This is a genomic window from Helicobacter sp. (assembly GCF_014799995.1).
Classification (GTDB): Bacteria; Campylobacterota; Campylobacteria; order Campylobacterales; family Helicobacteraceae; genus Helicobacter_D.
Map to the genome: position 1 here is coordinate 1 of NZ_JAAVGY010000009.1, position 97,648 is coordinate 97,648.

Consider the following 97,648-nt stretch of genomic DNA (forward strand, 5'->3'; position numbering starts at 1 on the left):
TCTTTAGGATAAAAAATAATGAAAAAGCCTACTTTATGGGCTTAAAAAGAGGAGATTAAAAGTTATTTTTGGGATTTTAAAGTATAATAATGCAGGGTAATTGCCACAGGTCGTTACCCTGTGGCAAAATTTTAGCCCTAAAAGGAGCTAAGATGATTGCTACAAAATTCATCTTGGTTGCGATTATACTACTTTGTATCATCGCTGTCAAGGCTTATTAGTCTAAGCTTGAGCCAAGCTCTTGGCTTGGTCCAAGATGAGTTTAACCTGTGATTTCTTCTCTCTATGCAACAATCAATCTTTTTAAATGTTTTCTTTCCATTTGCATAGGTTTCAATTTTCTTTAGGAGCTTTTCCTTTGTGGAGTCTATTTTAAGGATTTTGTCATTTCTTTTAGAATCTCTAAAAACTTATCTGATTCGTTTCTAAAAAGCAATTTGTAGCTTGGATTGTTGTTGGATTCTTTAATTATATCCTTGATATAAATACAATAATAAAACTTGATAGTAATAATATAAAGTTTATTGACATTCTTAAAACTTTTGCTATAATTCCGCCTAAATTTTAATCATTTAAAGGAAAAATAATGGCAAAGCACACCTTTCAAACCGAAGTCAATCAATTACTTGATTTAATGATTCATTCCTTGTATTCCAATAAAGAAATCTTTTTGCGCGAATTAGTTAGCAATGCGTCAGACGCGCTAGATAAATTACAATATTTGACACTCACAGATGATAAACTCAAAACACTAGACTTTACCCCAAAAATTGATATTACTTTTGATAGCGAAAAAAACATTCTAACCATTAGCGATAGCGGAATCGGAATGAATGAGCAAGATTTGATTGAAAATTTAGGCACAATCGCTAAAAGCGGCACGAAAAACTTTCTTTCCAAACTTAGTGGCGACAAGAAAAAAGATTCCGCTTTGATTGGGCAATTTGGCGTGGGATTCTATTCTGCCTTTATGGTTGCAAGTAAAATCATCGTAACAACCAAAAAAGCAGGCGAAACACAAGGCTATGCTTGGATTAGTAATGGCAGTGGCGAATTTGAGATTGAAAAATGCGAAAAGGAATCCTACGGAAGCGAAATCAAGCTTTATCTCAAAGAAGACGAAAAGGAATGGACAAGTCGCTGGAGAATTGAAGAAGTGATTAAAAAATACTCCGACCATATTCCATTCCCTATTTTCTTGCATTACACAGAAACCAAAAGCGAGGGAGAGGGGGATTCTAAAAAGGAAGTAATAGAGCAAAAAAACGAACAAATCAACAAAGCCTCTGCGCTTTGGAGAATCTCCAAAAAAGACTTAAAAGAAGAAGAATATAAAGAATTTTACAAAAACCTAAGCTACGATTCTAACGACCCTTTAAGCTGGATTCATACTAAAGTTGAGGGGACATTAGAATACACTACCTTATTTTATATCCCACAAAATGCGCCCTTTGACCTCTATCGTGTAGATTACAAAAGTGGCGTCAAACTCTATGTTAAGCGCGTCTTTATCACAGATGATGACAAAGAACTCTTGCCATCTTATCTACGATTCGTGCGTGGAATCATTGATAGCGAAGATTTGCCTTTGAATGTAAGTCGTGAGATTCTACAACAAAACAGAATCCTAGCTACTATCAAATCTGCCTCTACCAAAAAAATATTAAGCGAAATAGAATCTCTACAAAAAGACGAGGAAAAATATAGCAAATTCTATAAAGAATTTGGACGTTGCTTAAAAGAAGGAGTTTATAGCGACTTTGAAAACAAAGAAAAACTACTAGACTTCTTGCGATTCCAATCTACCAAGAGTGAGGGCAAGGAAATCGCGTTTAAAACCTATAAAGAGCGTATGAAAGAGGGGCAAAAGGCGATTTATTACTTGCAAGGTGAGGATTTGGAGCTTCTTAAAAATTCTCCGCTCTTAGATACATTCAACAAGAAAGAAATAGAAGTCTTGCTTTTTGCAGAAGAGATTGACGGAATCGTAATGCCAATGGTGAATGAATACGACAAAACTCCTTTGCGCTCCATTACCTCCAAAGAAGCATTAGAGGACTTAGGGGAAGAAGAAGTAGAGGAAGCAGCCAAAGAAAAATTTAAAGCACTGCTTGAAATCTTCAAAAAAACCTTAGGAGAAGAAGTCAAAGAGGTGCGCTTAAGTGCGAGATTGGTGGATGCGCCCTCGTGTATCGTAAGCGACCCAGAAGACCCTAATTCTGCGGTGCTTAAGATGATGAAACAAATGGGTGCAATGGGTATGGGCGCAGACATTCCAGAACCAAAGCCGATTTTAGAACTCAATCCAAACCACACAATCCTTATCAAACTTTTAAACGCAGAAGAGCAAAAAGCAGAAGAGGTAGCGCATTTATTGCTTGAAGAAGCGAAGCTTTTAGAGGGAGGCAAACTCAAAGATGTGAATGCGTTTGTCAAACGTCTTAACACTCTCTTGCAGAAGAGTTTATAACATAGAATCGCAAGGATACCCTCTCCTTGCTTGTTTTACTACTTTCTTACATAAATCTTACAATGACAATCTTTAGGCAGATGTAATTCCAACGAAGTTTTAGGGGGAGGCTTAGGGGATTACCAAAGATACAAATCACCCAAGACAAACCCCCAAGTGAGAGCGGCAAGCACAATCGTGAAAAACACTCCAGCCGAGCCGCAATCCTTGGCGATTTTTGCTTTTTCGTGAAATTCTTGCGTGATTAAATCTATGCAAGCTTCAATAGCGGAGTTGAAGCATTCAGCGACACAAACAAGCAACAAAACGGCAATTAAGAGAATCCGAGTAAGAAGCGAGACTTCAAGTAAGCAAGCAATAAGAAGCAAAGGAACAATAAGAAGGCATTCTAGCTTGAAAGCCACTTCGTTTTTTAGCATAGCAAGCACACCACTTAAGGCGTATTTTGTGTTATTGAAAAAATGATATTTTGGTTTCATTGAAATTCTTTTTGAGATTCTTTAATCGTGCGTCATATTATCATATTTTGCATTATTTATTTCTATATTAATCCAAATTTTGGCTATAATTCCTCCTTATGAATGAAAAAATAAAAGATTTCATCAGAAAACAACATTTGTTAAGTCTAAGTGTAATTGAAAAAGATTCCAGCCTATTAGAAGTTTATAGCGCAAGCTGTTATTATGCTTTTGATGAAGAGAATCTTTGTTTGCTCTTTAAAAGTGCGCAGGATTCTAAACACATTCAACTTTGCACCCTAAACCCCAAAGCGGGTGTGATTATTGCTAAGGATTCTAAGAATCTTGGGAGCATTCAAGGTTTGCAAATCAAAGCATTTTTCAAACAAGCCACACAAGCACAAAAGAATCTTTATTATGCTACCTATCCTTTTGCAAAACTTGGCAAAGGCGAAGTTTTTGCGTTAGAGATTCTATGGGCAAAATACACAGATAATAAACTCTTGTTAAGCGAAAAATTAATCTTTATGAGGAAACAATGAAAAAAGTTTTGTTATTGATGAGCGGGGGCGTAGATTCTAGCTATTGCGCATATTTATTGCAAAAGCAAGGTTATAACGTGCATGGCGTATATTTGAAGTTGCACGACAAGGAGGAAAAACACAAATATTTTGAAGCAAAAGTGGAGCAATGTGCCGAGCATTTAGGAATCACTTATGAAGTCATAGATGAGCGCGAACTTTTTAAAAAAAGTGTTTATGATTACTTCATAGAATCTTATGCCAAAGGGCAAACGCCCAATCCGTGCGCCTTATGCAATCCATTAGTCAAGTTTAGAATCGCATTCCAATTAGCAGATAAATTAACCTGTGATTATGTCGCCACAGGACATTATGCGCAAGTCAAAGAGGGCAGAATCGCACAGGGGATAGATGAGGCAAAAGACCAAAGCTATTTTTTGTTTGGATTAAAGAAAGAGTGGATTCCACGCATTCTTTTCCCTCTAGGAGACAGAAAAAAAGCCGAGATAAAGCCTATCGCGCTAAAAGAGCTAGAATGGCTTGGGACTTTGGAGAGCTATAAGGATTCCCAAGAAATTTGCTTCGTAGAAAAGAGCTATCTTGAGGTGCTTCAAAAGCATTACAATACAGAATCTCCCGGTGTAGTGCTCAACACACAAGGGGAAGAAATCGGCACGCATAAGGGCTATATGCAATACACGATTGGCAAACGCAAGGGCTTCACGGTTGCAGGCGCACTAAGCCCCCATTATGTGCTAAGGATTAACCCACACGATAATACGATTGTCGTAGGGCAAAGGGACGCATTGGCAACTTATGTGGTAGAAGCGAGGAACTTTTCTATATCTAAAGAGGAATTTTTGGATAAAAAAGAATTGGATTGTGAGGTAAAAATCCGCTACAAAAGCCACAAGACAAAGGCAAGCGTAAGGCTAGAAGAAAGATTAGACACACAGGGTAAAATCCAAGAAATCTTGATTGCAAATCTACAAGAACCCGCCTTTGGCGTAGCAAGCGGGCAAGCATTGGTGCTCTATGAGGGGGATAAAGTGCTAGGCGGAGGGTTTATCCTCTAGCCTCTAATGACAATGGAATCAAAACTAAAAGCAAGATTCTATGTGATGAATTTGCAATAGCAAAACAATCAAGTATGCGGGGTTAGATTGCTGCGGCTAAATCCCTTTAATGGCGCAATAGGGAATCGCTATTGCGAGATTGCAACACTAAAATCGTAGGAAGCAAATTTTGTTAAAACAATGTTATTGTGAAGTTGCTTGTTCTCCTTTCAATTCCTTATCATAATCTGCTTTTTGATTAAAGATTCTTATTTTTTGCGTATTAAATTCAGCCGCAAGCGGATTTTTGGTTGCATCATAGTCTTGGACTTGGATTTGCGCAACATCACAAAGGAGATGAATCAAATCATCAATCACAAAGGGTTTGTCTTTTGCCGCTTGGATTCTTTGTGCAGTTTCTTTGTGCTTTTGGATAAACTCTTCACTCATTAGGGCAAAGAATGGCACTTCAGCGGTGAATCTTGAGGTTACAAAATGCCTAGTTTGCCCTTATATTCATACAAACTCTCTCCGTGGTCGCTAAGATAGAAAATAATAGAATCGCTTTTAGAGTAAATTTTAAAGATTTCATTTAAAATATAATCATTATATAAAACCGCATTGGCATAAGTAGCAATGATTCGTTTTTGTTCGTTGGTTGCGAAGCTAGGATAAGTAATGTCATCGGCATTAAACTTCGCAAACTCTTTGGGATAACGTTTATCATAATTGAAATGTGTTCCCATAAGATGAATAATGTCCAAACAAGGCTTAGATGGGTTTTGCTCAAATGCGGATTGGATAAAGGGCAAAAGAAATCCATCATAAGTGATTTGACTCTCTGCAATGCGGGAGCTAGTAATAAACCTGTTTGGGTTTGCTTTAGAATCTGCAAACGAAGCAATAGAAGCAAAGGCATTGACTTCAGAGCCTACGATTTCTTGGTTTGAAAAAATAGCAGTTTTGTATCCCGCAAGCGAGAAAAGATTGATAAGATCTAAAGATTGATTCCATTGCTTGTCTCCAGCACTAGAGAAATTGAGCAAATGCTGCAAGGCAAGCTTGGTTTGCGCAAAAGAAGCAATTGTATCGCTAAATAACGCTAGTTGCCCCCCCCCCCCAATTATTTGCCAAAGCACTCAAAAAGGGAGTGTTGGGAAGCTCATAACCATAAACATTAAGGAAGTTTCTTGATGTGGATTCGCCAATAACTAGCACAATATGCTGTGGAGAATTGGGGCTTTTGGAGATTGAGCCTTGATAAGATTCGCGTAAAAGTTGGTAATTGCTGACAAGTTGTTTGTAGCTTGTGTAGAAGCTCGCACTGCCATAATATTGACTTAAACTATAAAGAAATCGTGTAAGGGAATTTTCGTTGAGTTTTGCGAAAGGTTCTGGCTTGTGTTTGAAGTAGCGATTCGTAATATCAGCAATAAAAATCAAGCCAAGTAGCGCGTAAAACGCAAAAAAGATTTTAATCAATTTATGGGATAAGGCTGTTTGTGGAATCGGAAAGAATTTGAAATAAACCAAGCTAACTAAAAGGAATCCAAAAGCTACTAAGAAAATTTTGATGTTCAAAAAAGAAATGAAAAATTCTTTCATTTCTTGAAGATTTGTTTGTGCAATTGCGTCAATGACATAAGGCGTGATTAAGCTATGATAAGAATATAGCAAAAACCCCTCCACTATGAAGAGAATCGCACTCGCCACCACAAGCAAAGATAGAATATAATGTGCAAATCTCGGGAGAATCAAAAATATAAGGTGCAGACACAGGAGCTCTATTAGGATTGTGCTAAAGAGAGACTTGGCTAATTTTTCAAAAAACCAAAGAGGAGAGTCAAAAAAATAGCAGAAATAATTCCAACCAATTAAAAGAATCGCATTGCACGCAAAGAGAAATAAAACTTTTGATAGATTCGTTCGCAAAAATGAAAGAAAATTCATTATTTCAAACCCCATTCTTTAATATCGTGATATATTATAGCATAAAATTTGCAATTTTAGGCTATGGGGCTTTTAGAGGGCTAGTTGCGTTTGAGTTGATTTACGATTTGAAGCATAGAATCCGCAGTTTGGATAGATTTAGAGTTGGCTTCATAAGCCCTTTGCCCTACAATCAAGTCTGTCATTTCCTCTACAAGCTTGACATTGCTAGTTTCTACGAATCCTTGCCTTAGTTGCCCGAAGCCATTGAGCCCGGGTGTGCCAACGATTGGGTCTCCTGAAGCATTGGTATTGAGATAGAGATTATCCCCAAGCGCGTGCAAGCCTGCGGGGTTAATGAAATTTACAATCTCAATCTGTCCTAGTTGATTGACTTCAGTGGCATTGCCTTGCAAGACGGTTACCGTGCCGTCTGTCCCGATATTTAGTTGTGTTGCATCGTCTGGAATCGTGATATTTGGCACAAGCAAATAACCTTGAGAATTGACGACATTCCCCTCATCATCTCGTTTAAATGCGCCATCGCGTGTATAGGCAATCGTGCCATCGGGAAGCTCAATTTGAAAGAATCCATTTCCTGTAATGGCGACATCAAGATTCTGTTCTGTTTCTTTGAAGTTTCCTTGTGAAAACAGCTTTTGCACTGAAGTGGGGCGCACCCCCAAACCGACTTCAATCCCTGTGGGGCTCAAAGTCGTCTCTGAAGTGCTAGAACCCGCGTATTGTATCACTTGGTGAAACAAGTCCGCGAACTCCGCTCTTTCCTTGCGATAACCAAATGTATTGACATTAGAAATATTATTAGAGGTAACATCAATGAATAATTGTTGTCCCAACATGCCCGTAGTTGCTGTGTATAATGCTCGCATCATTGTGGAATCCTTTTTATGCTTTTGCTGCTAATTTTGTTATGGCTTCAGTATTGAGGTCGTCCATATGGGTTTTAAGCACTTTGGAATATGCCTCTACCAAGCGATTTGTTTCAATCAATCCTGTCATTTCATAGACAACATTAATATTACTTTTTTCTAAAAAACCTTGATGCACTGCTCCGCTTTGCTCTAATGCTTCGCGCTCATTGCTTCTTTCTTGTGGATAGGAATACAAATTATCCCCGACTTTTTTGAGATATTTGGGATTCTCAAAAGACACAATACCAATATTAGAGATTAAAGCCATTTCGCTAATTCCCTCATTGTTCAAATCACGAATGTAAATATTGCCACTCGTATCTACTTCTACTTGGAATCCATCAACAAATTCAATGTATTGTGGAGCGTCTAAATATTCTCTTGGAAGCACAGGATAGCCCTCTTTATTGACAAGCCTGCCTTGTTCATTGAGCACAAAAGAACCATCACGTGTATAACGAATCCCCTCTGGCGTTTCAACCATAAAATACGCATTTTCGCGCCCAAGTGCGAAGTCAAAGGTATTATCGGTTTGCATCATTCCGCCTAGTGAGCGGTCTGTAAATTCCTCTACAATCTGTGGAACGCGATTAAGGGAGCGATTGTAGAATTTCGCCGCATCTTTTGTTTGGTCGTCAATGGGTAAAAACTCTTTTGCTTGCTCATAGAGCCGCAAAAAATCACCAATCACGACATCATCTCGTTTGAATCCGGTTGTATTTGCGTTTGCGATATTGTTTGCAATGACATCTAAGCGGTCAATTTGCGTAACCATACCGCCGACAGAACTATAATATCCACCTTGCATTTTATGCCTTTTGTTGAACTTTATTCAGGGTTAAAGCAAAAGGTGTTCCAAGATAGATAAACATCAAGTTTTTATAATAAATTTCACTTGTTTTTGCTTATTTGTGCCTTGTTTTCTGTCTTGTAAAGCCAAATAAAGACTTCTACGACTGCTTTATAAAGCGTGGGTGGAATCTCCTCGTCCAATTCTAAATTAATCAGCGAATCCACAAGGGCTTTGCTCTGAAACAAGGGAATCTCGTATTCTTTCGCCTTTTCAATGATTCTTTGTGCGAGGAATCCCTCGCCCTTGGCGATGACTTTTGGCGCGCGTTGTTTGTTTTGCTCATACGCAAGGGCTACGGCTTTTTGATTAAGCAAGGGTGGCATTAGTAACTTCCTAAGATTCTATCTACCGTTTCCCAACTTAGTTTGGGATTTGGCTTTTCTTGGTGGGATTGCAAGAGGAAATGTCGCACGAGGCGCGCAAGGCAATCGGTTTCTATATTGACACGCATTCCGACTTGATAGGTTTTAAAAAGCGTGGAATGCAAAGTGTGCGGGATAATCGTAAGGCGCAAGGTGTCTTCTAGGATTTCATTAATCGTCAAACTAATGCCAGAAATCGCAATGCTTCCCTTTGGCACGCACAGAGCAAGCACTTCGGGTGTAGTGCGGATAAAGAAATCCGTGCCAATGTGATGAGGCTCTATGCGTGTAATCTCCCCGATTCCGTCAATATGTCCTTGCACGATATGCCCATCAAGCCTATCATCTAGGCGCATTGCAGGTTCAATATGCACCAAATCCTGATAAGTCTCTAGTGCAATGTGTCGCTGTGTTTCTTCACTAAGTTCTAGTGCGAAACTATCGCCGAAAGTTTTGATTGTCGTAAGGCAAGCTCCATTGACTGCGATAGAATCGCCGATTTTGGGTTGATATTTTGCAATTAAAGTCAGTGTCGCACCTTGCAAGGATTTGACTTTACCAAACTCACGCACAAGTCCTGTAAACATTTCCAACCTTTAAGTAAAATTGCATTAAAATTTGTAAATTGTAGCATAAAAGGAGTAATATGCAGCTGTGCGATACACATTGTCATTTAGATGATATGCGTTTTGCGGACGACTTTTCTGCGATGATAGAACGCGCCAAACAAGCTGGAATTACGCGTTTTATCATTCCTGCCGCCGACCCAAAAGACTTGAAAAGGGCGCAAGAATTAGCCCATACTTATGAGAATGTTTATTTTGCTAGTGGCACGCACCCAGATTTAGCGCATTTATACGATGAGGATTTTATCAAAGGGTTTTTAAATGATTCTAAATGTGTGGCAGTGGGGGAATGCGGACTAGATTATTATAGAATGGAAAGCAATCTTGTAGATTTTGGCGTGGATTCTGAAACAGAGGTGAAACAGAAGCAAAAGGAGGTTTTTATCGCGCAAATCAAGCTCGCAATAGAATCTAATAAACCCTTGATTGTGCATATTAGAGACGCTTCGTTGGATAGTTTGGAGATTTTGCAAACCTATGCGCCTAAGCTCAAAGGCGGAATCCTGCATTGCTTCAATGCAGATTTTCAGTTACTTAGCCTAGCGAAATTCAACTTTTATTATGGAATCGGGGGAGTTTTAACCTTTAAAAACGCAAGAAAACTTGTAGAAATCCTGCCCAAGATTCCGCTTGATTCGCTTTTGCTTGAGACAGACGCACCTTATTTGACACCCCACCCACACCGTGGAGAGCGCAACGAGCCAAGCTTCATTCCTTTAGTCTTGGAGAAAATGAGCGAGATTCTAGGCTTATCAAAAGAATCTTTAGTAGCGCAAATCGATCAAAACACTACAAGGCTTTTTGGTGCGTTGTAGAGAGATTTGCCTTTAACCCTACTCATCTTTTGGGATTTTTTGTGTTCTTTGCCAAAGTAATTTATGATTTTGTCTCATTGGAATTTGCTTAGCTATCGTCCTTGCGAGGCTTTAGCCAAAGCAATCTATAATCTCGCGCCTTAAGATTACTATTAGTCATTGCGAGAAATGAGTAAAACGAATGACGAAGCAATCCATAATCCAAAATTTCACCTTTAACTTTCAATATTCCATTGTAAGAGTTTCTATATTTAAGATTATGGATTGCCACGTATAAAAACGCATTTTAAATCAAAGTTTTTCCATTTAAAATCGTGGTGGTTTGATTTAAAATGGAAAAATTAAGCTATTGTAAAGTAAAATATTTAAGAATCAAAGTCTAAATTGAGATTAAACCACGAAAAAAGACTATCAATCTATTTAAAAGAAGGAGAAAAATGGAAACAATATCAATTCACCCATATAAACCTCATATTTGTCAAGGGGCAACAAAGTTGATTATTGGAACGATTCCCCCATACAGATTTTGCACTAATGGAATAAAGAAACTTGATGATGGAGATATTGATTTTTATTATGGCTCAAGAGATAATTACTTTTGGGACTTAATGTCTGAAATAACCAATCAAAAATTACAACATAAAAAAACTCCAAAGAAGCAATTGAGGAGCGAAAGGCACTGCTGGATTCTCTAAAAGTAGGAATAATGGATGTTGTAAAGACTTGTATTCATAAGAATGGGAAGTCAGATGATAAATCGCTTGATAACATAGAATTAAATAGCGAATTAATTAAAGAAAAACTTTTGGAATTTCCAAATATCAATACACTAATTTACACAAGTAGATTTGTAATCTCCCAAATGATAAACAAAAGCATTTCTGATAAAGTCCGCCATAAATGGAATCCTGAAGACAAAATGGACGGAACAATTGATATAAACGGGAAAAAATATCAGGTTCGCATTTTATATTCTCCATCTCCCAGTGCATCGCGCAGAGTGAGTAAGCAAAAACGATTGGAGCGATACAAAGCAGTTTTTAAATAAAATAAATGCTTGAAAACATTATTACGATTTTAGATAAATTTTTGGGCAAAGAGGATAATCGTCCTTAACTATTGCCATTGATTTTACCTCTCAATTTGATATACAAGACAACTAAAGCAATCACAAACCTATTGGGAATCTAAAGTAGAATCCTTATCTCTTTCCTTGATTGCTTCCTTTGAGTTCTCTGGCATAGTTTTAAAGAAATTGTCAATCTCCTTAGGATGTGTTATCATCTCTTGCACAATGAAATTTAATATCTCAAAGAGTTTATAAGCAATCTGTGGATTATCGTTTATATCTAGCTCTTTTGTAGAATGCACTGCATTATTTCCTGTGATACGCACAATATCTAAGGCTTTTTGCACCTTTGGAGAAAGTCCTAACTTGACAAGCTCTTTAATATCCTCATTGATATTTTTGCCTTTAAGGCTTTTGTATTCTTCAAAATTATCTCTCAAATATGATATTAATTCCTCTAAGGCTAAACGCAACAAAGCACAAGCTGCTCTAGGAGAATCCCCTAAGACATTAGAGGCTTCCTTGTAGATTGCCTTAATGGATTCGGGCATATCCTCTGCTAGAGGAATAACAGAGGATTTGGGATAGAGCATTTCCTCTTTGATAGTGGGCTTACCCCTTTGTAATGTCCCATATTTACACCAAAGGCTATAATTCTTACATACTTGACACACTGCAATATGGATAGAATAATTTATATCGGGAGTATGTCCTTCATATAGACACTCCCAATTCATTTGAGCCAATACACTACAATAAGGACAAGTAAAGGCTGTTTGCCAAAAACTTGGAGAAACAAATTTTTGCATTATTTTTCCTATTTTTCAAAATGAAACATTATAATCATATTCTACTAAGAATCTCTTTTATTTAAACCCTTTCATTTCAAAATCTATTCTTTCTTTTTCTTAATTTTATGCTAAATTCCTTTTAAACTAAAAGGATTATTATGGAAATGGAAGAGATTATAGAAAAGCTAAAGGATATTTTGGCGAGTGAGGGACAAACAAGAATTAAAGCTATGGATATAGCCAAAGCCTTAAACATACACCCTGATACTTTTAATAGTATGAAGTTTAGAAACTCTATTCCTTATAAACAAATCCTAAACTTCCTAGAGCAAAGAAAGATTAATATCAATTACTTTTTCTTTGGAAGCTCTCCTAAAGAAAGCTTAGAATGTGAGGAGAAATATAGGATTCTAAAACTCTATAAAACAAATGCTTCTTTGGGAGGTGGGGGGATTAATGAGTTTGTAAGTGTAGAGGAGATTCCTTTCCCTATCACATTACTAGAAAAACTCAAGATTAATCCTAAATGGGAAATCATAGAATGCAAGGGAGATTCTATGGAATCTTTGATTAAAGACAACGCACTCTGCTTCATTGACAGACAAGCTACTCTCAAAGATAAAGGAATCTTTGTAATTAATACCAATGAGGGATTGTTTGTCAAACAAGTGATTCTAAAAGATAATGGAGTGATTCTGCATTCTTTAAATCCAACCTATCAAGATTTATTCTTTCAAAATGGAGAGTATTTGATTGTGGGGAGAGTGGTTGGGGTGTGGCAAAAATTCTAAGTCGCAATGCTTTATTTACGCTATAATATATAATAAAATAAGTTCATAAGGAATCAAAATGAAATTAAAAGATAACTTCTACGATGTAAACGAGAATTGCACATTTGAAAATGATAAACTTAACAGAGAAATTATTGCTAATCGTTTAACAAGTATTTTAAAAAGTGCAGAAACTAGTCCACAAGGCTTGATTCTTGCTTTAAATGCACAATGGGGAAATGGTAAAACAACTTTTATTAAAATGTGGAAAAATATGCTTGATAAGGATTACAAGATTCCAAATCTGTATTTCAGTGCTTGGGAAGAGGATTACACCAAAGAGCCTTTGATTGCTGTTTTGGGAGAATTGAATCGGTATTTAACAAAGAATAAAATTCAGAATGAAAATTTCAATCAAGCAGTAGAATCTGTGCAAAAAATCTTTAAAAGAATATTGCCTACTTTATTGAAAATAAGCGTAAAAGGTTTATTTAATAAAATTGGAATAGATAATGAATTGCTTCAAGAGGCTTCGCAAGCATTCACAGAAGAGAGTGCAAAAACATTAATTGAAGATTATTCTAAAGAAAAAGAATGCTTAACTCAATTAAAAGAGAATCTAACAAAAGTCTTTGAAGTAACGGGAGCAAAAGAGGAACAACCTTTTATCATTTTTATAGATGAAATAGACCGCTGCCGCCCGACCTATGCTATTGAAATGCTAGAGAATATTAAACACCTCTTCGGGATTCCAAATCTTGTTTTTGTAATCTCTATTGATAAAGCACAACTCTCTAAATCCATTCAAGCAATTTATGGGCAAATTGATACAGAAAATTATCTTAGGAGATTCTTTGATTTAGAAGTTGCTTTGCCTAATCCATCTTTGCAAGATTTTTGCTCTTATTTACAAGAAGAATTAGATATAAAAACAAAAACAAGTCTTTCAGATATTTTTATAACAAATAATTTTACTCTTAGAGAATTACAAAAAATTGCCCCCCAAATTAAGCTAGCAGGAGTGTATTTTCAGAATCAAGGCATTGATATGAGACGCGCTATTTTTATTTTACTTCTCAAAATCTATAAGCCTGATTTATATTCTCAAATACCAAATATTACGGATACAAAAGGGGTTATGGAGATAATTGAAAAACTTGTGTGCAAAGATGACATTTTAAATGAGGAATTTCTTATTGAATACATAAAAACCACTTATAGTGTATGCAAAAATGCATTTAGTAGAGATTCTAATTTTTTACACAATCCACATGACTATTGTTATGATAACATAAAAAAACAATGGTTTAAAGATGGAAAATTGGTTGAAGAAAGTTTTTCTTGCGTTGTGGAAACTTACAAAGACATACTTACTGAAAAAAAATTGAGTAAGAATTGGATTTCAGAGATAACTGACGATAAGACAATTAAAACTATTACCGAATTTATCAACTTTGCTGCAGAACCTATAACATCTCTTGAGTTTAGGGATAATGTATTCTAGGTTGAATCACCATAGCAAAAACAAAAAAGATTTTTGCAATTTATGGTGATAAAATCTTGCATTATATTTCTATTCTTTAAATAAGAAATTACAATGCCACTATTCATTAAAGATTCTCCCCCCTGCCAAAGAATCCTAATAATTCCTCACTAATAATTCTTTCCTTTTAACATTCTGTGTCTGCATATTAATTCTATAATGCGTCTCTAGGGTTTCTATGGTAAAGCTTTGATAGAGATTCCTAACAAGCTCACAATCATTATAACTTAATAGGAATTTCCCTTTGATACTCTTTAGAATCTTACATAAATCCCTATGGTCTTTTAAATCAAAGGTCTTTTTATTCTTATAATAATTCTCTGTCCCTACATAAGGCGGGTCAAGATAGAATAATGTAGAATCACTATCGTATTGCTTAATGAATTCTCTAAAGTCAAGATTCTCAATACTCACTGGCTTTAGCCTCTGTGCATAAATTTGAAAGTTCTTATAAATATTCTTTGGGCTTCTTGCCTTTTTGCACATTGCATAATGGTCTCTCTTACCTCCAAAGCTATGCACGATAGAGTAATAATAGAGTGCGGCTTTTTCTATATTGTTTCTTGGCGTCTTGACTTTAGAATCTAAGAAAAAATCCCTACCATTAAGCATTCTATTTAATTCTATTTGGAGGCTCTGCGGTCGTGTTTGAATGATTCTGTGTAGATTGATTAAATCGGCATTCCAATCATTAATCACCTCATTGTATTTTGCAAAAGGACGCTCTTTGGCATAAAGCACTGCTAGGCTTCCCCCAAAGACTTCTGCATAAGTGGTATGCAGAGGCATTCTCTCTACAATCTCTTTTGCCATTTTAGATTTTCCACCTATCCAAGCAAAAGGAGGTTTTAAAGTGCTAGTTTTCATTTTAAAGTTTGCATTTTCCATTGCAACTCCTTTTAAAATGAAATAAATAAGCCTTAAATTACAATTTAAAGCTATAATGCTTTTGCTAGTTTTCATTAAGGGGGCTTCCCCTTAAACTTAAATCTTGATTCCTCTATCAACTTTCTATCCCTTTAAATATAATCTTTTCCTTTTTGTTTTAATCTTGCTTCTCTTTGAATCTCTAATCTCTCACTTTGCCATTTCACAATGAGTTCTAAGCAAGCACACTTTTTCTCTAAAACTTGAAGTGTATGATTTAAAGATTTGAGTTGTGTTTTTAAAGCTTTCTTTTTCATTGTTTTTCCTGTCTAAATTTAAAATTTAATATAAAAAAGGTTTTTAAGAGCAAGCAGGCAATTAGGAAAGCTTTGTTTATCAAAGCTAGGTTGCCTACTCTTGTCTGTGAGTTCTTAAAAACCCTTTAATAGTCTGTATCAATCTATGCAAGGCAAGAATAGGCACACTGGATTTTTACAAGTAAAAATCTCCCTAATTGCCTTTTATAGATTGATACAAACGATTTCTTGAGAAGCCTCACACTCACTTCTCAAACTCCACACTTGTAGTAAAGGAATCTGCACTCAAAGAGTGATGCACACTCTTAATGCGATATTCCCCGCTATCCTCTCCCGCATTGCTTAAGGAGAGAATCCCTCCTGCAAACACGCAAGTCCCATAAATTTCTAAACTTCCACTCACGATTCCACACTTTGCCCTCTCTAGTTTTGCCTTAGCCTTTGCTAAAGCTTCTGCTGCATTCTTGAAACTCTGCTCTAGCCTGATTTGCTCTCCCTCATCACTGCCTACTATGACTTCTTTGATTTTGTTTTCTTTGGTATCGTGCCATATTGCCTTGCAGCTTCCATAAAGTGTTTTATTGGAATACTTAATGCGATAACTACTGCATTCACTTAGGCTAATGGAAGATTTAGGAATTATACTTTTGCTCTCGTTTTCCTTTCTTAAAAACACGATTTGGTTATCCTTGACATTAAAAATCGCATCAAAGTCCTTTGCAAACTTTTGTAAAAATGTCAAATCACTCCTATCGTGCTGCCCTGCATAAGCAATCTTAATCTCTCCAAAATCAGCAACTGCACTTAAATCGTGTTCCTTTGCGATTCTCTCTACAATCTCTTTGAGACTTAACTTCTCCCACGCGCGATTCTTTCTCTTTTTTAACCCACTGCTAAAATCCACTCCCGTAGCAGTAATCGTTGTGCTAGATTCTGTCCTCTCACTACTTTGCACCGCGAAGCTTCCACAATACCATAGCCCACTCTCCTTATACCCTAACCATAGCTTTAGCTTATCTTTGTATTTGGGACGTTTGAAAGCTCCATACACACTAAGTGTAATCTCATCACTGACGATTCCTGCCTCATCTTTGAAGCTAAGTTCTATAAGATTCTTTGCAATGTGTGCGGTTACATCTTTCTCATTAGCTAGAATCTTAAAATCTGGTGTAAAATGCTTCATTGGTAATACCTCTTGAGTGAAATTTGCAAAGTGCGTTTCAAACTTGCGCCATTAGGGATTATGGATTCCTCTTTGATTTTTACACTCTCCACTAACACTTCACCGATGATTTTGCCATAGCCTAAAACCATAAAGAAAGGTGTTTTAAGTTTCACTGCCTCTAAGAATTCCTCTAATATCTCTTGTTTCTGTAAGAGCATATCCAATTCTAGTGTGAAAGATTCTTTAAACTTTCCACTATTAAAAGTTGCAGGATTATTCCCAATCCTTGCAATTTCGCTAAAGTTTAATTCTAGGTTAGACTCTATTGTGTTTAATTGTGTTTGTTGTAAGATGAATTTAAAATCTCCCAATGCAAGATAAGCCATTTTAATCCTTAAAATAAAATTGTTTAGCACAAAGGATTTTTAAAAATCAATATCGCTTAGTGTGCGATTGCGCTCACTCTCTTTAGACTTTTTCAAAGCAGCTTCCACTTCCCTTTGAATATCTCTTTGAAGCTCAGAGTTTTCTGGAATCTTGCCATCGGTGGTTTGCACATTAATTCCTCCTGTGAAAGCTACATTGATATTTTGCGCTTGTGTCTTTGGATTCTGTGAGATAGGTTGCACCGCAATAGGATTAATCTTTGCAGGTTGCAAGGCGAAAAGCAATCGGTGGAATCTTTAAAACAAGAGAGATTGCCAAGAAATTCATTGCGCTCTATCAACAATACAATCCCAACAAGGCAGCCTTAGAAGCAAATTTTGGCGGGGATTTTTTAAAGGATTATATTAAAAAAGAAGCAAATGCAAAGGGTTTAAATCTTCACATTAAAGGTATTGCCAACACAGAAAACAAAGAATTGCGCATTGAGAGGCTAGAGATTCCTATTGAGGATGGGGAGATTCTTTTTCAAAGAAACCAAACCTTGCTTTTAGAGCAACTAGAGCAATTTCCCGATGGCAAGAATGACGACTTGCCTGACGCATTAGAGGGCGCATACTCCCTTTTAAAATTCAAAAAGAAAAAGCAAAGAGTGATGGACTACACACTTTTAAAACCCAAAAGGAGTTTTAGGCTATGAAAAAAGAACATTTACTACAAAACACCCTAATCGCAGAATTACTCAATACCCCTTACCAAAAGCCCCTAAGCAGAAAAGACATCACAATGATTATGGGGGATTTAATCGTAAGCCAATGCAATATTTCCCGCAAGGCACACATTGAGAAAAAGGAAGTGATTATTGCTACAAAGAGTGAGAAATACCAAGCAATCCTTAAAAGTGTCTTCCACGCTTCTATCCTCTCACAGATTCTTGAAACCTATCTCTATGGAATCAATGTCTTTGAAATCAATTGGGAGAGAAAACAAGGACTCCTTGTGCCAAGTTTAGTGGGAAGGGATTTTCAAGAATTTAAATTTGATAATGAGGGCAAACTCGTGTTTTTAGGCAATGGATTAGAAGAGGAGATTCCTCCTTTTAAGGTTGTCTATGGAATCTATAACCAAAGCTTCCGTGCTCCCTATGGAGAATCTGCATTGCGGCATTTATATTTTAGCGTAAATGTAAAGAATGCAGGATTAGACTTTTGGATACGATTCCTAGAGAGATTTGGAGACCCTTGGGCGGTTGCAAAAACACAAGATGACCCAAGCACTCTTGCCCTTGAGGTTTCTAATATGCTTAATGGCAGCACGGCTGTGATTGACAAAGACGAGGAAATAGAGCTCATCCAACCAAGTGCAAAAAGTGATTTTAAAGAACTCGTGGAATATTGTGATAGCCAAATCAATCGCTTCATTTTAGGAGGGAATCTCACAGGCGAAGTAACAGCTGGAAGCCTTGCAGCCGCACAGGCACATAATGATATTAGAAGCGAGATTGCCCTAAGTGATGAGCGGATTCTTTGCTATGTTTGCAATCGTGTGATTAGTTATTTTAAATCCTTAAATGGAATCACAGAGGAAATCACCTTTTCACTCTTTAATGAGGACGAACCAAAAACTGAATTGGCAAGCAGAGATAAAATCATTTATGAAATGGGATTCCAACCCACACAAGAATATATAGAGAAAACCTATAATCTAAAAACCACACCCCTAACAGAGCCAAACCCTAAAGATTCCACAAGGCAAGGGGAAGAGGAAAAAGGGGAACAAAAAGGAGAAAAAGGGGGAGAAGAGAATAAGGATTCTAAGCTTGTTAAAAACGCATTTAATGGTAATTTAATCCCTTTTAAATTACCCATAAATAAAAATCTTGGGCTTGACGCAATAGATAATTGGACAGAGAATCTTAAAGCAAAAGACTTTGATTTGGATTCTATTTTACAAAATGCAAACAGCTTTGAGGAAGCATTGAGTGCATTAGAGAATGCCTTGCAAGGAGAGGATTTAGAGATTGCAGAATCCGCTCTAGCAGAGGCAATAATGAATGCACAAATCTATGGGGCGTTAAATGGTTAGCTTTCACTTCAATCTCCCTCCAGAGCAGAACATAGAATTTTTAAAAGCAAAAAAGCCTAAGCTTAGTTTTAACTATGATGAAATAATGCACGCGGCACACTTAAAGGCATTTACGATTGCAAAGGTAACCAAGCTTGATTTACTAAGTGAGATTCAAGATTCTTTAATCAAAGCCCAAAGTGAGGGAAAGAGCTTTGAATCTTGGAAAAAAGACATTAAACCCACCTTAGCTAAAAAGGGTTGGCTAGGTAAGGTTGAAGTTACCAATGAGAAAACAGGGGAGATAAAGACAATCAATGTCAATAATGCAAGATTGCAAAGAATCTATAACACCAATATGCGTACCGCAAACGCACAAGGCAGAGCCAAAGCACAATATGCCCTAGAGGGTGAGATTTACTTGCGTTACATTGCATTACAAGATGGACTTACGCGTCCCTCTCATCTCAAAATGCACGGAGTTACACTGCATAGAGACGACCCTTTTTGGGAAACAAACTACCCTCCAAATGGTTGGAATTGTAGATGTGTGGTGAGGGCATATAGCAAAGCAGAATGTGAGAGACAAGGCTTTACAATTTCACAAACACCCCCACTGCCGATTGCAAGTAAGGATTGGAGCTATGATAAGAGAGGGCTAGAGAAAGATGAGAGTTTGGATTCTGTTTTAGAAACAAAGCTAGAGAAGTTTAAAAAGAATCCAAATAAAGAATATTTTGTAGAATCTTTAAATGATACCAAAGCAGATATTACGCAAGTCAAGCAAAATTATCAAGCCATTCTAAATCTCAAACAAGAATCAAAAAATGGCGAGGCAGATAAGAAGTTTATCCCTATTGCTAAAACCACGCAAACGCTTAAAAGCTTGCTAAACACAGAGGCAAAAGAAATCTATCTAAGTGGTTGGACATTAAGAACACATACGCATCATACCAATGTGAAAGAGCTAGATTATTCTTTATTGCCTTTTTTAATCAGAGATACAAATGTGTATAAGGTAAAAGAAAGTGGAGAGAATCATATTGTTTATTTTAGTAGGTTTGGGAGTTATTATCGTGCAGTTTTTAAAAAAACAAGCAATGATGAAATTTTTTTACAAAGCCTAGTGAAAGGAAACAAAGAAATTACAAAATAATTGGGGAGTCCATCTCCCAAATTAAGAAGCGGCAAGTGCCAACCTTACGCCTTTAAGTTTTTCTTAGCTTAGAGCGGACATACTCTAAGGAGCGGGTTATCCAATACCGCCATGAGCAACACTTCTTAAGGTATAGATTCTACCACAAAGGATTAAAAAATGCAATACACTATAAAGAATCTTGCAAACTAAAGGCTAAGAATGATTTTTACAAATCTTAGTAGCGGGAGAGATTCTACTGCAATGGTAGTTAGGTATTTGTAGGTAACATTATGGCAGAAATCATCATTAGCATTGAAGAATTACAAGGCAAGCTAGAAAGGTTAAGTAAAGCATTAGAGAATAAAACACCGCTTCTAAGGAGAATTGCTAATACTTTGCAAAATGTTACAGAGGAATCCTTTGACAAACAAGCCTCACCATTTGGAGAGAAATGGAAATCTAACTCACCTAGAACCCTACAAAAGAAGCGAGGCAATAAGATTCTTATTCAAAGTGGGCTTTTAAGTCAATCTTTCACGCAAAAAGTTACAGGCAATAGCGCACAAGTAGGCACGAATAAACAATATGCTGCAATACATCAATTTGGAGGGAAAGCGGGGAGAAATAAAAGGGTTACAATCCCCGTACGTCCTTTTATGCCGATTAATAAAAATGGAGAGATTCCAAAGGATTTAGGCGAGAGGCTAGAGGGAGAAGTGGTGGATTATTTGAAAAATTACTTGGAATATTGAAGTGAAATAGCCCTAAAAATCATATATAAGCCATTCATTCCTAAACCTATATGCGTCTTTCCCTCAAGTTCAGATTTTACCATTTTAACAGCTTTTAATAATATCTCTTGATGTAATTCTACTTCTTCCTTTTTCAAGAGCATATCAGCAGCAACGATAGCTGACACTAAAAATTTAACAGCAAAGTCTTGTTTACCCTTTTCCCAAAAATCTCTACATAGAATGTATCCGCTCCAAGCCAACATTTTATAAGGGCAGACACCATTTACAGAAACTCCATAAGCTGTTACATGGTCATAGTATTGACTAACTACTTTTTCTAACAAACGCTTTTCTGTTTCGTCATCAACACGAATTTCGTAATATTGCTCAGAACAATCAAAAAATAAATTTATGACATTCGCCATATCGGAAAAGTCAAACGAAGCCTTGCTAAGTTCGCCTTGAATACCCATTATTTTACCTCTTTTAGTAAGGATGCGGCTAGTTCTTTCCCTGCTTTGATTTCCCTTTCTACAACTTTTTCTCTATCGTTTTCATACTCTTTTAAGAAAGTAGAAATCTTGGGATTAATTCCATTATGTAGCTGTGTTTTGGCTTCTTCTCGCGTTGAAATAACGCCACCTGTTTTTTCGCTAATGACTTTTTCAAAAATAGCTTGTGCAGTTTCTTTTGTCATAGCGTCTCCTTTTCAAAATATAAGCTGAATATCAAAATTTGATATTTGAAGTAAAAGATAATTATTTTTTGTATTTTATAAATTTTTATCTTGTATTCTTTCAATTTTTCATTAAAAAGTGGCTGAAATTGTATAAAATTTAAGATTATAATAATTTTAAATTGTAACTTTCTGTAAATATTATCGTTACTTTATCGTTTTAGGAAACAGGAATTAGCACAAATTTAAACTATGCTCTTTTTAGATTTAAAAAAAAGGGGGGGGGGAATTGAATGTGGTAGCATAAAGAGAAAGCACAGCTTGTAAATGAAGCTATGGCTTAACATTAAGAATTAATCCTTAAACTCTTGAATCACATCATCAATGATTTGTTTCAAATCAATTACCAAAGAAATGTCTTTACTCTCTAAAGATTCATCAATTCTTTCTCTTACTCTACATACTGCATTAATTAAGATATTAAAATTCTCCTTGACTTCAATTTCGCATTCAAGATTGTTACAAGCAATTTTAATACCCTCTTGATTTGCTAGCAATCCAATTTCTGAATGTTGATTAATTGCCAAAGATAAAAAGACTTTTTCTTCTTCGTGTATGATTTCTAAAATCATAGTATCTCCTTTATGTTTTATTGGGACAACATTAACTCCACTTTGCTTAGTGTGTGCTGTGGTAGTCTGCAAGTTAAGAAATAAAAAGTTATGATTTTAAACAAATTCAAGGGAATTGAGTGTCAAAAATAACTATTATTGCTTTATTATTCTCTACATTATTAAGTGCAAAGGAAATAAATACTTTCAAAGAAGCTAAGGAAGCCTTAGTAGAATTTTATGCTAAAAATAAAGAATACCAAACCGACTTTTATTGCAATGCGCCTTTTCAATGGGTTAAAAATCGTTTTGAAGTTGTGCCTAGTGAAGCCTATACTCCAAGAAATGTTAAAACAAAGAAAGGTAAAATCAATGCGAGAGCTCAAGTCATTGAATGGGAACACATTATGCCTGCCCATAACTTTGGGAAACATTTGCCTTGTTGGAGACAAGGAGGCAGGAAAGAATGCCAAAAGGATAAAACATTTAAAAAAATGGAAGCAGATTTACAGAATCTAGCACCTTCCATTGGCGAAATAAATGATGATAGGAGTAATTACAGATTTGTAGAATCTCCTAAAAGATTGCGATTTACACAATATGGAAATTGCAAGGTTTATACAAATTTTAAAGCCAAGAGATTCTATCCTGCGAATTACTCTAAGGGCTGGATTGCAAGAAGTTATCTTTATATGAGCAAAACCTATAATATTAAACTTTCTAATCAAGAGAGAAAGCTAATGGAATCTTGGGATAGGCAATATCCTATGAGTGAAAGAGAGAAAGTCTTTAGAGAGTTTGCCACTAGGAAGTGAGACTATAAGTCCCCCATCCTTGAAAGAATGTCGCCTATATCAAATCCACCCTGTAAATCGGCAAAATCTTTTATTATTTTTTTAACCCCAAATTCGCCTGATTCTCCTTTGTATTTTCCATCCCAAACAACGAGTATTCTAATTGTCCCATCTTTATATTTTTCCATTCCAGTCCTCACAACCTCAAACTTGCCATTACTCACATTATTGACAATATTTCCGAGCATAGAAAAAGAGTTAAAGGGGTCAATTCCGCGATAAGCACTCTTGAATGGATTTCCCTCTTTTAACTCCTTATAGCAAACCTCCCTAATGGGAGCAAGGTCAGTTTTACCATTTTTCCTAAATTCATTAGAGAAAATATTGAGATTCATACAATCAATAAAATCTGTAGATTCTATATCCTCAATTCCATTATCGTGGAGAAAACTGCTAGAATCTTGCAAGATAAAAAGTCTAATTTCTGTTTGGTCTATCTTTTTTGCAATGAGTTGTTTTTTCATAGGTTCAATATCATAGCTTTTATTTCTAATGCCATTCTCTGTTTTTTGAGATTCCTCCTCTTGTTCTTGAATCTCTACAACAGGTTTTTCCTCAACTTGTTCGGTATTTATTTGGGCAAGTGTTTCTTTCTTTTGGGCATCGTCAACTGCAACACTGGCAATAAAAACAAAAAAGGAAGCAAAAAATAAATATCGCGCAATTCTAAACTTAAAAGAACGTGGCAATGAATCCTTTTTTAATTTTCTTGTAATAGCAGAAACAATCCAATAACACAAAAACGCTAAAAAATACAAGAATGTAATAAAAGCAATAAAATTTGCCATAGACAACTCCTTATTTTGAATGAAACATTTTATTCAAAAAATACTTAAACTTTTGGAATGGCTAAGGATTTAAAACAAGCTCGGCTGTCTCTTGTTTTTAAGAATCTTATAGAGGTGTTGCTCACTCAAATCATATTTTTGTTGCAGGCTTAGCATAATATGCTTTTTAGGGAAATGTTTGTTTAAAAGGTTTTGGTAATCTTCCCAAATATCCTCATCTCTTTGCACACTCTTATAGCTTGGAATATAAACATTTGCCCCACCAAAATCTTGCAAGACTTGCTTTAGAGATGCACCGCTTTTGATTTGCTCATAGAGATGAAAGAATATATCAGAATTGGTAATTGGGGATTCCATTAAAACTCCTTAACATAACAGAATTTTAACAAATTTACATCAATTTTTAATCCCCTTTTTTGCTTCTTTGCCATTTCTTTAGCGCAATAATTACCTTTTGTGCTTCTTTAATGCTTAAGCTCTCCAAGTATAAAGGCAATCTACCAATAATGCGTTGGATAAACTTTCTCAATCCTAGCTCATTTTTAACCTCTGCTATTTCATTGTAGATTCCAATCATTGTTTGAATCTGTGCCTTACTTGCATTACCCTCTTTATAAAAGCCTTTGATGTGTCTTTTAGGAATAAAGCCTAAGGATTTTGCAAACTCTTTTAGCTCTTGCAAACTTAACTCCTTGCTAGATTCTACCTTGTATCTCTCCCATAGCAAATCTCTATATTGAATCTCTGCCATACCTAGTTCGTTTTTCTTGATATGAATGCCTGTAATTAATTGCTTGCGCTCATTTTCTTGTAGTGGAGTGAGTGTTTCCATTAGATTCCTTTGTATGTTAATTCAATATTCTAAGTTTAAAAGTTTTGGAATCTTGCCGACTACAAACTCTCTCTTGCCTCTTTTAACGCAGTGACTAATCTCTCTAAACAATCAGAGATAAACCACATCTCTTGAGATTCTATTTGATACTCTTTACACCCAATCCCCATAAATATTGCAATGTTAGAGAGACTCTTTAAATCATTGGCAATATCTTCTAATGTATCTTTTATTTCTAGTCTTTGCATAGGAATCCTTTATTTGTATTTTCGCACACTTGATTCACTTACTCCAAGTGTCCTAGCAATCTTTAAGGCACTCACACCACTTTTAGCTAATTCTTGAATTTTTGCAATGGTATCAGGAGAATGTTCTTTAACCTTGCTTTTGGGTTGGAATCTATAAAGGTTTAGTAGCTCCCTTTGGGTTTGTAGAAGCTCATCTTTTAAACTTGCATTCTCTCTTTTTAAAGAATCTTTGCTTAAATTAGAATCTCTTAACTCTGTGATTAAAGCAGATTCTACATTAGGAGCAGAATAGAATCCTTGTTTCCTAATGCTTGGGAGGACTTCATTTACTACCCATTGCCTAAAGGGCTTTGCCTTTGGTTTATCACTACGCATAAGAATAAAATAGAGTTGGGGTTCGGTAATCACAGTAAAATCTTTGATTCCAAAACCTGTATCAAAGCTACCCACTTTTAAGGTGGATAGCTCAAACTCTTTTAAGACAGATTCCTTTACCTTGTGGGTATCTTGTATTTCAAGAATCTTACACACATCACTTAAGCAAAAGAGAGGATTTTCATTATCCTCTATTATCCGCATATTACCCAAAGATTGATTTGTGAAAGTTTGTAATCTCATAGATTTCCCTTTAAATTTTTAAGTTCTTTAAAGGGATTGTTAAAGTTAGTATTGCTTACCTTTTTTAAAATAGAGTTTATAAGCCAAAAAAGCACATAAACTAATTGTTGCTATTGTTAGAATGGCTTGTCCCATTTTTGCTCCTTTCATCTAATTTAATAGACATATACATAATGCAGATACTTCCTATTGTAATGATGATTGGCATAATACCAAAATCACCATTAAGCAATGTAAAAGTTCCATTTACAAAAAGACCCAAACCAATGTTTTTAGTTAAATCATACATTTAAATATTATAGCAAAACTAATTTAACAATCCCATTTTAAAGAACTTTTCTTAAAACACTTTATTTATGTTTTAATGTAGCAATTATACATTAATAATATGTTATTGTCAATAGTTATTATATTTATTTTATGTTTTTTATAGAATGCGAAACACTTTTAAAGTCTTTTAGTGAGAATTTTTTTAAGAATCCTAAAATCCTCTAACTCCTCTTTTAGCTTTAAATTCTCAAGATATAAATTAATGGCAAATGTAAGTGGCTCACTTATTTTATCTTGTCTTGAAGCGTTATTTATGGCACTCTCACTATACCCTATCTTCTCTCCAAGTTCTCTATAAGTTAGTCCTAGCTCTTTACAAGTCTTTTTAATAAGATTTTCTTTTGGCTCTTTGGCATAATGCCATTCAATACAATAAAATATTTCCCCTGTTTTTGTGTCTTTAAATATAATATGGTTTCCCCCTTCGTGATAAAAAGGTGCATAATTTAAGATTTGTGTAATTTGCAATTTAACTTCAGAGACAATTTGTTTTTCATTGCCTCTTTTAATCTCTGTTTGGAGACAAATTTTATCCTTTAATGTCCCAAATATTACGATTCTTTCATTGGAGGTTGTATCTAGTTTGTCTATCATCACATCAGGATTATTCACCTCACTATCCAACCACTCAAATATACTTTCCTCTTCATCTTCACTTAAGCCTTTTGCATAGCAATATCCTTTAAACATTTTATAAAGTGGTTTTTGTGCTTCTACATTATTAGGGTGCAAAAATTTATTATGCTCTCTTGCGTATTCTTTGCAAATTTCTATAAAACTCATATAAGTCATTTTTACCCTTTTTTCTTTAGTTTATTCTACTAAAAATTTGCTTAAAAGCCCATAAATTAGGCTTTTAAAGAATATTTAACCCTCCAAGAAACCTTAGGAATTAAAGATTTCTTGCAAGGCAAGGGCATTGCGAAAAGCTTTTATTATATCATTGCACCCATTTCAGTCGTTGCGAGAATGCGTAGCATTCGTGGCATACATTGCGTAGCAATTTATCCACACTTGCAAATCTATAATCTTGCACCTTTAAAGATTCCATTGTAAAAGTTGCTTTATGCTAGATTATGGATTGCCACAGCCTCTTACGAGGCTTCGCAATGACAAGGTGGCGTCATTGCCTCCCCCCTTAATTTCATTGCGCACTCTCCAAGCTTTCAATCTTAGGCACGATTCTAAAACTATCCTTGACTACTCTTTTAAGCCCTAGCTTTACAAGCGTAGAATCCTCTAGCTCACACACAGCTTCTTTATCAATGCTTTCCTCATACTTGATACAATCAGAGCAACCATAGCTCTTAAGTGCCAAGATGAGTTTGTCTATCTTTTCTCTTACTCTAGGGAGTGAGACAGATTTCACAAGACGATAACCAATCGTGCCAAAGGTAAAATCCTTGCTTCTTTTTTCTGCAAAGTCTGCTTTATTCTCCTCGCAGAAACTACTTACACATTGCTCTAAATACTTTTTCTCATTGGAGAGTTTTTCAATCTCATTGCTTCTTGATTCTTTGATTTTGTTACACTCTAAGGTAACCTCTCCATTAATTTTTTCAATCCCCACACTAAGCTCTGCGATTCTCTTAAGTGCAAGATTAATGTCCTCATAGCTCTTAATTTCCATTGATTCTCCTTTCAAACATTTTCTAGCCATTTTGCTATTTGATATTCCCAAGCTACAAATCCATAGAGTGTAGCCACTGCCATTTTTACCTTTGCCTTTTTAATGATTCTTAGGCTCATTAACGTCTCCTTATATCTACGATTCTATTCGTGCTTTTAGAGTAGATATAATCTCCTTTGGCGTAGAAATAACGCAAGGAATAATCACACTTCTTTCCTGCAATCATTTTGTTTTTCATTGCTCTCCTTGTTGTAAAAGCCTAAACTTCAAGAAAATATCGTAGCAATTAGGAAGAAACTGCTTGTTAAGTTTCAGGTTTCCTACTCTTGCTTAAGATATTTCTTAAAGTTTAGGCGTAATATTTGTGAATTTTTAAACTTTATTCACAACTTTTAGGGCTATAACCCCAATACTTTAGACTTATCTAAAATCTAAAGTATTGGAATTACTTTTGGCTCTCTCTTTTTCAATCTCGGCTGCTAATTCTAAGATTGCATACCATTTGTCTTTGTTTTTAGGGTGAGAGAGTTTCCTTAGGGCTCTTTGATAAATTTTCTCTGCTCTTTGTGGGCTAATCCCTAGCACTCTCCCAATCTCTTTGAAAGTCATTTGCTATCCTAAATCACTTGCTTTGTGGAATCGTTTAGCGCAAAGGATTTTTAAAAGTTTTCAAGATAGAATCAAAGGAGTTACCTAAGCGGTAATGACTGCAGATTCTAGTGATGAAGCTTTTAAAAGCCGAAGCGATAACGCGATTCATAGATACATCATTGCTCTTGTGGATTCCAAATCCTCTAAAGTCGCACTTTCTTTGCCACTTAGAGAAACTCTCGCAAGCGTTAGCCTTAGCACTCCCTCGCTTTGTCTAAAGTTTCCTCGTCCTAGTTCCCATAGTTTCCAAGCACAATTGGTTGGGATTCCACTTACTTTGCAAATCTCCACATATTCCTCTTTTTGCAGACCCTTTAATTCATATCTCCCTAAGCAGCGATTCCTTAGTTGTGCAAGTTCCTGCTCTCTTTTGCTTCCAAGTCTGCCACTGCTTAGAGAATCTGCAAGCCAATGTGTGCCTACTAAGATGAGTGGTTGTTTAGAGAAGTCCATAATGCGCCTTAGGGTTTCTAATACTCTCCACTTTAAATGTTCTGCCTCATCTACGATGATATATTTCCCGCTTTGCTTTAAAGCAGTTGCAACTTTTAAGATTCCGCTATGATTGCTCTTAAACTCTCCCAAATTTAGCTCCTCGCAAAGCTTTTTTAGAATGTCTTTGGCATTCATATCAGGCGTTGCCTCTATAAAGATTGCTTCTAAATGGCTTTTGCAATATTCTTTTGCGATTCTTGTTTTGCCTGTGCCACTTGCGCCTAGAATCACAGAGATTCTATCCCCTTGCATACTTGCTAAAAGCAATCTTGAAAAAATCCTTTTTACATCACTTGTCTCAATAAAATCCAAGTTGTTTAAGCCCATAATTTGTTTTTTAACTTGTGTTTTCTCCTCCACTTCTTTGAGGAAAATCGCAAACTTCTCTTCCACGCCTGCGGCATATTTGAAGTCTGGATTGTTAAGATATTGACTAATGTATGTCTTTCTGATTCCAAGCTTCAACTCTAACTTGCTTTGAGAAAAGTTTGCATCTTTTTCTCTTTGCTCTTTTAAAAATGCTATAATCTGCTCTCGTATTGCTACATTTTTCATCGTTACTCCTTGTTTGTGCAAGCTTAAAAGTTCGCATAAGGCAAGTTAGTTTTTAAAGCGAACAGGCAATGAGGAAAGCTTTTATTAATAAAAGCTAGGTTTCCTACTCTTGTCTGTGAGCTTTTAAAACTAACTGCCATATCATAGAGGTTACCCTCCAAGAAACCTTTGATTTAAGGCTTCTTGCAAGGCATTATCCAAGTTTCTGTAACAAATCCCAATCATCTATCGTTTCTGTGTTGTCGTTTGTATCCATTGGCAACTCCCAATTATCCTCTCTGTGTTGTTCTACTTGTGCGTTATGGATTGCCTCTTTGACTTTTGTTTTAAGGGATTTTTGTGTTTTGGAATTGCGTCCTGCCACTGCGTCATTACGAGATTCTTCCTCTCTGTCATTGCGAGCATTAGCGAAGCAATCCATAATCTTATCTTTCCTTGCGTATTCCATACCCCCACATATAGAGGAATTAGATTCCACTCCATTGCGTATTGCAGAATCCATTTTGCGCTTCAAGCTTTCCGCTTCTAGTCTTGCATTCCTGCGGATAAACTCGGAGTGTGTTGCATCTTTTTGTAAATCTCTTATGCGCTTAATGGCTGCTTTGTATTCTTTGGAGATGGTTTTAAGCTGCTCTTGCGTGAGGGGATTTGCTTTCCTATCATAAGCCTTGCAGATAAACTCGCCTTTTTCGGTAAAGACAAAGGCTTCATTGGAAGCATTGATATTCACGCGCACAAGCACCTTAGTTCCTGCTTCAATGTATTGTGTTGGCACATAAGAGTAAGGACGCATTTCTATGCAATTTTTACCCATAACCCTTGCCTTGCCTTCCTCTGCATAGAGTAAGAATTGCGTATAATCTACACTGACTTTTTGAAAATTTGCCTCACTCCATAAATCCATCGGGCTTTTACCTTGCGCCTTGCTCCATTTTCTTGAAACCCTATCAATATTCCAAAACTCTACCGCTTCCTCTAGCAAACTTAAGGTAGCTTCAAAGCTGATGATATGCTTTTGTTGTGTTTTGATTGGATTGCCTAATGCGTCCTTGCTTTTTCTTTCTCTTTTTGGGGTTTGGGATTCTCTTGCCGTTCTTTCATTGACATTTCTGCCGATATAGCTACTAATTGCGGTAATATAGCTTCCTTGAATTGTGCGGAATCTGCGTTCCACTATGGCTTTTGCTTTGCCTTTATAGGCAGCAGAGCGCACAAATTTAATGTTTAATCCCTCTAGTAGTCCTTGCACTTTATTGCTTAGATAGTCTTTCCCATTATCAAACTGAATCGCTTGGGGTTTGCCCATACTTTCAAATGCTTTCCACATTAGCCTAACTACTGCATTAGAATCGGAAGTCTCACTTAAAAGGGCTATGCTTCTCCCACTATACACATCAATGATAGAAAGAATGCTTGGGCGGATTTGTTTGTCCTCACTATCTAGCACGATTGCATCTAGTGGAGAGGAGTCAATTTGCCAGAGTTGATTAGGCAGAGTGTAGAGTTCTCTTTGGATTCCATAGGAGGGTTCTTTATAGGAATCTGTCTTATCACTTCCATAAGTGATGAGCGTGTATTCTAAAGAATTTGCTTTGAGGTAGGAATCCAAGAAACGATTGAGAGTATTAAGTGAAAAAAGAGGAGGAATCTCACATTGGAGGAATTTCTTATAAGAATATTCTTTGACATACAAGTGTGCGATAATATGTAGCTCTCTCCATAACTGCATACGATTCAAATATCCACTGCCCATTATGCGCCACATTTTTATGGCTTCCTCTTGTGCCCATTGAGGAAGTGAAGTTGTGCCTAGTTTTGCAATACCTCTTTTATCGCTTAACGCGCTTAAACCTTGTGTTTTATACTTTCTTTGCCAATCAAAAAGCTTTCCTTGTGTGAGATTTAGGGTAGAATCCTCTTTGTTTTTAAGCTCTATAAAGTGTGCTACCTTGATTCCTGCACTCTTTGCACTTTCATAGTCTAATAGGATTGCTTCTCTTTGTTTGGCTTGGGATTTTTGGTGAGTGGTGAGGTTGTGCCAAGCAAGAGAGTCATTATTGGATTCCGCTTTGTCATTGCGAGATTCTGCGTTAGTAGTTTCCACTGCGTCATTGCGAACGGAGCGTAGCGGAGTGTGGCAATCCATAATCTTGCATAAAGGAGATTTTACTATCTCACCATTAGATAAATCATTCCGATAAATAGTGGAATTGCTGCTGCTAGTAGTCCCACAATAATGCTTGCTAGCACAATCAAGCCCTCTAGTGTGTAGAGTTTTTCCTTGAATGTTTTGAGAAGTTTTTTCATTGTTAATTCCTTTACAATCCAATGTTTTAGAATCCATAGATTCCATAATATTAGATTGTGTTGCTTTGTTATTATGTGTTAGTTCGTTATTGCGAACGTTAGTGAAGCAATCCATAACCTTATCTGCCCTTGCGTATTCCATTGTCTCACCCATTTCCTCTAGCACATATTTAATGGGGTAGCCTTTTTCTATGGCTTCTACTTGTTTTTTGGATAAGGGGGTATTCCAAATTTGGAGGATTTTGCCTGCGTTTCCACCAATGCCATTGCAGTAAGTAAAGTTTATTATAATAGACCTAATAGTGCAAATTTTTTTGCATTTCTGATTGGCTCTAAAACAAGCTTTTTCTAGGCTCTTCTTATTAATATTAAAAGACTTCGCAAACTCTTTACTGCTTATCCACATATTGCAACCTAAGCAATCTTAAATTCTTTCTGTAAGAGTTCTTTTAACTCTTTAGCTTTGCCCCATTTGCCCTTAGTTTTACCCTTAGACAAATCCAACAAGACATTATAATCTGAATCACTAAGCCCTTTAGATTTAGCCCAAGTTCTTATCTTAAAGCCTTTTTTGGAGAGTTGTTCAGAAATGCTTAATTTTTTCATACTATCCTCTATTTTATGTTATAATACTACCTAACCACTCCACAAAGGGAGTGGAGAAAGTAGTTTTATAGCTCTAGTTTGAAAGTGATTCTTAACTTCCAAACTTTGAGCCTTACAACCACTTTTTTACACTTTAAAATTTGCATTTCAAAGCTCCAAAAGCGATATTCTTCCCGCCCACCCAAACCACTTTTAAGTTTTATCTTTTTTGTGATAATATTCCTTAAAAGTAATGAAATTAGGCAATAGAATCAAAGAAGCTAGAGAGGCTAAGCAATTAACTCAAAACGAATTGGTTAATCTTAGTGGTATCTCAAGAGCAAGCCTACAATTATATGAAGCCAACAAAGGTAATATCACTTTAGAAAATTTGGAGAAAATAGCAAATGCGCTAAAAATTGATATTACCTATTTTGTGTCTCCTAGTGATGTCTCCAAGTCTAAAGAAAATGTCTCCTACTTGTCTCCTAGTGTGTCTCTAAGTTCAAAAAACTTGTCCCCCAATCAAGAAAATCTCCCCCAAACCTTAAACGACCAATACTATTCCATTCCCAAGCTCAATCTAAGTGCGCAAGCAGAGGGAGGCAATGAAATTTTAGATTTACAATGTTATGAAAGTGGGGAAGTTTTAACCATTGGTAAAGCTTTTTTTAAAGCTATTCCAAGCAAAAATCTAAAGGCGATAAGGGTGGAGGGGTATTCTATGATACCTATGTTAATGCCTGATAGTTGGGTTGTGTTTGAAGATGATAGGCAATATAGAGGAGATGGGCTTTATATCATTAATTATGGCGGACAATTAATGGTAAAACTCTTTCAGCTAGACCCAATTAAAAGGATTTTAGACATTATAAGTGTAAATAAGGATTATAAAAGCTATTCTATCCCACTAGAAGATAGCCAAATAGAGATTATCATTGCGGGAAAAGTTTTGCGTTGTATCATCTAATTTTGTGATACTTTTTGTGAGTGCTTTAAATGCCCTTTAATACGCTTTTAAAGCTACTTTTTTGAGGGCATTTTGTGATTGATTTTGTGATGTTTTGTGAAAAAATAGCCCTTTTTGTGAAAAAAGTTTTCTTAATTTTCTATTTTAAATCAAAGTATTTTAAATCACAAAGTGCCATTTTAACGAAGCTCCAAGCCACTTACTCTATAAAATTTACACTTTGAAATAAAATGACCCTTTAAACCACGATTCCACAAGTGGAATCTCACAATGATGACAAACCAAAGATAGCAACGACAGAGTAGCAGAATTGCAGGTATGCTTCATTATAGATTGCCACAGCCTTTTACAAAGGCTTCGCAATGACGCAAGTTGTGTATTTTATTTATGCTGAATCGTAGATTGCTATACAAGTTTAAAACTTGCTTGCAATGATAAAATGGAAAATTTCAAGCAATGCTAGATTCAGATTGCTACGATTCCTTATAGAATCTCGTAATGATAAAAGGTGAAAGTTTAGAGCCTCACAGACGAGTTTCCCTCCGCGCCATTGCAAGCATAAGCAAAGCACACATTGCGAAGCAATTTGCCCACACTTACAAATCTATAATTCAAAGTCTCGCAAGGAATCAATCTAACCCAAATTTAACACAAGCGAAGCTTATTTTGCGGTAAGTTCTTTAATGAATCTATCCGCGAGATAAGGACCATCACCATTTGAGCCAATGAGTTTAATCTTATCAACAATACCGCGAAAAAGAGCTTCCTCCTCGTGCTGCTCACTGACATACCATTGTAAAAAATTAAAGGTTGGATAATCTTTACTTTGAAGCGTAAAATCCACAAGATTATTGATAGATTGGGTAATTTTTTGCTCGTGCGCATAAGTTTTTTCAAACACATCAAGCAAACCACCGAAGTTGGATTCTGGAGCTGCTATTTGTGCAATGCTCACTTTAGAATCTGTTTCATTGAGATAAGTAATCAAACGTTTTGCGTGTCCGCTCTCCTCATCTGCGTGCTGAAATAAAAACAATCCTGCACCATCAAAGCTATTTTCGTAGCACCAAGAGCTCATACTCAAATACAGATTTGCCGCATACATTTCTTTTGCAATCTGTTCGTTAAGCATTTTGACAATATCATCTGAAATCATTTTGTCTCCTTTAGTGAGAATTTAAAAACTTCTAATTATAAAGTATATTCTATAAAGCTTAACTTAATAATAATTATCATTTATGTTTTACAATTAAGAGAATTCTTCTCCGTTTGATTTGGATTTGCTTGGAGTTGCCTTGCAATGGTGCAAGGCATTGATAAAATCTTTGAGGTTAAGATTAGAAAATCCCTGCAATCTGTGTAGAGATTTTTTCTTCCAAGACGGAGATGACTTCTTGCAAATTAAGATTTAGTTTCGTTGCTTCAGCGAAAAGTGTCGTGGATTTTTCGGAATAATTGCCTGTATAAATTTGATTTTTAGTGTGGATTTGGTTTGTGTTAAGATTGCCACCTCCTTGCGTGCTCGCAACCTTTCCGCCAACACTATTCATTAAACCTGCTCTTTGCCCATCATACACGCTAGATTGTCCACCTGCAGTGCCTACTTCATTGACTGCTCCACCTTCAATTCTTTGGCGGACATTAATATCTACTTGCATTTGAAGAATCGCATCCTCTGTGAGCTTTCCTAGAATTGCACCTGCAGCCACGCCGGCTAATCCGCCCACAACGGTTCCTGTGGCGGAATGGTGGTTATATCCACCGATACCCGCTCCTGCGATACCCCCTATAATACCTGCTCCTGTGGCATTACTTTCTTGTTTGATATTACAATAAAGCACATTAGCCTGTAAGATAAAGTTCGCAAGCTCCGGATCTTCTACAATGGTATAGCCTTTGTCTTTTAATTTGTGCAAAATCTTGTATTCCAAATCAATGTTTTGTCCGCTTGTGTTGCGCATAACGACAAAGATTGTTTGTTTGGACTTTGCTACAGGATCTATAAAAATACTTTGCGACATTGTTGCTTTGGTTTCTAAGCTCGTAGTTAAGCAACCGCTAAATGCTAAAACACATAAAATGGGAATCCATATTGTTTTCATTATTTGCCTTTTGTAAAATTTATCAAAACATTATACCATTATTTGATTATGTTTTTAAAGGGAGATTCTCAAGGGAAATTAATGGGGTGGGCGATGGGAATCGAACCCACGACCCTCAGGACCACAATCTGATGCTCTAACCGACTGAGCTACGCCCACCATTAAGAATAAAGAATGGTCGGGGCGAAAGGATTCGAACCTTCGACCCCTTGGTCCCAAACCAAGTGCGCTAACCAGACTGCGCTACGCCCCGACTAAAATAAAGAAGCGCAATTATACTTTTTTAGAACCTTAAATGTCAAGTATGCTTTATTGATTCGCACATCTCACAAAGATAAAACAAGTCTTGAGTATGCGCCATTATAATTACAGAGATTCCACTTGCAGAATCGTGTTGCTTTCATCATTGCAAGAAAATTTGAAAAATTTTGTGGCAATCTACGATTTGGCACAAATGAAATACGCAATTTGCGTCATTGTGAGCCGATTTATCGGCGTAGCAACCCATAAGATCGCACTAGCTCATTAAGGATTCAAAAGTTTAAATTTCAGCTCCGCAAGCTCCCAATCCTCTAGTGTATCAATATCTTGCACGCGAGAGGACGGAAGCAACAAACTCAAAGAATCCTCAAAGATATTTTCGCGACTTAGCCAAGTCTCTGCGGTAGCAAAGTAAAATTGTCCCGCATCGTGATAGATCTTTTCTAAATCTTGCGAACGTTTCGTGAAGCAGTTTTTAAAGAGCATCGCATTCTTACCCTTTTGTATGCTAAAGGCGCGATAAGGAGAATAATCATACTCCACCGCACCGAAGCAGTAGCACTCTTGCGCCTCTTGTTTTGCCATTTCAAAAGCATTTTGCAAAGTGCGATAATCCAATAAAGGCGCAGTGGCATACAAGCAGCACACCCATAAATCCTTGATTGCTTGACTTTGTGCAAGAGAATTGATTGCGTGTAAAATCACCTCCCGCGTGCCTGCATAATCATTACTTAAATCCTCTGGACGCTTGAGTGCGCGTACGTCAAGATTCCTAGCAAATTCTAAAATCTCCTCATCATCACTTGAAACGATGATTGCGTCAAAAATTCCGCTCTTTTGGGCGTTTTGTATGCTATAAGACAAAATAGGCTTGCCACAAAAGTTTTTGAGATTCTTTCTTTTGATTCGTTTGCTCCCTCCGCGTGCGGGGATAACACAGACGCAAGATTCCATTCTATGCCTTTTGACGCACAGATTCTCTCAAAATCGTAATGACTTTTTGCTGCTCTTGTGGCGTGAGTGTGGGGAAAAGGGGCAAAGAAATCACGCGTTTATAATAAGATTCTGCCTCTTTGAAATCCCCCTTTTTAAATCCAAATTGCCGATAAAAAGGCTGCAAATGAATCGGAATATAATGCACTTGCGCGCCGATTCCAGCCTCTTGAAGTTTGGCAAATAATTCTTTGCGTTTGATTCCGCTTTTTTTGTTTAGCAAAATCACATAGAGATGAAATGCGCTGTAATTATAAGAGGCGACAAAGGGCAGTGTGAGCTCTAAATCACATAAGGCTTCATTATAGACTTTAACAAGTTCATTGCGTTTGGAGACATAGGATTCCAAACGTTCTAATTGGGAGATTCCAAGTGCCGCGTGCAATTCACTAAGGCGGTAATTAAACCCTAATATCTGCTGCTCATAATACCAAGTCCCCGCATTTTTACCTTTGAAATCTTCTATTTTTTTGGTGATTCCGTGACTTTTAAATTGTTGCATTTTGCTAGCGTATTTTTCATTATTCGTGGTAGCGATTCCACCCTCCGCACAAGTGATAATTTTCACAGGGTGGAAGCTAAAAATCGTAATCTCACTAAACTTGCAACTCCCAATAGGAAACTTATAGTAGCTCCCACCAAGTGCGTGTGAAGCGTCCTCTATGATTTTAAATTTATAAGTCTTGCTTAGATGATAGAGGGATTCCATATCGCAGCTTTGTCCTGCGAAATGCACTGCTACAAGCACTTTTGGTCGCTTGTGTTTGGGGGTATGGTTTAGTTTTTTTTCTAACTTTTGCACATCAAGGTTATAAGTTAGTGGATTAATATCCACAAAATCCACCTTTGCACCGCAATAGATTCCACAATTTGCACTTGCAACGAAACTATTAGGGGTTGTCCATAGCCAATCTCCCCTTTTCAATCCTAAGGCAAGCGCAGCACAATGGAGGGCGGAAGTCGCACTATTGAAGCTTACACCAAATTCTGCCCCTACCTTTTGGGCTATTTTTTGTTCTAATTCTTGCGCTTTAGGTCCTTGCGTAATCAAAGGAGACTTGAGGGCTTCTACGACTGCTTGAATATCGGACTCTGTAATCTCTTGTTTGCCATAGGGAATCATTTTAAAAGCTCCAAAAAGTCTTGAGTGCTTAACCACTGCGTGTTTGTCCCAGAATCATAAGAAAACCCACGCGGCACGAGTTTGCCACTCTCGCCAAGCGCATTCGTGCTAAAGTCTGTGATGAAGCTAAATTGAATCGTAGGGGCGATGACATAGTAATCTTTAAATTCATAAGTAATGTGGCTATCATCACTTGGACACATTGTTTCGTGGATTTTCTCACCCGGACGAATCCCGATGATTTTGTGCGGGAGATTGGGAGCTAGAGCTTTGGCAACCTCTGTCATTTTCATAGAGGGGATTTTGGGGACGAAAGTCTCGCCTCCTTTCATTCGTTCAAAATTTTTTAAGACAAAATCTACACCCTGTTGCAAGGTAATCATAAAACGTGTCATTTCTACATCGGTAATGGGCAGCTCTTTTGCACCCTCACGAAGGAGTTTTTGGAAAAATGGCACGACGGAACCGCGTGAGCCAATCACATTGCCATAACGCACGACAGAAAAACGGGTTTTGCGCGTCCCTGCAATGTTGTTTGCCGCGACAAAAAGCTTATCACTTGCTAATTTTGTCGCTCCATAAAGGTTAATGGGGTTTGCGGCTTTATCAGTAGAAAGCGCGATGACTTTTGAGATTCCATTGCTAAGGGCTGCGCTAATCACATTTTGCGCCCCATAAATGTTGGTTTTGATACATTCTGTGGGATTATATTCCGCGGCAGGAACTTGCTTGAGTGCCGCAGCGTGGATAATGTAATCAATCCCAATGGTTGCTTCTTTGAGCCTGCTCTCATCACGCACATCGCCTAGAAAATATCGCATACAAGGCGTATTATAAGTTTGTGCCATTTCGTATTGCTTAAGCTCATCACGAGAAAAAATTACGATTTTTTTGGGTTTATATCTCTTGAGGAGTGTTTGGGTATAGCATTTGCCAAAGCTCCCCGTGCCACCAGTGATTAAAATACTCTTGTCATTAAACATTTTGCGCCTTATTTGGTAGGATAGATTATAATTATAGCATTATTTCAAGGCAAATATATCAAAAGAGCAAGCGCATTAAGGCTTTGCTCCTGCAAGGATTCCAAACCTTATCTAAACACACGTTTGAAAATCGCCTCTACATTTTTTGTATAGTAACTAAACTCAAAGCATTCTTGGATTGCTTCCTTGCCAATTAGTCCTACAAGTTCGGAATCGGCTAGCAAATATTGCAGATATAAACTTTCTCCCTGCGCATTCACCGCTGCTTTGCCCTCTTGCAAATCCGCCCAAACTTTCATCGCATTACGTTGCACGATTTTGTAGGCATTTTCACGACTCACACCCTTTTTGGGAAGCTCTAGTAAAATGCGCTGGGAGAAGACAAGCCCACCGGTTAGATTGAGATTTTTCATCATATTTTTAGGATATACGACAAGTTTTTCTATCAAACCGCTCAAGCGAGCGAGCATAAAATCCGTAGTGATGAAACTATCAGGCAAGATAAATCGTTCCACGCTAGAATGACTAATGTCGCGCTCGTGCCAAAGAGCGACATTTTCCATCGCAGGAAGCGCGAAAGAGCGAATCACACGGCAAAGCCCTGTGATGTTCTCACTCAACACGGGATTCCTCTTGTGCGGCATTGCGCTACTGCCCTTTTGTCCCTCACTGAAGTATTCCTCTGCCTCATATACTTCTGTACGTTGTAAATGCCGAATCTCTACGGCGATTTTTTCACAACTGCTTGCAAGCAACGCCAAATCACTCATTAATCTCGCATAGCGGTCTCTTTGAATGACTTGATTGCTTGCAGGAGCGGCTTTTAACCCAAGATTCTCGCATACGAGCTCCTCTAGCTCAATGGGTGTGTGTGCGAGATTCCCCATTGCACCGCTAAGCTGCCCTACGGAAATCACTTCTAAAGTCGCCTCCAATGCCTTTAAATGCCTCCCTATTTCGTCATACCAAATTGCACAGACAAGCCCAAAGGTAATGGGCTCGCCGTGGATTCCGTGACTGCGCCCTACCATTAGGGTATTTTTGTGCTCCATTGCACGCACCTTAATCACTTCGCGCAAGTGTTTGACGCCTTGAATGATGATTTTCAAAGAATCCCGCATTTGCAATGCCACCGCAGTATCAATGCAATCACTAGAGGTGATGCCATAGTGAAACCAACGCGATTCCTCGCCCAAAGATTCTGCTACACTCGTGGTAAAGGCGATTAAATCGTGTTTGGTAACGGCTTCAATTACATCAATCCTTGCAATGTCAAACTTTGCGTTTTTGCAAATTTTCTCGCAATCAGTATCAGGGATTAACCCAAGTTTATTCCAGCCTTTCACGAGTGCCTTTTCTACTTCTAGCCAAGCGGAATATTTTGCATTCAAGTCCCAAAGTTTTTTCATCTCTTCGCGTGCGTATCTCTCTACCATATTGTCTCCTTAAAATGAAATGAATCTTAGCAATTTCTTGCCCCAAATTCAAGCCTTAATAATAGCTCCCACTCACAAGCCAAATTGCAAGAGTTTTTTCAAATCACATAAATAAAATCTGTAATCATTGCTTATCTTTTCACCTCTTTTCTCTTAATGACTTTCTCTCGCGTAGAGCTATTTTTCAAAATCTCTACGTGTTTGTTTTTAATATCCATTGATTAGTCTTTCCCTTGCTCTTGCACATTCCAATCAGGGTGTTTGCCACCCTCAACACTTAAGTAGTCCTCCACACAACATTGCTCAATTAGCTTATAGGAAATATAGGCGTTTGGGATTCTTTTAAGTCCGAAAAGTCCCTTAATGTCTTTTGTAAAATTCTCTTGGTAAATCATATAAAATTCTATTTTTGCGCCACTTAAGATAGTATGATACAAAAAATACCAGATTCCAAAACTTCTAATGCTTGGTCGTCCCTTTGTCCCGCCATCACGATAAATAGATAAAGTATTTTTAATGCCTCCCTCACTCTGACTTCCCTCTACAAATTCCACATCAGCAATTAAAGGCAGTTTTGACTTCGCTTATTTTCATTTCAAAAATCTCCAAATAATGATTGTTGTTTAGTATGTTGCGTATCACATACTTGTGCTACTGTGTAATTCTTAACTAATGATTCTTTTATGGCATTTCTGTTGTTTTCACTTGCACCCAAATGATAAAAATGTTCAATTATATCAATACTAAACTGCCCCCACAATGTTGATATGTAAATATTCTGTCTATATTGATTGCTATGCCATGTAGATAAGATAAATTTTGCTTGCGTTTTAGATAAAATATCATAAAGTGCTTGTTCTTTATCCTCACTCCAAGTATTAAAATAATCCGAATGTCTATCAATGTATGGTGGGTCGCAATAGATAAAATCTTCTTGTTTGGCAAGTTTTAAGCTATCTGTAAAATCACAGACTCTAAATTCATAATCATTGGTTTTTAGCAATTGACTAACCCACTCAATTTGGTTTGTAATTTTTGTAATATAAGCTTGTGAAAATCTACTTTCTTTCTTACAAAAAGGCACATTGAATCCCCCTTTTGCATTAAAGCGCATAAGCCCATTAAAGCAACTACGATTTAAAAATAAAAAATCAAAAGAGTTATGTGTTTTGTTGAATCTTTCTCGTATTCTAAGATAATGTTCTTGCCCATATTTTTGTAGATTAGAACCCTCTTTATCGAGATAGTTCCTCATAGAATTTTTGGTAATAAGCCCATTTTGAATATTCTGATAAAACTCGATAATATGAGGATTGTTATCACTAAATATAGCCCTTTTGGGCGCGATATTAAATCCTACAACACCACTTCCCATGAATGGCTCAAAATAAACACCATTGTTTTTATCCCATTGTAAAAATTTTTTAATGTCTGCAACAAGCTTACTTTTGATACCTTGAATTTTAATTGGAGGGATAAATACCTTATTCATATTTGCCCCTATATGCAAGATATTCTTTAAGTTTGGTAATTTTCTTTATGTTTCCTTTGACATCTACAATACTGATTTGTCCATAGTTAATCCAATAATCATCGAAAATCTCTTCACCCAATTCAGCAAAAATACCTTTTTCATTAAAAATATCGTTAATATTTTTAATGCTTCCTATATTTGCTGTATTTCCACTGCCGCTAGAATCGCTCGCGATTTTGTATTTTTCAACAAAAAATAAGTCAAGATTTTTAATAACAGATTGAATGGCTTTTAAGTCTTGTAGTGTATATCTTTGTAGTTCGTTCACAATAACTCTGTCATAAATTATACCCAAACAGAAATGCCCCAGATACTCTTTATAGGGGAATTGAATATTTTTAGTAGATTCTCTGTTCTTAAAATATTCTCCATGAGAACCTAATGTAAAGCCATTGCAAAGTGTAGGATTATTTTCAATACGGTAGGTCGTTTTTAAATCTACTGCAAACTTAATATGGGAATCTATTTTTGAAACAAACGATAAATCGGGATAATAATTTTGATGATTTGGTAAAACAATATCGAAATTATATTGAATAGCAAAATCTTGTATAAATGGGAAGATATGAATCTCCAAAATTTTAGAAATAATTTTAGTATCACTAGAGATACTAAAAATTGTTTTATCGATGTCAATAAAACCCTTAACTTTCCATTCATCTTTTTCGCAAATTTTATCTTTTAAACTGCAAAGGAACACCCTAAATTCCTTTTTAAACATTTGTTTATCCATTCTCACTCCTTTACAATCAACAACTCGTGGCTTTGCTTGATATTATCTGTATCGCCTCGCTCCACGCGATTTTTGCCGATTCGCGTTTCGCCTTGTCCCATTGTGTATTGCCATTTGGGCTCTAAGATTCTAAAGTCTTTGTAGGCTTCTCGCACAAATGCGCAATCATTATAGCTTAGGATAAAATTGCCCTTATGGTTTTTGAGACATTGCGCCAAAAGTGCGTGATTAAAGCCGTTATGATGAATAGGAAAATTGCGCATTGGGTAGATTCCCTTAAACATCTTAGAATCTCCCTCTAAAAAATACGGTGGGTCGCAATAGAAAAAATCGTTCGGATATGCTTCAAACACTTTTTCAAAACTTTGGCATTCCACGCTTAGATTTTGCAGTCTAAAATCTTGCCCCAAGTCTTTTAATTTTTGTAAGGCATTTAAATAGCGGTTTTTGTCCTCATAAATTTTACTCAACCACCCCAAAAATCCGGGTCCATAACTAAGATTGAAGTTAAAATAATAATCTCGAGCAAGCGTGAGGGAATCGAGTTTGATTTGGGCAGTATTTTGCGAATCTTTATGCCGCTCATTCCAAAAGGCTTTAAGCTCTTGTTTGATATGTGCATAGGTTTCTTTTGTGGGTTCAAGTTTAAGTAGTTCATTATAAAGTTTTTCAGAATCTGCAATCAAAACCTGCCAAAAATTCACCAAAATATCAAAAACATCAAAGGCTTTCACTTCTAAATCTAGCTCTAACGCACTTGCGATTTCTACGCTCCCCCCCATAAAGGGCGAAACAAGACGCTCTATATCATTAGGAAAATGCTCTAGGATTAACCCAACCGCCAGAGTTTTGCCTCCACCATAGCGCAGAGGGCTTTTGGCGTAGCGTTTGTAGGTTAGGGATTTGCCTTTGAGATTCTGCAAAAAATAACTTTTGGGAGTGCAGTTTTGATTTGTATCTTGTTGCAAGGGATTAAAATCAAATAATGATTGCTGTTGTGTCAATGGATTGCCTTAAATTATTTCGCAAAATTATAACAACTTTAAGTTAAAATATGATTTTATTATTGTTTGGTTCATTTATTGCAAGACCTTATGAGATTTATTATCTATCGTTAAGGATTCTTTGAGAGATTCTAAAAATTCTGTAAATGCGCGAGTAGGTGTGTCCTTATGTAGCTCAAAGCAAGATTGCAAGACTTATAAGATTTTATTCAATATTTTTTTATGTTAAAATATCCTAACATAATCCTACTTAAAAGTTGCCCGATGCCTTTTGTCTTGAAAGAATTTCCGATTCCAATTCCTATAAAAGCCTATCAGTTTTTAATGCAATCCTTGCATTTGAATATGGCACAATCACAAAGGTTTATCAACAAAGGCAGAGTGGTTTATGAGGGCAAGACTCTTGAAAATAACGAAAAGGCAAAGATACTCAAGAATCGCGTTTGTATCGTTGTGTTTGAACCGGATTCTATGGGGCTAAAACCAATTTATGAGAATCAAGATTTTGCCCTCTTTAATAAACCTGCCAAAATGTTAATCCACCCTAAAGGCAGATTTGCGCACCATAGTTTGATAGACGAAGTGCGCGCACTCTATGGAGAGGAGGCAAGCCTGATTCATCGCATTGACAAAGAGACAAGCGGGCTTGTGCTTGTAGGCAAACACAAAGAAAGTATCGCAAAACTCGGCGCAATGTTCATAAAAAATGAAATCAAAAAAGAATATTTAGCACTTGTGCGCGGGGATTTTCGCAAAAGTGCTTGCAAGGCGCGAGACTTTTGCCTTACCTTGCCTCTTGCCACGCAGCCCAAAGGAGGGGATTTGTGCGTGCGTTCCAAATATCTAGGAGAGCCAAACACAGAATCGCTACGATTCAAAGAGGCAAAAAGTGAATTTGAAGTGCTTGGATTATGGGAGTCTAACCCCCTCGTGCGTGCAGGAAAAGCTTTTGAGAGAGGCACGGAGGATTCTATGGAATCTTTGGGCACAATGCAAGATTCTAAGTCAAACGATACACCTTGCACTTTGCTCAAAGTACGCCCCAAAACAGGACGCACACATCAAATCCGATTGCATTTATATGCACTGCATTTCCCGATTCTAGGCGACCCTCTCTATGGAGCGCAAGAGGAGCATAGCCGCGAATATTTGGATAAAGAGTTTCTTGTGCCTTTGGAATCGCAATATAAGGGCGGGGGGTTAAGCAATGCGAAACGATGGGCTTATTTTGGAGCTACGCGTCTAATGTTGCACGCCTACCGTTTGCAATTTAACTTTGAGGGCAAATTATATGATTTTCAAAGTAGTGAAAATTTTGAGATTCCATAATTTAGGCTATTTCTAAAAATTATCACTTGTTAATTAATCGGGATTCCCCTCTGTCGTTTTCTCTAAATTGTTTAATGCCTGCTTGATTCGTTCTTGGACGATTTCAATACCCAATGCAGTCATTAAAGGCGCGATTCCAACCCCTCCAGAAGAGCCGAGCAGAGCATAACGCAAAGGCATAAAGAGATGTTTCGCCTTAATTCCTTGAAAATCCGCAAAGGTTGCAATCTCGGATTCTGTATCCTGCACACTTTCTAATGGTTTTTTTAACGATTCTAGGTAAATTAGAAATTCTTTTAAGCGATGAATATTTTCGTCATTGCGAACTTTTTGTGTCATTTTTTCATCGTAGGCAACCACTGAAACCAAGCAAGTTTTCAAGATTTCAACAAATTCTAATAGGGTTTTAGAACGTTCTTTGATTTCTGGATACAAAATTTCTTGCACGCTCTCATTAGGAATCTCTGCGCCATAAAAAGGCAAAAGTGCATTGATTTGTTCCCGCTCCATTTGGTTGAGATAATGCGAGTTAAGCCACAATAATTTTTCTTTATTGTAGGCAGAGGGCGCACTATTTAAACTATTGGGATTAAAAAAGTCTAGCATTTCTTTCATAGAAAAGATTTCTTGGTCTCCGTGACTCCAACCCAAACGCACAAGGAAATTTAATAAAGCTTGCGGCAAATAGCCTAAGTTTTTGTATTCCATTACACTCATTGCACCATCACGTTTGCTAAGTTTTTGCCCTTGTGGATTCAGAATCATAGGCACGTGATAGAATCGCGGAATCACAAAACCCAATGCCTGATAGAGGATAATTTGTTTGGGGGTATTGCTTAAGTGGTCATCGCCACGAATCACATCAGTTACTCCCATTAACGCATCATCAATGGTTACAACAAAGTTATAAGTGGGCGTGCCATCGCTTCGCACAATGATGAAGTCGTCTATTTCTTTTGCGGCGATTCTGATTTCGCCTTTGACGCCATCAAGGAAGCAAATCTCACCCTCTGTGGGTGCTTTGATACGCACGACAGGCTTTACACCGACAGGCGGTGTGCCGACAAAATCACGATAGCGGTTATCGTATTTCCATATTTGCCCTTTTGCTTCAGCTTCTTTGCGGTTTTTTTCTAATTCTTCTTTTTGCATATAGCAATAATACGCTTTGCCCTCTTTTAGCAAGCGGTCAATATATTCTTGATAGAGAGGGAATCTTTGACTTTGATACACGACTTCGCCATCATAATCCATGCCCACCCAATTAAAAGCCTGAATAATCGCTTCTTTGGCGTCTGTTGAATTGCGCGCTAAATCTGTATCTTCAATGCGGAGTAGAAATTTTCCTCCATTCGCCCTTGCATAAAGATAGTTAAAAAGTGCAGTACGTAAGCCACCAATGTGCAAATAACCCGTAGGAGAAGGTGCAAATCTTGTGATAATCTTACTCATTTTATTCCTCAAAAATATGTGATTTATAGAATCTTAGCTTAAGATTGCTGAAATTTTTACTCTATTTTTGCAAGAGCTATCTTAAGGATTCAACATAAGCTCCGATGTCTTCCATATCGCGTCTCGTATAACGTTGGGCAACTTGGTTTTTAATGAAACGTGATTGTCCCTCAAAGCTTTGATTCTGGTAAGTTTTAATCTCATCTGCAATATCACTTGCTTTCCAAGTGTTAATGGGGGCTTTGCTTGCCACAGAAACTTCACCCTTTTTTCCATGACAACTTGCACAATCCCGCTCATAAAATTTTTTACCTTTTTCCAAATCCAATGTTTTAGATGAGCTTGCCACAGAACCCGTACCTAAAAGACTATCCAAAAAACTTCGCTCTTGGATTGTCAAATCCGCATCTTCACGCACGACTTTGATGTCTTTTGAGCCCAAGTTTTTGGAATATTTTTGCATGATTGCTTTGATTTCCTCTCCAAATTCTCCTTTAAGCTCAAAACACACACATTCTTCTGCATTTAATGCACTGCTTAAAATTGTGATACAAATAAGAGTAGATAAAAATTTCTTCATCTTAAGATTCCTTAACCATTATGATTTCGTTACGCAATTTTGCCTAAAATTTATTAATTTCTGGTTAAAGTTAAAAGCCACTTTAGCTAGGATAGTTTATAATTCGCTTTGCCTAAGTGAAGCGCATTTCTTTGAATTTGAAGTCCAACAGAATAAAATATTGCTGGTTGTATAGTTGGCTTTGTGTGATGGTGTTTTCGCTATTTAGTCTCTTAAGTTGAGACGAGAATCTACCGCCTAAAGAGTTGCTTATGACTGGAATCGTTGCCTATTTTAGGGCTACACAAATAAGTAACGCTCACTTGGGCTTTATCAAGGATTTTGGTTTTTAAAGTTTTATAAAAATCTTAAATTAAGGATTTTAAAAACTAAATTATTAAGGTTACAGAATGGAAATAATCATTGTCGGCAGTGGTGGGCGTGAGTATTCAATAGGACTTGCATTACAAAAGGAATGCAGGATTGAGGGAATTTACTTTTATCCCGGAAATGGCGCAACAAGCAAACTTGGGGAAAACATTGATTTTGCAAGCCAGCAAGAATTGATCGATTTTTCTTTAGCACATAGAATCGGGCTTGTGATTATCGGTCCTGAATCTCCATTGGTAGAGGGTTTAGCAGATGCGTTGCGAGAGAATGGAATCCCGACTTTTGGTCCTAGTGCAAAAGCCGCGCGTCTTGAGGGTTCTAAAGCTTATATGAAAGAATTTGCAAAACATTACGATATTCCTACTGCTAGATTTATTCAAACACAAGATTATGAGGAATCCTGCAAATTTATTGAGAGTTTAAATCTGCCCATTGTCGTCAAAGCAGATGGCTTATGTGCGGGTAAAGGCGTGATTATCGCACAAAGCTATGAAGAGGCAAAAGTAGCAGCAAAGGAAATGCTAGAGGGAAAAAGCTTTGGCGATTCGGGCAAAACCATCGTGATTGAAGAATTTTTAGATGGATTTGAGTTGTCTATCTTTGCAATGTGCGATGGAAAGGACTTTATTGTGCTACCTGCCGCGCAAGACCATAAGCGACTTTTAGAACAAGACAAAGGTCCAAATACAGGAGGAATGGGAGCGTATGCGCCTGCACCTCTGGCAACTTCACAGATAATCGAAGAAGTCAAGTCAAGCATTATTGTGCCAACGCTTGATGGTATGGCAAAAGAAGGGAATCCCTTTAGCGGTGCTTTGTTTTGTGGGATTATGGTTGTCAAAAATAAACCCTATTTATTAGAGTTCAATGTTCGTTTTGGAGACCCAGAATGCGAAGTGCTTATGCCACTCTTTAAAAATGGCTTGTTAGATTGCTTCTTGGCGTGTGCGAATGGGGATTTGAAAAATGTGCATTTTGAGTTAGAATCCAAAATGTGCGTAGGAGTTGTGATCGCTTCTAAAGACTATCCTTATAAAAATTCCAAAAAAGAGAAAATCACACTAAAGGATTTAAATGAAAATGCGCAATCCCACATTAGCTTTGCGGGCGTTAGCAAGGAAGGGGAAGACTTGTTCGCGAGTGGCGGACGCGTGCTTGTATGTGTGGGTAAAGGAGACAATGTGCAAGAAGCACTGAAAAATGCTTACCAAAGAGTAGATTCTGTGAAATTCAATGGTATGCAATACCGCAAAGACATTGCTTATCAGGCGTTGGAAAAAGAATGAACCAAGATAAAATTGAAGAAATTTTAGCCCGCGAAGAAATTGAAGTCGCGCCTTATTGGAAACGAATTATCGCCCATATCATTGATGATTTGCTACTTAGTATGATGATTATTGGAATTTATTGGGATAGTATTATGCAAAATGCAGACGATATAGAAGTCCTTTTGCAAACCATTTCTAGCTCCTTTCTCATTCTATATGGAATCCGCATTTTATATCATTGGCTTTTTGTACAATTTTATGGCGCAACTATTGGCAAGATTGTCGTTAAGATTCGCGTGATTGAATTAGGGTTATTGGATAATCCAAACTTGCAGCAGGCTTTAATCCGCTCATTATTGCGTCTATTGAGTGAAGTTTTAATGTATTTGCCATTTTTATATCTTTTGACAAATAGCTTAAAGAGGGGTTTGCACGATATAGCAGCAAATACGCTTGTGGTGGAGTTAAAAAACTATAATGCTTGATTCACTTAAAAACTTTGGAATTGCATTAGGCTTGGCAGTTTTGCTAATGCCTCATCTTTCCTATGCGCGTCCTTCAGTGAAGCAATTTAATTCCAAACAAGAATCTATTTTTGAATTTTTAGCCGATGATATGGAATATAGCCAATCCAAAGTGATTGGCAAAGGGCACATAGTTGTCATTAATTTGGATTATTTTGTAACCGCAAATGAAGCAACTTATGACACACAAAATGGTGAAATTCTATTGAGTGGCAATGTCAATGCTTATAAAGGCAACGCACTTTATCTCAAAGCGCAGAATGTAAAGATTAAAATGCAGCAGGATTATTCCTTTTTAGAACCTTTCTACCTGCAAGATTCTATGAGCGGTTTATGGGTAAGTGCTAAAAATGCGCAATATGACAAGAATGTCTATCAGACAGAAGAAACAACGATTTCAACTTGTAGCGTGAATAATCCGATTTGGCAACTTAAAGCAAGCAAAAGTCAATACGATGTGAATCAAGAGTGGTTAAGCGTATGGAATCCTCGTCTTTGCATCTATGAAATGCCGGTGCTTTACTTTCCCTATCTTTCTTTTTCCTTAGGATATAAACGCAAGAGTGGCTTGCTTTATCCTGAAATTGGTAACTCACAAGACGATGGATTTCTTTACTCCCAACCCATTTTTATTGCCCCACAAGATTGGTGGGATATGACGCTTGCTCCCCAAGTAAGGACAAAAAGAGGTGTGGGATTCTACGATGAATTGAGAATGATAGACGACAAGGATCAAATCTTATGGGCAAATTTTGGTTATTTTGGGGATAAAAAGAGCTATCAAAAAACTTATGATTTGGAAAACAGAGACCATTTTGGATTCCAACTCAAATATGAACGTAAAGATTTACTGACAAAATCACAAAACTACTTTTATGAAGATGGAATCCAAGTAGATATTTCACAAATTACAGACATTGATTATTTTAGATTAACCGATGAAGACGCAGAAAGACAAGCGGATTTGCAAGGTAGTCTTTTGACTTCACGTTTGAATTATTTCTTAAAAAGTGAGGCGGATTATGTGGGTCTTTATGGACGCTATTATTCGGACTTAGAAAAAACTAGCAATGCAACCACGTTCCAGACCTTGCCAGAGGTGCAATATCACCGACAAATTGATAATTTGTTTTTAGACAATTTATATTATAGTTTTGATTATAAAGCCAAAAACTTTACGCGTCCTATTGGTTTTCGTGCAATACAGCAAGAAGCAGAATTGCCTGTTATCTATACTCAAAGCATTTTGAATGATTTTGCTAATCTCTCTGCTGCTTCTATTTTCTATGGTACGCAAGTGAATTATAGCAATGTTCGGGAAGGACATTTAGAAAATGGACGCTATATGACACAGCATTATCAGTTAAAGGCAAATTCCGACTTAGTCAAGCAGTATCAAGATTTTGGACACACAATTAGTCTTGAGGGCTTGTATATTTTGCCCGGTTTTGACAAAGAAGAAGGTGATTTTCAAGACTTATTCACATTGCCCGGCAGCAGACAAGAACTCCAATTAAATGGCTCGCAATATTTCTATGATTCTCATAATAGGCTTTTACTCTCTCATCGCGTCCGGCAGCCTTTTTATTTTGAGAATACTCACAAAATAGGAGAATTAGAAAATGAAATCCAATATTTTTATAATTATGAATGGAGCTTTTTGAGCAGTATTTTTTATTCGCATCAAAAATCTAAAATTGCTGAAGCTACACACCAAATAAAATATGATGGGGAGTATCTTAATGCCAATGTTGGACATTTTTTTCGCAGATCCTTTGCAGATATAGATTGGAGTCGCGGAAGATTTAATGAGGCGAATTATTTGATGGCAGGATTCAACAAAGAATTTGAATCCATTGACATTTTTGCAAGTGCAGGCTATGATTATAAGGAACATTATTTCAAGACTTGGCAAATAGGCTTTGAAACCTCTATTCGTTGTTTTTCTTTTGGGCTGAAATATGTCAGTGAAATTTATCCAAGACTCACTACGCATGGGGTGGAAGCACAAGATGATAAATATGTATTATTCACCATTAAATTTATTCCTCTCTTGAGTAGTGATATTAAAATGGGTAATTAGGATATAGAAATGAGTAATTTAAATAATGGAATCGCCAATGCGATTGGGGGTAACTTCGTAAGCAATACAATGCACTCTATGCGACGCAAAATTTTTTTTGAAAATCGTGAAGATGCACTACAAAAATTACTGCACAATATGCCTTTAAATTTCTTTGAAAAGCAAGATTGTATTGTGGTTGGTATTTCTTTTGCCGGAGTTTTTTTTGCTCATCGTTTAGCGCAGACGATTAAAGCACCTCTTGCCTTTCTCTTCACCTCTCCTATTCTAGCTCCTAATAACCCAGAATGCGAAATCGCAATGGCAACTGAAACGCACGATGTTGTGATAAACGAACCTTTAGTACGGTCTTTTGGGATTAGTTTAGACTATATTTATGGTGAAGTGCAAAGACAATACGAGGACAAAATGTTGCCTCTGATTTATCAATACCGCAAAGGCAACCCGCTCATTTCCTTTAAAAACAAGCGCGTATTGCTTGTAGATGAGGGGATTGATAGCGGATTGACAGCACTTGCCTCTATCAAATCTGCCATTACTTCGCAAGCCAAAACTGTGTATTTTGCTTGTCCTGTCGCGCCCATAGATGTAGCCGAAGTAATGGACGAAGCGACAGATGGAATTTTTTGTCTTTATCGGTCTAAAAATTTTGTAGATATTGGATATTATTACAAGGATTATCCCGCCATAGAATCTTCGGTAATAGAAGAGATTTTTGATAAGATACAACCATAATTCAAGGAGAGAGAATGGGTGAAGCAAAGCTGATGTTTTTAGAAAAAGAAGAAAAATATATTTTTGATAAGTTTGCCAAAGCGGCAAATGGGAGTGTATATTACCAAAGTGGCAATAATGTTTTGCTCGCAACGATTGCGGTAGATTGTGATAGTATTGTAGAAGAGGATTTTTTACCTTTGACGGTGCAATACATTGAAAAAGCCTACGCCGCAGGAAAATTTCCCGGCGGCTATGTCAAAAGAGAAGCAAAGCCTAGCGATTTTGAAACTCTCACAGCAAGAATCATAGACCGCAGTTTGCGCCCCTTGTTTCCCAAAAATTACTGCTATCCCACACAGATTACCATTATGGTATTGAGTGCCGATAATGATTCAGATTTGCAAGTCCTTGCTTTAAACGCCGCAAGTGCAGCCTTATATGTTTCAGAGATTCCGCTCACCTTTCCTGTTAATGGCGTGCGTATTGGCAGAATCGGAGAGGAATTTATCATCAACCCAAGTCCAAGCGCACAAGAGCAAAGCACATTAGATTTGTTTGTTAGCGGTGTCAATGAGGATTTGCTGATGATTGAGATGCGCACTTTTGGCGGGGTAAAAATCCAATCTTCAAGCAATCCCTTAAGCCTGATGACAACCTTAAAAGAGGAAGAAGCCACTTCCTTTAGCGCAAATGAGCTAGAGGAGAACCAACTAATAGAGGCTTTAGAGATTGCACGCAAGCAAATTTGCGCTAAAAGTCAGCTAATGCAAGAATCCTTTGCGCCTTTTGTCAAACCGCCTTTAGAATTAGAAGGGAGAAAAAGCTTTATCTGTGAGAGAATTGCGGCGTTTATTTGTCAAAAATATTTAGAACCTTTGCGCAATATCATTGAATTTTTGTCCAAAACAGAACGTCATAGTCGCCTCAAAGCTTTTGCCGAAGAGATTATGGAGGATTGGAAGTTACAAAACCCAAATGATATAGAATCCCTAGAACAGCGCGTTCAAGAGACACTTAGCAAAGTCAAACGTATGCTGATTCGCCAAATGATACTAGACGAGGGCAAACGTGCAGATGGCAGAGGATTGAAAGAAATTCGCCCCATTAGCATAGAGACAAATATTTTGCCCAAAGCCCATTCAAGCGCACTTTTTACGAGAGGACAAACGCAAGCACTCGTAGTTTGTACCTTAGGCGGCGATATGGACGCACAAAATTACGAGTTACTAACAGAAAAAACAACCTCCAAAGAACGTTTTATGGTGCATTATAATTTCCCTCCTTTTAGTGTTGGGGAAGCAAGCAGTATCGGTGCAACAAGCAGGAGGGAGTTAGGACACGGCAATCTTGCCAAACGCGCATTGGAATGCAGTTTGATTAATGGAGATTCCAAAACAATTCGCTTGGTTTCTGAAATTTTAGAATCCAACGGCTCTTCTTCTATGGCAACCGTATGTGGCGGCTCTTTGGCATTGGCTGCTGCGGATATTGAATGCACTTCTTTGATTGCAGGGGTGGCAATGGGGCTTGTGTGCGAGGGAGAGAAATATGCGATTTTAACAGACATTATGGGCTTAGAAGACCACGATGGCGATATGGATTTTAAGGTTGCGGGAAGCACAGAGGGAATCACTGCATTACAAATGGACATTAAGCTAGGCGGATTAAACACGGAAATCTTAAAAAACGCACTTTTGCAGGCAAAAGAAGCGCGTTTGCAGATTCTAAAATTAATGGAAGGAGCCAAAAGCAAGATTATTTTAAATACAGAATCCTTACCTAGCTCCCAAGTGTTTGCAATCCACCCTAGCAAAATTGTAGAAGTCATCGGGCAAGCGGGCAAAACCATTAAAGAAATCATAGAAAAATTTGAAGTTGTGATTGATTTGAATCGCGACAATGGAGAAGTCAAAGTCAGCGGTGGAAATAAGCAAAAAGTAGATGCAGCCAAAGAACATATTATCAATATTGCAAACGCTAAAGAAAACAAACCAAATATTTACGAGCTTTATCAAGTGGGAGATATTTACACAGGCAAAGTAAAAAAAGTCGTGGAGTTTGGTGCGTTTGTAGAATTACCCCATAATTATGATGGATTATTGCATGTTTCTAAGGTTACCAATAATAGAAACGAACGCATTAGTGATTATCTCAAAGAAGGCGATGAGGTGCGTGTAGAAGTGCTTTCGCTCAATAAAAATAAAGTAGAATTAGGGCTTGTGGAATCTTAAATTAAACGAAATTTTAGCTAAACGCGTTTATAATTTTGCCTCACAAAGCAATGAGTAGGGGACAGATCCGAAAGGGCTTTGAAATTTCAAGGAGAGAAAATGAAAAAATTACTTCTAGTGTTTTTTGCATTAGCAAGCGTAGCATTTGCTGCTGAAGGTAGTGAAATGTTATTGTCTTATTCTGCGATTGCAGCAGGCGTAGGTTTGGGTATTGCCGCACTTGGTGGTGCAATTGGTATGGGTAGCACAGCAGCTGCTACAATTTCTGGTATGGCTAGAAATCCCGGTGTTGGCGGTAAATTAATGACAACAATGTTTATCGCATTGGCGATGATTGAAGCACAAGTTATTTATACTCTCGTTGTTGCTTTGATTCTACTTTATTCAAACCCATTCTTAGATTAATTCATACTTTTACCTTAGGGGCTTCCCCTAAGGTGTGCGCTGGTGGTGGAATGGTAGACACACCATCTTGAGGGGGTGGCGGGGCGACCCGTGCGAGTTCAAGTCTCGCTCAGCGCACCATTTACGAATCTTTTCTTTATTTCTTATCCCATTCCCATTGATTTATGCTAAAATTTTAACCATTAATAAAACCAAACATTGGGATAATTCAATTCCACATAAAAGAGAAACAATGTATCTACAAGAGCAATTACGAAGAACAAAAGCAAGTAAAGGTGTTTTGGCTACTTTGCCTCATAATGTGCGCGTGGGTGTTTTGCGCGATTGTGCAGAGTTGTTGTTGGAATCCCAAAGTGCGATTCTAAAAGCCAATCAAGAGGATTTAAATGCAGCAAAAGATTTTAATCTAAGCAGTGCAATGATGGAACGTTTGGAATTAAATCCCAAAAAAATTATGGGTATGGCAGAATCCTTACATCAAATTGCAGATTTTCCCGACCCACTCAATAAAATTATGGGTGGATTTACAAACCATTGTGGCTTGAGAATTGAAAAGGTAAGCGTGCCTTTAGGAGTAATTGCCACAATCTACGAATCGCGTCCTAATGTAACGAGCGATGTCGCCGCTTTGTGCTTTAAGAGTGGCAACGCCTGTGTATTAAAAGGCGGAAAAGAGGCGCAAAGAAGCAACGAAGCCATTATGCAAGTCTTTCATCAAACCTTGAAAAAATACAATTTGCCTTTGGATTGTATGGTTTTGCTTCCCTTTATGCAAGATAGGGAGGAGTTAAAAGAGCTTTTAGGCGCAAAGGATTCCATTGATTTGGTGATTCCGCGCGGAGGCGAGGGTTTGATTCGCTTTGTAACAGAATATGCAAAAGTGCCCGTGATTAAGCACGATAAGGGTGTTTGTCATATTTTTGCGCACCATACTTGCAAGATTCCAGAATCCATTGCAGTAATTGTCAATGCTAAGACTTCGCGCCCAAGCACTTGTAACGCGTGTGAGACTCTACTGATAGATGATGTGTTTGCAAAAGAGTTTTTGCCCCAAGCCGCGCAAGCCTTGAAACAAAAGGGAACGATTCTAAAAGGCGATAGAGAATCTTGTGCGATTCTAAAGTCTTGCGGAATCGTATGTGAGGAAATTCTATTAGAGGATTACCATAGAGAATATGGGGAGAATATTTTAAATCTACGCATTGTTAAGGGGCTTGAGGAAGCATTAGAGCATATTGAAGAGTTTGGTAGTGGGCATAGCGAAGCGATTTTGAGTGAGGATTATGGTACGATAGAACATTTCTTAAATGCAGTAGATTCTGCGTGTGTGTATGCGAATGCTTCTACTCGTTTTAGCGATGGGGGAGAATTTGGTTATGGGGCAGAGGTTGGAATCTCTACAACAAAAATCCACGCACGCGGTCCAATGGGCGTAGAATCCCTAACGATTTATAAATACAAAGTTTATGGCAATGGACAAGTGCGTTAGGGATTCAAGTTTTTATCTCTATGCTAGATGAGACTTCGCAAATGAAAAAGGCTTTGGGTTTAATTTTGCTTTTTGTCTTGGCAAATGCACAATCTCAAGAAAGAATTAATAGCAAAAGAATCCCAAAAACGTTCTTAAAGCATTAGAGTAGCTTTCACTTTTATGAAATCTTAGTCAAAAGCGACAAAATCAAATACCCGAGCTTTCAAATTGATAGCAGACGATTAGTCGGCAAAACAGAAACTTAATCAAAGCAGACGCTAGCAGTGTGTAGGATTGGATAATCTTTTGATTGGAAAGAGCATCAATCATACCTACATTTTTGCTTGAGCCCCTAGCAAGCTAAGAGCTTAAGCGTATCAGCAGAATCTGATTTGTCTACATACGAATCCTACGCCTCCCTTTCAAATTTCGTTGCTCTTAACTTGTCTTTCTCCTCTAATTCTGCAAACTTAATCATATCTTCTACGTTTCGGACTTTGTATAAACTTGAAGCTACTAGTGTAGAGCCATTCTCTTTTGTTAGGACAAATGTGGTTTTGCCATTTTTAAGCATTTCTTTTTGGATAAATTGTATGCCCAAATCCGCCAAAGACACGATTCCATTATTCGTTTGCATTCCTATTTGTGCAAAATCAAGTTTGTTAAGCGCATCATCATTGAGGCTCTCGCTCATTATGCTTGCTTTTTCACCTTTGCTTGTTATATTAAATTCTCCATCGCTTGTGAATAAATCCTCAAGGCTAATGTCTATTGTTCTTCCCGAATCAAATTTAAGTGTGAGCATTCCATTATCATTTAATTTCATTGCCACCACAGAATCCACATCTTTAAGCGCATTTGCATATTTGGTTGCAGTGCTAGGATTGTTTAACCCATTGTAAAATTCTTTAAACTTTTCCTCACTGAATTTCATTCCAGTGATGACTTGAAATTCACGCTCAATGGCAAGTTTTTCGCCATAATCCTTGCTATTGTAATAATTCTCATACATAGCTGAGAATCGCTCTTTTTTGTCCATTACATAGCCTTTGCTAAAATCCCCATTGCGCCCATCATAGACATTAAATCGTAATAGCTCTAAATTCTCTACTCCATTGATTCCGACTTTTTTATAGGCAAGGTTTAAGGATTTTACAAGGTCGCCATAGACTAATTGTTCTATTCCACTCTCATCTTTGTAAGTTTTCCTAAAGTCTATCCAACCACTCTCATCTGCATTGTCTTTAAACATTGTTTTGAAGTTGTGCTTTTGCTCCTCATTAAGTTGCTTGTAGCTTAATTCAGGACGGAAGAGAGAAGTGCCACTGACTTGGTCTCCTTTAACATCTTTTTGCGTATTGACAAACTTGGTTAAATCCAAAGAATTATACACATCAGTAAATTTTAAAATAACTTCTTCGCCATTAGAGTTATAGCCTCTAAGCTTTAGTTTATCAAAAAACTCATCGTCAGAGTTTAGGATTCCGTCTTGATTAATATCTAAATTAATCAATTGTCCGACATAGTCTAATGTCCCTACTCCATATTGGTCATTATCATCGTCTAAGTCTAAAAAGACTTCCATTTGCCCCACAGGAGTATTCAGGTATTTATCAGCTCCTTTAGCATTGAGATAACTAGGCATTACCCCATTATTGTCAAAAAGCTTCCTATCCGCAGAGTATGCAGCATATCCAGAAAAGTTGTATTTCATTTGCCCAGTTTTTGGGTCGTGTGTAACGCTAGTAGAATAAAAATTTTCGGTAAAATAATTTGCCTTGTTGGCATTCAAACCATAACCAGAATTTAAACCTAAAATACTATCCACACGCACTCTAACTTGTCCTGCTTTGGCTTCGCGTTCTGCCTTTGCCTGTGCTTCTGCACTTTGTTGCCTTAGCTCATCAGTTATTTTGACTAAGCCATTATTACCTTTGATTTGACTATTCAAATCACCTAAATCGCGCATATTTACGCTTGTCATATCTATTCTATTCATCACAGCCATAGTTTGCTCCTTGTCTATTAACTCGCCAATCAATAGGGATAAATTCCACCTCTTGCACTCTTGGCAATCTTTGCTCGTTCGTTCTGCGAAATCTTAATCGCAGATTTACTTTCCTTTGGGAAATTCTGTAACATTTCCTTTGCTTCTTTGCCACTTAGGGCTTCACTTAATTGCACTTTTGGTTGTGTTTGCGCAAAGAGCAAAGCACTTAACATACTAGAGAATGCTAGACAAACTAACGATTTCTTAAGCACTTAACCCTCCTCCATTTAAGATACTATTTATTATATCGGTTTTTTGGGGAAAAAGTTAAGAGAAAGTTATCTTGGAATTTAAGGTGAAGCAAGTTGTCATCTTGTGAGATAAAACTAAATGAAAAACATTGGCGACCCTTGGAAGATTTGAACTTCCGTATATGCCGTGAAAGAGCATTATCCTTGGCCACTAGATGAAAGGGTCGTGCGAATTTTAACATATTTCTTGCGACTTGTATAAAGTTTGTATGCTAAAATTTCGTTTATCTAAAACTCCAAAAAGAGAGAAAATGTCGTCTATTCCTTATGATTTCAGTCATCAAAACACCACTTTAGTGCATATTTGTTGCAGCGTTGATAGTCATCATTTCCTAACCCAACTACAAAAAATCTATCCCAATAAGCATTTTTGCGGATTTTTCTATAACCCCAATATCCACCCCTACGAAGAATATCAACTGCGCCTAGAAGATGTTAAACGCAGTTGTGAAGCACTTGGGATTCCGCTTATTGTAGGAGAATATGACGACAAAGAATGGCTAGCAAACGCCAAAGGATTAGAAAACGCACCAGAAAAGGGAGAGCGGTGTAGCTTCTGCTTTGACTTTCGTTTAAGCAAAACAGCGCAAATTGCGCAAAAGACACATTGCACAGAATTTACGACTACCCTACTCGCAAGCCCGATGAAATCTCAAGCGGAACTCTTTGCGCAAGGAGAGACGATTGCAAGAAGTTGGAATCTTAACTTCCTGCCTCTTGATGTGCGAAGCAAAGGGGGCACAAAAGTGCAAAATGAACTTGCTAAAAATGCGAAACTCTACCGCCAAAATTATTGTGGTTGTATTTTTGCCCTCAAAGCCCAACGCAACAAACCCCAAAGAGTCGCATTAGAACTCCTCTCATCTTTAAGCACGCCACAAGGAATGAGGAATCTCCCCTCTTTGCGATTCCACAATTTCCAAACACGCGCAAAACTAGAGAAGCAATGCCAACCCTACCAAATCATCAAACGCAAAGTTTCCCGCTATGTGCTGCTTCAGGGCAAACTCACTTGCCAAGAGCGCACGATTCCTAGTTTTATTTGCAGTTATTCTCTGCTCACAAAACCTGCCAAAGCACGTATAGAATTTTGGCATAATGGAATCGGATATGCCAACAAAGAAGGGATTTTATTGCTTCTTTTTAAAAATTTCAAGACAATTCTAAACAAACCCGATTTTGCAACGCTTTTGCGTGAGGGGTTGGACGAGGAAGTGCAACTCTTGCTACGACACAAGCTCTATCCTTATGGGTTTTTGACTTCCCCGATTCTGATTATAGAGCGACCCATTGAGGACTTTATGCTTGAGATTTCCTCCATAATGCAAGAAGAAATGCTAGAGGATTTCCTCCCTTTGTAAAAAATCATCAAAAATGCTAAAATTTCGGCTTAAAATTTGGCAAAGGAATAAAAATGTTTGAACGCATTGACGGAATTTTGCGTGAGATTGAGGAAGCACAAGCAGAGATTCAGCTGCTTTTAGGAATCGCAAAGATTTCTTTCGTGGATTATATTATGATTAAACGCGGCTCGCAAGATATGCCAGAGGAGCTTGGCGCGTGGAATCTCCAACAAATTGACAACGAAGTATCCCGCCTCAAAGACGCGATTGATACACTCAATAAAATCAAAAAAGAAGTCCTCACTTGGTAAGAATCCCAAAAGACTTTTAGGCTTGACTTAAGGAAAAGAATGCAATCAAAAATGCAAGAACAATTCGCCCATACCAAGCATTATTTCGCGCTTGCCAAAAAGGACATTTTCACGCCGTATTTATTGGGGCTTACCTTTTTGCCTTTGTTGGTTGCTCTTGCTTTTTGGGGTGCGATTCTTTATTTTTTTGGTAGTGATTGGTATGCAATGCTCTATCATTACTTCTACCTAGACTTAAACATTTCTATTGTATGGCTTGCTTGGATTCAAAATAGCTTGGACTATATCATCAAAACAACTATTTTTATTTTTTTGGCTTTTGCGTTTTTGGTGTTATCACTCTTACTCACACTCATCATTTGTTCCTTTTTAGCACCTTTTGTCGTTGATTTTGTGCGCAATCAACATTACCCCACCGCCTCACTTGATGGCAACACCAATGCGATAATTTCTCTTTTGTCCCTGCTAGGGATTTATCTCTTGTATTTTTTCTTTTTAGTGCTTTTGTTACCCTTTTATTTTGTGCCATTTGTGGGTTCTTTCGTGATTTTATTGCCAAACTTTTGGCTATTTTCTAAAACACTAGTTGCCGATGTGGGGGAAGGGATTTTTGAAAAACACGAGTTGAAGCGCATTAAGTCGGAGAAAAAAACCCAAATCCGCAATGTAACTTTGCCTCTGTATGGATTAAGCTTGATTCCAATTTTGGGATTCTTTGTGCCTGTGTTTGCGCTCACAACTTTGACACATTTGTTTTTTCATCTTAAAAATAATGTTTAAGGAATGCCAATGGAAATGCAATTACAGATTGAGCGGGCGATTCTAAGCTCCATTTTGTTTGACCCAGAGCAATTAGATGTGATTGCAGAATCCCTAGTGGCAGAGGATTTCGCCTACACTCCACACCAAAACATCTTTGCCGCAATGCTAGAACTCCGCTATACTGACCGACCCATTGATGAAGAGTTTATCCTCAAGCTTTCAACCAAAACGCGCCCTATCACACAAGAAGAGATTCTAAATATCCTCACCACAAGCCCCATTAGTGATTTGAAGTCTTATGTCAATGAAGTCTTGGAATCCTCTACCAAACGCAAACTGCATTCCTTTGCAATGAAAATCAATCAAAGCGCAAGTGATGAAGAAACAAGTTCTAAAGAAATTATAGACTATCTCCAAAGCGAGCTTTATAAGATTACTAATACCCACGATATGCGAGGATTTCAGGATTCTAAAACAATCATTCAATCCACTTTAAAATATGTAGAGGAGATGAAAAAGCGCGGGAATAATCTCCTCATCGGTGTAGATACAGGCTTTGCGGGTTTAAACAAAATGACGACAGGCTTTGGCAAGGGTGATTTAATCATTGTCGCGGCGCGTCCTGCGATGGGCAAAACAACGCTTGTATTAAATATGGCTCAAAAAGCACTAGATACGGGCAGAGGCGTAGCGTTTTTTAGCCTTGAAATGCCCGCGGAACAATTAATGCTAAGAATGCTTGCGGCAAAAACTTCTATCGCCTTACAAAACTTGCGTGTAGGGAATCTGCAAGATGAGGAATGGAGCAATCTTACGCGTGCGGCAGAGATAATGAGCCAATCGCCTTTGTTTATTGATGATAATAGTTTGCTTACGATTCATCAATTAAGAACCAAACTTAGAAAAATCAAATCCAAACACCCAGAAATTGGGCTTGCCGTGATTGACTATTTGCAGCTAATGAGCAGCGCAAGCAATAAAGACAGACACCAAGAAGTCAGCGAAATCAGTCGCGGACTCAAGATGATTGCGCGCGAATTAGAGATTCCTATTATCGCGCTCTCACAACTGAATCGCAGCCTAGAAAGTAGGAGCGACCGCCGCCCGATGCTTTCAGATTTGCGAGAATCGGGCTCTATTGAACAAGACGCGGATATTATTTTGTTTGTCTATCGCGATGCAGTCTATAAACAAAAAGATGAAAAAGAAAAAGAAGAAGCGGCAAAGAAAGAGAATAAAGAATACAAGAGTACTTATGTCCCTCGCAATGAGGAGGAAGCAGAAATCATCATCGGCAAGCAGCGCAATGGTCCTACCGGCGTAGTGAAATTAACCTTTCATAAGCATTGCACGCGTTTTGTGGATTTGGCAGATTCCAACCCCACACTTGAAATCGTTTATGAAAGAACCGCTCAAAATACACAAACGCAATTCATACCACCAGAGAATCCCAAGCCTACGAATCCTAGCCCAATTGATATGCCGCAAATTTAAGCAAAATGCAAAGATTTTAGCTTTTGATTAATTGCACCATTTCTTTAATCGCATTTTCAAGCCCGCTAAAGATTGCGCGCGCGATAATGCTTTGTCCGATGTTAAGCTCAACGATTTCGGGAATAGATAGAATCGGGGCAAGATTAATGTAGTTTAGCCCGTGTCCTGCGGCAACTTCCAGCCCTAGAGATTTCGCCTCTCTTGCGGCATTACGCAAACTTTCTATGGAATCTTGCAATTTCTCTTTTAGCTCTTGTCGTGGCAGCCTTAGCGATTCTATCGCATTGTGCATAGAGGGCAGATTGGAATTTAACATCAAATGCAAATTAGCATAAGAACCGGTATGCAGTTCTACCATTTGTGCGCCCACTTCTTTGGAAGCGCGGATTTGTTCAAGGTGTGTGTCAATAAATAGCGAAACTTCCACGCCTTTTTCCTTAAAATCGCGTGTAATCTCTGCGATTCTCTTTTGATTACCTAGAATGTCCAATCCTCCCTCTGTTGTAATCTCCGCACGATTTTCAGGCACAAGCGTAATGCGGTGGGGTGTTAATTCTAACAAATAATCAATAATTTGCGGATTGATGGAACATTCCACATTGACAGGCAAAAAGGAATTTTCACATACGCGTTTGACATCTAAATCGTGCATATGTCTGCGGTCTTCTCGCAAATGCAAGGTAATTTGGTCTGCGCCAGAACGTTTTGCGATAAAGACTGCCTCTAGCGGGTCAGGGTCATTAATTTTACGCGCTTGCCTCAAAGTTGCAATATGGTCAATATTTACTCCAAGTAGCATTATCGCCCCTTTAAATTGTGAAGTATAAATTTGGATTCTAACCAAAATTACTTTAAAATAATAAATTCAAAATTTAAAGGAATGCAAAATGATAATGGTCTTTGATTGTGAGACGATTTTAGATACTGCTTTAGTCCAAAAAGGATTCCAACAAGAATTTCAAACACGCGATATTGATATAGAATCCCTAGATGATTTGGAGATAAGTCAAACTGCAATGGCAATCCAAAAAGAGTTAAGTGGCACAGAATTTTTGCCCGTTTGCTACCATCAAGTCATCAGTATTGCGGCAGTCTTTTGCGATGACTTCGGACGCTTCATTAAAGTAGGAAACTTTAAAAGTAGCGGGGATTCCAAAGAAATGCGCGAAAAATCACTCATTCAAGCCTTTTTAGACTACCTCAACAAACACCAACCCAAACTCGTTAGCTACAATGGCAGGGGATTTGATTTGCCAATGCTGCTTTTACGCGCAATGAAATACAAACTCAACGCCAACGCCTACTTTGAAGAAAATAATCCCCAATTCAACAAAAGCAAATGGGAAAATTATCGGCAGCGGTATTGCGAACGATTCCATATTGATTTGCTAGAAAGCTTAGGTAACTATGGCAGTGTGCGGAATCTCAAACTAGATATATTGGCAAACTTAGTCGGATTTCCGGGCAAATATGACACAAATGGTGCGCAAGTGCTTCAAATGTATTATGCAGGACAACAAGAAAAAATTGATGAATATTGCCAAAGTGATGTTTTAAATACCTATGGTTTATACCTTAACTACGAATTGCTCAAGGGAAATTTGACTCTGGAGGATTATCAGAGCATTTTGAATGCTTGGAGAGAAAATTTGCCGCAAGATATGGGTTATTATTCTGTATTTTTTGATACAATTAGTGCCCAAATAGAATCTTAAACTTAAGGAATGATAAATGTTATCCAAAGACATTGCAAACTTTAGCGAAATGCGTTATGAGATTCGCGCATATTTGTGCTTTTTAATGCAGCGCAATATCAAAAACCATTTGCCCCATATTGAACTCAATAAAATTGTAGATGGGGTTCAAAAAATAGAAAAAGAGGTGGGGATTTTTGAATTAATCTATGTGTTAGACGCGAGCGGGGCTTTAGTGCTAGATGGAATCTCTAAAGATTCCAAAATAGAGTGCAAAAAGGGAGAAAACCACAATGAACGCGCCTATTTTTATCGTGCAATCAAAGAAAAAAAATGTATCTTAACTGACCCTTATCCCTCTTTGGCAAGCGGAAATCTCGTCATTACCGTCTCTTATCCGCTCTATAATGACAAAGGCGAGCTTGCGTATGTCGTCTGTATGGACGTGCGCTTAGAACGTAGTTTGGAGCTCGTACGCCCTACGCCTTTGTTTGGAATTTCTTTTGCGATTGGCAAATGCGTCTATTTTCTTATGGCTTTATCGCTCTTTTTGGTTTGCTCTTTATTGCTTGTTAAGGGTAGCATTAGCCTATGGGAAGCCTTATGTCGCTTTCAGGGCTTGGAAGTTTTAGACATTAAAGATGTCTTTGAAGCTACGATTCTAATCACTCTAAGTTTGGCTATCTTTGACCTCGTGCGCGCAATCTTTGAAGAGGAAGTTTTAGGACGGCATAAATCACAAGATTCTAAAGTCGTGCATAAAACAATGACACGATTCTTGGGCTCTATTGTGATTGCCTTAGCGATTGAATCCTTAATGCTCGTCTTTAAATTCGCTATCACCGCGCCAGAAAAACTACTCTATGCGGTTTATTTGATTGGGGCGGTTACTTGTTTGCTCGTGGGGTTAGCCTCATATGTCAAACTTACCGCAAGCCTAAAACAAGATTAAATATGCTTGGCATTGTCAATTATGGAATCGGCAATCTTGCAAGTGTTCAAAATGCACTTTACAAGATTGGCGCAACAGCCATTATCACGCAAGACCCAGAAAGTCTCAAAACCTATGACCATTTAATTTTGCCCGGAGTGGGAGCATTTGGCGATGCGATGCAACACTTAAAGCATAATGGAATGCAAGAAGCCGTGCTAGAGTTTGCCAAAAGTGGCAAACCATTACTTGGAATCTGCTTGGGTATGCAGCTACTCTTTGACAAAAGTTACGAATTTGGAGAACATTTAGGCTTAGGATTGATAGAGGGGGAGGTTATTCCATTTGAGGCAAAAGATTTGAGCGCAAATCAAAAGATTCCACAAATGGGTTGGAATTGCGTAACCATTCACCAACCCTCGCCACTTTTAAAAGGATTAGAATCGCCCTTTTATTTGTATTTTGTGCATAGTTATTATGTCAAAAATTTACAAAATGCTATTGGAATTAGCCAATATGGAACGAAATTTGCCTCCATAGTGCAAAAGGACAATGTCTTTGGAATCCAACCACACCCTGAAAAATCTCATAATGTGGGGCTTAGGATTCTACAAAACTTTATAAATCTATAAGGAGTTGTATGCAAATTATTCCGGCAATAGACTTAAAAGAGGGTTGCGCGGTGCGTTTAAAACAAGGCTTAATGGAAAGCGCAAAGGTTTATGCCAACGAGCCCGATGCACTCGCCAAACATTTTGAAGACTTGGGAGCAGAATTTTTACACATTGTGGATTTGGACGGCGCATTTGCAGGAAAGCCAAAAAATCTTGCCGTGATTGAAAAAATCTGCAAAGATTCTAAGCTTAAAATTGAAGTGGGCGGTGGAATCCGTGAGGAAGAAACGATTAAGACTTATTTAGACTTGGGTGTCTCTCGCGTGATTTTGGGTTCTATTGCGCTAAAAAATCCGCAATTCGCGCTCAATATGGCAGAAAAGTATGCCATTGTCATTGGAATTGACGCAAAAGACGGCAAAGTCGCAACAGAAGGCTGGGCTACGAGTGAAAACACTTTGGCGTGGGATTTCGCAGAGCTATTTAGAGGAAGCAAGGTGCAGGCGATTATTTGCACTGATATTGCACGTGATGGAATGCTTGGCGGATTAAATATAGAATTTACAAAAAAAATCCAAGACAAAAGTGGAATCTTCACTATTGCAAGTGGTGGATTATCCTCTGAAGCAGATTTTGAGGCACTCAAAGAAGCGGAAATTGATGGCGTAATTGTGGGAAAAGCATTTTATGAAAATAAGATTGATTTGCAAAAAGTCTTTAAACGGTTTAGTCGTAAATAAATTTTATGCTTGGATTCTTATTTTATTTAATTTTATGCTTATTTTGTGTGAAATTATGCTATTATATTCAGTTATTGTTATTTTTCAAATTTTTAATAAATTTTAATTTAAGGAGTTTGCATTGAAAATGGTCGTTGTAGATGATAGTTCCACTATGCGAAGAATTATCAAAAATACTCTTGCGAGACTTGGCTATGAAGATATTTTAGAAGGTGAGAATGGAGTTGAGGGCTGGGAAAAAATGGATTCTAATCCTGATACTAAAGTGCTTATCACGGATTGGAATATGCCCGAAATGAATGGATTAGACTTGGTCAAAAAAGTGCGTGCAGACGAACGTTTTAAAGATATTCCAATCATTATGGTTACCACAGAAGGTGGTAAGGCAGAAGTTATCACTGCATTAAAAGCAGGTGTAAATAACTATATCGTAAAGCCTTTTACCCCGCAAGTTTTAAAAGAAAAATTAGAAGTCGTTTTAGGTGTGAATGACTAATTATGGAATCCTACTACAATTGTCTAAGCGTCAAAGCGGATAATTTTCTATGGCTCTTGCAAGACAAAGCATTAGAAATTACGGGCGAGGCAATTGAAGAGATTGACAAGGGATTCATTATCCGCACAGAAAATGCCATAGAGCCAATAAAAATGCAATTACTTGCATACGCAAAAGAATTGGAAGCCATTATGGCAGAACCCATAACTCTAAAGTTTTCTGAAAAAGTTTTGAAAAATCAAGATTGGATTGCTGTCTATCGCAATTCTATCAAGCCAATAGAATGTGGCAAATATTATATTCACCCTTCGTGGTTTAAAGGAAAAGACGATAAAATCAATGTGATTATTGACCCTGCCCTTGCCTTTGGAAGCGGACATCACGAAACGACCTTTGGTTGCTTGAAAGCATTAGGCATCATAGAGCAGAGACTTCAAGAGACAAAATCTCCAAACAAAAACGAAAATAGCAATGCTCCTAAAAATGCCTCATTAGAGGCTACCCTCTCTCCCAAAAATTCCCCAAACGCGCTAAAAAACCAATGGATTTTAGATGTTGGTTGCGGAAGCGGAATCCTAAGCCTTTGCGCTAAAAAAAGCGGTGCAAAAGTTTGGGCGTGCGATACAGACGAGCTCGCAATTCAAGCGACACAAGAAAATATGACTCAAAACAACCTTGTATTAGACAAAGTTTTTTTGGGCTCACTCCACACAATCCCCAATGAAAAAGGCAAGTTTGATATTGTCATCGCAAACATTCTAGCAGACATTATTGTTGCGTTGCCATTGGAATCCTATGTGAAAAGAGAGGGATATTTGATTTTATCAGGAATTTTAGACAAATATGTGCCAAAAGTTCTTGATAAATTCAAACGATTTACAATAGTTTCCCAAGAAATTAATCAAGAATGGGCAACTTTAGTTTTACAAAACAAAGGATAATTATGCAAAAACCAAACAATAATCCCAATCCGCAAGATAAAAAACCAAACAATTTTTTTAACCAAAATCCTCTTCTAATGTTTGTTATCTTTGCAATCATCGCGATTGTTATCTTTCGTATGGTGTCTCCAGCAAGTGGAGAAGTGAGCAAATTAAGCGGGGCAACGACAACCAAAACAATTAATTACTATGAGCTCAAAAAACTCATTGAAAATAAAGAAGTAGATTTCGTAGCCATTGGACAAACCAATATCAAGGCGACATCAGAAAAAGGAGGCAGTAAAATTGCCTACAATGCCCAAAGAGTCAATCCAGACAATACATTGATTCCTCTCCTTGATGAAAAAGGCGTAGAATACACAGGATATAATGAGAGCAATTGGCTAAGTGATATGCTATTTGGTTGGGTTTTGCCTGTCTTTATTTTCTTTGCCATTTGGATGTTTTTAGCAAGCAGAATGCAAAAAAATATGGGAAGCGGAATCTTGGGGATTGGAAGCTCTAAAAAGCTTGTCAATGCAGAAAAGCCCAATGTCAAATTTGAGGATATGGCGGGTAATGCAGAAGCAAAAGATGAGGTGGTAGAGATTGTAGATTTTTTAAAGAATCCCGAACGTTATGCCGCACTCGGTGCTAAGATTCCTAAAGGAGTTCTACTTGTAGGACCTCCGGGTACGGGTAAAACTCTCCTCGCTAAAGCCGTAGCAGGCGAAGCAAATGTGCCGTTTTTCTCTGTGAGTGGAAGTAGTTTCATTGAAATGTTTGTCGGTGTGGGCGCAAGCCGTGTTCGGGATTTGTTTGAAAACGCTAAAAAAGAAGCTCCAAGCATTATTTTTATTGACGAAATTGACGCGATTGGTAAAAGTCGTGCGGCAGGTGGTATGATTAGCGGCAATGACGAGAGAGAACAAACCTTAAACCAACTCCTAGCCGAAATGGACGGATTCAACTCCGATTCCTCTCCTGTGATTGTCCTTGCGGCGACTAACAGACCTGAAGTGCTAGACCCTGCGCTTTTGCGTCCGGGTAGATTTGATAGACAAGTGCTAGTAGATAAACCGGACTTTGAAGGGCGCGTAGAGATTCTTAAAGTGCATATCAAAAATATCAAATTGGCAAAAAATGTAGATCTCTTTGAGGTAGCAAAACTTACTGCGGGGCTTGCAGGAGCGGATTTGGCAAATATTGTCAATGAAGCCGCATTGCTTGCTGGAAGAGGCAACAAAAAAGAAGTGGAACAAAGTGATTTTTTAGAAGCGGTAGAACGCGGCATTGCGGGATTAGAGAAAAAGTCGCGCAGAATCTCTCCCAAAGAGAAAAAAATCGTTGCTTATCACGAGAGCGGACACGCACTCATTGCAGAAATCACCAAAGGAGCAAAAAAGGTAACAAAAGTCTCTATCATTCCGCGTGGGCTTGCTGCGCTTGGTTACACCCTCAATACGCCAGAAGAAAACAAATATCTTATGCAAAAACACGAACTCTTGGCTGAAGTAGATGTGCTTTTAGGCGGTAGAGCAGCAGAAGATGTCTTTTTGGGTGAAATCTCAACAGGGGCAAGCAATGATTTAGAACGTGCCACAGACATTATTAAGGCAATGGTAAGCTACTATGGAATGACAGATGTAGCGGGGCTTATGGTGCTAGAAAAACAACGCAATGTCTTTTTAAATGGCGGCTTAGGAAGCAGTAGGGAATATAGTGAAGAAATGGCGCAAAAAATGGACGCACACATTAAAGCCGTGTTAAACGAACGTTTCAATGTCGTTAAAGAATCGTTAGAAACCTATAAAGAAGCGATTGAGAATATCGTGAAAGAATTGTTTGAAAAAGAAAATATTGATGGGCAAAAGGTGCGTGAAATTATTAGTGAATATGAAAAGGCGCATCATTTAGAAAGTAGAATCGTTGTAGAAGAAAAAGAAGAAGCCTAAGGAGAATTGATGAAAACAACCACAGAATTTATTGCAAAAGAGGGCTGGAAACCTATTGGCATAGGAGCATTTCTATTGTTGCTTTGTTGGTTGTTGGATTGGGAGATTCTTGGATTCCTTTGTTTCATCGTGTTTGCTTGCTTAATCTATTTTTATAGAAACACCGAACGAATGCTAGAAGACAATGCGAGCGATTCTATTCTATCTCCCATAGACGGAATCATTAAAAATATAGAAAACAAATCCGATGGAATCTACTTGCAAATTCACAAGCCTATTTGTTTTTGTGGTATGCTTAGAATGCCTCTGGCAAATCTTGGAAAGTGCGGAGAAGCTTTAAAAACCGAACACATCAAAGGATTAAAAAACGGCGATGAAATCACAGGAGAACGGATTACAATTACTTTTCATCGTGTAATCCATAAAGATTTAGATTCCAATACAACGCTTAGTTTAACACTTTTTCCCAAATATTTCGCTCAAACTTCTTTGTATCTTTGGGATTCTAACTTTAGATTAGGGGAACGTATTGGGTTTTTTCTCAATGGCAAGGCGATTCTAAAAATCCCACTTAATTCCGAAGTGAGAGTTAATATCAATGATAAAGTATTAGGCGGCAAAACATTGCTTGGCAAGACAAAATCAACACCAAGCCAATGAGGTTTAAGCCAAAATTTATGAGGCAAACCTCAAAATGGAGTAAAAAATAAATGAAAATTAATCCATTGTATATTTTACCAAACTTCTTTACGGGTGCTAGTATTTACATAGGAATCTTAGCAGTTGCCTATGCTTTTGTTGAACGTTTTGAGCTTGCGTGTTGGCTTGTGCTTGTCAGCCTTATCTTTGATGGATTAGATGGACGTGTTGCGCGTTTAACGGGCACGACAAGTAAATTTGGTGTGGAGTTTGACTCCTTAGCAGATGTTGTTGCTTTTGGCGTAGCCCCCGCAATGATTTTGTTTTTTTATGGCGGATTCCATTATGGTAAATTTGGTGTAGTCGTCGCAGGATTGTATGTTGTCTTTGGGGCAATTCGCTTGGCACGTTTTAATGTAACCACTAACAACAATGAACCCAATGTTTTTATTGGGCTTCCAATTCCCTCTGCGGCGGTTTTTGTAGTGAGTTGGTTGCTCTTTGAAATGGAGCTTAGCAAGCAATATCCGCAATATCCTGAAAGCATTTTTTTGCTTCCCTTAATGGTTACAAGCCTGATTATTGCATTTTTAATGGTGAGTAATGTGCGCTATCCTAGCTTCAAGAAAATGAGTTTTGAGAAAATCAGTTTTGGTAAAATTATCGTATTGATGATGATTATCCTAGCGATTTTATTTATTTACCCCATTTATACGATTGTAACTTTAATTAGTGGCTATGTTTGCTTTGGTCCCGCGCGTGCAACTTATTATCTTTACCTCAAATATTTCAGCAAAGAATCCCGTAAGGAATAAAAATGCGTATGCGATTCTATACTTATTATAGTCGGACAAAAAACCTCTTAACACTTTCTATGCTCTCTCCACTGGGGGCATTTTAGAATCTCATCAACAATAAATTTATATTAAGGATTAAATAATGGAAATGATTAAAATTTTTGATACCACTTTAAGAGACGGCGAGCAAAGCCCCGGGGCTTCAATGAATACAGAAGAAAAAATCAAGCTTGCTTTAGCATTAGAACGTTTAGGCGTAGATATTATTGAGGCTGGATTTGCCGCGGCAAGTCCGGGGGATTTTGAAGCAATCAATAGAATCTCTGAAGTCGTCCATAATAGCACGATTTGTTCTCTCGCAAGAGCTGTGCCAAAAGACATTGAAAGTGCAGCAAAGGCTTTAGAAAAGGCAAAATCAAAGCGAATCCATACCTTTATCGCTACAAGCCCAATCCATATGGAGTTTAAACTCAAAATGCAGCCTAATGAAGTCATCAAACGCGCAGTAGAAGCGGTGAGTTTAGCGAAAAGCCTATGCGAAGATGTGGAGTTTAGTTGCGAAGACGCAAGCAGGAGTGATTTAGGATTCTTAAAAGAAATCACACACGCAGTCATTGAAGCGGGTGCAAAAACATTAAATTTGCCCGATACGGTAGGTTATAGATTGCCCCAAGAATTAGGTGCAATGATTCGTGAATTAAAGGCTTTTGTAGGAAATCGCGCGATTCTCTCTGTGCATTGTCATAATGACTTAGGGCTTGCCGTAGCAAACTCTATTGCAGGAATTGAAAATGGCGCAAGACAAGTGGAATGCACGATTAATGGCTTGGGCGAACGCGCAGGAAACACCGCATTAGAAGAAGTGGTAATGATTCTAAAAACGCGCAAAGACAGATTCAATGGGCTAGATACGCGCATTAACACGAAAGAAATTTATGCGTGCAGCAAATTAGTCTCCGATATTACAGGAATCCGTCCGCAGCCCAATAAGGCGATTGTCGGCAAAAATGCCTTTGCACACGAGAGCGGAATCCACCAAGATGGTATGTTAAAACATCGTGAAACTTACGAGATTATGCGTGCAAGTGATATTGGAATCCCAGAGAATAATGGCTTGGTTCTTGGCAAACATAGCGGACGCGCGGCATTCAGAGACAAACTTGCCAATATGGGATTTGGCGAGATTCCACAAGAAACACTAGACAAGGCATTTGAAAGATTCAAAGTCCTATGCGACCGCAAAAAAGAAGTGTATGATGAGGATATTCGCTCCATTATGACAGAGGAAGCAACCAAGATTCCGCAAGTCTTTGAACTCTTGGGAATGCAGATTAGCAGTTGCTCTAAGGGTGTGCCTCACGCGGCAATTTCTATCCAAAAAGACGGAGAAACAAAAATAGACGCAGCCATTGGTAATGGAAGTGTAGATGCGATTCTCAAAACCATTGATAGAATCAGCGGACATCAAGGAATCTTGAAAGATTATAAAGTAGAAGCCGTCAGTGAGGGCAAAGACGCCCTTGCTAAAGTCGTTGTCAAGGTAGAATTTGACCCTACCAAACCTGCTGTGATTGGGCACGGATTGCATTTAGATACAATGCAGGCAACTGCAAAAGCTTATCTTGGAGCACTCAATAGCTATTTGTCTATGCGTGAGCTCATCACGAATAAAACAATTTGTTAGCATTTAGCAAGCTATTAGATAAGTTGCGCTAAAATGCGCAGAATTTTTAAGTTTTATCAACAAATTTAAGGAAACCTATGAGTGGAATTTTATTGGTATTGCAGTTTGTATTGGCAATTCTCATTACAACAATTGTGCTATTGCAAAAGAGTTCAAGCATTGGGCTTGGCGCATATAGTGGAAGCAACGAAAGTTTATTTGGTGCTAAAGGACCGGCGGGATTCCTAGCCAAGCTTACTTTTGGGCTTGGATTATTGTTTGTTATCAACACGATTGCATTAAGTTATCTTTATGTTCAAGATTCTAAAAGATCCATTATTGATGAAGCGGCTATTCCCGAGATTCCAACGCCTAGCTTGCCACAAGGCTCTACAACTCCGAGTGCGCCTGCGGCTCCTGCTGCACCTAGCAATACAGAATCTAATTAAAGGGGAATCTTATGGATTTGCAAGAAATCTACAAACACACAAAAGAAACAATGGCAAAAAGCATTGAATCAATGAAAAAAGAGTTTGGCACTCTGCGCAGCGGGAAAGTTTCTGTTGCGATTTTAGACCATATCCGCATTGATTATTATGATACTCCCACTCCACTCAATCAAGTAGGTTCTGTGATTGCACAAGATGCAAGCACGATTGTCATTACTCCTTGGGAAAAGAATTTACTCAAAGACATTGAACGCGCAATCCAAGAGGCAAATATCGGTGTCAATCCCAATAATGACGGCGAAGTGATTAAACTCTTTTTCCCTCCAATGACAAGTGAACAACGTAAAGAAATCGCAAAGGAAGCTAAAAATATCGGCGAAAAATCAAAAGTTGCGATTCGGAATATTCGCAAGGATTCTAATGACAAAATCAAAAAACTAGAGAAAGACAAGGCAATCAGCGAAGACGAATCCAAAAAAGGGCAAGACGAGATTCAAAAATTTACCGATGAGGCAGTCAAAAAGATTGATGAACTCGTCAAGCACAAAGAAGAAGAGTTGCTCAAAATCTAGTTTCGCGCTATTCAAGGAATCCACGATGAATATCACACAAATCTATAAGAATGCCAACGCACTTTTAGAGGGGCATTTTTTGCTTAGTAGCGGGAGACATTCACCCTTTTACTTGCAATCTGCAAAAGTGCTAGAAAATCCAAAAGTGGCACAAGAGCTAGCTACTGCTTTAGCACAAATCATCAAAGATTCTGCATTGCAAGTGGATTGCGTGTGCTCTCCAGCACTCGGCGGAATCTTAGCGGGCTATGAGCTTGCACGCGCACTTGAAGTGCGTTTTATCTTTACAGAACGTGTCAATGGAGTGATGACTTTAAGGCGAGGATTTGAAGTTAAAGAGGATGAGAAAATTCTTGTCTGTGAAGACATTATCACCACAGGTGGTTCAGCTATGGAATCGGCAAAAGTCGTAGAAAATCTTGGCGCAAAAGTCGTGGGATATGCTGCGTTGGCAAATCGTGGCATTTGCAATCGCTACCAAAGCCCCAATCACTTTGAAGCCAAAGAATGCAAACTCAATCCAAGCCTGCCGCTCTTTGCATTAGAAGATTTTGTCTTTGAAACCTTTGAAGCCGAAAATTGTCCTTTATGTCAGCAAGGCAGCACAGCAATCAAGCCCGGAAGTCGTGGGAATTAAAAACATTTGGAATATCAATGCGTTGGAGAAAAGTCAAACAAAATCCAAAATCTCCTACGCAAACTAAAAATCCTCAAGCAGATTCTATCTTTAACGCATTACCCAAATTACCCTACAAATTAGAGCAGGAATTAGCGCAAAATCCCTCCGATTCCCTACAAATCGCGGGATTTTTAAATCGTGGCAAAGCGCAAGTCATTGATACCTTTATGATTTATTTGCCCATTATGTATCTCATCACTTATGGCGTTTTAGGTAGTAAAGAAGCCCTATGGGAATCCCTATGGGCACCGAGTGCAGCCGTCTTACTCTACGGAGTCATTGCAGCAATTTTTACCGCTAAAAGCGGACAAACACCGGGCAAAAAAGCCTATAATCTCTGGATTGTGCGAGAAAATGGTAAAAATGTAACATTTCTTTTTGCGCTTTTGCGTTTTTGCGCTTTCTTGCTTTCTGGCGTTAGCGTGCTAGGATTGTTTATGCCTCTGTGGCGCAAGGACAAAAAAACACTTCACGATATTTTGCTAAAAACAATCGTGTTGCAAAAAGGTTAATTTTCTATTAAATTTATTTTTGGCATAATTACTAACTTTGACAAAGGAGTTTTGAATGGACGGAAGATTATTTACTTTTGTGGGGTTATTCAACCACGACCACGACTTTATTATCGCATTTCACACGATTTTAGTCGCAATCATTGCGATTATTTTGGCTAAACTTGCCACCTCAAAATTACAAGTCGTGCCCGGCGCAATGCAAAATGTTTTTGAAGCCTTTTTGGGCGGAGTAATTTTTATGGCAAAAGATGTGATTGGAGAGGAAAAAGCGCGTCAATATCTGCCGCTGACTGCAACGATTGCTATTTTTGTTTTCTTAGCAAATGCAATTGGAGTTATCCCGGGATTTGAAGCACCCTCTTCTAGTCTTAGTTTCACACTGACTTTGGCAATGGTTGTCTTTGTTTTTTATAATTTTGAGGGGATTCGCACCTTTGGAGTGGTGAAATACTTTGCACACTTCGCTGGACCCGTCAAAGCACTTGCCCCCTTGATGTTCCCTATTGAAATCATTTCCCACTGCTCACGATTAGTTTCTCTCTCTTTCCGTCTTTTTGGAAATATCAAAGGGGACGATATGTTTTTGCTTGTTATGTTGATGCTTGCTCCTTGGGTTGCACCACTTCCCGCCTATTTGATTCTAACCTTTATGGCATTCTTGCAAGCTTTCATCTTTATGATTTTGACTTATGTATTCTTAGCAGGTGCTGTTTTAGCAAGTGAGGAAGCCCATTAAGGCTTACCTCATCACCGAGCCTACACTCTATCCTAAAACTCCTTTAAAATTTCACGACTTTTATGCAAGAATCCTAGAGGGGCATTCTATCCATTTCGCTGCTTATCGCGACAAGGATTCCGATTTCAATCCCGCGCTCATAGAAATTTTTTTAAATCTCAATCAAAAGCATAGAATCGTGAGTTTGCTCAACTCTAATTTAGATTTGGCTATCCAATTTGGCTTTGATGGCGTGCATTGCAATGGCTCACAAATGCAACAAATTAGAATCGCAAAAAAAAAATTACCCTATGTATTCTTTAGTGCGCATAGCCTTCAAGAGATTCAAGAAGCCAATCAACAAGGGGCGAATGGAATCACTATTAGCCCAATATTTGCAACTCCAAACAAAGGCACTCCACTAGGGGTTGATTTTCTTAACACCCTAGAGCCTCAAGAGTTTTCAGCAGAAATCTTTGCGCTTGGGGGAATCATCAGCCAAACACAAATCCAAAAACTCTCCACAACAAAAATCAAAAACTTCGCTTCCATTCGGTATTTTTTAAACTAAAATATAAAATTTTGCATAAAAATTACTCCAATCAATTCGCAAGTTGCCAATTAAGCAAACTAGAATCTTTCGCCTTTAGTCTCTCCTCAACATTTCTTTTAAATTCTTGTGCTAGTTTTGGATTTGCGAGCAAAACTCTCACCCCCTCTTGATTGGCATTTGGATTTTGATAAACTTGATGCGCAAATTGCAGGCTAATAGAATCTTGCGAGGCTTGGATTGAAATACTGGCATTCTTGCTAATCGTGCCACCACGCAAAACACGCAAATAAAATCCCACACAACCTTTTGCAAACAAAAATTTCGCCAACGCGTTTTTATCCTCTTTTGTCGGATACAAACTTGGAATCTTGAAACATTGCACACGGGGCATAGAAATTTCCAATACCACTTCCTCATCAAACACCAACCTATCCCCTACCCTCAATCCACTCTCTTGCGCCCCCTCTAGCAAGAGATTCTCTCCCATTCCACCATAAGGAATTTTCAAACCCAATTCCTTTTCCCATTGCGCATAAGTCTCTATTCCATAGGCAAATACTGCTTTGTTTGCCCCGCCGTGATGTCTCTTATCAGCGATTTCATTGCCTATGATTCCACTTTGAGTAATTTCTAAAGACAATACTTCCTTTCCTTTCATCGCACTATCAAAAGAAATTTCGCCACAGGTATAAGAGGCAATTTGCCCCACAAAAAGCCCTTTTAATCGCAATTTTTATTCTCCTTTTTCAAACAAGCAATGAGGGCTTGAATCTTATGAGAATCTTTTTTGCCCGCCTTAGATTCTATGCTAGAATTAATATCTAGCATTTTTGCCCCTATTTGCCTTAAGGATTCTATATTTTCTACACCCACTCCACCCGCGACACATAAGGTTTGCACCCTTGCTTTTAATTGGTGCAAAATTTCCAAATCAATTTCTCGCCCACTGCCACCACCTAAGGCACTTTTGGAATCTAGCAGCACAAAAGGACTGACAAATTCTCCCAAATCTTCCACACTCTCCACATTCCAAGCCTCATAAAAGGCAAAGTTTGCTTCCTTTAGCTCTACTCCACCAAACACACCTGCCTTGCTCACCCCGTGCAGTTGGAGCGCATCAATGACACCCTCTTGGTAAAGCTTGAGTGCGGATTCCATTTGCTCCCTGTCGTCCTTTAAAACAACAACCTTTAAAATATTAGGAAACTCCTCTAGTGCTTTTGCTATTTCTCTAATACATTCCACTTCCACAAAACGTGGAGAAGTTGGTTCTATGATGAAGCCCAAAATAGCAAGTTTAGAATCTTTTTGAATTTGTGTGCATAATTCTTGTAGAGATTCTGCGCACATCAAGGCGTCTTGTGTATTGGTAATCCCGCAAATCTTTATCAATCCAAGTGGAGATTCTAATAGCCTAAAAACATTCCGATAAAAGACATTAGAATCCTCGCTTCCACATTTGATTGCATTGCTTAAGTGCTTTACTGCACCTCTTGGCTCAAGATTCCTTACGAAATAACTTCCGCACAAGATTCCGCTAAACCCCAAGTTACCTACGACAAAACCATCAAAATTGCAATTCAGAGAGGATTCAAAAATCACTCTACTTTGTGGATTTTGGCATTGGATTTTGCCTAAAAGATTGTAAGCTTGGATTCTATCAATCACAAAAGTATGCAAATTACGCGAATTAATGCCGATAAGTTTTGCTCCCAAAGGCGTAATGAAGTCTATTTCTCTCGCATTATGCACTTCCACCAATGGAGTCAAACCAAGATTCAAGCATTCCTCATAGAGCACCTTAAGCTGCGAAAACCCTCCATATTGATTGTCTTGTCCAATAAAGACTGCGGCAATGAGCAGCACCATATCTGCGCCAAAATCTCGCGATTCTGCAATTTGTTCTTTTCTCGTAATAAAATCCTTGCGCAATACGCAAGCATTTGGGTTTGCAGATTTGACTTCTTTTAAATCCTCCAAATCTCCCTTGAAATAATCTCCCTCACACAACACAGAAATCGCACTCGCCCCACCTTGCAGGTATTCTTTGGCAAGTGCATTCGGATTTGGAATCGCACCAATTCTCCCCGCGCTTGGGCTTGCGCGTTTGATTTCTGCAATGATAAAGGGGAAATCAAGAGGAGGCGGATTGAGCGGAACTTCTCGGATACCGCTACGCAAGGGAATTTTTTGCTTCTTTTCTAAAATTTCCTTTAGAATCGTTGGCACATTATCATAAGATTCCATTATAAACCCTCTAGGCGCATATTGCTAATGCTTTGGAATCCTCTTAATACCTCAAAAACCTCTTTAGATTCTATGATTTGCTTTGCCTTAAAGAATCCCTCCCTTAAAGAATCCGCTTGCTCACACACACAAAGTGCAGCCCCAAGATTCAATGCAACTAAGTCTAGTTTGGGCGAGGGTTTGGCTTCAAAAATATCCATTGTAATCTGCGCATTCTCTTTGGCATCTCCACCTCTTAGCATAGAATAACTTGCAAAAGAAAGCCCAACTTCCACAGGATTGAAAATATAAGTCTTGATTGCCCCCTCGCGCAATTCTGTAATTTGTGTCGGCGCACAAAGCGAAATCTCGTCATAACCATCTAATCCACTGACAACCATTGCGCGTTTAATGCCCAAAATCGCCAAAGCCTTTGCCATAATTTCTGTATAGGCTTTGTCAAACACGCCAATAAGCTGGTGCGTAATAGAAGCGGGGTTACTTAGAGGACCAATCAGATTAAAGGCTGTCTTAAATCCTAAGCTCCCTCGCGCTGGCGCGGCAAAGCGCATAGCAGAATGGAATTTTTGAGCAAAAAGAAAGGTGAGATTCAACTCCTCATAGGCTTTTTGCGCATTTTGTAATTCCATATTCGGATTAATCCCAAGCGCATTTAACAAATCTGCCGAACCACTCTTGGAGGTAATCGCCCGATTCCCGTGCTTGATAATCCCAAAATTCGCTCTTTTAGCAAGTGTGGCAAGAAGCAAAGCGCAAGTGGTGGAGACATTAAAAGTCTTTGCATTGCTTCCTCCTGTGCCTACCATATCTAAACGAATCTCTTTCGTGTCTTTTGCTTCAAAACGTACCGCCTTTTGTTTGAGCACAGAGGCGAATCCCGCAAGCTCATATTCATCTACACCTTTGATTTCTAGGCTTGTAAGAATACTACCGATTTGCGCGTCTGTTAAATTACCCTCTGTTAATTCGTCCATTAGATTGTAACTTTCTTGAAAATTAAGCGATTCTAACTTCAGACATTTTTTAAGGTAATCTTTCACAGGGATTGGCTCACGCGCATAATGCAAGAAGTTTTGTAGCATTTTCTCACCCTCTTTTGTGCCAATGGATTCTGGGTGAAACTGCAATCCTATTAAGTGGTATTGCTTATGCTCTACTGCCATCACTTCGCCATCTTCACTCATTCCGCTTATGATAAAGCATTCTGGAATCTCCTCGCGTTTGCCCACCAAAGAATGATAACGCGCAATGGGAGTTTTGGGACTAATCTGTCGGAAGATTCCTTTTTGATTATGAAGTAAGGGTTCTACTTTGCCATGCACAATGTTTTTAGCATTTTTTATTTCCACTCCAAAGGCACTTAAGATTGCTTGGTGTCCCAAACAAATGCCTAAAATCGGATAGATTCCCTTGAATTTCTGCACGATTTGGATATTCAAGGAAGAATCCTTAGGCGTTTTAGGCCCTGGACCTAGCACGATGTAGCTTGGTTTGAGGGATTCTATCTCTTCTAAAGTCGTCTTATCGTGGCGCAAAACTTTAATCGGATAGCCTAGATTGCTAAAAGCCTGATAAATATTATAGGTAAAAGAATCGTAATTATCAATCAGCAAAATCATATTTTATCTCCCAAAATAGCCTCTACCAAAGAGCGCATTTTGTTTTGTGTTTCAATGTATTCTTCTTTGGGGTCTGAATCATAGACGATTCCACCGCCTGCTTGGAGATAATACACACCCTTTTGATAAACTGCTGTGCGAATCGCAATTGCAAAATCCATATCTCCATTGTGAGAAAAATATCCAATTGCACCCGCATAGATTGCGCGTTTGTGCGATTCTAGGGATTCTATGGTTTTAATTGCTTGGATTTTGGGCGCACCACTCACGGTTCCTGCGGGAAATGCAGCATAAAGCGCCTCGTTCTTTTGATGCTTTTGCAAATCCATCACGCCCTGCACTTCAGAGACTAAGTGCATCACCCTTGCATACTTTTCAATCACTTTTTCTTGTGTTACTTGCACGCTTTTAGGTTGGGCGACTTTGCCCACATCATTGCGCCCCAAATCAAGCAACATCAAATGCTCTGCATTTTCTTTGATATTGTGCTTTAATTCCTCTTCTAGCTTAAAATCCTCTAATGCGTTTTTGCCTCTTGGACGCGTTCCTGCAATAGGACGAATTGTAAGTATCGCGCAATTTGGCGCAGTAGTCTTAACCTTTATCAATACTTCAGGAGAGCTTCCAATGACTTGAAAATCGCCAAAATTGAAATAATACATATAGGGGCTTGGATTGTGTGTGCGCAGATTCATATAGGCTTGTAAAGGCGGCAAATCACTCGTAATCTCTAAACTCTGGCTTGGCACACACTGCAGCAGATTCCCTTTGTAAATCTCATTTTTTAAGGTTTTAACGATTTGTGTATAATAAGATTCCTTATCTTGAGAAGTGATTGACGCTTGATAAGTTAGCATAGGTTTATCTTTTGGACTCAAATGCTCTAATGTATGTACTAACTCTTGAATCCTTTTCTTTATATCTTGCTTTTGTGATTCGCACTTGTAAGTAACCCCTACAATGTAAAGAGACTCGAAAAAATGGTCAAAAATTATAAATTCTCGCCCAAAAATAAAGGCATTTTCGCTTGCCTCATAGAGGGCGGGTTTATGAAACTCCACTTCCTCAATCTCGCTAAAAAACTCATAACCCAAATACCCTACCCCACCAAGTGGTAAAGGCAAGGATTCTATTTCTGTATTAGAAATCTCTTGAGATTCTCTCTCCACTTTCGCCTCTGGAGCAAGGGAAGCAAACGCACTAAGATAATCAAGAAACTTTGGTTGTTGGGGTAAGGAAAACTCTCCGATTTGTCGCAATCCCTCTAATGCGTGCTTTTGAGAATTTTCTAGCAAAAAGGGCTTACCCTTTTCTTTAATAATCCTAAAGGCTTCTTTAAGTACAAGGATAGAAAATCTCCCTTTGCCTGTCTTTAAAAATGCCGATTCTAGCAAAACAGGGGCGTTTAATGCTTCACACACCATTAAGGGCGTGAGTTTAGAAGCTGGGATTTTTTGGATATTAAAGCTCGCCTTAATTCCTTGACTTTTGGAGTTTTTTAGAAATTCAAACATAACACTTCTTTAATAAAATAATTTCGCAAGATTCTACATTCTTAACATTAAAAAGCTCATTAAATCTCAAGAAAGCGGTATGAATCTAGCCAAAATTCCAAACTAAAGCAAAAATTTTTGAAATTTCTGCTAGAATGTTTGCCAATTTAAGAACACTTAATAAAGAAGCACAATGAAACACAAAATGTTTTTAAAATCTAAAAAGGGATTTTTTGGAACTCCTAGAGGCAATGGACACGCATTTGGTGGGCAATATATGCCAGAGATTCTTTATCCTGCCCTAAAAGAGCTAGAAGAGGGCTATGAAAAATATGTTTTAAAATCCAAAGAATTTAAGCAAGAATTGCACACTTTGTATCAAGAATTTGTAGGGCGTCCCACGCCCCTAATTTATGCCAAAAATGCTAGCAAGATTCTAGGCAATCAAATCTACTTGAAATTTGAAGGCTTGGCAAACACAGGTGCGCACAAAATCAACAATGCTATCGGGCAAGTTTTGCTCGCCAAAAAAATGGGTAAGACGCGTATCATAGCAGAAACAGGAGCGGGACAGCACGGGCTAGCCACAAGTGCGGCGTGTGCAAAACTCGGAATGGAATGCGTTGTCTTTATGGGCGCACGCGATATTAAACGACAATTTCCCAATGTGTTTAATATGGAGTTGCTTGGCGCAAAAGTTGTCAGCGTAGAAAGTGGTAGCCAAACACTCAAAGACGCAGTAAATGAAGCCTTGAGAGAATGGAGCAAAGAGAGTAAAAACACCTTTTATGTACTTGGAAGCACGCTTGGTCCTTATCCCTACCCCGATATTGTGCGTGAGTTTCAAAGCGTTATCAGTCAAGAGCTCAAAAAACAGACAAAAGAATTTTTCAAAGGCAATCCAGACATTATGATTGCGTGCGTAGGGGGTGGAAGCAACTCTATGGGATTCTTTAATCATTACCTTACAAGCAAGGTGCGCCTCATCGGTGTAGAAGCCGGAGGACTTGGCAAGGCAATCGGAGCAAACGCCACGCGCATAGGCAATGAAAATGCACACCTTTGCATTGCACAAGGCTATAAAAGTTACTTCTTAAGTGATGAATATGGAAATTTGTTAGAAACTTATTCTATCTCCGCAGGGCTTGATTATGCAGGAATTGGTCCTCAATTAGCACACCTTAAAGAGATTGGGCGCATAGAATTTTTGAGTGCTTTGGATAGTGAGGCATTAGAAGCCTTGCAATTTTTTGCCAAACACGAGGGAATCCTTGCTGCATTAGAATCTAGCCACGCATTAGCAGGAGCTTTAAAAATCGCTAAAAATGTGAAAAATAAAAACATTATCGTAAATATTTCCGGCAGGGGAGACAAGGATATTTTTATCACCGCAAAAGCCTTACAAAAGGAACGTTGGGCGGAATTTTTAGAACAAGAAATCAAGACAATGCAAGACAAACAATCTCACACAACTAAAGGAATCCAATAATGGAAAAAATTGCCCTTATGGGACATATTGTCGCGGGCTTTCCTAGCTTTGAACAAAGCCTAGAAGCGGCACTTGGAATCTCTCTTGGCGGAGCAAAATATTTGGAAGTGCAATTTCCCTTTTCAGACCCAAATGCCGATGGAATCGCAATCACAAATGCTTGTGAAGTCGCGCTTAAAAACGGCTTCAATACGGATTTGGGGTTTGAATTTATCACACAATTACAGCAAAAACTCGCGCAAAATGGACTGACAACCAAACTACTGATTATGACTTATGGAAACATTTTGTTTTGTTATGGCATAGAACGATTTTTACAAAAAGCAAAACAATGCGGAATCTATGGATTAATCGTTCCAGACTTATCTTTAGAACACGATGAGAATCTCTTCAAAACCGCTAAGAAATTGGGCTTAGAAAGCATAGCCCTGATTGCTCCCTCAACCAAGCCCAAACGCATAAAAAAGCTAAGCAAAGCGAGTGGGAAATTCGTCTATGTCGTCGCACGCAATGGAATCACAGGAGATACGACACAGATTGATGAATCCCTAATGCAATATATTAGAAGAGTTAAGGCGCATTGCCAAAAGCCTATCGCGCTAGGATTTGGAATCCAAAACAAAGCACAAATTGACGCCTTGCGCGGAATCGTTCCGATTGCGATTGTCGGGAGTGCTTTTGTGCGCTATATTGACGCAATATGCACCCAGCAAACAAGCGGGATTGCTGACAAACTCTGTGCTTTTACCAAAGGACTTTTAGAATCTTAAGAGGATTTGCCTTTGCGTCCTTGCGAGCAAGTTTTTAACTTGCGCGGCAATCCATAACTGAATTAATTACTGCAATGGAATCCCTAAAGCGAGATTCTGCATTATGGATTGCTTCGGCTTAACGCCTCGCAATGACTGAAGTGGTTGCTTTATCGTCATTGCGAGAATTGCAACGCAATTCGTGGCAATCTATAATATTGGGCTTTAAGCAAAATGAAACAATGGAATCTAAAATAAATAGGCGAGACTTTGGATTATGGATTGCTTCGTCGTTACACTCCTCGCAATGACGAGCGTGGGAGCTTTACAATAACGCAACACCAAACAGCCATTACTCATACTTATAATGATTATAGAGAATTTCTAATACCTTAGGACTATAATATCTTTTTTTAAATTTAATATTTTTGTTATGGTTGATGAAATCCTCAATTACTGAAGCGCAACTTTTGAGTTGATGCTCCATTTCTGCTTTCAAATCCCCTTTTTCCTTATTTTTCTTTTCGTAAAAACCCATTGCCACAATCTCAAAAGATTTATACCCTGAGGGAAAATTTTTTGAGGGCTTAAATCCCGCCCCACAGAACAAGTCAAAGATAACTGGTCCTTTAATGTCTTCATACTCATCAGTATATAGCCACATTCTTTTAGAATTATCCGCATAGAGATTTACCCCTAAACACACACTAATTATTAAACCACAAACGATTTTTCGCATTTTCACTCCTTATTAATCATTTCACCATCTTAAGAGAGAGGCTGGAATCAGCTTTGGCTTAGGAGAATATTTTGTCTTATAGGCATAAAACTTTGGTTGCTCTCCTCCCCTATGCACGCCCCCTTTCCAAATCTCTAAAAACTGCTTGGCGATTCTTACAGCATCATCGTTTTCATTAAACTTTATCTTCTCTGTTTCATCGTTGAAAATTGCCTTTGTTGTGAATTTTTTCCCTAGAGTAATCGCACAAATTTGAATCTGGAGATACTCATCGCCTCCACTCCAAATTGCTCGGTATTCGTTCTCGTAAGCAAAGCATGTTTGTTAATATCTCTTTAATAAAAGGCTCTAAATCTCGTCCGTCATATTCCAATGGTTCTTTACCATACTGCACTTTATACACTTTATCTTGCTCTGCCTCATCAACCCTAAAATCAATCTTCACACCACAATGCGAATTTCCATAATGCGCCCACATTAAATTTAAATCTGCTTCTATTAGTCTATTCTCAAGCGAAAAAGAACAAATCTTGAATCTCTCTTTATCCTCTCTTGTTTTCATATTTCTTATTTTCTTTGCCTTTGCTAATTGACTTTTAGAAAAGAAAAACCTCCCCCTCGTCTATATCATTAAGACTATTAAAGCTTGCTCCATAGAGCCGACAATTCTTTAAAATATCCAAGAATCGGGAATTTAGCCTATAGGGCACGCATTTCTTTGGGAAGTGGATTAGGTTGCCATCATAGTCCAGTCCTCTAAACTTACAAAAAATCTGATTCTCTGAATTTAACATTGCGATTTATTCCTTTCTTAAGTATAAATAAAAGCAAATAATAATACCCTTTTTTTATAATTTGCTTAAATTAAGTTAAATACAATTCTCGCAATGGCACAAAACACGCACAATGGAGATTCTAACCCTTTAAACAAATCCTTGATAAAACTTTTATCGCAATCAGTAAAATAAGAAATTGATTCAAAATTTGCAGTATTAAATCAGGATTATCAAAGAAAAAACCACCCCAAAGAGTGCCTAGCATTCCGATGAAAACCCATAAAAGAAACGAAAAAAAAATTCATTAAGTCAAGCGGAATGAATAATTTGTTTTAATGCTCTCAAGAGCTGATTGATTTGTTCTTGCGTATGGGTATAATGCACATTAAGGCGCACCCAGCCGGGCTTTTGGACGAAAGAAGCGTTATCCTCCAAGCCTAGCAAATCGTGTCCATAAGGTCCAGCACACGCACAACCCGCGCGCGTCAGGATTCCATACTCCTCCGATAGCCGATGCGCCACTTCAAAAGGTGAGATTCCACGAATATTAAAAGAAAAAATACCCAAAACATTATGCGCCAAATTACCATAAGTAGTAATTTTTGGCTCATTTTCAAAAAATTCTTTGAGTGTGCAAATATGAGGAATCTTTGTCTCTTGTATCCATTCTCGCCCAATCTCCTCTCGCAACGCATAGCCAAAATAACTACGCAAAAACTCCAATATTCCGGGCGTCCCCGCCTCCTCGCGTCTCTGCTCTTGTGCATAGTATTGCGCACTCGTGCGGGAAACATAGCCCACTACGCCACCCCCACAAAAAGTTGGGGGCAAAGTTTTGTCAATTAAAGCCTTAGAGACAATCAAGATTCCGCTTCCTCCTACACCACCCAAAAGCTTATGAGGCGAAAGAAAAGCGACATCATAAAAGCTCGGCGGAATATCCAAATAAGCCGAAGTGCTTGCACAATCAAAACACACGATTCCACCAAAGGAACGAATCCAATGCGAAATCTCTGCAAAGGGTGCGAGGATTCCGCTCACATTAGAACCCAATGCGAAAGAACCGATGATTTTACGCCCTGCATTTGCTTGCAAAACAGATTTCAAGACTTCTAAATCCATTAATCCTTGCGCATTTAGCCCTATGCGCACAACTTCACACAGCCCCTCTCGGAAGCTTAACTCATTACTATGGTGCTCATAAGGTCCAATAATCACAAGCGGAAAGGAGGATTTATCGCCCATAGAATCCAAACCCAAAGCCTGCTTTGTCTTAGGTGGGATATAAAGCCCCAAGAGCTCTTGAAATTTTTTGATTGCAGCCGTTGAACCAAAACCGCAAGAAATCAACGCGAAGCGAGAATCCAATCCAAAAATATCCTTTAATCTCTCCCTTGCATTCTCATATAAAGAACTTGTGATTTCAGAATGAGAATTGCTCTCTGAATGTGTGTTGGCATAAAAGGGTAGAATCTCTCTTATCCGTGATTCCACACACTTCGCTGCTAGCCCGCTTGCAGTCCAATCAAAATGATGGAATCCCCTTTGCAAAATACACTCTTGACGCAAAATATCCTGTTTATGCTCTCTATCATTTGGTAAAGTGCGCAAAAGCGGGGTAAAAAAATCTTGAATCATATTTAGATTCCTAAATATTTTTGTTTTGGGCGCATATTTTACCACAGATTTAGGGCAAATTACTCTAAAGTAAGTTATACTTTTGGCTTTAATTTTGGAGTTTTAGCCTGATATGGAAAGCATTATCACCTTTGGCATTGTTGCCATCTTAATCGTCATTGCACCTTTCTTAAGCTCGCTTTTGCGTTTGCCTCTCGTGGTTACAGAGATTCTGCTTGGCGCACTTGCCTTTCACTTCGGGCTATTTTCGCATTCAGAATCGCTAAGCTTCATCGCACACATTGGGTTTTTATTTTTGATGTTCTTATGTGGTTTGGAGGTGGATTTAAAGACTTTTACAAGACTTGGGACAGACTTCTTAAAATCGGCTTTTTTCTATTTCTCCATTCTTTATGGGGCGGCTTTTTTCTATGTATTCAATGCTGGTTTGTCAAACTTCTATATTGCCGCCTTGCCTGTAATGAGCTTGGGTATGATTATGGCATTGCTCAAAGAATATCCCAAAAATACGCCGTGGTTATTGCTAGCCCTCAATGTCGGAATCTTGGGCGAACTCATTAGCATTGTTGTGCTAGTAGTGCTCAATGGGGCATATTCTTATGGATTAAATTGGGAATTATGGAGGACATTGCTTGTCTTATTCTTGTTTTTAACTGCAATTGTCGGAATCTTTAAGGTAGCAGATGTTCTGTTTTGGTGGTTTCCCACACTAAAGTTTTTCCTTATCCCCAAAGATGCAAGCAAAAATCAGGATATTCGCTTCAGCACAATGTTGTTTTTAATCCTAATTGGAATTACACAGATTTTAGGATTAGAGCGCGTGCTTGGAGCATTTTTAGCCGGTATGATTTTGGCAACTTATTTTCATCACCAAAAAGGCTTGACAGAAAAGCTCAACGATTTTGGGTTTGGATTCTTTATTCCATTGTTTTTTATCTATGTTGGTTCTACACTAGATTTAAATCTCATTATGCAAAACCAACAACTCTTTTCACTCACCTTTACGATTATCCTTGTAATGGTAATCTTGCGCTTACTTGGGGCATTCGTGGCATATTACAAATATTTTGGCAACGCAAAACGAACGATTCTCTTTGCCTTTAGCCATTCTATGCCTCTAACTTTCCTTGTCGCAACTGCACAGCTTGGCTTACAATTTAACGCCATTAACACACACGAATACTACGGCTTTATTCTTGCTGCACTTTTAGAGGGAATATTCTTAACGATTTGCATTAAGCTCATTGAAAGCTATCAAGCCAAACCACACCAATAGACATTAAGAATCAAAATTTATGCTTTTGTTTCAAGCCTTTTTCAAATTTTTTGCGCTTGATAATAGAAAGCTTATCAATAAACAAAATTCCATTTAAATGGTCAATTTCGTGTTGGAAAGCCACCGCTAGATAATCTTCAGCAACGATTTCTTGCTTTTCACCCAAGCGATTTTGATAAACCACCTTGATAGTATTCGCGCGTTTAATGTCTTCGTAAAATTCCGGCACACTCAAACACCCCTCACTAAACACGACTTCGCCGTCTTTTTCTATGATTTCTGGATTGATAACTTCTAGCAAGTCCTCTTTATGCTGATTGCCCTCTTCATCGGGGATACAAATCAGTAATGCACGAATCGGCTTAGCGACTTGAATCGCTGAAATGCCCACACCATTTTTAGCCAACATTACCTCATACATTTCATCTAACAAAGTGTGGAGTTCCGCGTCAAAAGATTCCACAGGCTTTGAAATTTGTCGCAACATTGCATTAGGATAAGTGATTACCTCAAGCATTACTACTTTTTCCTTTTATTTTTCCCCTGCGACAACGAAAGAAGCATTGCTACTAGAAGCTTTTTTGAGTGCTTCTAAAGCATTTTTAAAAACTTCCTTGCTTTTAGAGCTTGAATCAATTTCAACAATTCCGGTACAAACACTAAGCGAAATTTCTTCCTCGCCTAGAAAAATATTTGTCGTTGCAACCTTTTCAATCAAGCGATTCGCAAATCGTTTGGCAGAATCTTTATCACTATGGCTAAGCAAAATACCAAAAATTTCTGACCCACAATAGGCAAGCACATCACTTTTGTTTGCGATTTTTTGCAAGATTTTTGAAATAGCACGATTAATAAGCATTGTGTTTTTTTCTGAAGTAATGAGGCGAGCAAGATTCTTAGTGATTTGAATCAAAATCAAGGAGGATTTGTAATTTTCTACATGGATAGATTCTAATTCAGCAAGGATTCTAATGTCCAAGAAATTGCGGTTATACAGCCCATATTTCTCATCACAAATGATATTGTTTGCAATACCCTCAACCGCTTGAATACTCCTATCGTAGGAGACTTTGATATTTTGGAGTTGTGCTCTTGTCGCTTCTCCTAGTTGATTGAGCTCTTTTTCAAAGACGGTGATGATATTTTGCAACGCAATAGTGTTATTAATTGCACTTACTTCACGTTCGTGTTTTTTAAGAATATTTTGCAAAAGTTGGAGATTTTTATAGGTTGTGCCTACTTGCTGCAAAGTGCTTACCATATGATTTTTTGCTTTTAATACTTTATCCTCCAATAAAGCCTGTCTTTCTGTGGGTGTCAAATCAAGACTGATGAATTGTGTCGCATTGTCTTTGAATTGCTGCGTCTTATTCTCAAGTAATTTTTCAAAATAGATTCTATAATTATAAGGCGTTGGAGCAATCCCATTGGCACTCAATGCACGAATGACTTGTGTGCCATAGTCTTCTAACGTATTGACTTCTGACGAAGCTGTATCCACAGAATCCCCCGGCGTTGAGTTAGAATCCAATCCGAAAGACGAAAAAGAGGACGAGCCATTAGATGAAGCTTCTTCTATTCCATCTGTTTCAAAACTTTGTAACCCTTCAAACGAATCAAAATCATCTTTCATTATTGACCCCCTTACTTCAAGCTTTTAGTTAAAACATTGTCAATTAATCCATATTCTTGTGCTTCGTGGGCACTTAGATAGAAATCTCTATCCGTATCTTTGGCAATTTTTTCTAGTGGCTGGTTCGTGTTAGCTGCCAAAATCTCATTCAAACTAGCCTTGAGACGTAAAATCTCTTTTGCTTGGATTTCAATCTCTGTGGCTTGCCCCTGCGCACCTCCCATTGGCTGATGAATCATAATGCGAGAATTAGGCAGAGAATAACGTTTGCCCTTTGTTCCGCAACTCAATAAAAATGCACCCATACTTGCCGCTTGCCCGATACAAATCGTGCTAATATCTGGCTTAACATAATTCATTGTATCATAGATACTAAGACCACTTGTTACCACTCCACCGGGCGAGTTGATATATAAATAAATATCCTTTTCTGGGTCTTCTGCTTCCAAAAATAAAAGTTGTGCAACAATAGAGGAAGCTACTCCATCATCAATTTGCCCACTCAATAAAATAATTCTATCTTTTAGAAGCCGAGAATAAATATCATACGCCCGCTCACCTCGCCCTGATTTCTCAATGACCGTTGGCACATAATAGCTCATCACGCCCTCTTATCTAATAGAGCTGTTAGCACTTTATCTTCAAGCATTGCCATTTTAACAGCTGGAAGTAAATTATTGTTTTTATAATATTCAAACATTGCTTTTGGGTCTTGGCGCATTGCCATTGCTTCGTAATAAATTGTATTCACAACTTCATTATCTGGAACATCTATCTTATCACGTTTTGCGATTGCATCAATGATAAAAGTTACACGCACGCTTTTCTCTGCATTTTCTCTTTGCTCTTCACGCTTGGCTTTAAGCGTTTCGGGTTCTTTGGCAAGTTTTGCTTGCTCCTCTTGAGAGAGAGACATTAAGCTATTTCTAAAGAGCAAATCCATTTCTTGATGCACAATAGATTCTGGCAAATCAAACAAAATATTTTTGTTGAGATTCTCAATTAAAATTTCTTTTAATTGATTATTGTAGAGTTCTTGCTTTTTCTCGTTTTGAAGTTGTGTTTTGATTTTTTCTTTCAATGTTTCAACGCTCGCATCTTTGTCTTCTGGCAAAAGCGTTTTAGCGAAATTATCATCAATTTCAATTTTTCCTTTTGTTTGAATCTCTAATAACTTCACTTTAAAGACTGCTGGTTTGCCCGCTAGATGTGCAGCTTGATAATTTTCTGGAAAAGTTACATTGATTTCTTTTTCCTCGCCTTTTTTCATACCAATTAATTGGTCTTCAAAGCCCTCAATAAAAGACTTGCTACCGATTTTTAACAAATAATTCTCTGCCTTGCCTCCCTCAAAGGGTTTTTCATCAATAAAGCCCTCAAAATTGATTTTCGCGTATTCTCCATCTTTTAACTTGCGTCTGCCATCTTCAATACCCACAAGCGGTGCTCTCGCATTTGCAATCTCTTCAAGCCGTTTGCTTATATCCTCTTGTGTAACTTCAGGGATTTTGACTTCTGGAATACAATCATCAAGCTTATCAAGTGAAATCGTTGGAGTCAAACTCACTTGGATTTCAATATCAATTCCTGTATCCTTTTTGTCAAACTTCGTAATGCGTGGGTCGCCGATGAGCGCACTCGCCTCAACTTTTAATTCTGTTAAAATATCTCGCAAAATCTCTTGCACGCATTCTCTTTGTGCGTCCTCTTCTAATTGTTTGCCATAACGTTGTTTGATTGCACTTGCGGGCACATGCCCCTTACGAAATCCATCAATTTTGAAATTCTTACCCGCCGCCTTAGTTACCTTGTCTAATTTTTGGTTGAGTGTATCCGTAGGAATCGTAGCTTGTGCGACTGCATTTGCGCTATTAATGCTTGTTACTTTTAGACTTGAATTCATTCTTTGCCTGCTCCAAAAATTTAATTTAATATGTTATAGCTTTTATTCTATCAAAATTCGTCTTAAATTAAACCCAATACGCAAAATCCATTAGAAATTAATCGCCCAAAATTTCACGCACACCTTTGGAATTAGGCTCACTTAAGAATCCACGCGCCTGCATTTGTTCGATAATGTTTGCTGCTTTATTATACCCAATCCCAAGTCTTCGCTGAATGTAACTAATAGAGGTTTTTCCATCATTAAGAATGATACGTTTTGCCTCTTCATACAGCTCATCAGTCTCTCCTTCTACGCGCAAACCCAAGATTTCATCTTCATTAGGCATAAAGTTCTCATCATATTGTGGAGGACATTGGGATTTGATAAATTCCACAATTTTTTCAATCTCTGTTTCCGTGCTCCAAGGAGCGTGTAGGCGCACGATTCCTCCGCCCGGAGGCGTGAAAAGCATATCCCCTCTTCCAAGCAGTGATTCCGCACCAAAGCTATCCAAAATGACTTTAGAATCAATTTTTTGCCCCACTTTATAGCTAATGCGTGAGGGCAAATTTGCCTTAATAAGCCCGGTTACAACATCTACGCTTGGACGTTGTGTCGCGACAATTAAATGAATCCCGCTTGCCCGAGCCATTTGCGCAAGACGCGAAATAGAGACTTCCGCTTCTTTACCCCCACTCATCATCAAATCCGCTAATTCATCAATAATCACTACAATATAAGGAAAAGGCTCAAAACCTTCAATTTCAGCCTTTTGATTATAGCCTTCAATATTCTTGATTTTTGCCTCACTCATCAAAGTATATCTTCGCTCCATTTCTTTTACCGTGTTATCTAGTGCGATAATCGCCTTTTTAGGCTGCGTGATGACAGGGGTGAGCAAATGCGGAATCTCATTATAAATACTAAATTCTAGCATTTTGGGGTCAATCATAATGAGTTTAAGCTGTTTGGGAGAGTTTTTATAAAGCAAGGATAAAATCATCGCATTAATCCCCACACTTTTACCACTTCCTGTTGTCCCCGCAATCAATAAATGTGGAAGCTTTTTGAGGTCTGTTACAAAAGGATTCCCTACAATGTCTTTGCCCAAAGCAAGTGTCAAAGGCGAAGCAGAATTTATAAATAAGGGATTCTCTAAAATCTCACGCAAATAAATCGTCTCAATCTGAATGTTTGGAATCTCAATTCCCACTACATCTTTGCCCGGCACGGGAGCTTGAATCCTGATAGTTTTCGCACGAAGTGCCATTGCCAAATCATCTTGCAAAGTTAAAATCCGCGAGACTTTGACATTTGGGCTTGGGCGAAACTCAAAAGTCGTAACAATGGGTCCAGAGTAAGTTCTGACAATATCCCCCTCTATCTTAAACATTCGCAACTTGCTTAATAAATCATTGATTTTGCGGTCAATCTCGCCCTCGTCAATTTCTATATGCTCCTCTTTAGGGGCTTGCAAAAACTCTAGTTTAGGCAAAACAAAATCTTTGGATTCCGCATTTTGTGGTGCGCTAGAAATTTCTAATGTGCTTAAGATTTTTTCATTTTCTGGAATCCTCTTCACTAATGTGCTAGAATCCTCATTATGCGATGATTGCGTGGGTGTTTGCTTGGAAAAGGGCACGCAGGATTCTGCTTGAACTGATTGCATTGGGGCACTAGAGGAAGCGTTTTGTTTGGGCGGCGCATTGCGTCTTTTAGAATCAAATAGGCTAATCACTTCTGCCACGGGCGTTTCAATTGTTTGAGAAGATTCTTGAAGCAATGTTTCTTTTGGTAACAAACTCGCTACATTAGAATTTTGCGATTCTACTACATTGGCTTTTCTTTCCGATTCCTTTTCCAGCCCATAGCCATAACTTGGAATCTTATTAGTCGTAAAAGACGGGGTATAATGAAAGGGAATTTCAGTTTTTTCTTGTGGTGGATTGGGCAGCTTTGGAGATTCTTTGATAACTTCTTGAGCAGGGATTTCTTGTGTTACATTAGAGGCTACCGATGTCTGTGGAGATTGGGATTCCATAAACTCTTGAATCACCTGCTTAATGATATGATTGAGTGCGGCAGGCTCTGCTTGCAATGGAGGCTCATTAGGATTTGTTTTAGAATCTTCATTAGATAAAGATTCTTGAATTTGTTGCATTTCTTTGGGTTGCATTGGACGCGTGCTTTTAATCTTGCCATAATAAAAAATCGTGCTAGGCGCGGCATTAGATTGCGATTCTTTGGGTTGGGATAAATCTTGGAAAGAATCTTTATTGATAGGATTATCTTGCACGAGACAATCGTGAGTGCCCACAGGCTCTTTGTCATAATACGCGCTAAAGGGCGTAGCGGCATAGAGATTTTTGGGATAGGCTTTAATGGGTTTTGGCTTGGTAGGTTCTGACGCAACGGAATCCCGTGCAGTCTCACTTTCTGGCAACTCTTGCGGCTCTGCAAGAGAATCCTTTGATGTAAAAGTCGGTGTGGGGGTTTGCAAAACCGACTTTTGTATCTCCTCATATTCTTCTTTTTTTATCAGCCGAATCACCTCTTCTTCCGGGGCTTGGTTACGATAGAGGAGATTTTGTTCAAATCGTTTAAAATTTTCTAAATTTTCTATGGATTCTAATCGGAATCGTGTCGTATCAAAATCTTGCTGCTGGACTTCCTGCGGGCTAACAACGCGAATTTGTGGTGTACTGTTTTGTTTCTTAGTAGCATTTTCTAAAGGATTATCTTCTCTTGTGGGTAGCTCAATCTCTTGTCTTAGCACATCAATTTCAGTTTCAAAGGGTTGTTCTGCACTGAAATCTTCTTGTGTTTCATCTTGTAAAACTTCCTGCGCAGAATCCTCTAATTCTTCTTCGGTATCCTTTGGGAGATTAAAGGCGCAATTGACTGGAGGCGGGTTATTTTTACTTTGCTCAATCAATTCCTCCAAAGTCAATGCACGTGGAGTGTTAGGTGCTTTTGTAAAAGAAAATAATGAGGAAGTATGAGAATGGGACTCTTGTCTTTTGTGATTTGATGAGACATTTTGGGATTCCCCCCCTTGGGAAGAATTTTCTTTGAAATTTTCAGAATCCTGCTGATTTCTTGGATTTGGAAGAGAGAAAAAGGCTTTAATTCGCAAATAAAGATTTTTTAGATTTTGTTTGTTTTTGGCAACCTTTTCCTTTGGAATTTGACTTTGCTTCAAGTCCTCTTTCAAATCCTTTAAAAGCATCTTTGCTAGCTCTTTAAAGGATTTTCCACTATACAAAACAATGCTAAAGGTAAAACAAAACAAAACCAAAATAAAGATACCCAAATGCGTGATAATTGGAGCAAGCACGCTATTAAAGGCAACCCCTAAAATTCCCGCTTGTTCAAAAAACAAACCCTGCAACACAAGCAGAGCAAAAACGCCAATCATCACGCCTAGTGTTTTTTCTAAGAATCGGTTACTTTTAAGATTCAATGGGGTTTTGGCACGATAGATAAAAAAGGCTACAACCAATAGCCAAATATAGCCCAAATAACCAAATAACCAAAATTGGATTTGTGCAATACTAACAAACCCAAGAATATTCAAAGCACCAAGAGTCGTAAAAATTTCTAAGATTAATAATATAGAAATGATAAATGTCTTATGGGAAGTTTTTTGCTTTAAGAATCGTTCTAATGAAGTTTTTAAAAAATTTGTTTTAATAGTAATTCCTTAAAAATATCTACAAAGTGGCGAGAGGGTGAGAGAATCGAACTCCCCAGCAAATAGACACCTATTCACTCAAATGGGTTTGAAGCCCACGATGCCCACCAGCGACATACACCCTCCACAAGCTCACAAATTCAAAAGCATTCTATTAAGTAAAAAGAGATGAGAATTTAGCGCAATTTTACTTAATTTTCATTGAGTTTATCTAAATTTTGAAATTAAAATTCTACCAATTCCCGCTCTCTCTTACGATACACCGCGCATTTTGTATAGCCTATTTGTTTGGCGAGTGATTCTAACTCCAAACGTTGGAAGCCGATTTGCTCTATCGCGTGCGCATCACTCCCAAAACTAATGGGAATCTCTAGTGCGAACGCCATTTGCAAGATTTCTATGCTTGGATATTGTTCTTGGACCTCCTTGCGGAATCCCGCCGCATTTATCTCCACGCACATATTGGCTTTTTTCACGGCTTTGAGCACCGATTCTATTTGCGGACGCAAATCCTTTGTCGGACGATAATTAAAGATTTTTAACAAATCCATATGCGCCAAAATATCAAATTTTCCACTCTTTGCTAGCATTTCTGTGGCTTTGAAATATTCTACCCAACAATCATTAATGTCGCGCTTAGCATATTCTCGGATAAACTCCGGATTGTCAAACCCCCAATCACCCAGAAAATGCACCGCTCCGATTCTATAATCTAGTGGCAAATCAAACAATCTTTCCTCTATCAAGGAGGGCAAAAAATCAATTTCAAGTGCTGTTAGAATCTCAATCTTATCGCTATATTTTTCTTTGAGCCTTGCAATTTCGTTTAGATAAAAAGGTAAATCTTTAAAGTCCATACGATATTGCGTATCAAAATTCATTGGATTGTGGCAAGAAAATCCAAAAGTGTCAATTTTTTCCTTGATTGCCTGCAAGACATATTCTTCCATTGTGCCACTTGCGTGCTTACAAAGGCTTGTGTGATTGTGCAAATCCACCCTCATTTAAAATCCTTAAACCAAGATTGGGCTTAACCCATTTTCTTTTCCATTTCTTTGGTGATATGCAAACTCAAAACATGTTTATCAAACACTGCGATATAAAACATTGCATCAAAAATCTTAATATCAAGCACGAAACCCTCTACTTTTACCTCGCGTTTCTTAGTGTCTTCTTGTAAGGTTTCTGCGCGAAACAACACCTCATTACCTAGCTCAATGGGTGCTAAAAACTTCACTTCTGCACCTATTACCACTCCATTGGGATTATTCACCGCCAAAAGCGCACTATATGCGGCACTTGAGAATAAATTACCTGAATGAATCAATCCGTTTTTATCTACTACCATTTTGCCACTTGTTTCTAGCAAAACAGAAGCCTTACCGTATTTTTGTTCCTTGATTGTGCCATTATTTAAGTCAATATTCAAACACGCTTTTTGCAAGACTGCATCGGCGTCTGGTTTATTTAAAAAATCCTCTTCTTCGGGCTTTATAAAATCCTCATCCATTCACTCTCCTTAAAATATCGCAAATTATAACATATCTAACCACAATCAAGACAATCTAGACAATCTAGACAATAAGGCTTTGACTTCATCATTTGCCAAAAAACACTTCACTAGGAAACTTTAAATCTTGCAAGAGTGGTTTGGAGTTTTCTTTATTTGTAACTACAAGCGCGTAACCCCCTGTGTGATTCCTATCCCAAATAGAATAAAATTCTTTTTTCGTGCTAATGTATTCCCCGAAATTTGGGTCCAAGACTTTAAGAAAGTCTCCTTTGAAGTTTATAATCACGACAAAATGAGGGAATCTAGGGTCGTTTTCTATCCTCACAAGCAGAGGATAAGCGGTACGTTGTAAAACCTCTCTTGAGAGTTGGAATCCCTTTGTATCATATCCCAAAATAGTGGCTGCCTTTTGTAGTTCTTGGAAACTTAACATATCTGTTTTTTGGTTTAATACATTTAAAATCTCTTGTTCTTGATATTGTTGGATTCCAAACAGATTAAGCAAAGTCGCCAAAGACGCCGCACCACAAGACTCTTCAAACTTTTGCCGAATCACATTTTGATTGTGGTTCTCTTGCAAAGATTCCACCGCAAAAGCAAAAGCTATCTTAAGAGCAAGCACACAAACTAAAAGAATTTTTATCAAGCAAATATCCTAAAAATCATTTGATTGTTTTTGCATTATAATTTCTAAAATCTTAAATGAGCTTAAAGGCTGAAAGATAAAACAATCTCCAAGATTTTCCACTGCGTCCTTACAAACATCGTAAAACAATTTATCAATGAATCGCAGAGACAGAAAACAATGCCTCTGTCATTGCGAGAATGCGTAGCATTCGTGGCAATCCATAACATAGAATCCCGCCCCTATCTTTTGAAATTACAGAAGATAGAAAGTAGTAAGTTTAAACTTCACTTGCTTTAGATTCCTTAAACAATGTTTGCATTATAGAATCACTTGAAGAATCTGTTTGGATTAAAGTATTTTTAGAGATTCCATAAGCATTATAAGCTTGTTTTGTTTTTAATTCTTGGTTTTCTTTTTCTAGTTTATCTCTTTGTTCTAAAACTTCAAAGAAAGTTTGAGAGGAATCAAAGTTGGAGGAGAGAGAAAGAAAAGTATCTTGAGCAAGAGTGGGGTTA

The 97,648-nt window shown here is 38.0% G+C and carries 107 protein-coding genes, 5 tRNA genes and 2 pseudogenes; 48 read left to right on the forward strand and 66 right to left on the reverse strand.

Translation table 11 applies throughout. The annotated features are described in order from the left end of the window. Positions 1 to 89: 89 nt before the first annotated feature. Both HDT10_RS01780 and htpG read left to right on the forward strand, forming a co-directional pair. Positions 90 to 221, forward strand: coding sequence for a hypothetical protein (locus tag HDT10_RS01780; protein WP_290879359.1), 132 nt, complete (start codon positions 90 to 92; stop codon positions 219 to 221). Positions 222 to 586: 365 nt separating this feature from the next. Beyond that, on the forward strand, positions 587 to 2,470 hold the full coding sequence (gene htpG / locus HDT10_RS01785) for a molecular chaperone HtpG (RefSeq protein ID WP_290879361.1): 1,884 nt from the start codon (positions 587 to 589) through the stop codon (positions 2,468 to 2,470). Between the two features lie 119 nt (positions 2,471 to 2,589). Here the strand turns inward: htpG and HDT10_RS01790 are convergent, their stop codons facing one another. Continuing rightward, positions 2,590 to 2,949, reverse strand: a complete 360-nt coding sequence (locus HDT10_RS01790) for a diacylglycerol kinase (protein WP_290879363.1) — start codon at positions 2,947 to 2,949, stop codon at positions 2,590 to 2,592. Positions 2,950 to 3,047: 98 nt separating this feature from the next. Between HDT10_RS01790 and HDT10_RS01795 the strand changes: the two genes are divergently transcribed. Together HDT10_RS01795 and mnmA are read left to right on the forward strand one after the other, a co-directional pair. Next, a complete protein-coding gene (locus HDT10_RS01795) occupies positions 3,048 to 3,470 on the forward strand; it encodes a hypothetical protein (protein ID WP_290879366.1) in 423 nt (140 codons plus the stop codon). Further along, on the forward strand, positions 3,467 to 4,525 hold the full coding sequence (gene mnmA / locus HDT10_RS01800) for a tRNA 2-thiouridine(34) synthase MnmA (RefSeq protein ID WP_290879368.1): 1,059 nt from the start codon (positions 3,467 to 3,469) through the stop codon (positions 4,523 to 4,525). The genes HDT10_RS01795 and mnmA overlap by 4 nt, the downstream gene beginning before the upstream one ends. Before the next feature lie 183 nt (positions 4,526 to 4,708). Here mnmA and HDT10_RS01805 read toward each other — a convergent pair whose 3' ends face one another. From HDT10_RS01805 to ribE, 7 genes are all read right to left on the reverse strand, one after another. Further along, complete coding sequence (locus HDT10_RS01805) at positions 4,709 to 4,972, reverse strand: hypothetical protein (protein WP_290879370.1); 264 nt, start codon at positions 4,970 to 4,972, stop codon at positions 4,709 to 4,711. 20 nt (positions 4,973 to 4,992) lie between these two features. Further along, positions 4,993 to 5,643 carry a sulfatase-like hydrolase/transferase gene (locus HDT10_RS01810; RefSeq protein ID WP_290879373.1) on the reverse strand — a complete coding sequence of 217 codons (651 nt, stop codon included), beginning with the start codon at positions 5,641 to 5,643 and terminating at the stop codon, positions 4,993 to 4,995. Then, positions 5,597 to 6,454: a sulfatase-like hydrolase/transferase gene (locus tag HDT10_RS01815; protein ID WP_290879376.1), complete on the reverse strand. Its 858-nt coding sequence runs from the start codon at positions 6,452 to 6,454 to the stop codon at positions 5,597 to 5,599. Before HDT10_RS01815 ends, HDT10_RS01810 begins: the two co-directional genes overlap by 47 nt. Positions 6,455 to 6,534: 80 nt before the next feature. Beyond that, positions 6,535 to 7,326: a flagellar basal-body rod protein FlgG gene (flgG, locus tag HDT10_RS01820; protein ID WP_290879378.1), complete on the reverse strand. Its 792-nt coding sequence runs from the start codon at positions 7,324 to 7,326 to the stop codon at positions 6,535 to 6,537. 13 nt (positions 7,327 to 7,339) lie between these two features. After that, positions 7,340 to 8,173: a flagellar hook-basal body protein gene (locus tag HDT10_RS01825; protein WP_290879380.1), complete on the reverse strand. Its 834-nt coding sequence runs from the start codon at positions 8,171 to 8,173 to the stop codon at positions 7,340 to 7,342. Between the two features lie 83 nt (positions 8,174 to 8,256). Further along, a complete protein-coding gene (locus HDT10_RS01830; protein ID WP_290879381.1) occupies positions 8,257 to 8,541 on the reverse strand; it encodes an EscU/YscU/HrcU family type III secretion system export apparatus switch protein in 285 nt (94 codons plus the stop codon). After that, positions 8,541 to 9,167 carry a riboflavin synthase gene (gene ribE / locus HDT10_RS01835; protein WP_290879382.1) on the reverse strand — a complete coding sequence of 209 codons (627 nt, stop codon included), beginning with the start codon at positions 9,165 to 9,167 and terminating at the stop codon, positions 8,541 to 8,543. Before ribE ends, HDT10_RS01830 begins: the two co-directional genes overlap by 1 nt. Positions 9,168 to 9,226: 59 nt before the next feature. Here ribE and HDT10_RS01840 point away from each other — a divergent pair, with 59 nt between their 5' ends. Next, complete coding sequence (locus tag HDT10_RS01840; RefSeq protein ID WP_290879385.1) at positions 9,227 to 10,021, forward strand: TatD family hydrolase; 795 nt, start codon at positions 9,227 to 9,229, stop codon at positions 10,019 to 10,021. A gap of 88 nt (positions 10,022 to 10,109) precedes the next feature. Here HDT10_RS01840 and HDT10_RS01845 read toward each other — a convergent pair whose 3' ends face one another. Next, positions 10,110 to 10,247, reverse strand: a complete 138-nt coding sequence (locus HDT10_RS01845; RefSeq protein ID WP_290879389.1) for a hypothetical protein — start codon at positions 10,245 to 10,247, stop codon at positions 10,110 to 10,112. A gap of 211 nt (positions 10,248 to 10,458) precedes the next feature. On the opposite strand from HDT10_RS01845, the gene HDT10_RS01850 reads away from it, so the two are divergent. Both HDT10_RS01850 and HDT10_RS01855 read left to right on the forward strand, forming a co-directional pair. Then, positions 10,459 to 10,716: a hypothetical protein gene (locus HDT10_RS01850; RefSeq protein WP_290879392.1), complete on the forward strand. Its 258-nt coding sequence runs from the start codon at positions 10,459 to 10,461 to the stop codon at positions 10,714 to 10,716. 11 nt (positions 10,717 to 10,727) lie between these two features. Continuing rightward, the gene (locus HDT10_RS01855; protein WP_290879395.1) at positions 10,728 to 11,069 is read left to right on the forward strand and encodes a hypothetical protein; all 342 of its coding nucleotides are present in this window, start codon (positions 10,728 to 10,730) and stop codon (positions 11,067 to 11,069) included. Between the two features lie 128 nt (positions 11,070 to 11,197). On the opposite strand, the gene HDT10_RS01860 is transcribed toward HDT10_RS01855, so the two are convergent. Further along, a complete protein-coding gene (locus HDT10_RS01860; RefSeq protein WP_290879396.1) occupies positions 11,198 to 11,899 on the reverse strand; it encodes a DUF4145 domain-containing protein in 702 nt (233 codons plus the stop codon). Between the two features lie 140 nt (positions 11,900 to 12,039). Here HDT10_RS01860 and HDT10_RS01865 point away from each other — a divergent pair, with 140 nt between their 5' ends. Next, a complete protein-coding gene (locus HDT10_RS01865; protein ID WP_290879397.1) occupies positions 12,040 to 12,672 on the forward strand; it encodes a S24 family peptidase in 633 nt (210 codons plus the stop codon). A gap of 58 nt (positions 12,673 to 12,730) precedes the next feature. Then, entirely contained in the window at positions 12,731 to 14,155 is a 1,425-nt protein-coding gene (locus tag HDT10_RS01870; RefSeq protein WP_290879399.1) for a P-loop NTPase fold protein, read from the forward strand. Between the two features lie 135 nt (positions 14,156 to 14,290). On the opposite strand, the gene HDT10_RS01875 is transcribed toward HDT10_RS01870, so the two are convergent. The 5 genes from HDT10_RS01875 to HDT10_RS01895 all read right to left on the reverse strand — a co-directional run bounded on the left by HDT10_RS01875 (position 14,291) and on the right by HDT10_RS01895 (position 17,214). After that, a complete protein-coding gene (locus HDT10_RS01875; protein ID WP_290879402.1) occupies positions 14,291 to 15,082 on the reverse strand; it encodes a DNA adenine methylase in 792 nt (263 codons plus the stop codon). A 131-nt stretch (positions 15,083 to 15,213) separates the two neighbouring features. Then, the gene (locus tag HDT10_RS01880; protein ID WP_290879405.1) at positions 15,214 to 15,378 is read right to left on the reverse strand and encodes a hypothetical protein; all 165 of its coding nucleotides are present in this window, start codon (positions 15,376 to 15,378) and stop codon (positions 15,214 to 15,216) included. A 244-nt stretch (positions 15,379 to 15,622) separates the two neighbouring features. After that, a complete protein-coding gene (locus HDT10_RS01885) occupies positions 15,623 to 16,561 on the reverse strand; it encodes a phage late control D family protein (protein WP_290879407.1) in 939 nt (312 codons plus the stop codon). Further along, positions 16,558 to 16,929: a phage tail protein gene (locus HDT10_RS01890; RefSeq protein ID WP_290879410.1), complete on the reverse strand. Its 372-nt coding sequence runs from the start codon at positions 16,927 to 16,929 to the stop codon at positions 16,558 to 16,560. The genes HDT10_RS01885 and HDT10_RS01890 overlap by 4 nt, the downstream gene beginning before the upstream one ends. 39 nt (positions 16,930 to 16,968) lie before the next feature. Then, positions 16,969 to 17,214, reverse strand: coding sequence for a hypothetical protein (locus HDT10_RS01895; RefSeq protein ID WP_290879412.1), 246 nt, complete (start codon positions 17,212 to 17,214; stop codon positions 16,969 to 16,971). Between HDT10_RS01895 and terL the strand changes: the two genes are divergently transcribed. The 4 genes from terL (at position 17,190) to HDT10_RS01915 (ending at position 20,881) form a co-directional block, all read left to right on the forward strand. Beyond that, complete coding sequence (terL, locus tag HDT10_RS01900; protein WP_290879414.1) at positions 17,190 to 17,627, forward strand: phage terminase large subunit; 438 nt, start codon at positions 17,190 to 17,192, stop codon at positions 17,625 to 17,627. The genes HDT10_RS01895 and terL overlap by 25 nt on opposite strands. Then, a complete protein-coding gene (locus HDT10_RS01905; protein ID WP_290879416.1) occupies positions 17,624 to 19,012 on the forward strand; it encodes a DUF935 family protein in 1,389 nt (462 codons plus the stop codon). Before terL ends, HDT10_RS01905 begins: the two co-directional genes overlap by 4 nt. Next, entirely contained in the window at positions 19,005 to 20,147 is a 1,143-nt protein-coding gene (locus HDT10_RS01910) for a phage minor head protein (RefSeq protein WP_290879418.1), read from the forward strand. Before HDT10_RS01905 ends, HDT10_RS01910 begins: the two co-directional genes overlap by 8 nt. Before the next feature lie 272 nt (positions 20,148 to 20,419). After that, positions 20,420 to 20,881, forward strand: a complete 462-nt coding sequence (locus tag HDT10_RS01915) for a phage virion morphogenesis protein (RefSeq protein ID WP_290879421.1) — start codon at positions 20,420 to 20,422, stop codon at positions 20,879 to 20,881. Here the strand turns inward: HDT10_RS01915 and HDT10_RS01920 are convergent. From HDT10_RS01920 to HDT10_RS01930, 3 genes are all read right to left on the reverse strand, one after another. Next, the gene (locus HDT10_RS01920; protein WP_290879423.1) at positions 20,866 to 21,336 is read right to left on the reverse strand and encodes a hypothetical protein; all 471 of its coding nucleotides are present in this window, start codon (positions 21,334 to 21,336) and stop codon (positions 20,866 to 20,868) included. The two genes, HDT10_RS01915 and HDT10_RS01920, sit on opposite strands and share 16 nt — an antisense overlap. After that, entirely contained in the window at positions 21,336 to 21,560 is a 225-nt protein-coding gene (locus HDT10_RS01925; RefSeq protein ID WP_290879425.1) for a hypothetical protein, read from the reverse strand. Before HDT10_RS01925 ends, HDT10_RS01920 begins: the two co-directional genes overlap by 1 nt. Positions 21,561 to 21,892: 332 nt before the next feature. Beyond that, the gene (locus HDT10_RS01930; protein ID WP_290879428.1) at positions 21,893 to 22,171 is read right to left on the reverse strand and encodes a hypothetical protein; all 279 of its coding nucleotides are present in this window, start codon (positions 22,169 to 22,171) and stop codon (positions 21,893 to 21,895) included. A gap of 119 nt (positions 22,172 to 22,290) precedes the next feature. On the opposite strand from HDT10_RS01930, the gene HDT10_RS01935 reads away from it, so the two are divergent. Next, complete coding sequence (locus HDT10_RS01935) at positions 22,291 to 22,965, forward strand: endonuclease (protein ID WP_290879430.1); 675 nt, start codon at positions 22,291 to 22,293, stop codon at positions 22,963 to 22,965. A gap of 2 nt (positions 22,966 to 22,967) precedes the next feature. On the opposite strand, the gene HDT10_RS01940 is transcribed toward HDT10_RS01935, so the two are convergent. The 12 genes from HDT10_RS01940 to HDT10_RS01995 all read right to left on the reverse strand — a co-directional run bounded on the left by HDT10_RS01940 (position 22,968) and on the right by HDT10_RS01995 (position 32,064). Next, on the reverse strand, positions 22,968 to 23,792 hold the full coding sequence (locus tag HDT10_RS01940; protein WP_290879431.1) for a hypothetical protein: 825 nt from the start codon (positions 23,790 to 23,792) through the stop codon (positions 22,968 to 22,970). 69 nt (positions 23,793 to 23,861) lie between these two features. Further along, positions 23,862 to 24,149, reverse strand: a complete 288-nt coding sequence (locus HDT10_RS01945; RefSeq protein ID WP_290879435.1) for a Mor transcription activator family protein — start codon at positions 24,147 to 24,149, stop codon at positions 23,862 to 23,864. Between the two features lie 46 nt (positions 24,150 to 24,195). Next, positions 24,196 to 24,624, reverse strand: a complete 429-nt coding sequence (locus tag HDT10_RS01950) for a phage protein GemA/Gp16 family protein (protein WP_290879438.1) — start codon at positions 24,622 to 24,624, stop codon at positions 24,196 to 24,198. Between the two features lie 59 nt (positions 24,625 to 24,683). Further along, positions 24,684 to 24,872, reverse strand: a complete 189-nt coding sequence (locus HDT10_RS01955) for a hypothetical protein (RefSeq protein ID WP_290879440.1) — start codon at positions 24,870 to 24,872, stop codon at positions 24,684 to 24,686. Positions 24,873 to 24,881: 9 nt separating this feature from the next. Then, a complete protein-coding gene (locus HDT10_RS01960; RefSeq protein ID WP_290879442.1) occupies positions 24,882 to 25,490 on the reverse strand; it encodes a BRO family protein in 609 nt (202 codons plus the stop codon). Positions 25,491 to 25,590: 100 nt separating this feature from the next. Beyond that, the gene (locus HDT10_RS01965) at positions 25,591 to 25,779 is read right to left on the reverse strand and encodes a hypothetical protein (RefSeq protein WP_290879443.1); all 189 of its coding nucleotides are present in this window, start codon (positions 25,777 to 25,779) and stop codon (positions 25,591 to 25,593) included. A gap of 158 nt (positions 25,780 to 25,937) precedes the next feature. Beyond that, the gene (locus tag HDT10_RS10200; protein ID WP_367159057.1) at positions 25,938 to 26,612 is read right to left on the reverse strand and encodes a helix-turn-helix domain-containing protein; all 675 of its coding nucleotides are present in this window, start codon (positions 26,610 to 26,612) and stop codon (positions 25,938 to 25,940) included. Positions 26,613 to 26,964: 352 nt separating this feature from the next. After that, the gene (locus tag HDT10_RS01975; RefSeq protein ID WP_290879446.1) at positions 26,965 to 27,450 is read right to left on the reverse strand and encodes a host-nuclease inhibitor Gam family protein; all 486 of its coding nucleotides are present in this window, start codon (positions 27,448 to 27,450) and stop codon (positions 26,965 to 26,967) included. Between the two features lie 420 nt (positions 27,451 to 27,870). Next, positions 27,871 to 28,059 (reverse strand): sigma factor-like helix-turn-helix DNA-binding protein, encoded by a 189-nt coding sequence (locus tag HDT10_RS01980; RefSeq protein ID WP_290879448.1) that lies wholly within the window; start codon positions 28,057 to 28,059, stop codon positions 27,871 to 27,873. A 147-nt stretch (positions 28,060 to 28,206) separates the two neighbouring features. Beyond that, positions 28,207 to 29,151 (reverse strand): AAA family ATPase, encoded by a 945-nt coding sequence (locus tag HDT10_RS01985; protein WP_290879450.1) that lies wholly within the window; start codon positions 29,149 to 29,151, stop codon positions 28,207 to 28,209. A gap of 193 nt (positions 29,152 to 29,344) precedes the next feature. After that, positions 29,345 to 31,864: a DDE-type integrase/transposase/recombinase gene (locus HDT10_RS01990; protein WP_290879453.1), complete on the reverse strand. Its 2,520-nt coding sequence runs from the start codon at positions 31,862 to 31,864 to the stop codon at positions 29,345 to 29,347. A gap of 8 nt (positions 31,865 to 31,872) precedes the next feature. Further along, on the reverse strand, positions 31,873 to 32,064 hold the full coding sequence (locus HDT10_RS01995) for a hypothetical protein (protein ID WP_290879456.1): 192 nt from the start codon (positions 32,062 to 32,064) through the stop codon (positions 31,873 to 31,875). A 232-nt stretch (positions 32,065 to 32,296) separates the two neighbouring features. On the opposite strand from HDT10_RS01995, the gene HDT10_RS02000 reads away from it, so the two are divergent. Continuing rightward, entirely contained in the window at positions 32,297 to 33,013 is a 717-nt protein-coding gene (locus tag HDT10_RS02000; RefSeq protein WP_290879458.1) for a helix-turn-helix domain-containing protein, read from the forward strand. Positions 33,014 to 33,674: 661 nt separating this feature from the next. Here the strand turns inward: HDT10_RS02000 and HDT10_RS02005 are convergent. From HDT10_RS02005 to HDT10_RS02020, 4 genes are all read right to left on the reverse strand, one after another. Next, positions 33,675 to 34,169 carry a ferritin gene (locus HDT10_RS02005; protein ID WP_290879461.1) on the reverse strand — a complete coding sequence of 165 codons (495 nt, stop codon included), beginning with the start codon at positions 34,167 to 34,169 and terminating at the stop codon, positions 33,675 to 33,677. A 181-nt stretch (positions 34,170 to 34,350) separates the two neighbouring features. Continuing rightward, a complete protein-coding gene (traT, locus tag HDT10_RS02010; RefSeq protein WP_290879464.1) occupies positions 34,351 to 35,115 on the reverse strand; it encodes a complement resistance protein TraT in 765 nt (254 codons plus the stop codon). Positions 35,116 to 35,197: 82 nt separating this feature from the next. Further along, positions 35,198 to 35,274 (reverse strand) — tRNA-His (locus HDT10_RS02015). 16 nt (positions 35,275 to 35,290) lie between these two features. Further along, a tRNA-Pro gene (locus HDT10_RS02020) sits at positions 35,291 to 35,368 on the reverse strand. A gap of 99 nt (positions 35,369 to 35,467) precedes the next feature. Between HDT10_RS02020 and HDT10_RS02025 the strand changes: the two genes are divergently transcribed. After that, positions 35,468 to 35,644: a hypothetical protein gene (locus HDT10_RS02025; protein WP_290879466.1), complete on the forward strand. Its 177-nt coding sequence runs from the start codon at positions 35,468 to 35,470 to the stop codon at positions 35,642 to 35,644. On the opposite strand, the gene pseF is transcribed toward HDT10_RS02025, so the two are convergent. The 8 genes and pseudogenes from pseF to HDT10_RS02065 form a co-directional block, all read right to left on the reverse strand. Then, the gene (gene pseF / locus HDT10_RS02030) at positions 35,641 to 36,330 is read right to left on the reverse strand and encodes a pseudaminic acid cytidylyltransferase (RefSeq protein WP_290879468.1); all 690 of its coding nucleotides are present in this window, start codon (positions 36,328 to 36,330) and stop codon (positions 35,641 to 35,643) included. The genes HDT10_RS02025 and pseF overlap by 4 nt on opposite strands. Position 36,331: 1 nt before the next feature. Next, the gene (gene pseC, locus HDT10_RS02035; protein WP_290879471.1) at positions 36,332 to 37,492 is read right to left on the reverse strand and encodes a UDP-4-amino-4,6-dideoxy-N-acetyl-beta-L-altrosamine transaminase; all 1,161 of its coding nucleotides are present in this window, start codon (positions 37,490 to 37,492) and stop codon (positions 36,332 to 36,334) included. Continuing rightward, on the reverse strand, positions 37,489 to 38,475 hold the full coding sequence (pseB, locus tag HDT10_RS02040) for a UDP-N-acetylglucosamine 4,6-dehydratase (inverting) (protein WP_290879473.1): 987 nt from the start codon (positions 38,473 to 38,475) through the stop codon (positions 37,489 to 37,491). Before pseB ends, pseC begins: the two co-directional genes overlap by 4 nt. 107 nt (positions 38,476 to 38,582) lie before the next feature. Further along, complete coding sequence (gene purB, locus HDT10_RS02045; protein WP_290879474.1) at positions 38,583 to 39,911, reverse strand: adenylosuccinate lyase; 1,329 nt, start codon at positions 39,909 to 39,911, stop codon at positions 38,583 to 38,585. Between the two features lie 131 nt (positions 39,912 to 40,042). After that, positions 40,043 to 40,505 (reverse strand): annotated as a pseudogene (locus HDT10_RS02050) (type II restriction endonuclease). 1 nt (position 40,506) lies between these two features. After that, positions 40,507 to 41,403: a Dam family site-specific DNA-(adenine-N6)-methyltransferase gene (locus HDT10_RS02055; protein WP_290879476.1), complete on the reverse strand. Its 897-nt coding sequence runs from the start codon at positions 41,401 to 41,403 to the stop codon at positions 40,507 to 40,509. Further along, positions 41,396 to 42,178, reverse strand: coding sequence for a type II restriction endonuclease (locus HDT10_RS02060; protein ID WP_290879478.1), 783 nt, complete (start codon positions 42,176 to 42,178; stop codon positions 41,396 to 41,398). The genes HDT10_RS02055 and HDT10_RS02060 overlap by 8 nt, the downstream gene beginning before the upstream one ends. 2 nt (positions 42,179 to 42,180) lie before the next feature. Then, positions 42,181 to 43,146: a DNA adenine methylase gene (locus tag HDT10_RS02065; RefSeq protein ID WP_290879555.1), complete on the reverse strand. Its 966-nt coding sequence runs from the start codon at positions 43,144 to 43,146 to the stop codon at positions 42,181 to 42,183. A 300-nt stretch (positions 43,147 to 43,446) separates the two neighbouring features. On the opposite strand from HDT10_RS02065, the gene HDT10_RS02070 reads away from it, so the two are divergent. Next, positions 43,447 to 44,511, forward strand: coding sequence for an RluA family pseudouridine synthase (locus tag HDT10_RS02070; protein ID WP_290879480.1), 1,065 nt, complete (start codon positions 43,447 to 43,449; stop codon positions 44,509 to 44,511). 33 nt (positions 44,512 to 44,544) lie between these two features. On the opposite strand, the gene gltX is transcribed toward HDT10_RS02070, so the two are convergent. Together gltX and HDT10_RS02080 are read right to left on the reverse strand one after the other, a co-directional pair. Then, positions 44,545 to 45,963, reverse strand: a complete 1,419-nt coding sequence (gene gltX / locus HDT10_RS02075; protein WP_290879481.1) for a glutamate--tRNA ligase — start codon at positions 45,961 to 45,963, stop codon at positions 44,545 to 44,547. A 76-nt stretch (positions 45,964 to 46,039) separates the two neighbouring features. After that, positions 46,040 to 46,543 carry a c-type cytochrome gene (locus HDT10_RS02080; RefSeq protein ID WP_290879482.1) on the reverse strand — a complete coding sequence of 168 codons (504 nt, stop codon included), beginning with the start codon at positions 46,541 to 46,543 and terminating at the stop codon, positions 46,040 to 46,042. 389 nt (positions 46,544 to 46,932) lie between these two features. On the opposite strand from HDT10_RS02080, the gene purD reads away from it, so the two are divergent. From purD to HDT10_RS02120, 8 genes are all read left to right on the forward strand, one after another. Beyond that, on the forward strand, positions 46,933 to 48,198 hold the full coding sequence (gene purD / locus HDT10_RS02085; RefSeq protein WP_290879483.1) for a phosphoribosylamine--glycine ligase: 1,266 nt from the start codon (positions 46,933 to 46,935) through the stop codon (positions 48,196 to 48,198). Further along, positions 48,195 to 48,665: an RDD family protein gene (locus HDT10_RS02090; RefSeq protein WP_290879484.1), complete on the forward strand. Its 471-nt coding sequence runs from the start codon at positions 48,195 to 48,197 to the stop codon at positions 48,663 to 48,665. Before purD ends, HDT10_RS02090 begins: the two co-directional genes overlap by 4 nt. Beyond that, positions 48,658 to 50,787 carry an LPS assembly protein LptD gene (locus tag HDT10_RS02095; protein WP_290879485.1) on the forward strand — a complete coding sequence of 710 codons (2,130 nt, stop codon included), beginning with the start codon at positions 48,658 to 48,660 and terminating at the stop codon, positions 50,785 to 50,787. Before HDT10_RS02090 ends, HDT10_RS02095 begins: the two co-directional genes overlap by 8 nt. Before the next feature lie 9 nt (positions 50,788 to 50,796). Next, on the forward strand, positions 50,797 to 51,522 hold the full coding sequence (locus HDT10_RS02100) for a phosphoribosyltransferase (protein WP_290879486.1): 726 nt from the start codon (positions 50,797 to 50,799) through the stop codon (positions 51,520 to 51,522). A 14-nt stretch (positions 51,523 to 51,536) separates the two neighbouring features. Next, positions 51,537 to 53,735 carry a polyribonucleotide nucleotidyltransferase gene (locus tag HDT10_RS02105; RefSeq protein WP_290879487.1) on the forward strand — a complete coding sequence of 733 codons (2,199 nt, stop codon included), beginning with the start codon at positions 51,537 to 51,539 and terminating at the stop codon, positions 53,733 to 53,735. Between the two features lie 99 nt (positions 53,736 to 53,834). Beyond that, entirely contained in the window at positions 53,835 to 54,140 is a 306-nt protein-coding gene (locus tag HDT10_RS02110) for a F0F1 ATP synthase subunit C (protein ID WP_290879489.1), read from the forward strand. Between the two features lie 36 nt (positions 54,141 to 54,176). After that, positions 54,177 to 54,260 (forward strand) — tRNA-Leu (locus HDT10_RS02115). A gap of 112 nt (positions 54,261 to 54,372) precedes the next feature. Next, complete coding sequence (locus HDT10_RS02120; RefSeq protein ID WP_290879491.1) at positions 54,373 to 55,629, forward strand: glutamate-5-semialdehyde dehydrogenase; 1,257 nt, start codon at positions 54,373 to 54,375, stop codon at positions 55,627 to 55,629. Positions 55,630 to 56,020: 391 nt separating this feature from the next. On the opposite strand, the gene HDT10_RS02125 is transcribed toward HDT10_RS02120, so the two are convergent. The 3 genes from HDT10_RS02125 to HDT10_RS02135 form a co-directional block, all read right to left on the reverse strand. Continuing rightward, the gene (locus HDT10_RS02125; protein ID WP_290879493.1) at positions 56,021 to 57,619 is read right to left on the reverse strand and encodes a hypothetical protein; all 1,599 of its coding nucleotides are present in this window, start codon (positions 57,617 to 57,619) and stop codon (positions 56,021 to 56,023) included. A 29-nt stretch (positions 57,620 to 57,648) separates the two neighbouring features. Then, positions 57,649 to 57,873 (reverse strand): hypothetical protein, encoded by a 225-nt coding sequence (locus tag HDT10_RS02130; protein WP_290879495.1) that lies wholly within the window; start codon positions 57,871 to 57,873, stop codon positions 57,649 to 57,651. Between the two features lie 129 nt (positions 57,874 to 58,002). Then, positions 58,003 to 58,078: transfer RNA gene (locus HDT10_RS02135), tRNA-Glu, on the reverse strand. A gap of 85 nt (positions 58,079 to 58,163) precedes the next feature. On the opposite strand from HDT10_RS02135, the gene HDT10_RS02140 reads away from it, so the two are divergent. From HDT10_RS02140 to HDT10_RS02155, 4 genes are read left to right on the forward strand one after another with little or no spacing between them, the layout of a single operon-like run. After that, complete coding sequence (locus HDT10_RS02140) at positions 58,164 to 59,273, forward strand: epoxyqueuosine reductase QueH (protein WP_290879497.1); 1,110 nt, start codon at positions 58,164 to 58,166, stop codon at positions 59,271 to 59,273. Between the two features lie 53 nt (positions 59,274 to 59,326). Further along, on the forward strand, positions 59,327 to 59,566 hold the full coding sequence (locus HDT10_RS02145; protein ID WP_290879499.1) for a DUF2443 domain-containing protein: 240 nt from the start codon (positions 59,327 to 59,329) through the stop codon (positions 59,564 to 59,566). A 39-nt stretch (positions 59,567 to 59,605) separates the two neighbouring features. After that, positions 59,606 to 60,346 (forward strand): EI24 domain-containing protein, encoded by a 741-nt coding sequence (locus HDT10_RS02150; RefSeq protein ID WP_290879500.1) that lies wholly within the window; start codon positions 59,606 to 59,608, stop codon positions 60,344 to 60,346. A gap of 15 nt (positions 60,347 to 60,361) precedes the next feature. Continuing rightward, the gene (locus tag HDT10_RS02155) at positions 60,362 to 61,822 is read left to right on the forward strand and encodes a replicative DNA helicase (RefSeq protein ID WP_290879556.1); all 1,461 of its coding nucleotides are present in this window, start codon (positions 60,362 to 60,364) and stop codon (positions 61,820 to 61,822) included. Positions 61,823 to 61,838: 16 nt separating this feature from the next. On the opposite strand, the gene HDT10_RS02160 is transcribed toward HDT10_RS02155, so the two are convergent. Further along, positions 61,839 to 62,621: a pyridoxine 5'-phosphate synthase gene (locus HDT10_RS02160; RefSeq protein WP_290879501.1), complete on the reverse strand. Its 783-nt coding sequence runs from the start codon at positions 62,619 to 62,621 to the stop codon at positions 61,839 to 61,841. A gap of 88 nt (positions 62,622 to 62,709) precedes the next feature. On the opposite strand from HDT10_RS02160, the gene HDT10_RS02165 reads away from it, so the two are divergent. The 16 genes from HDT10_RS02165 to HDT10_RS02240 all read left to right on the forward strand — a co-directional run bounded on the left by HDT10_RS02165 (position 62,710) and on the right by HDT10_RS02240 (position 75,772). Next, entirely contained in the window at positions 62,710 to 63,537 is an 828-nt protein-coding gene (locus HDT10_RS02165; protein WP_290879502.1) for a 3'-5' exonuclease, read from the forward strand. A 16-nt stretch (positions 63,538 to 63,553) separates the two neighbouring features. Continuing rightward, entirely contained in the window at positions 63,554 to 64,468 is a 915-nt protein-coding gene (locus HDT10_RS02170; protein WP_290879503.1) for a PDC sensor domain-containing protein, read from the forward strand. Between the two features lie 2 nt (positions 64,469 to 64,470). Next, the gene (gene hisH / locus HDT10_RS02175) at positions 64,471 to 65,079 is read left to right on the forward strand and encodes an imidazole glycerol phosphate synthase subunit HisH (protein ID WP_290879504.1); all 609 of its coding nucleotides are present in this window, start codon (positions 64,471 to 64,473) and stop codon (positions 65,077 to 65,079) included. Between the two features lie 8 nt (positions 65,080 to 65,087). Further along, positions 65,088 to 65,801: a 1-(5-phosphoribosyl)-5-[(5-phosphoribosylamino)methylideneamino]imidazole-4-carboxamide isomerase gene (gene hisA / locus HDT10_RS02180; protein ID WP_290879505.1), complete on the forward strand. Its 714-nt coding sequence runs from the start codon at positions 65,088 to 65,090 to the stop codon at positions 65,799 to 65,801. Positions 65,802 to 65,922: 121 nt separating this feature from the next. Beyond that, positions 65,923 to 66,297: a chemotaxis response regulator CheY gene (locus HDT10_RS02185; protein ID WP_290879507.1), complete on the forward strand. Its 375-nt coding sequence runs from the start codon at positions 65,923 to 65,925 to the stop codon at positions 66,295 to 66,297. A 2-nt stretch (positions 66,298 to 66,299) separates the two neighbouring features. After that, positions 66,300 to 67,238, forward strand: coding sequence for a 50S ribosomal protein L11 methyltransferase (locus tag HDT10_RS02190; RefSeq protein ID WP_290879509.1), 939 nt, complete (start codon positions 66,300 to 66,302; stop codon positions 67,236 to 67,238). Between the two features lie 2 nt (positions 67,239 to 67,240). Next, positions 67,241 to 69,172 carry an ATP-dependent zinc metalloprotease FtsH gene (gene ftsH, locus HDT10_RS02195; protein WP_290879510.1) on the forward strand — a complete coding sequence of 644 codons (1,932 nt, stop codon included), beginning with the start codon at positions 67,241 to 67,243 and terminating at the stop codon, positions 69,170 to 69,172. Positions 69,173 to 69,181: 9 nt separating this feature from the next. After that, positions 69,182 to 69,832 (forward strand): hypothetical protein, encoded by a 651-nt coding sequence (locus tag HDT10_RS02200; RefSeq protein WP_290879511.1) that lies wholly within the window; start codon positions 69,182 to 69,184, stop codon positions 69,830 to 69,832. A gap of 50 nt (positions 69,833 to 69,882) precedes the next feature. Continuing rightward, positions 69,883 to 70,626 carry a CDP-diacylglycerol--serine O-phosphatidyltransferase gene (gene pssA / locus HDT10_RS02205; RefSeq protein WP_290879512.1) on the forward strand — a complete coding sequence of 248 codons (744 nt, stop codon included), beginning with the start codon at positions 69,883 to 69,885 and terminating at the stop codon, positions 70,624 to 70,626. Between the two features lie 124 nt (positions 70,627 to 70,750). Then, positions 70,751 to 72,292 carry a 2-isopropylmalate synthase gene (locus tag HDT10_RS02210; protein ID WP_290879513.1) on the forward strand — a complete coding sequence of 514 codons (1,542 nt, stop codon included), beginning with the start codon at positions 70,751 to 70,753 and terminating at the stop codon, positions 72,290 to 72,292. A 77-nt stretch (positions 72,293 to 72,369) separates the two neighbouring features. After that, positions 72,370 to 72,720, forward strand: a complete 351-nt coding sequence (secG, locus tag HDT10_RS02215; protein ID WP_290879514.1) for a preprotein translocase subunit SecG — start codon at positions 72,370 to 72,372, stop codon at positions 72,718 to 72,720. Between the two features lie 11 nt (positions 72,721 to 72,731). Next, complete coding sequence (gene frr / locus HDT10_RS02220; protein WP_290879516.1) at positions 72,732 to 73,292, forward strand: ribosome recycling factor; 561 nt, start codon at positions 72,732 to 72,734, stop codon at positions 73,290 to 73,292. Between the two features lie 25 nt (positions 73,293 to 73,317). Continuing rightward, complete coding sequence (gene pyrE / locus HDT10_RS02225) at positions 73,318 to 73,929, forward strand: orotate phosphoribosyltransferase (protein ID WP_290879518.1); 612 nt, start codon at positions 73,318 to 73,320, stop codon at positions 73,927 to 73,929. 17 nt (positions 73,930 to 73,946) lie between these two features. Then, complete coding sequence (locus HDT10_RS02230) at positions 73,947 to 74,483, forward strand: RDD family protein (protein ID WP_290879519.1); 537 nt, start codon at positions 73,947 to 73,949, stop codon at positions 74,481 to 74,483. Positions 74,484 to 74,538: 55 nt separating this feature from the next. After that, the gene (locus tag HDT10_RS02235) at positions 74,539 to 75,222 is read left to right on the forward strand and encodes a F0F1 ATP synthase subunit A (RefSeq protein ID WP_290879520.1); all 684 of its coding nucleotides are present in this window, start codon (positions 74,539 to 74,541) and stop codon (positions 75,220 to 75,222) included. Continuing rightward, positions 75,206 to 75,772 carry a thiamine phosphate synthase gene (locus HDT10_RS02240; RefSeq protein ID WP_290879521.1) on the forward strand — a complete coding sequence of 189 codons (567 nt, stop codon included), beginning with the start codon at positions 75,206 to 75,208 and terminating at the stop codon, positions 75,770 to 75,772. The genes HDT10_RS02235 and HDT10_RS02240 overlap by 17 nt, the downstream gene beginning before the upstream one ends. A 31-nt stretch (positions 75,773 to 75,803) precedes the next feature. Here the strand turns inward: HDT10_RS02240 and HDT10_RS02245 are convergent, their stop codons facing one another. From HDT10_RS02245 to HDT10_RS02260, 4 genes are read right to left on the reverse strand one after another with little or no spacing between them, the layout of a single operon-like run. Continuing rightward, positions 75,804 to 76,484: an MOSC domain-containing protein gene (locus HDT10_RS02245; protein WP_290879523.1), complete on the reverse strand. Its 681-nt coding sequence runs from the start codon at positions 76,482 to 76,484 to the stop codon at positions 75,804 to 75,806. Further along, entirely contained in the window at positions 76,475 to 78,001 is a 1,527-nt protein-coding gene (locus tag HDT10_RS02250; RefSeq protein ID WP_290879525.1) for a bifunctional indole-3-glycerol phosphate synthase/phosphoribosylanthranilate isomerase, read from the reverse strand. The genes HDT10_RS02245 and HDT10_RS02250 overlap by 10 nt, the downstream gene beginning before the upstream one ends. Further along, positions 78,001 to 79,620: a bifunctional anthranilate synthase component II/anthranilate phosphoribosyltransferase gene (locus HDT10_RS02255; protein ID WP_290879527.1), complete on the reverse strand. Its 1,620-nt coding sequence runs from the start codon at positions 79,618 to 79,620 to the stop codon at positions 78,001 to 78,003. The genes HDT10_RS02250 and HDT10_RS02255 overlap by 1 nt, the downstream gene beginning before the upstream one ends. Beyond that, on the reverse strand, positions 79,617 to 81,134 hold the full coding sequence (locus HDT10_RS02260) for an anthranilate synthase component I family protein (RefSeq protein WP_290879528.1): 1,518 nt from the start codon (positions 81,132 to 81,134) through the stop codon (positions 79,617 to 79,619). The genes HDT10_RS02255 and HDT10_RS02260 overlap by 4 nt, the downstream gene beginning before the upstream one ends. 172 nt (positions 81,135 to 81,306) lie before the next feature. On the opposite strand from HDT10_RS02260, the gene trpB reads away from it, so the two are divergent. Both trpB and trpA read left to right on the forward strand, forming a co-directional pair. After that, on the forward strand, positions 81,307 to 82,602 hold the full coding sequence (gene trpB, locus HDT10_RS02265; RefSeq protein ID WP_290879530.1) for a tryptophan synthase subunit beta: 1,296 nt from the start codon (positions 81,307 to 81,309) through the stop codon (positions 82,600 to 82,602). Continuing rightward, the gene (gene trpA / locus HDT10_RS02270; protein ID WP_290879532.1) at positions 82,602 to 83,372 is read left to right on the forward strand and encodes a tryptophan synthase subunit alpha; all 771 of its coding nucleotides are present in this window, start codon (positions 82,602 to 82,604) and stop codon (positions 83,370 to 83,372) included. Before trpB ends, trpA begins: the two co-directional genes overlap by 1 nt. A 331-nt stretch (positions 83,373 to 83,703) precedes the next feature. Here the strand turns inward: trpA and HDT10_RS02275 are convergent, their stop codons facing one another. From HDT10_RS02275 to HDT10_RS02290, 4 genes are all read right to left on the reverse strand, one after another. Next, positions 83,704 to 84,090 carry a hypothetical protein gene (locus tag HDT10_RS02275; RefSeq protein WP_290879533.1) on the reverse strand — a complete coding sequence of 129 codons (387 nt, stop codon included), beginning with the start codon at positions 84,088 to 84,090 and terminating at the stop codon, positions 83,704 to 83,706. Positions 84,091 to 84,358: 268 nt separating this feature from the next. Further along, positions 84,359 to 84,652 (reverse strand): DUF2971 domain-containing protein, encoded by a 294-nt coding sequence (locus tag HDT10_RS02280; protein ID WP_290879535.1) that lies wholly within the window; start codon positions 84,650 to 84,652, stop codon positions 84,359 to 84,361. A gap of 34 nt (positions 84,653 to 84,686) precedes the next feature. Continuing rightward, on the reverse strand, positions 84,687 to 84,884 hold the full coding sequence (locus HDT10_RS02285; protein ID WP_290879537.1) for a hypothetical protein: 198 nt from the start codon (positions 84,882 to 84,884) through the stop codon (positions 84,687 to 84,689). Positions 84,885 to 85,175: 291 nt separating this feature from the next. Next, on the reverse strand, positions 85,176 to 86,504 hold the full coding sequence (locus HDT10_RS02290; protein ID WP_290879539.1) for an aminotransferase class V-fold PLP-dependent enzyme: 1,329 nt from the start codon (positions 86,502 to 86,504) through the stop codon (positions 85,176 to 85,178). A gap of 112 nt (positions 86,505 to 86,616) precedes the next feature. Between HDT10_RS02290 and HDT10_RS02295 the strand changes: the two genes are divergently transcribed. Continuing rightward, complete coding sequence (locus HDT10_RS02295) at positions 86,617 to 87,780, forward strand: cation:proton antiporter (RefSeq protein ID WP_290879541.1); 1,164 nt, start codon at positions 86,617 to 86,619, stop codon at positions 87,778 to 87,780. A 10-nt stretch (positions 87,781 to 87,790) separates the two neighbouring features. Here HDT10_RS02295 and def read toward each other — a convergent pair whose 3' ends face one another. The 10 genes and pseudogenes from def to HDT10_RS02345 form a co-directional block, all read right to left on the reverse strand. Further along, positions 87,791 to 88,297, reverse strand: a complete 507-nt coding sequence (gene def / locus HDT10_RS02300) for a peptide deformylase (protein WP_290879542.1) — start codon at positions 88,295 to 88,297, stop codon at positions 87,791 to 87,793. 15 nt (positions 88,298 to 88,312) lie between these two features. Continuing rightward, positions 88,313 to 89,413, reverse strand: a complete 1,101-nt coding sequence (locus tag HDT10_RS02305) for a diguanylate cyclase (protein ID WP_290879543.1) — start codon at positions 89,411 to 89,413, stop codon at positions 88,313 to 88,315. 11 nt (positions 89,414 to 89,424) lie between these two features. Then, positions 89,425 to 90,015, reverse strand: coding sequence for an ATP-dependent Clp endopeptidase proteolytic subunit ClpP (gene clpP, locus HDT10_RS02310; RefSeq protein WP_290879544.1), 591 nt, complete (start codon positions 90,013 to 90,015; stop codon positions 89,425 to 89,427). Continuing rightward, entirely contained in the window at positions 90,015 to 91,316 is a 1,302-nt protein-coding gene (gene tig, locus HDT10_RS02315; protein ID WP_290879546.1) for a trigger factor, read from the reverse strand. The genes clpP and tig overlap by 1 nt, the downstream gene beginning before the upstream one ends. A 97-nt stretch (positions 91,317 to 91,413) precedes the next feature. After that, a complete protein-coding gene (locus HDT10_RS02320; RefSeq protein WP_290879557.1) occupies positions 91,414 to 93,921 on the reverse strand; it encodes a DNA translocase FtsK in 2,508 nt (835 codons plus the stop codon). A gap of 1,098 nt (positions 93,922 to 95,019) precedes the next feature. Further along, a tRNA-Sec gene (locus tag HDT10_RS02325) sits at positions 95,020 to 95,118 on the reverse strand. 98 nt (positions 95,119 to 95,216) lie between these two features. Next, positions 95,217 to 95,996 (reverse strand): histidinol-phosphatase, encoded by a 780-nt coding sequence (locus HDT10_RS02330; protein WP_290879547.1) that lies wholly within the window; start codon positions 95,994 to 95,996, stop codon positions 95,217 to 95,219. Between the two features lie 26 nt (positions 95,997 to 96,022). Then, on the reverse strand, positions 96,023 to 96,502 hold the full coding sequence (locus HDT10_RS02335; protein ID WP_290879550.1) for a hypothetical protein: 480 nt from the start codon (positions 96,500 to 96,502) through the stop codon (positions 96,023 to 96,025). 88 nt (positions 96,503 to 96,590) lie between these two features. Then, complete coding sequence (locus tag HDT10_RS02340) at positions 96,591 to 97,157, reverse strand: cysteine peptidase family C39 domain-containing protein (protein ID WP_367159058.1); 567 nt, start codon at positions 97,155 to 97,157, stop codon at positions 96,591 to 96,593. Between the two features lie 253 nt (positions 97,158 to 97,410). Continuing rightward, positions 97,411 to 97,648, reverse strand: a pseudogene (locus HDT10_RS02345) (hypothetical protein); the annotation flags it as partial.

What these genes read in the sequence shown, in the direction of transcription:
- HDT10_RS01780 (WP_290879359.1), top strand. Translation starts at nt 90, where the DNA reads ATGCAGGGTAATTGCCACAGGTCGTTACCCTGTGGCAAAATTTTAGCC.
- htpG (WP_290879361.1), top strand. Translation starts at nt 587, where the DNA reads ATGGCAAAGCACACCTTTCAAACCGAAGTCAATCAATTACTTGATTTA.
- HDT10_RS01790 (WP_290879363.1), bottom strand. Translation starts at nt 2,949, where the DNA reads ATGAAACCAAAATATCATTTTTTCAATAACACAAAATACGCCTTAAGT.
- HDT10_RS01795 (WP_290879366.1), top strand. Translation starts at nt 3,048, where the DNA reads ATGAATGAAAAAATAAAAGATTTCATCAGAAAACAACATTTGTTAAGT.
- mnmA (WP_290879368.1), top strand. Translation starts at nt 3,467, where the DNA reads ATGAAAAAAGTTTTGTTATTGATGAGCGGGGGCGTAGATTCTAGCTAT.
- HDT10_RS01815 (WP_290879376.1), bottom strand. Translation starts at nt 6,454, where the DNA reads ATGAATTTTCTTTCATTTTTGCGAACGAATCTATCAAAAGTTTTATTT.
- flgG (WP_290879378.1), bottom strand. Translation starts at nt 7,326, where the DNA reads ATGATGCGAGCATTATACACAGCAACTACGGGCATGTTGGGACAACAA.
- HDT10_RS01825 (WP_290879380.1), bottom strand. Translation starts at nt 8,173, where the DNA reads ATGCAAGGTGGATATTATAGTTCTGTCGGCGGTATGGTTACGCAAATT.
- HDT10_RS01830 (WP_290879381.1), bottom strand. Translation starts at nt 8,541, where the DNA reads ATGCCACCCTTGCTTAATCAAAAAGCCGTAGCCCTTGCGTATGAGCAA.
- ribE (WP_290879382.1), bottom strand. Translation starts at nt 9,167, where the DNA reads ATGTTTACAGGACTTGTGCGTGAGTTTGGTAAAGTCAAATCCTTGCAA.
- HDT10_RS01840 (WP_290879385.1), top strand. Translation starts at nt 9,227, where the DNA reads ATGCAGCTGTGCGATACACATTGTCATTTAGATGATATGCGTTTTGCG.
- HDT10_RS01850 (WP_290879392.1), top strand. Translation starts at nt 10,459, where the DNA reads ATGGAAACAATATCAATTCACCCATATAAACCTCATATTTGTCAAGGG.
- HDT10_RS01855 (WP_290879395.1), top strand. Translation starts at nt 10,728, where the DNA reads ATGGATGTTGTAAAGACTTGTATTCATAAGAATGGGAAGTCAGATGAT.
- HDT10_RS01860 (WP_290879396.1), bottom strand. Translation starts at nt 11,899, where the DNA reads ATGCAAAAATTTGTTTCTCCAAGTTTTTGGCAAACAGCCTTTACTTGT.
- HDT10_RS01865 (WP_290879397.1), top strand. Translation starts at nt 12,040, where the DNA reads ATGGAAATGGAAGAGATTATAGAAAAGCTAAAGGATATTTTGGCGAGT.
- HDT10_RS01870 (WP_290879399.1), top strand. Translation starts at nt 12,731, where the DNA reads ATGAAATTAAAAGATAACTTCTACGATGTAAACGAGAATTGCACATTT.
- HDT10_RS01875 (WP_290879402.1), bottom strand. Translation starts at nt 15,082, where the DNA reads ATGGAAAATGCAAACTTTAAAATGAAAACTAGCACTTTAAAACCTCCT.
- HDT10_RS01880 (WP_290879405.1), bottom strand. Translation starts at nt 15,378, where the DNA reads ATGAAAAAGAAAGCTTTAAAAACACAACTCAAATCTTTAAATCATACA.
- HDT10_RS01885 (WP_290879407.1), bottom strand. Translation starts at nt 16,561, where the DNA reads ATGAAGCATTTTACACCAGATTTTAAGATTCTAGCTAATGAGAAAGAT.
- HDT10_RS01890 (WP_290879410.1), bottom strand. Translation starts at nt 16,929, where the DNA reads ATGGCTTATCTTGCATTGGGAGATTTTAAATTCATCTTACAACAAACA.
- HDT10_RS01905 (WP_290879416.1), top strand. Translation starts at nt 17,624, where the DNA reads ATGAAAAAAGAACATTTACTACAAAACACCCTAATCGCAGAATTACTC.
- HDT10_RS01910 (WP_290879418.1), top strand. Translation starts at nt 19,005, where the DNA reads ATGGTTAGCTTTCACTTCAATCTCCCTCCAGAGCAGAACATAGAATTT.
- HDT10_RS01915 (WP_290879421.1), top strand. Translation starts at nt 20,420, where the DNA reads ATGGCAGAAATCATCATTAGCATTGAAGAATTACAAGGCAAGCTAGAA.
- HDT10_RS01920 (WP_290879423.1), bottom strand. Translation starts at nt 21,336, where the DNA reads ATGGGTATTCAAGGCGAACTTAGCAAGGCTTCGTTTGACTTTTCCGAT.
- HDT10_RS01925 (WP_290879425.1), bottom strand. Translation starts at nt 21,560, where the DNA reads ATGACAAAAGAAACTGCACAAGCTATTTTTGAAAAAGTCATTAGCGAA.
- HDT10_RS01930 (WP_290879428.1), bottom strand. Translation starts at nt 22,171, where the DNA reads ATGATTTTAGAAATCATACACGAAGAAGAAAAAGTCTTTTTATCTTTG.
- HDT10_RS01940 (WP_290879431.1), bottom strand. Translation starts at nt 23,792, where the DNA reads ATGGCAAATTTTATTGCTTTTATTACATTCTTGTATTTTTTAGCGTTT.
- HDT10_RS01945 (WP_290879435.1), bottom strand. Translation starts at nt 24,149, where the DNA reads ATGGAATCCCCAATTACCAATTCTGATATATTCTTTCATCTCTATGAG.
- HDT10_RS01950 (WP_290879438.1), bottom strand. Translation starts at nt 24,624, where the DNA reads ATGGAAACACTCACTCCACTACAAGAAAATGAGCGCAAGCAATTAATT.
- HDT10_RS01955 (WP_290879440.1), bottom strand. Translation starts at nt 24,872, where the DNA reads ATGCAAAGACTAGAAATAAAAGATACATTAGAAGATATTGCCAATGAT.
- HDT10_RS01960 (WP_290879442.1), bottom strand. Translation starts at nt 25,490, where the DNA reads ATGAGATTACAAACTTTCACAAATCAATCTTTGGGTAATATGCGGATA.
- HDT10_RS01965 (WP_290879443.1), bottom strand. Translation starts at nt 25,779, where the DNA reads ATGTATGATTTAACTAAAAACATTGGTTTGGGTCTTTTTGTAAATGGA.
- HDT10_RS10200 (WP_367159057.1), bottom strand. Translation starts at nt 26,612, where the DNA reads ATGACTTATATGAGTTTTATAGAAATTTGCAAAGAATACGCAAGAGAG.
- HDT10_RS01975 (WP_290879446.1), bottom strand. Translation starts at nt 27,450, where the DNA reads ATGGAAATTAAGAGCTATGAGGACATTAATCTTGCACTTAAGAGAATC.
- HDT10_RS01980 (WP_290879448.1), bottom strand. Translation starts at nt 28,059, where the DNA reads ATGACTTTCAAAGAGATTGGGAGAGTGCTAGGGATTAGCCCACAAAGA.
- HDT10_RS01985 (WP_290879450.1), bottom strand. Translation starts at nt 29,151, where the DNA reads ATGAAAAATGTAGCAATACGAGAGCAGATTATAGCATTTTTAAAAGAG.
- HDT10_RS01990 (WP_290879453.1), bottom strand. Translation starts at nt 31,864, where the DNA reads ATGTGGATAAGCAGTAAAGAGTTTGCGAAGTCTTTTAATATTAATAAG.
- HDT10_RS01995 (WP_290879456.1), bottom strand. Translation starts at nt 32,064, where the DNA reads ATGAAAAAATTAAGCATTTCTGAACAACTCTCCAAAAAAGGCTTTAAG.
- HDT10_RS02000 (WP_290879458.1), top strand. Translation starts at nt 32,297, where the DNA reads ATGAAATTAGGCAATAGAATCAAAGAAGCTAGAGAGGCTAAGCAATTA.
- HDT10_RS02005 (WP_290879461.1), bottom strand. Translation starts at nt 34,169, where the DNA reads ATGATTTCAGATGATATTGTCAAAATGCTTAACGAACAGATTGCAAAA.
- traT (WP_290879464.1), bottom strand. Translation starts at nt 35,115, where the DNA reads ATGAAAACAATATGGATTCCCATTTTATGTGTTTTAGCATTTAGCGGT.
- HDT10_RS02025 (WP_290879466.1), top strand. Translation starts at nt 35,468, where the DNA reads ATGCGCCATTATAATTACAGAGATTCCACTTGCAGAATCGTGTTGCTT.
- pseF (WP_290879468.1), bottom strand. Translation starts at nt 36,330, where the DNA reads ATGGAATCTTGCGTCTGTGTTATCCCCGCACGCGGAGGGAGCAAACGA.
- pseC (WP_290879471.1), bottom strand. Translation starts at nt 37,492, where the DNA reads ATGATTCCCTATGGCAAACAAGAGATTACAGAGTCCGATATTCAAGCA.
- pseB (WP_290879473.1), bottom strand. Translation starts at nt 38,475, where the DNA reads ATGTTTAATGACAAGAGTATTTTAATCACTGGTGGCACGGGGAGCTTT.
- purB (WP_290879474.1), bottom strand. Translation starts at nt 39,911, where the DNA reads ATGGTAGAGAGATACGCACGCGAAGAGATGAAAAAACTTTGGGACTTG.
- HDT10_RS02055 (WP_290879476.1), bottom strand. Translation starts at nt 41,403, where the DNA reads ATGAATAAGGTATTTATCCCTCCAATTAAAATTCAAGGTATCAAAAGT.
- HDT10_RS02060 (WP_290879478.1), bottom strand. Translation starts at nt 42,178, where the DNA reads ATGGATAAACAAATGTTTAAAAAGGAATTTAGGGTGTTCCTTTGCAGT.
- HDT10_RS02070 (WP_290879480.1), top strand. Translation starts at nt 43,447, where the DNA reads ATGCCTTTTGTCTTGAAAGAATTTCCGATTCCAATTCCTATAAAAGCC.
- gltX (WP_290879481.1), bottom strand. Translation starts at nt 45,963, where the DNA reads ATGAGTAAGATTATCACAAGATTTGCACCTTCTCCTACGGGTTATTTG.
- HDT10_RS02080 (WP_290879482.1), bottom strand. Translation starts at nt 46,543, where the DNA reads ATGAAGAAATTTTTATCTACTCTTATTTGTATCACAATTTTAAGCAGT.
- purD (WP_290879483.1), top strand. Translation starts at nt 46,933, where the DNA reads ATGGAAATAATCATTGTCGGCAGTGGTGGGCGTGAGTATTCAATAGGA.
- HDT10_RS02090 (WP_290879484.1), top strand. Translation starts at nt 48,195, where the DNA reads ATGAACCAAGATAAAATTGAAGAAATTTTAGCCCGCGAAGAAATTGAA.
- HDT10_RS02095 (WP_290879485.1), top strand. Translation starts at nt 48,658, where the DNA reads ATGCTTGATTCACTTAAAAACTTTGGAATTGCATTAGGCTTGGCAGTT.
- HDT10_RS02100 (WP_290879486.1), top strand. Translation starts at nt 50,797, where the DNA reads ATGAGTAATTTAAATAATGGAATCGCCAATGCGATTGGGGGTAACTTC.
- HDT10_RS02105 (WP_290879487.1), top strand. Translation starts at nt 51,537, where the DNA reads ATGGGTGAAGCAAAGCTGATGTTTTTAGAAAAAGAAGAAAAATATATT.
- HDT10_RS02110 (WP_290879489.1), top strand. Translation starts at nt 53,835, where the DNA reads ATGAAAAAATTACTTCTAGTGTTTTTTGCATTAGCAAGCGTAGCATTT.
- HDT10_RS02120 (WP_290879491.1), top strand. Translation starts at nt 54,373, where the DNA reads ATGTATCTACAAGAGCAATTACGAAGAACAAAAGCAAGTAAAGGTGTT.
- HDT10_RS02125 (WP_290879493.1), bottom strand. Translation starts at nt 57,619, where the DNA reads ATGGCTGTGATGAATAGAATAGATATGACAAGCGTAAATATGCGCGAT.
- HDT10_RS02140 (WP_290879497.1), top strand. Translation starts at nt 58,164, where the DNA reads ATGTCGTCTATTCCTTATGATTTCAGTCATCAAAACACCACTTTAGTG.
- HDT10_RS02145 (WP_290879499.1), top strand. Translation starts at nt 59,327, where the DNA reads ATGTTTGAACGCATTGACGGAATTTTGCGTGAGATTGAGGAAGCACAA.
- HDT10_RS02150 (WP_290879500.1), top strand. Translation starts at nt 59,606, where the DNA reads ATGCAATCAAAAATGCAAGAACAATTCGCCCATACCAAGCATTATTTC.
- HDT10_RS02155 (WP_290879556.1), top strand. Translation starts at nt 60,362, where the DNA reads ATGCAATTACAGATTGAGCGGGCGATTCTAAGCTCCATTTTGTTTGAC.
- HDT10_RS02160 (WP_290879501.1), bottom strand. Translation starts at nt 62,621, where the DNA reads ATGCTACTTGGAGTAAATATTGACCATATTGCAACTTTGAGGCAAGCG.
- HDT10_RS02165 (WP_290879502.1), top strand. Translation starts at nt 62,710, where the DNA reads ATGATAATGGTCTTTGATTGTGAGACGATTTTAGATACTGCTTTAGTC.
- HDT10_RS02170 (WP_290879503.1), top strand. Translation starts at nt 63,554, where the DNA reads ATGTTATCCAAAGACATTGCAAACTTTAGCGAAATGCGTTATGAGATT.
- hisH (WP_290879504.1), top strand. Translation starts at nt 64,471, where the DNA reads ATGCTTGGCATTGTCAATTATGGAATCGGCAATCTTGCAAGTGTTCAA.
- hisA (WP_290879505.1), top strand. Translation starts at nt 65,088, where the DNA reads ATGCAAATTATTCCGGCAATAGACTTAAAAGAGGGTTGCGCGGTGCGT.
- HDT10_RS02190 (WP_290879509.1), top strand. Translation starts at nt 66,300, where the DNA reads ATGGAATCCTACTACAATTGTCTAAGCGTCAAAGCGGATAATTTTCTA.
- ftsH (WP_290879510.1), top strand. Translation starts at nt 67,241, where the DNA reads ATGCAAAAACCAAACAATAATCCCAATCCGCAAGATAAAAAACCAAAC.
- HDT10_RS02200 (WP_290879511.1), top strand. Translation starts at nt 69,182, where the DNA reads ATGAAAACAACCACAGAATTTATTGCAAAAGAGGGCTGGAAACCTATT.
- pssA (WP_290879512.1), top strand. Translation starts at nt 69,883, where the DNA reads ATGAAAATTAATCCATTGTATATTTTACCAAACTTCTTTACGGGTGCT.
- HDT10_RS02210 (WP_290879513.1), top strand. Translation starts at nt 70,751, where the DNA reads ATGGAAATGATTAAAATTTTTGATACCACTTTAAGAGACGGCGAGCAA.
- secG (WP_290879514.1), top strand. Translation starts at nt 72,370, where the DNA reads ATGAGTGGAATTTTATTGGTATTGCAGTTTGTATTGGCAATTCTCATT.
- frr (WP_290879516.1), top strand. Translation starts at nt 72,732, where the DNA reads ATGGATTTGCAAGAAATCTACAAACACACAAAAGAAACAATGGCAAAA.
- pyrE (WP_290879518.1), top strand. Translation starts at nt 73,318, where the DNA reads ATGAATATCACACAAATCTATAAGAATGCCAACGCACTTTTAGAGGGG.
- HDT10_RS02230 (WP_290879519.1), top strand. Translation starts at nt 73,947, where the DNA reads ATGCGTTGGAGAAAAGTCAAACAAAATCCAAAATCTCCTACGCAAACT.
- HDT10_RS02235 (WP_290879520.1), top strand. Translation starts at nt 74,539, where the DNA reads ATGGACGGAAGATTATTTACTTTTGTGGGGTTATTCAACCACGACCAC.
- HDT10_RS02250 (WP_290879525.1), bottom strand. Translation starts at nt 78,001, where the DNA reads ATGGAATCTTATGATAATGTGCCAACGATTCTAAAGGAAATTTTAGAA.
- HDT10_RS02255 (WP_290879527.1), bottom strand. Translation starts at nt 79,620, where the DNA reads ATGATTTTGCTGATTGATAATTACGATTCTTTTACCTATAATATTTAT.
- HDT10_RS02260 (WP_290879528.1), bottom strand. Translation starts at nt 81,134, where the DNA reads ATGTTTGAATTTCTAAAAAACTCCAAAAGTCAAGGAATTAAGGCGAGC.
- trpB (WP_290879530.1), top strand. Translation starts at nt 81,307, where the DNA reads ATGAAACACAAAATGTTTTTAAAATCTAAAAAGGGATTTTTTGGAACT.
- trpA (WP_290879532.1), top strand. Translation starts at nt 82,602, where the DNA reads ATGGAAAAAATTGCCCTTATGGGACATATTGTCGCGGGCTTTCCTAGC.
- HDT10_RS02275 (WP_290879533.1), bottom strand. Translation starts at nt 84,090, where the DNA reads ATGCGAAAAATCGTTTGTGGTTTAATAATTAGTGTGTGTTTAGGGGTA.
- HDT10_RS02280 (WP_290879535.1), bottom strand. Translation starts at nt 84,652, where the DNA reads ATGAAAACAAGAGAGGATAAAGAGAGATTCAAGATTTGTTCTTTTTCG.
- HDT10_RS02285 (WP_290879537.1), bottom strand. Translation starts at nt 84,884, where the DNA reads ATGTTAAATTCAGAGAATCAGATTTTTTGTAAGTTTAGAGGACTGGAC.
- HDT10_RS02290 (WP_290879539.1), bottom strand. Translation starts at nt 86,504, where the DNA reads ATGATTCAAGATTTTTTTACCCCGCTTTTGCGCACTTTACCAAATGAT.
- HDT10_RS02295 (WP_290879541.1), top strand. Translation starts at nt 86,617, where the DNA reads ATGGAAAGCATTATCACCTTTGGCATTGTTGCCATCTTAATCGTCATT.
- def (WP_290879542.1), bottom strand. Translation starts at nt 88,297, where the DNA reads ATGCTTGAGGTAATCACTTATCCTAATGCAATGTTGCGACAAATTTCA.
- HDT10_RS02305 (WP_290879543.1), bottom strand. Translation starts at nt 89,413, where the DNA reads ATGAAAGATGATTTTGATTCGTTTGAAGGGTTACAAAGTTTTGAAACA.
- clpP (WP_290879544.1), bottom strand. Translation starts at nt 90,015, where the DNA reads ATGAGCTATTATGTGCCAACGGTCATTGAGAAATCAGGGCGAGGTGAG.
- tig (WP_290879546.1), bottom strand. Translation starts at nt 91,316, where the DNA reads ATGAATTCAAGTCTAAAAGTAACAAGCATTAATAGCGCAAATGCAGTC.
- HDT10_RS02330 (WP_290879547.1), bottom strand. Translation starts at nt 95,996, where the DNA reads ATGAGGGTGGATTTGCACAATCACACAAGCCTTTGTAAGCACGCAAGT.
- HDT10_RS02335 (WP_290879550.1), bottom strand. Translation starts at nt 96,502, where the DNA reads ATGGATGAGGATTTTATAAAGCCCGAAGAAGAGGATTTTTTAAATAAA.